Origin of the sequence: Bacillus sp. FSL K6-2944, assembly GCF_038005385.1 — a bacterium.
Taxonomy (GTDB): Bacteria; Bacillota; Bacilli; order Bacillales; family Bacillaceae_G; genus Bacillus_A; species Bacillus_A cereus.
Window position 1 is genome coordinate 173015 of the sequence record NZ_JBBOTE010000001.1, and the last position, 113510, is coordinate 286524.

The following is a 113510-nucleotide window of genomic DNA, read 5'->3' on the forward strand; positions in this document are numbered from 1 at the left end:
CAAAGTAAAGGGAGAGGTTCAGTTGAGTAAGTTAGTAATGATTTTTGCAAGTATGAGTGGAAATACAGAGGAAATGGCTGACCATATTGCCGGCGTAATTCGTGAAACAGAAAATGAAATTGAAGTTATTGATATTATGGATTCACCAGAAGCTTCTATATTAGAACAGTATGATGGAATTATTTTAGGTGCATACACTTGGGGAGATGGCGATCTTCCTGATGATTTCTTAGATTTTTATGATGCAATGGATTCTATTGATTTAACTGGGAAAAAAGCGGCAGTATTCGGATCATGTGATTCGGCTTATCCGAAATACGGAGTGGCAGTTGACATTTTAATAGAAAAGCTACAAGAGTGCGGGGCAGCAGTTGTGTTAGAAGGACTAAAAGTAGAATTAACGCCAGAAGATGAAGATGTAGAAAAATGTTTACAGTTTGGAGCTGAATTTGTAAAACACCTTTCTTAATGGCAGAAGGGAGATGAAGAGCAAGTGCATGAGAAAATCTCAATCAAAACGATGACAGATTATCATTTGTATGATTTTATGCGTTGTCCGCATAAATTTTATTTTCGTCACATAAAAAGAAGAGAACCTTCTTCATTTGAATGGCAACAAATAGCACAAATGATTGTCAATCAAATTATTAACGAGTATTACACGCTACCTGCGGGTCAACAAACGAAAATTGTACTTTTAATATTAATAGAAAAGTATTGGAAAAAAGTAAGGATTAATATGTTTGCTTCGAAGACGGAGTACTATATTGTATTAGCGAAGCTAACGGATCACTTATTACAGTTCGTTGAAAAGGATGATAGTCAGACACCACCATTGTTTTTATACGAGAAGTTTCAAACATATATGGAAGAGTTAGGTGTCTGTAAAAACAAACATAGCAAGGTTTTTAAGTATCTCGGCAACGATTTGGTAACTTTTGTGACAAATCTTTTTCCATAAATGCAACTACTTCCGCTTGCTTTGACGGGTACAAATGACTGTAAGTGTTCAGAGTCGTTGCTACATCTGAATGACCGAGACGTTGGGCTACCATAAGAGGGCTTATGCCTTTATTAATTAGATAGGATGCATGAGAATGTCGGAATTCGTGGAGCACAATGTTTTTAACTTGGGCTATCTTTATATATTTTTTATAATTTAATTGTAGTGTGCTTGTAGAAATACTGCTACGGAACTCTCCAAAAACGACATAATCATCTTTTACTGGTGCTGTTAATGTAGCATGTTCTTTTAATTTTTTCAATAAGTCTATAACAAGAGAGGGCAACATAATAATTCTGTTAGAAGCCTTGGTTTTTGGCTGAGTAATCTGCCTATTATAATCTGTTTTATTAATGTTAATTGTTTGCTCATCAAAATTAATATCTCCCCAAGTTAAAGCTAATAGTTCACCTTTTCTAGCCCCACTATAATATAGTGTTGAGAAGAATGTTTTGTACAATGGCTTGTCAACAACTTCAATAAACTGTTGAAACTCATCAAATTCCCAAAAATTCATTCGTTTATTTGATTCTTTTTCAAAATTACCAGCAATACGTGCTGGATTAATAGTTATTCCATGGAATTTAATTGCGAAGTTGAATATGGCAGAGAGTACAGTATGAATTTTTTTTAAATGGTCAGCGGAATAGCTATTTATGATTTTATTTTGATAATTCATAATGTGTTTAGCTGTAATCTCTTCAATTTTGATTTTGCTAAATTCCTGTAGTAAATGATTGTATATTACATTTCGTATAACCTTTATTGAGGTTTGCTTTCGTCTTTGGCAATACCAATCAAAATAACTATCCGCAACTTGAGCAAACGTTAAGCTCGAGTTGGTTTCTTTTTCAACTAACATTTTCGCTTCGGCTTCACGTGCCTCTTTTTTCGTTTTAAACCCACGACGTTTTACTTGTTTTTGTGTACCGTCAAACTGACGGACTCTGACAACGAAGAAATACGTTCCTCGTTCTTTATCTTTGTAGATCACCATACGAATCCCTCCTGTATATAAAAAGAGTGATAATTCAATTTGTTGATTAGAGTATAACTTGTTTGTTACCAAAAGAAAAGACTCTCAACATAAATTGAGAGCCCACCTTTGACTTGAATCACCTTAATTTTAACAACATAGTGCTTGCGTGAAACAAATTGACATTTGAAGACAGTATAACATATTTAGAATTTGTTTGAAAAAGAAAAATCCCCACTTGTCGTATTAGTAGGGAAGATTGGCTTGGGACACCAATCAAGGTAATTGTAATAGTAAGGTTAAAATAATTGTATCAAATTAATGGATGGCACATGTTGAGAAAGTTATAAATTTGATATTTTTAATGTTAGGATATTATTTTGAATTGGTTGGGCTAAACTTTTGAGAATTGGCTGGTTTCAATACCGATATTGGTAAAATATAATGAAAATGAACCGTTATTCATTATAGGTGGAAAATATTACAAGTTAATATTATGAAAAAACAATAAATGCCTTTTAAATTATATTGAGAAATAAATTTGAAAGTGTAATAGAATGGGAGTTCGTGCTAAAATTGGGTGTAGATAAAGTATTAGGGTTTTCTGTCGGAATAATAGACGGAATAATCGAAAAAATAAAACAAATCAAAACATAAAAACTCGCAGAGCGTGTGTAAGAGGTGCTCTCCAAAGCCTCCTACACCGTTCATCCTAGCTACTTTAGACCCTTAGGATAAACACTTGCACCATACGAGTTCCTCCTTAGTATAACAGACATTCATCATTCGTAGTGCAGTTTCTAGGTTGAGAAAATAAAAATAGGATGATGAATTTTTATGTTTTAGAGAGGGGGAATATTTTTATGCGCTTTAGTCAAAGAATATGTGGTTTGATTGAAGATAGAGAGGATTTAACATTAACAATTGTGGCTGAAAAAATCGGTGTTCCTTTACAGTATATGTCAAAATTTAAAAATCAAGGAACGATTAGTTTTTGTCATTTAGTAAAATTATCATATGTACTAAATGATTCTGAGAAAAGTCCAGCAGAAACGATGGCAGATTGGTGCTTACAGTTGGATACAGCGGAGGCAATTAAGCAGAGTTTTGAATATGCAGCCTTAACTAGAAATGTAGGGTTGTTAAAACAGTTAATTTTTAAATACAAAGAAGATACTGGGACGGTGCGTGAATATGCAGTTTTTTACAGCATTTTGTATAGATACATTACTAGTGAACTGCATGGTACAAAAATTATCCATGAATTAAACAAATTAGGACAACCAAAGGATAAGATTTTGGGTATTCTGGTTGATATAATGAAATGTTATAACTATTTTCATTTAAAGAAATATCATGTCATGTTGGAATTAGCACAAGAAATTGAAAAGCAGGTAATAGCTATAGAGAGCGAAAGAAAATTTTACATTAAAGCATGTTATGTATATAGGGTTATTGAAGTTTTCGCTCCAGTTTATTTACATTTCAATCGTTTAGATTATGCTGAGAAATTTGCGAACGCTATTATAGAAGCAAATGTCAGTAAAAAAACAATTTCTGATGCGTACTATATTTTGGGTATGTCTCATTTAACAAAAAATCAAACTAAAAGCCTACGATATTTTCAGGCAAGTCATGATTTAATAAAAAACGTAAATGACATAGAACTACAAACAGAATCTAGATATAATTTAGATTTAGCTAAGGTTTATTTTGGAGTTAAATTGGAAGATGATTCTGATTTAAATCTAATTGAATTTCAAAAGAATCCGTGCATTGAGAATATTTCTAAGTTAAAAGAAGTATTATATGATGGGATAGAGGGAGACTTTTTGGTATACTTTACAGGAGTGGCAAGCCAGCATCGTAGAGATTTGCATAAGATTTTCACGAAATTTCTTTCTCAGTCAAATTATTTTTTCGCAAGTTTGACAGCTAAAGAGTTATATGCTCGCGGAGAAGAATATGAATTGATAGAAACAATGATTCATATTAATGGGGATGTAGGAAAGGAAGTGTTGAATGATGAAGAAATTAGTTTATATGGTATTTTCAGCATCAATGGTATTCACAATGGTGAGTGGTGTGTGGGGAATAAATCAGGAGAACCTCAAACAACTGCCGACTACTAATAATAAAGCTCAAGCACAAGAGACAATTAAACCAGGTGGTTGAAATACTGTTATGAAGTGAATGAGGAATGAGTTTATCTCGTTCCTTTTTTAAGTATCTAAAAATAAAAAAATACAAGTTTAGATACTTTAATAATATTCCCTAAAGGAAATGTTATTATTACTATAATAATTATTTTTGAGGTGAGAATGTTAATGACTAAATATGAGATTTTGAGAGAATTTATCAAATTTTTAGACGAGATTACAAATCACGAACAACAAATAGATGAGCACATCGATTGTATGTTTGAATCGATTATATTATTAGAAGATGAGGAGTCTATATGAGCAATCTATTTTTTTTTATAATTAGATATTTTTTCGAAACTCTCCATCATTGTTAACATATTTTGTAATACAATCTCTTGATGTTCCTGAGGTAGTTGATCAAGTCGCGTTTTTAAAATATTGTATTTTTTATTGAGTATCTGGTTCAATTGGCGGTTATCTGATCTTCCTAGTAAATAATCAGCTGAAACATTAAAAAAATCTGCCATACGTTGAAGGGTTTCGCGAGAAGGGGATTTTAAACCTGTTTCGAATTTTGACACACTAGCAGCATTTACACCTATAGCTTTTCCTAGTTCGTCTTGTTTTAAATTGCGTTCTGTTCTTAGAAATCGAATTCGCTCTTTTAATTCCATATAATCACCTCATACATTAATTTCATTTGAATTCATTATAATATTTCCTTTAGGGAAAAACAACTGTAAAAAATTATTTGTAAAACGTCTTGATATTTCCCTTAGGGAATGTTAATCTTGTTTATACAAGTACAGAAAGGAGTTCTAACATGAATTCTTCTAATAGTGAAAAGACGCAGTTAAAACAAGCATTTAAAGAATCAGGGTATACGTATCAAGAATTAGCTGGAATTTTAGGGATTTCGAATAGTTATTGCTACAAAATTATTAATAATGACAAGTACCAAAAAAATATTTATTATAATCTTGCTTCCCGCATAGCTTGTGTTTTTAAAAAAGATATTGCTAATTTATTCGATAAGTAATTTTTTTTGGAATTTTAATTCCCTTGGGGAATTTGTGCGGTTTGTAAAATATTAAAAAAGGAGGCGATACCCATGCACAAAAATCTATACATAGCCAGAAAAGAGCAACGCATGACACAAGTAGCAGCAGCGAAATTGATAAACATAGCTCAAAGAACATATTACTCGAAGGAACAAGGCAAACATGACTTCACCCTAAAAGAAGCTCAAAAACTAGCAAAATACTTCAAAACAACAGTGGACGAGCTGTTTGAGAAATAGAGGGAGGGAAACAAGTGAAAAATGGCAAGAAGCCAACGAAGCGAGAGAAGATACATATTAACTCGTACGATTTGAATCCGGAGGATTGGTTGATCTATAAAAAGGCAGATGGACAGCTCTATCTCATTCATCGTCATACGAACTCAATACGAGTCATTCCAAGTGCATAGGGTGTGTGAAAAAGAAAAAGGACTCTAGCAGAATGCTAGAGCCGTCAACATAATTAATATAGCATAATCTTTTTAAAGAAAACACTGGAAAATGTGTCCAATCGGTGAGCGATTATCGCAGGTGAAAGAAGAGGAGAAACCAACATGACCAAATCAGTTCTAATAAAAGACTTACAAAAGAAACAAATACTCGAGGAATTCTTGCAACATTGCGAACAAAAGCAAGTAGAAGCACTCAAAAAGAATGATCCCTATCAGTTTTGCATCTGGATCAAAGAGGCCCGATTAGCCCGAAGGGAATTGGCGGCACTCTGTCGTGCGAAAGAGAAGTATGATGAGGAACGTGCACGTATTCAAGGGATTGTAAGGCGTTTGAGAAGTGTAGGTGTGAATGCGGATGTTGTGGAGAGGGTGCATGGTATTACATTTTTTGAGGAATGCGTTTAAATATGAAAAAGCCCTATAAAATAGGACTTTTTCTGTACCTAGCCATCATATTTGATGTAAATGAACATTCATCTTAATTAGTATATCATATGTAAACGGATTCGTCAGTATGTAAATTTATAACCAGACAAAAAGACCTGAAATCAGGTCTTTCTATCCGCGATACTAGTATAGAGCAAGATACCAAACTGAAAACACAAGCTACTCGAAAGCTCTTATAGTATAACAAATCATGTACATAAAAGACAAGTAGATAAGTTACGAGAGTGTATGTTGTGGAAGGGGTGAGAACAGGAGATGAGTGGACAGATATTTGAGGTGGAAGCTTTTGCGAGGAATGGTTTTACAGTACGTCACGCGTATGTAGATCTCACAGGGGATTTAATAGCGGGGATTTTGTTGGGACAAATTGTGTATTGGTATCTGCCGAATGAGCAGGGGAAGAGTAAATTGAAAGTGAAAAAGAATGGTGCATTTTGGCTGGCGAAAAGCCGTGAAGATTGGGGGAGTGAGATTCGCATTACACCGAAACAATATGATCGAGCGATTAAAATTTTAATAGAAAAAGGGTTTGTAAATGTGCAAACATTTAAGTTTAATGGGGCACCTACACATCATATTCAACTCAACATTCCTGAAATAAACCAAAGGGTAAAATCCATTTTGACCTTTGGGAAAATTTCAAATGCCTCTTTGGATGAAATGGAACTTACCGAAAGGGGAAATTCTTTAACAAAGATTACTACAAAGACTACTACAGAGATTACTACAGGAAAAGACACTATCCCCTACGAAGAGATTATTTTGTATTTGAATGAAAAAGCCAATAAATCATTTAAACATCAAACGCCTAAAAACAGAACGTTAATTAAAGCGAGATGGCAAGAAGGATTTATCCTATCGGATTTTCAGAAAGTTATTGATCAAAAAACAGTGCAGTGGTTAACAGATGCACGTATGAAACAGTATATACGACCAGAAACGTTATTTGGAACGAAATTTGAAAGTTATCTAAACGAAGAACCAGTGAATCATTCAGATGGACCAAATGGAGGAGGAACGAATCATGCAATCACTCGGAAAGACAACCGCTTCATCGAAGCATACGACTTTTAAAGAAAGGGTCCAACAGTATACGGTGTCAGCGAATCGATGTCAAAATATATTTGTAGTTGGACAACATCAGATCAAAGATGTTTGTAACAAGCGAATGTTGAAGGATATTGCAACGAAAGAAGAATTTTGCCCACATTGTAGAGTTGTGGAGCAGGAAGACCAACGGTTAGCGCAAGAAACGGTACACATCAAACAGAAACAGGAAATTGTAAGTTTGTATGATTCGTTTGCGGATCATAGTTTAATTAATGAAAAATTGAAAAAAGCAACGTTCGAAAATTACATACCACCGAACAAATCGTTATCAGGTGCCAAACAAGACTTGAAATATTTTGTAGACTCGTTTGCGCAAACAGAACCAACAAGTCGTATTCTGACAGGTGGGTATGGAATTGGCAAAAGTCACCTTTGTGTAGCGGCTGCAAAAGAACTCATGAAGAGAGGGCACAGCGCACTGTTTATTCAGATGAACATGCTGTTTACAAAGATTAAAGAAACATGGAATAAAAATAGCGACATGACAGAAGGAAAGCTGATGTCACTCCTTGCAAAGGTTGATGTATTGATTTTGGATGACTTTGGAGCGGAATTTACAGAGAAAGACAGAGAGGGCGTAACGTGGAAACAAACGAAGACAAATGAAATCGTGGACAGCCGTGTCGGAAAAAGTACATTATTTACTACGAATTTTACGGTAAAAGAACTAGGGGCAATGTATGGAGAACGAGATTTTAGCAGGATGATGGAAAATGCAGAGGTGCTACACATGCAGGGTGAAAATTATAGATTGCGAAATTTCAAAAAAACGATATAGGAGGAGATAATCAATGGGAAAGCGTATGACAGAGTTACAGTTAGAAAATTATACGATGGCCGCGCAGAATCGAAAATATAGGAAGAGTGAACGCCGCAAACTCTATATTGCATTAGAAGAACTGGACATGTTTTGGGATGAAGATGATGTATGGCGAGTACAAGAGGCATGGAACAACAATGAGAGTGTATTTGCAATTGGTCAGAGGATAGAACGAGATCCAGATGAAGTGGCTTTACTTCTTATGGATTTAGCAAGAAAAGGAAGGATTGAAAAAAGAGTCATAGGGTTAGGCGCATGAGACAACTCACATTTGAAGATGTGGTAGGTAGTTTGGATTACAAAGCGGAGTGTACAGCAGAACGGTTTGTATCGCAGTGTATAGCGAAACGAACATATGCAGTAGAGTTTTTTGATCAAGATGAAAAACAAAGGTTGTTCTGGTTTGAAGCAAAATCTGGGGCGGGAGCGGAAGAACAAGCAAGGGATATGTTCGGAAAGATTCAAGTCATCAAAGCGTATGTATCCAAGCTGACGTTACAAGAAATTATGGAGCTAGATTAAGAGTTCCTTTCAGAAAATGTAGGGGAGAGGTGCTGAATATGAAGAGAGAAATCAATGTAATGATAAATGGCGTATATATTGTGAAGGATGGAGCGGCCACATGGGTGAAACCGCCAGAAAGTGGGTATGGGCAACAAGTTGTATATTGGGTAAATGGAAAGGTGACACATACACAAACAACAGCAACTGTTAAATTTCAGTCATAAAGTTTGAATTTTGTAGAGGAGAATTGAGAAATGCCGCAAATGCAAACATTTTCACATAACATGTTCGGGAATGTAGAGATTTTTATCAAGGATGGAAAAGAGTACTTTCCAGCAATCGATGTTGCGAAAGTTTTAGGGTACTCCAATCCTCATGATGCTTTAAGTAAACATTGTAAAAAAGATGGGGTCGCGTTTTGCGAGGTCATCGATTCACTCGGAAGAACACAAGAGAAGAAATTCATAACAGGGGAATTTATATAGATTACTCGTAAAATCCAAACTCCCACAAGCAGAACAATTTGAAAAATGGGTATTTGATGAAGTGCTGCCAAGTATTCGAAAACACGGGGCTTACATGACACCACCTACTATTAACGCGTTATTACAAGATCCAGACTTGTTGATTAGCCTTGCTTCACAATTGAAAGACGAACAACTTGCTAGGCAAATGGCAGAACAAAAGAATCTCATGTTAACACAGCAGGTTGCAGAAAATGCATCCAAGATTACCTACCTCGATCAAATTCTTCAATCAAAAGATACGGTAACCGTTTCGCAAATTGCAGCTGATTATGGATTGTCTGCCGTTCGATTAAATAAAATCTTAAAGGATGAAAAAGTACAGTATAAAGTAAACCAGCAATGGCTACTATATGTGAAACATCAAAATAAAGGCTATACAAAATCACAAACGGTTGACGTAACGCATTCTGACGGTAGTCGGTCTATAAAAATGAATACGCGCTGGACACAAAAGGGTAGATTGTTTATTCATGATATGCTAACGAAACGAGGAATTATTCCGGAAATGGATAAGAAAGCGGTTTACATGATATAGGGTGTGCGCAGATTGGGAAGGGGAACGAAAGAAAAGAGCAGCTAGCAACAAGCTAACTACTCTAATCATGGAATGTGGTTCAAAAATGGGTTATCTATAGTATGAACAGAATATTGATTTGTATTCAGAGTGAGGCAATAAAGTTGTTCCAACCTGGTCTTGGTTTACGGCAAACACCATTAAAGGTATTGACAATGAAGGCTGCATGAGATGCACCAGAATCATGATAGCCTTTTCTATTTTCTTTGGGAGAAACGCTATAAAAATTACCCGAATGAAATGAACCATTGCTTGTTTGAAAGACTACATTTCCAAAGATAGAGGGCATGTTGTTCACCTGTTTTTGAAGAATAAGTTAGTTTTGTATATGAGGAATGAGTCTAGAGGTTCTGATTAAATAATTTTTATAAAATAATTCGTTTGTAAGTAGGAACGGATGGGTGCCATGCGCAATTCGATTATTTTTAAATGTAATGGGTATTAAATGAATGAAAACGTCCGAAAATGGAGAATAAGGGTGTTGAAAGAGAAGGAGTGAAGGGTTTGGCTAAGATGAAGAAAAAGAAATTAAAAAAGGCAATCGCTCGTCGTACAAAGGCTATGCAAAAAGAAGAAAAAGACAGACTAGAGAAAGCTTGGAGAAATCTTTTTATATAGCTGAGCATGATGAAATACATATAGTCCGGCTAGAAAACTGGAGGACACCGATTTTTAGAACAGCAATCAAACTGTTTTAGGAAAGGGTGCCCTTTTTCTTATTTTGTAAGGGGGATGGAAAGAATGAAAGCGCGAAGGGATCTATTACGTGAATGGGAAAAACAAATAAAAAAGAAAAAATCAAAAGAGAATTTTAGCACTCGTGAAATTGAGGGTTTAATGGGGGTGCATGGACCACGTTATGAGCGTAGACGTGGAGCGTTAAGACAAAAGTAATACAGAAGAAAAAGGAGTGGTCTGGAATGACGGAGCAAGTATCTTTTTTACCAAAAATAGATCGAGCAGCAACACAAGAGAATGTAGAGGGAATTTTGGAAAGTGTACGTATATATAAGCAATTTGGAATGATACGTAAGGAAATGAAAGTCACGCCTTCTTATAAAGTGAGAGAGCATGGTCCTACACATACGGTTGGCAAACCGTTAGAGGATGTAGCAATCGCTAATATCCAACAAAGCAAACGTGAAGAATGGTTAGAGAAAATGGCATTTCGAGTGGAACAAGCATTGAGTCGATTCGGAAACAGTACAGCTGGAAAAAATCAGCGGGACATTATAGTGAAACGATATTTAGAAGACGAAGATGTATGCGATTATATGGTGTATAACGAAATTGGCATGAGTGAACGTACGTATCGACGTGTGAAAGCGAGAGCGTTTTATAAACTGTCTTTTGCTCTTAGATTAGAAGTTTATGAAACTGAAAAAACTGGAGGGAATGAATCATGAATTTTGTCCAGCCCATACGTGATCCAGAGCAAATCCAACAAATCAAAGAATATTTAAAAGAAAAGAATGAACGAAACTATATGTTGTTTGTTCTAGGGATTAATACAGGGCTACGCATAAGCGATATTCTAAAATTGACAGTGGGAGATGTACAAGGGAGTCATATTTCCATGCGTGAAATGAAGACGGGGAAGCAAAAACGGATTCAAATCACATCATCTTTAAAAAGAGAATTGAAATGGTTTAACGAAGGAAGAGGAGAGGAGGAATATGTACTAAAGAGTAGAAAAGGAAAGAATCGACCAATTGGTCGTAGTATGGCATATAAGATATTAAAGCGTACGGCTGGAGAGTTTGGATTGGATGAAATTGGTACCCATACATTACGCAAAACTTACGGTTATCATATGTACTTGCAAACGAAAAATATAGCGTTGTTAATGGAAATTTTTAACCATTCAAGTGAAAAAGTAACGTTACGGTATATAGGTGTAAACCAAGATGCAATGGATAAAGCAATGAGCAGATTCAAAATCTAATCATTGTTTTTTCTTTTTGTATGCGTAGCAATGAACCATAAAATTCGAACTGTCGCATTGAAAAAGGAAGGTTTGATAAAACCATAGATACCAAGGGTTCTAAGGTTGCAATGAATGACACACAATATAAGATATGGGTAATTAATAAATAATCGCAAAATTAAAAAAGTAAAAGACAATTTTTTAATGATTGTCTTTTACTTTTTTAAATAGGAGTTATGTTTGTTTGATTGTAATACAAGATGTGCAATATACTTTGCCATCAAGTTCTATAACCTTTTGCATGTTTGCAATCCCGTTTGTTGGGTAAGGCATTAAAATCCAAGACTTTTCATGCACACTGATTTTTTTATTACAATGTACACAATTAGTATCTTTATTTCGAAACATAAAAATAGTCCCATCCTCTCTATAGAAAATATGAATATAATTGTATTATTGCATAGTTTGATAAATTATGTAGATGTTTTTAAGTTTGTATTTGAACTAAATATGGTCGATTAAATTATTGCATTAGCGTACAGATTCATTACAAATAAAATATTTATGGGGATTTGTCAATTTGTAAAGATGCAGTATACAAAGGACAATTTTTATATTTATAAAATTTATGAATATATGGTATTTTATATTACGTCGTACATAATAAGGAGGGATGATACATGACGTATGTAATGAAGCAGGATATGAGAAAGTTAGTATTTGCTATTTTAGGGATTGTACTTATAGGGTATTTCTTTTCTATTTTGGGACAAGCAAATATTATCATGGTATTAGAGGAAAATGGTATAAGCTGTCCAAAATGGTTAGCGCAATCATTAACTACAGTTGGAAGTGTTTATGGTGTGCAATCAGCAATTCTTTCGGCTTTAGGGGTAGCAATTGCACCATGGTTGGCTTTAGCAATTGCAGGTTTAGGTGCTTCAGGACTATAAGAAACAGGAAAAGGACTAATTCATTAGTCCTTTTTTATTAGAAAGGGTACATGTGATATGTATATATATGAGGAGAATAAAAAAAGGTATACTTTCCTAGTTTTATTAGGGATTTGTATACTCAGTGGATTAATTTCGGTATTAATGCAGTGTTATGTACTGCCTCAAGGGAATCACATTCCAAACTTAAATTTAAAGGTTTTGAAAATGTTATCATTTGTAGTTGGATGTCTTACACCTTGCATTATGATTTTTGGTTATTTTCTTTTTTTTATTATTGTTGCTATGTTTCAAATTATACAATCAAAGACATATAAGTTCGAAATTTTCAGTATGTGTATAGTAGCATACATACCAATCTTAATAGGTTCGCTAATCAATTTAATTCTCAGTTTAATATTTGGATATTATTCGGAAGGATATATATCTGTGTATCAATTCTTTCCTTCGGGTATTCTGCAAGATATGATGAAACAATTAGCACCATTCCAAATATTAAGTGTATTATTCATGTCATACTTGTATATAAATTATTACAATAAAGGAAAAATCAATATGGTAATTATTTTTTCAACGTGGCTACTTTTATCTATGACAAGTGTTTTAATACTATGAGAGTTGTGAATAGAGGATTTTGGTTTTTTTTTCTGGTATCATTTATCATGTTTTGGATTGCGATGTTAATAGGTTTAATATTTGGTTATTATATCGATTTTCAAATGGAATATTCTAAACAAAATAGTAGTCTTAATACGATAGATGGATTTTATGATATCTTGTTTAATAACTTAAAAGTATTTTTTATCATTTTGTTAGGTACATTCATTTGGAAAATTCCATCGGTTTTAAATTTGGTATATAATGGTGGTATTTTAGGGTTGGTATTTTATGGATTATATAGGGATGGATTACTATATTTGAGTTTAGCACCGATTCTAGCGCATGGAGTTTTAGAAATAACAGCATTTCTTTTTGGCGCCTCTATAGCATTTGGGGGCTGTGAATTTATTAAGAATCATAAAAGAGTAACTGCATTGTTACTGTTATTTAGTGTGGTTTTACTAGTTGCAGCGGCATATATTGAAACTTTTATCAGTATTTTATTATTTTAATATACAGGGGTTGATAACTTGTTGATGTTAAGAATGGTTTCTACCTTACTAGTAGGATTAATTTTTCTTGTGAAATTAGGGGTTATTCAGAGTGATATCAATGAAAGTATTATACATTATTTGTTTAATGGGTTTATTTTACTTTTTGTAGTCTTGAATGTTACCCCATTTATCTCATTATTACAAGTAAGAGCTTATAAAGGTGAATATCAAGATGAATTTACAGTTTTGTTAAGTAAAACAGATATTCCTAAAAGTATTGAAGTATATTTAGCACAATCTTTTTTTTCGAAAAATGCAGCTACGTTTTATGGCTGGAATAATCCAATAATTTTAATTGGACAGGATATATATAAAGCTTGTACAGATCAAGAAATAATGTTTTTACTATATCATGAATATTATCATATTAAACAAAAGCATGTTGTAATCAATTATCTGTCATTTATAACTTGTGTAGTGATTATTCCTATAGTTATTTTAATTGTTTCTCCCTATTTATTAAAAGTATCAATTATTGGTACCTTATTTTTGATTTTTTGGATCTATATTAGTGGATTACTTATACATTTTTATTTTTCCAGACAAAGAGAATTAAGGGCAGATATATTTGCTGCCAAAGAAATTGGAAAAGATATAGGTATTAGTTTAATGGGGGCTTTATCGAAAAAACAAACTGTGAATCGTATGTTAGGTATATTCTCTACACATCCAACTATGAAAACGAGAATTCAGAATATAAAATCTATGAATTGAAAATGTATATGCAGATGTGGCAGAGTCGTGACCGTTTTTTGGCAGGAAAATTGTCGGTTGTTTTGGAAGAAACGTGTTATATTTGTATGGTGAGAAGTGGCGGAAAACACAACTCATAAAATTTCTTTATAATATATGTTGTTTAAACGGTTTCATAATAGCGGCACATAAAATCCGAAACCAGCAGATGGTAACGATTGAATGACAACGTTATTAGGGAGAGCTTTTGCTCTTCTTCCAGTTACTTAATATTATTGAAGCAAATAAATGTAGATAACATTAGGTAGTTGGAAGAAGAATGAAATTTTATTTACCCTATTTATAATCATAAAATTTGACGAAAGGGCAACTGGTGTGAAGTGCACGGTTGCTTTTTTATTATGCAAAAATTATGTAGGTGGTGTAGATACAAAATGGAAGATGTTATTGGTGATATTGTGTTAATAATGTCTGTAGTATTTTTATTTGTTTCTATAGTGCTAATGGCTATCAATAAATAATTATAAGGAGAGTGAAACAAAATGATTACTGAAATTAGAAAAACAATATCAGGTACAGAGTATTGGGATAATGAAAAGAAGAAGAGTCTATTTGTGTCAACTGGTGAAGAACCAGGATTTGAAGTAACGGTTAATCCTGAGAGCATGATTGCAGATAAAGGATTTGCAACAGGAGGGTATTTGACTAAAGATAAGTTAGTAATTGGTGAATCAGGAACCGAGTTTATCTTAAGTAACAAGACAGTAAAAGAATTACGTGAGTATGCTGATGAGCTAGGCATTGAGATTCCTTCTGATATGAAAAAGAAAGAAGACATCATTGAATTACTATCATGAAGTACTGCGACTTCAATGGCTGTCATTACAAGATAAGCAAAGGACGTTACTGTGAAGAACATAAGCGTAACAAACCAAGGAAGAAGAAAGATAAGAAGAATATCTATCACCATGAGAACAAACCATTCTATCGTACTGATGCATGGAAGTATGTCAGGTCAAAGGTATACGAAAGAGACAATGGATGCTGTCAGCGATGTGGAAGGTTCGTCTTTGGTCGAAGTGCTCATGTTCACCACGTAATACCAATCAAAGAAGATCAAACTCTTAAATTAGAAGAGAATAACCTCAGATTACTTTGTCCAGTTTGTCATACAATCGAAGAAAATGAAGATAAACCGAAAAAAGTTTTTCCAAGTTATTTTGGTACCCCCCCTATCAAAAATTAAAATTTGTCCTCTGGGGAGGATAGGTAGCGTAGGGGGCATATCAATAGTTGCGCCATTTTTTAAAAATGAAGGGGGGTGTGAAAATGGCTCGAATGTCAAAGAAGAAAAAGTTGGAAATGCTAGATGTTGCAAGGGATGAAGAACGAAATAGAATCATAAAATTATTGACTGAAGATGACAATTTCACACCTTCCTTAGAACCATTAATTGATAATTATTTAGATGCTTTTATCATTTATAAAACGATGTTTGAAGAATGGAAAGCCGATGGTTTTGCTCCTACAAAAACGCATAAAAACAAGGCTGGTGCAGTAAATGAAATGAAACATCCGCTCGCTCAACAAGTTGAAACTTGGAATGATAAGAAGAATAAAATGTTAGAAGCTCTAGGAATGACGAATAAGGGAAAAAGTGTACAAAAAACACAAAAAAACAATGAAAATATGCAATCTAATGAACCAAAAGATGAATTAGCAGTTCATCGAGCCAAATGGCGGAAATCTACATGATGATTAAACTAGGCGTGAACTATGCGGATCAGTATGCAAGTCACGTCATGGAGCATAAAAAGAAATACCCGAAATCGATCATTCTTGCGGTAGAGCGATATAAGAAGTGGAAAAAAAGAAAAGATATTTGGTTTGAAGTAGATCGAGCAAATGAAATGTTAGATTTCGTTCAATCTTTCATCCGCCATGTGAAAGGACCACTGGCCGGTCAATTGATGGAATTAGAATTGTGGGAAATGTTTGTCTTTGCTAATATGTATGGTTGGTATCGTAAAAATGAAAAAGGGAAAGATGTCCGTGTTGTTCGAGAGGCCTATGTGCAAGTGCCAAAAAAGAATGGGAAAACAATTATTGCCGCAGGTGCACTGCTCTATGCGATGTATGGAGAACTGGAACTGGGAGCGGATTGTTATTGTGCAGCATCTGATTATGAACAAGCACAAAATGCAGCGGAACCTATTGCGCAAGCAATAGAAAACTCGGAACCGTTGGCACGACATACACAGGTGTATAAAGGAATCAATGGTACAGTGAGTGGTGCCATGTACCGATATCATAAAAATGGTATTGCTTATCAGAATAAATTTAAGGTATTAACGAAAAACACGAAGGGTCTTGAGGGAAAGAACCCTTATTTTGTATTGAACGATGAATTACATGCACAAGAAAACATGGACATGTACGATAATTTAAAATCTGCCCAGGTATCTCGTGAACAGCCCATGATGCTGAATATTTCAACGGCAGGTAAAGGCTCATCGAGCGTCGGAATGCGTGTATATAAACTTGCAAAAGAAGCGTTGGAAAAAGATAATGACGATCCTTTATTTGTTGCAATTTGGGAGCCGAACAAAGGGTATGACTGGACAGATAGAACAGTGTGGGAGATGGTGAATCCGAATATTGGTGTTTCTGTGACGATGGAACAACTTGAGAATGAGTATAAGAAAGCGCAACAATCCGCCCATTCGAAAGCTGAGTTCCTTTCCAAACATTTAAATGTGTTCGTGAACGGTGCAGATAATTATTTTGAACAAGATCAGGTGGAACATATATTAGTAGAGGACTTGGGAGACCTTACAGGCGAGACTTGTTTTATCGGGTTAGACTTATCTAAAACAACAGATTTAACGTGCGTGAGTTTAAATTTTCCCACTCATGATGAGGAAGGAACATCCATTTTGAAAGTCAAGCAGATGTATTTTCTGCCGAATGAAAACCTTGATTTTAGGGAAAAGGAAGACAATGTTCCTTATACAAGTATGGTGGAACGTGGTTTTGCAACATTTTGTGACGGAAAGATGATTGACCAGGATCAAGTGATGGAATATATCCTTACATGTATGGAGTTGTACGATATACAACAAATTAATTATGATCCCGCGATGTCCCAAAAGTTAATAGAAAAGCTTGAAAATCTCGGTTTAGAGTGTATTGCAGTCAATCAGTATCCAAACGTGATGAATGCAATGCTGGATGATGCAGAAAGACTCATGTATGAAAAACGTGTCTTTACAGACAATCCTTTATTTGTGTATTGTGCTCTGAATGTGGTTGTTGTGACAAACATTAACGGAATGAAAGCACCAAGTAAAAGGCAATCTAAAAAGAAGATTGATGGATTTGTTGCCTTTTTAGTCGCTCATAAAGAAACTATGATGGTAATGGATGATGTGAGTGAAGAGGGAATGGATGCATTGATTGATGAGATTTATAGATAGAGAGGCGGTGAAAAATTGGGTTTAAGGGATAGGTTTTCAAATTATTTATTTAAAAAAGCTGAAAAGCGTGGTTATCTGGATGACGTTTTAGGTAAAAGCATTCGTTACGGCGGTGTATATGTTACAGATTCAAACATCTTACAGTCTAGTGATGTATACGAATTACTACAAGACATCAGTAATCAAATGGTATTGGCTGATATTGTTGTGGAAGATGAATTTGGAAATGAAATTAAAGATGACATGGCACTTCAAATCTTAAGGAATCCGAACAACTATCTTACACAATCGGAATTCATTAAATTAATGACAAATACCTATTTGCTCGAGGGGGAATGCTTCCCGATATTAAATGGTGCTCAAATCCATTTAGCTTCCCATGTTTTTACAGAGTTAGATGATCATTTAGTAGAACATTTCAACATCGGTGGGGAAGAAATCCCTCCGTTTATGATTCGGCATGTGAAAAATATTGGTGCAGATCATCTAAGAGGGAAAGGGATTCTTGATTTAGGAAGAGATACACTTGAGGGTGTTATGTCAGCTGAGAAAACGTTAACGGACAAATATAAAAAGGGTGGACTATTAGCATTCTTATTAAATCTGGAAGCCCATATTAATCCGCAAAATGGCGCGCAGTCCAAGTTAATCAAGGCCATTTTAGATCAATTAGAGTCTATTGACGAATCACGGTCTGTAAAAATGATTCCTCTTGGAAAAGGGTACTCGATAGACACGCTGAAAAGCCCGCTAGACGACGAAAAGACCTTGGCATATCTAAATGTATACAAAAAGGATTTGGGCAAGTTTTTAGGCATAAATGTGGATACCTATACAGAGCTAATCAAAGAAGATATTGAGAAAGCAATGATGTATATCCACAATAAAGCAGTTAGACCCATCATGAAAAATTTCGAAGACCATTTGAGTCTTCTTTTTTATGGCCAAAATTCAGGGAAACGTATCAAATTTAAGATGAATATCCTTGATTTTGTTACGTATAGCAACAAGACAAATATCGGTTATAACCTGGTGCGTACCGCTATTACCTCACCTGATAATGTCGCTGATATGCTTGGATTTCCTAAACAAAATACAAAAGAATCACAAGCTATTTATATTTCAAATGATGTAACTGAAATCGGCAAGAAAGAAGCAGCGGATGGTTCATTGGGAGGTGAAGAGAATGAAAATTGAGGTCCGAGGGAATCAAGTCATACTTGATGGTTATGTGAATGTTGTAGATAGAGAAAGTCGAATGTTGCCTTCGCCCAGGGGATATTTCAAAGAAAGAATTGTTCCAAAAGCATTTGAGAAAGCATTGAGTAAAGCAAAGAATGTGGACTTGCTTTTTAATCACAACAAAAATAGAAAGCTTGGTTCTATTGAAAACGGAAATCTGGAATTGTATGAAGACAATATTGGTTTAAGAGCGATTGCTACGGTTACGGATGAGCAAGTGATTGAAAAGGCAAGGAATAAAGAATTGCGTGGTTGGTCATTTGGTTTTGTTTCTGAAAAAGATTCATGGGAAGAAGGCGAATCTGGTGTTCAAAAACGATCTATTGAAGAACTAGAGCTTTTAGAAGTATCTATCTTAGATATGACACCTGCCTATGTTGCGACTTCCATTGAAACCAGGGGTGAAAATACAGCCATGATTGAAATGAGAAGGGAAGAAGCAGCTGTAAAAACAGTTGTGGAAGAAGATCCAGAAGAAAGAAACAACATTATTAAACAAATAAAAAAAGTCCTGGAGGAAAAGTAACATGAACTTAAAAGAAATCTTAAATGCATCTCAAGCACGAAATAAAGCTCGATTAGCAGAATTACAAGGTAAAGTAGAAAAAAATGAAGTTCGTTCAGAAGAACTAGCAGCAGTTAAGGCTGAAGTAGAAGCATTAACAGAAGAAGCGAAAACTCTTGCTGATGAATTAGCGAAATTAGAAGCAGACGAAAAAGAAGAAGATCCTGACAAAAAGAAAGATGACAATCCAGATAAAAAAGAAGATCCAGCAGCAAAAGAAAATCCGAATGAAAAAACGGAACTGTCAGAAGAGCAACGTTCTGCTATTTCAGTATCTATCGCCGCAGCTCTTTCTACAAAAGGTCATACATCTACTCAAAACAAAGAAATGGAAACTCGTTCTGCCTTTGCAAACTATATCGTCGGTAACATTGATGAAACGGAAGCTCGTGCGTTAGGTTTAGTCATGGGGAATGGTTCTGTTACGATTCCAGATTTCTTGAGTAAAGAAATTATCACGTATGCTCAAGAAGAAAACTTCTTACGTCGATTAGGAACAGGAGTAAAAACAAAAGAAAATATTAAGTATCCTGTTTTAGTGAAAAAGGCAGAAGCACAAGGTCATAAAAATGAGCGAAGTAATAATGAAATGCCAGAAACGGATATCGAGTTCGATGAAATCGAATTATCACCAAGGGAATTTGATGCACTGGCTACAGTGACGAAAAAATTATTAGCACGTACAGGTTTACCGATTGAACAAATTGTTATGGATGAGCTGAAAAAAGCTTATGTTCGTAAAGAAACGCAATATATGGTGAATGGCGATGAAGCTAATAATATAAATGATGGTGCATTGGCAAAGAAAGCCGTTGCATTTAAAACGGATGAAAAAAATCTCTATGATGCATTAGTAAAAATGAAAAATACACCGGTTAAAGAAATTCGTAAAAAAGCACGATGGGTATTAAATACAGCGGCACTAACAAAAATTGAAACAATGAAAACGGATGATGGTTTCCCATTACTTCGTCCATTTAATCAAGCAGAGGGCGGCATTGGTTATACATTATTAGGCTTCCCTGTGGAGGAAGAAGATGCAATTGATATCCCTGATTCACCAGATACACCAGTATTCTATTTCGGTGATTTCTCTAAGTTCTATATTCAAGATGTTATTGGATCACTAGAAGTACAAAAGTTAGTTGAGTTATTCTCACGTACAAACCGTGTAGGCTTCCGTATCTGGAACTTACTAGATGCTCAATTAATTCATTCTCCATTTGAAGTGCCAGTTTATAAATATATTTTGCAGGATGGGACGCCGACGAAACCCTGATAAACCGCTTCCAATTGGAGAAGCGGTGATTGGGAAGAGTTTGATACTTTCATAGGGGGATGACAAGGTGGGAAAAACAAAAGAAGAATTAAAAATGTTATTTGTGACGGGGTATAAGCCGACGCAACAAGATTTTACAGATTTAATTGAGGTAGCAGGAGTCCAAGGGCCTAAAGGAGATAAAGGTGAAACGGGAAGCCAAGGTCTGAAAGGAGATGCTGGTGTAAAAGGTGACACAGGAGCCAAAGGTGAAGTTGGTGTGAAAGGCGCTGATGGGAAAAATGGAACAAACGGTACCAATGGTGTGGGTGTGAAATCTATTTCTGTAACGGTTGATACTGCTGGGAAAATTACAGGTGGAACATGGATTGGAACAGATGATAAATCAAATCCCATTACGATAAATAGTTAATATGGGTATTTCATATGAATGATCTAATTGATAAATTAAAAGCACATATGCACTGGGAAGAGGGCATAGATGATTCTTTGCTCTCTTTTTATATCAATCAAGCACAGACGTATGTGAAACATGCGACAGGAAAACAGACTGAATATCTAGTTATTATGGTCGCCGGTATTTTTTATGAATATCGCGTTGCCGAAAAAGAATTAGAACAAGCACTGGATGCGCTGACACCATTCTTTGTCCAGGAGGTGTATGATGCCGAAGAGGAAGACGAATAAGCTTAAATGGATGGGTGAGCTACTGAAATTAGGAGAAACCATTGATTCAGAAACAGACCGTGTTGTGATGGGATATCCATTCGAACGGAAAATTCGATATAACAACATTGGAGTTACGGCCACTGATAAATTCACAACAAAAGATACGAATGAAATTGTAAAGAAAATTGAAGTCCGTATGGATCGTGACATTGAAAATAACCAAAAGGACTATCGTGTAAAAGTTGGTGGCCGTATCTATGATATTGAACGTATTTATGTACGGGAAGAAGACCGAATGATGGAGGTGTCATTGTCCCATGCAAATTAGTTTTGAACAGTTACGAGGCATCATGAAAGAATCAGGCATGCCAGTGTACCGTGATGAAGCTCCTACAACAGCAAACTATCCGTACATTGTGTATGAATTTGTGAATGAGCAACAGAAAAGAGCTTCTAATAAGATAATATGAAGCGACCTCCTAGATTATCAAGTCAGGGATTTTAACCCATAATAATGAATGAAAACATTATGAATGGGGTTATACCCTATGATAATAGGAGGCCACTATGGAAAATATAATCTATATTGGGATGGATGTCCACAAGGAAAGTTTTAGCTTATGTGCACTACACGGAACAACTGGGGAAATTGTAAGAGAAGCACGATGTGCTTCAAATGTATCTCTCGTAAAAAAATTCGTTGAGAAACTGAAAACAAAATATGGTGAAGATATAAAAATTAAAGCTGGATATGAGGCTGGTTGTTTAGGGTATTCACTTCATAATCTTCTTGAACAAAATGGAATTGATTGTGATATTTTAGCTCCCACAACAATGTACAGTTCATCAAAAAATAAAATGGTTAAAAATGATAAATTCGATGCCAAAATGATTGCTCTTAATTTAGCAAATGGCACCTATAAAGAAGTATATGTTCCAGAAGAAGAGGATGTTGCCGTGAAAGAGTATATCCGCATGTTAGGTGATTTTAAAACATCTTTGAAAAAAATAAAACAACAGATAAAAGCATTCCTTTTAAGGCATGGCTATGTGTATGAAGGGAAATCAAGCTGGACAATCGCTTATATGAAATGGTTAAAGAATCTTGATCTACAAGGATTATTCAAAGAAACGTTAGGCGAATACCTATTACAGTATGATGTTCTAGTCGATAAAATTGAGCGGTTCAGTCTGAGATTAGAAGAATTATCTCATCGTGAAAGGTACGAAGAACCAATCGCAAATTTAAGATGCTTAAAAGGTATAGATACAACATCGGCAATGACTGTTCATGTGGAAATTGCAGACTTCACTCGTTTTCCCACGGCTAAAGCATTTATGGCTTATGTAGGATTGACACCAAGCGAAAGCTCAAGTGGAGAAAAAATCAGTCGACGTTCGATTACAAAACAAGGAAATTCGACCGTTAGGTCTACTCTTGTAGAATGTGCAAATGCGTTGGTAAAAGGAACAATCGGATTAAAATCGAAGCGAGTGAAAGCAAGACAAAAAGGGCAACGAAGCGAAGTGATTGCTTATGCGGATCAGGCTGTAGAAAGGTTACAAAGAAAATATTATCGCATGATATATCAAGGGAAACCTAGAAATGTTGCCGTTACAGCTATCGCAAGAGAACTGGGGTGTTTTATATGGGGATTAGAAACAGGTAAAATTCACCGAAAATAAAGAGGGAAGGATATGAAGTTGATTGATTCATTCATAGTTAGAAACCAAAGGTATCAATTGATGGCATAGATGAGCTTCAGAGATAGTGAATTACAGGTCTGGCTATCTATGACTCACCTCTTCTGGCATGGCTGAAATTCTGATAAACAAGCTATTTATTAGAATTTGAAAAGGTGTGATCCACGCAGTGAGATTATAAGAGCCTAACGACGAACCATTAACCTGAGGTAACCAATCCACGAATAACAGAGTGGTTAACTGTCGATAGATCTTATTTCTGAAGCTTTTGTATGCCATCAAGAAAAATATTATGGGTGAAAAACTATTGACAAAGGTCACTTCATAACAGGTGATAAAGGATATGCCACTTTATCAAATTGCAGTTATTACAAATGGAACTGAAAAAGATTACGCTCCGTTAAAGGCTGTTTTTAACGAAGCAGGCGTGTCTTATTCTCAATTTGATGGAATGGGTTATGGCGAGAACGACGACACTATCACGCAGTTTATCACGTATGTGAGGTGTATCCAGTAATGGCTTCCAATAACAATGGTTTTGCTGAAGCTTTAGAAGATATCCATACGCTATTACGTGTGAATAAAAAGGTCGAACTAGATGTATTAGACGAAGCAGCGAAGTATTTTGCGAGTAAATTAAAACCAAAAATTAAAGCATCCAGTAAAAACAAGCGGACACATTTAAGAGATAGTTTAAAGGTTGTTGTGAAAGATGATCGTGTATCTGTGGAGTTTAAAGAGGAGGCTTGGTATTGGTACTTAGTTGAACATGGCCATAAAAAAGCAAATGGTAGGGGACGTGTGAAAGGAAAACACTTTGTTCAGAATACCTTTGATGCAGAAGGTGACAAAATTGCTGATATGATGGCACAAAAAATAATTGATAGAATGTGAGGGTGATGGACATGCCAATTGAAAATAAAGAGATTCAATATACAGTAGGAATCGAAGATTTATATCTATGTATGATGAAAGGGACGGAAACGTCTCAGACGATGCCAACGTACGAGGATACCATTTATCAGCAAACCAACATTACAGATTTAACAATTTCGACGACATCTACTAATTTTACAAAGTGGGCATCTAACAAAAAAATTATTAACATTGTCAAAAATACTGCCTTTGGACTCGCGTTTAATCTTGCTGGTTTAAACCGTGAAGTAAAGGATAAACTCTTCGCTAAAGTGCGTAAAAAAGGTGTCTCTTTTGAAACCGCAAAGCCGAAAGCATATCCGAAATTTGCAGTAGGTGTTGTATTTCCTCTGAATGATGGAACCAAGCTTGTTCGGTGGTATCCAAAATGTACAGTCGCACCAGTAGAAGAATCTTGGAAAACACAAAATGAAGAAATGACAGTGGATGATATTGCCTATACGATTACAGCTGACCCGCTATTGTACAATGATGTTACGCAGGCGGAACTAGATACGGGTCATGTGGATGCAAAAGGAATCAAAGTGGAGGATTTCTTGAAACAAGTGATTTGTGATGAATCGCAACTTGCAACACTTGGACCAAAAACAACGTAAGAACAGGATGTGAGAAAATGGTACGATTAAGTGATTTAGTAAATGTAAATATAACTAGAAATAGCATTAAGATACAGGGTGTCTCAATCCCTGTTATTTTTACTTTTGAATCTTTTCCTTATGTGGAAGAAGCATTTGGAACACCTTATCATGAATTTGAAAAAGAAATGAATGATATGTTAAGAAAAGGACAATTTAGCCTAGGAGAAAATGAAGCGAAATTGATGCGTGCATTAATTTATGCGATGGTACGTAGTGGTGGTACGGAATGTACAGTAGATGAATTAAAAGGTGCTATTCCTATGAATGAATTACCTGATATTTTCATCGTTGTATACGAAATTTTCAGTGGCCAAACTTTCCAGAATTCTGATATGGAGAAGCTGAAGCAAGAAAAAAAGTAAAAAACATACTGACTAAAAACGAGGAATCTCAGTCGGAACTCGACTGGGATTTTTATTTTTATGTCGGTAATACATTGCTTGGTTTAAGTATGGATGACTTCTGGAAAATCACACCGGCACATTTTTTAAAGCAATTCATTATGCATCTCAGATACAACAATCCGGATGCATTACATGAGCAGAAACCAAAACAAATCTACACGCTAGATCAAACACCATTCCTATAAGAAATGAGATGAGAAAGTGCCTGGGAATAGTAAAGAAAGAAACGTCGTCCTTCATTTTAAAATGGATGGCCAGGTTCAGTATGCCAATACATTGAAACAAATCAATATGGTTATGAATAATGCAGCGAAAGAATATAAAAATCATATTGCAGCAATGGGCCAAGATGCGACGATGACCGATAAACTTCTTGCTGGAAAGAAGAAGCTTGAAATTCAAATGGAAGCAGCCAAGAAACGTACAGCTATGTTGCGTTCCGAATATCAAGCGATGTCCAAGGACACAAGTACAACCGCTGAACAGCTCAATAAAATGTACGGTAAATTGCTAGACGCAGAACGTGCTGAAACTTCTCTTGATAACGCCATGAAAAGAGTGAATGAAGGCCTTTCTGAGCAAGCAATTGAAGCTAGGGAAGCACGTGGGACTTTACTTGATTTGCAAGAGAATTCTAAGAAGCTTGAAGCAGAACAAAAGAAATTAACAAGCTCTTTCAAACTTCAAAATGCTGAACTAGGAGCAAACGCTAGTGAAGCGGATAAGTTGGAATTAGCACAGAAACAACTACGCCAGCAAATGGAAATGACGGATAGGGTCGTCCACAATTTAGAACAACAATTAAGTGCAGCAAAGCGTGTGTATGGTGAGAATTCTACCGAAGTGCAGCAACTTGAAACGAAATTAAATCAAGCGAAAACCACAATGAAGCAATTTGAAAACTCCTTACAGAGTGTAGGAAGAAGTGGCTCTCAAGCAGCGGATGGTATGGCAGAGATCAATAAAAAATTAGATATGAACAATTTGATGGAAGCCGCTGAAGTTCTACAAGGAATATCTGAACAGTTAATGGAAATGGGAAAGTCGATTGTAAATACAGCAATAGAGTTTGATGGATCACAGAGGAAAATACAAGCTTCATTAGGATTAACTGGGAAAGGTGCTGAAAACCTCCAAAAGATTGCGGTTGATACTTGGAAAAAAGGTTTTGGTGCAAATCTGGAAGAGGTAGACAATGCGCTTATAAAAGTCTATCAAAATATGCGTGACGTTCCACATGAGGAATTGCAAGGGGCATCAGAAAATGTATTAACATTAGCTAAAGTTTATGATGTAGATTTAAATGAAGCGACTCGAGGTGCAGGGCAGTTAATGAGTCAGTTTGGTTTATCGACACAGGAAACCTTTGACTTACTGGCTGCCGGTGCTCAAGAAGGTCTTAATTATTCAGACGAGTTATTTGATAACCTCTCTGAATACGCGCCGTTATTCAAACAAGGTGGTTTTAGTGCGAATGAAATGTTTACCATTCTTGCGAATGGGACTAAGGATGGCGCTTATAACCTTGATTATATCAATGACACAGTTGCCGAATTTGGAAAGAAAGTACAAGATGGATCAAAAGGTACGGCAGATGCGTTTGCCGGTCTCTCAAAAGAGACACAAGGCGTTTGGAAAGCATTTAACGGTGGGAAAGCAACAGCCGCCGATGTGTTTAAAGCAGTAATAGGTGATTTGGGAAACATGGATGACAAGGTAAAACAGAACCAAATTGGAGTTGGTTTGTTTGCCACCCGTTGGGAAGATATGGGCGCTGCAGCTGTATTAGGGCTTACTGATGTACATGGTGGTCTTGGTGATGTAACTGGACGTATGGATGAAATGAAGAAACTGCAAGAAGAATCTTTGGGACAGCAATTTCAAAAAGCATTAAGAGAAACACAAGCGGCGTTAGAGCCACTTGGAAAGAAACTAGCTGAGTTAACTAAAGCTGTCTTACCACCATTGGTCAATGGAATTAAATCTGTAGTTGATTGGTTCACTAAATTACCGGGACCAGTTCAAAATTTTGTTTATGTTTTTGCTGGATTGATAGCTATAGTAGGTGTTTTGGCACCCATCATTGCTGCGGTTGTGGTATCAGTTGGGGTATTAGGTACAACAATAGGGGTTGTTATTGCAGTTATTGCTGGTCTTGCAGCGGTAATAGCAGGTGTTATTTGGGCTATACAGAATTGGGGACAGATAACCGATTGGCTCTCCGAAAAATGGTCCCAATTTAAAGATTGGTTTGGTGAATTGTGGTCTGGTTTCGTTCAGGTATGTAGTGATGGATGGTCTTCTACCGTTACGTATTTTTCAGAAGCTTGGTCTTCCTTTGTTGAAATGATGCATAGCTTTTTTGACCCAATCGGTCAGTTTTTTAGTGATTTATGGACTGGAATTGTCGAAACAGCGTCTTCTTGGTGGTCGTCACTTGTCGAAACAGCATCTGAATTGTGGGGAACATTGGTACAAGCTTGGCAGGATACGTGGAATACGATACTTACCGTCTTAGATCCGATTATTTCGGCGATATCTGTCGTTTTAGAAGCAGGTTGGTTATTAATACAGGCAGGCACACAAATTGCCTGGGCTGCAATAAGTCAATATATCATTGATCCAATAACTAAAGCCTATAACTGGTGTAAAGAACAACTTGGTGAGCTGGTTTCTTGGTTAGGTCAACAGTGGGAAACAGCCAAATCTTATACACTTGCAGCATGGAATTTGGTAAAACAGTATGTGATGCAACCGGTTCAAGAATTGTGGAATGGGACAAAGCAAAAACTGGGGGATTTAGCTAACTGGATATTATCAAACTGGGAAACGATAAAATCCTATACGCTTACGGCTTGGAATGTAGTGAAGAAATATGTAATTGACCCAGTAACGGAAGCTTATCATGCAGCGAAGCAAAAGTTTAGTGATTTATATCATAGTGCGAGAGAAAAGTTTGATTCTGTGAAGAATGCCGCACAAGAAAAGTTTGATGCAGCAAAGAGATTTATCGTTGATCCGATAAAAGATGCGGTAGAAAAAGTAAAGGGGTTCATTGATAAAATCAAAGGGTTTTTCAGTGATTTGAAATTAAAGATTCCGAAACCGGAAATGCCTAAAATGCCACACTTTAGTCTGCAGACTAGTACGAAAAATATTTTAGGAAAAGACATCACTTTCCCGTCAGGTCTTCATATAGATTGGCGTGCGAAAGGTGGTATCTTTACTAGACCGACAATTTTCGGAATGAACGGTGGACGTTTCCAAGGAGCAGGTGAAGCAGGACCAGAGGGCGTATTACCGTTGAACAAAAAAACATTAGGTGCGATTGGGGAAGGGATTGCAGCAACGATGTCTACGGAACCAACTATCGTCAATATTTATAATCCTTCCGTAAGAGAAGATCGTGATATTGATCGCATCGTAGAAAAAGTGGACGGTGCACTTGCTGAACGGGAACGTATGGCCAAAATGGGAGTAGGGAGGACGACTTAATTGTTGGATATAGGAATCGATAATGAATTGGCAAGTAGTTACGGATTAGGTTTAGTAGGTCGTCCAGTGATTCCAACCGCAAAACAAAAGGTAGAACATATAGAAGTACCAGGACGACATGGTTCACTTACAAAGAAAGGGGCATATGAAAATGTCTCTTTTAAGGTGAAATTTAATATGTTGGAAAGGGAAAATATTAAACCTTTCATAAGACGTGCAAAACCTTGGTTATTACAAGGGAAAACACTCTTTTTCACAGATGACGATGTGTATCGGAAGATTAAGCATGTTGAAATGGGAGACATCATAACTGAGATTGAGGAACATGGTGAATTTGAAGTAGATTTCACTTTAGATCCTTTTGAATATACAGAGGATGTAAATCTAAAGCTCACCCAACCTGGTGTCATTTATAATCCAGGTACAATGGAATCTGATCCTAAGTTTTGGATTGTGGGAAACGGTACTTTCCGTATAACAATCAATGACGTCTCTTTTCAAATAAAAGATGTGAAAGGTTCTGTTGTCATAGACTCAGAAGTACTGGAAGCATATACCGATACCATATCAATGAATCATAAAATGGTTGGGCAGTTCCCTATATTGGGCGTGGGAGAAAATACAATAGAGTGGTCAGGAGCCATTCAATTTATGGAAATCAGGCCAAGGTGGAGATATAAATGATTACGTTATATAAACCAAATGAGACTGATTTTACACACAATGGTATAGGGGCTTTAGATAAAAATATGTATAACGCAACTGTTGAGGAAGAACTCAATGGTTTATTTTTATTTTCATTTCGTTATCCATTGTTTGCACCACATGGTCTGGAAATAGAGGGAATGAGCATCATTAAAGTTCCAACTCCTGATGGTGAACAACTGTTTCGAGTGGCAGCACCTAAGGTCAGTATGGGTGAGATTACAGCGCAATGTTATCACATCTTTTATGATTTAACGGAAAATCTTATTGAAGATATTTTTGCTGAAACAACAAATGGCAATGGAGCTATGAATCGTATGTCAGCAGGATGCCAATACAAGCATCCTTTTACTTTTTATTCTGATGTCCCTACGATTGCAAGTGCACGTATTGTCCGTAAAAATCCTGTAGAAGCATTATTGGATTCTAGTCAAGACAATTCATTTGTGAATCGTTGGGGCGGTGAATTAAAACGCGATAATTTTGACGTGAAGATGCTACAAAATCGTGGTATGGATCGTGGGGTAGTGATTCGTCATAAAAAAGATTTGTTAGGGTATGAGGGTAATATGGATTGGAAAAGTCCCATAACTAGAATCATGCCACAAGGTTTTGATGGGTTATTTCTTCCTGAAAAGTACGTGGATAGCCCACTTATAAATAAGTATCCTCATCCTAAAATTAAAGTGGTTGAATGTAAACATATTAAAGCAGCTATTGGTGAAAATGCTGACGATGAAGATGCAGTTCCGTTAGAAGAAGCATATCGGTTATTACGCCAGGCAGCGAAGGATATGTTTGCTATTCAAAAGGTTGATCAGCCTAAAGCAACTTATACCGTTACGTTTCAGGAGTTATCACAAATGGAAGAGTATAAGGATTATAAGCATTTACAGAGTGTTTATATGGCAGATACGGTTACGGTTGAGCATCAAGAAGATGGGATTGATATAAAGGCGAAGGTAATTGCTTATAAATATGATCCAATAAAAAAAGAGTATCTGGATATAACCATTGGTAACTTCAAAGAATCGTTTACAGACGTTTCCGGTAGGGTTGACCTGGTACAAGAAGAATTGTCAAATATGCCAAGTTCTATTTTAGATGCAGCAAAAGCGAATGCAACAAGCCTTATTCATTCAGGGTTCGGAGGACATGTTCGCATTTATCCAGATCGTATTTTCATTATGGATACGAAGGATGAAAAGACTGCTAAAAAGGTTTGGCAATGGAACTTGAATGGGCTCGGGTATTCTTCTACAGGAGTGAATGGACCGTATGGAACCGCTATTACAAGTGACGGCAGAATTGTTGCTGATTTTATTACAGCGGGTACGTTGAATGGAAATCTTGTGCAAGGTGGAGAAATCACAGGTGCAACATTACGAACTTCAGATAGTGTGAACTATGTAAATATTTCAAAGCAATTCATACGCTTGTATGAGTCATCTAGAACAAGGGTGTTTGTAGGGTATTACAAAAATAGTAGAAATGAAATACAACCTACTCTTATTTTAGGTGGAGATTCAGATTCCACAGGGGCAAATGGGGCTATTATGATGTACCAATTCTCAGATACGAGCGTTAAGTCGGGTGGAATTGGAATGACAAAGGGGCTCGATGGCAATGGATACTTGAATGCAGCTTCTTTATACTTTTCGCAAACAGGGAATGCAATGCTTGACGCTGATAAAATGATTGTCTTAGATGCTCAAAGTGAAATGAGGTTTAAAGTCAAAGATCAGTTCCGATTTTATCGGAATGACAATTGGATTGCGAGTATCGGAGTTGCATCTGGAGGGGATACGGATATTATGCTCCCAAATGCGATCATACGAAATTCGAGTTGGGACAATGGGTATATCCAAGTGAAAACCGCTCTTGGATCCTATTATCAAGGAGTAATTGCTTCGGACTTCAAAGTTTCTTCAAAAGAAACCTATAAAACCAATATTAGACCCATTACACGTAGTGTATTGGAAACTGTAATGGCTTGGGATATTAAACAATATAATCTGAAAACGGACATTCCAAAACTCTATGAAATGCGTATGCATCGCAAAGAAGGAGAACCGACAATTACGACAGAGGCCATTCCTACACATTATGGTTTAGTTATTCCAAAAGAATCAGAGGAAAATGGTGTAGGCTTATACGGAATGCTTTCACAATTAACAAGTGCATTTCAAGAGCATGTAACTAAAACTACGGCTAAATTCGAAGAAGGAGAACCGATAAAGCCTAAAGGGAATATAAAACACAGGAACAAAGTAAAGCGCCAAAGAAGACCGCCTAGACGCGTGAAAAGGAATAGTTAGAGAGAGAGAGGTGTAGTCATGCGAAATGAGGAAATGATGATAGATGTAGCAGATCCTGTTTGTACCAAAACCATTCGTTCCAGACAAAATGATAAAAATGGGTTGAAGATGACGGTGTATGTAAGAGAAAAGGGACAACCGATTGATTTAACGGGTTATGCGGTGAAATATGAAGCGACCAATCATATAGGACTATTCATTCGTGAGGATGCGCAAATCGTGGATGCGAAGAATGGCGTATTCGCCTATACACTATCTATTCAAGCTGTTTCTACATCGAATGATTGGACGGCTTATTTTGTGATGGAAAAAGGCACAGAGCGGATGAGCACACCAGACATTCGGATCCAATTGCGAAGAGATGTAAAAGAAGGAAATATCAAAATAGAAAACTATATTTCTGAGTTTGATAAGCTCAAGAAACAGATAGATGCTTTGCAACAAGCGGTTGATAAAATAGATGTTGTAAAGCGATCAGGTGGGATAATGACAGGTTATCTAACAATGAGACCAACGTCCGGTTCCAATATCGGAGTTGGATTCAATAGTGAGGATAAGGTATTAGATATCGGTCTTGTAGGAGCCTCGGATGGTCAATTCTATTTAAAAGACTGGAAAAACAATAAAGTGTTGCTTGATAAATCACCTACTGGAGTATTCAATGTTTTTGCTGATAATCTTCTAAAAAAAGCTGGCGACATCATAAATGGATTACTTGAATTTAAGAGCGATAACGCAATTGTATTAGGTAGTCGTTCTTATAAGACAGTCATTCACAAAGGGGCGCAGGGAGAGCTGATTTTTGCTCCTTCTACAAAGGAACAGGGGGATACTTGGGATTGGTCCAAACGAGTAGAATTTCGGACAGATGGAACAATTAAACAAGCAACTGATACAGATTGGATTCAGATATCAATCAACACAGTAAATGCGTCCAATGTTGAAGGAAGACAAGTTACTAGAGCAAAACGAAATGGTGACCAAGTTTCTGTTATAGGCTCTTTAAAGAATGTAAAAGAAGGACAAGTTGTATTCAATGTTCCAGTTGCAATGCGACCAGCCCAACAAATAACAGATGTTGTGATTATCGCCGGCCCACCGTATTCTATCTGTGAATTCAACATAGAAACTGGCGGGAATGTAAGAATATACAACATCACTACTGATAAAATTATTCATTTTTCAATTAACTATTTAGTGTAAAGAAGGAGCCGAGAATCACTTTTTTGACAAAATAGGGATTTTGTATAAAAGTAAACCTATGTATTCACTCAGAAAAGGGTTGTCTCATAGTATATAGAGATTGTTTTATTAAGATTTCAAAAGGGATGTGAATGCATGGAAGACGTATATGTAAAAATCGACAGCCTAAAAGCAGAGCAAAAAGAAATCATGCGAGATATTCGTAATTTAGAAACTCGTACAACGATAAACGAAAAGGATATTTCCACAATCAATAAGCAATTAGAAAAAATTAGCATGAATACCACATGGATTTTACGAATTGTTATTAGTTCTGTAATCATGGCAGTTTTAGGATTGGTGCTAAAAGGCGGATTTTAAGATAATTGTATGTATGCAAGGGGGGACAAAAGTCCCTCTTTTTTTTGGAAAGGAGTTGAAACATATGAGCATGGAAATTGGTGCACTGATTGCCGTCTTGTCACTCGCCATCAGTTATTTTGGCTATGCACTGAATAAATCAAAATCGATTAAATCAGATGGACAACAGAGTGCAGAAGTAAAAGCAGAACTGGGATATATCCGGAAAGGAGTGGATGACATTCGCATTGACTTGAAAGCAAGTGAAAGGCAAATGGTCGCACTAGGAGAACGAGTCACGAGGGTGGAGGAAAGCACCAAACAAGCGCATAAACGCTTGGATACTATCGAAAAGGAGAATGATTAAACATGAATGTATCAAAAGAAAATATCAAAAAACGATTCCGCAACTGGAAAACATGGGTTGCGGTTTTTTCATTGCTTGGTTTTGTATGTACGAAGTTTGGTTTACCAGAGGCGAAGATTTTTTTAGATGAATTGGCACCTTACTTGTTAACTGTAGGAATTGCCTTAGGAATTTGGTCAGATCATGAAGGAAATGAGAAAGGGGATGTGGAGTAATGGCTACATATAGTTTACATGGTGGTCACAATCGTATTGTACAAGGTGCTAATTGGGGGGATAGAAAAGAGCATGTAATGGATCGTCTGGTTAAAGACGCGGTTGCAGCTAAGTTACGTGCGCTAGGTCATACAGTGTACGATGATACGGATGAAACAGGTTCTACTCAAGCGCAAAACTTAAATAACATCGTTCGTAACTGTAATTCTCATAGTGTGGACCTTGTAATTTCATTTCACTTAAACGCTTATAACGGATCTGCTAATGGCGTCGAGGTCTTGTACTACGATCAACAAGCGCTAGCTGATAAGGTTTCAGCTCAATTATCGAAAGATATCGGTTGGTCTAATCGGGGTGCGAAAGAGCGTAAAGACCTTGCTGTACTTCGAGGGACAAAAGCCCCAGCTATCTTAATTGAATTAGGATTTATCGATAACGATGCGGATATGGAGAAATGGAATGTGGATAAGATTGCGAATTCAATCGTATACGCTTTGACTGGACAAACTGTTACGGGCGGTTCTAATCATAATGGTGCGGGTACATCTACACAACCATCTAATAATGGTGTAGGGGTAGTTACGATTACAGCAGATGTATTACGGGTTCGCAGAGGACCAGGAACGAATTATGGGATTGTAAAGAATGTGTACCGAGGGGAATGCTATCAATCTTGGGGTGTTCAAAATGGTTGGTATAACGTTGGCGGTGACCAATGGGTGTCTGGGGAGTATGTGAGGTTTGAGGGGTAAAGAAGATTAGGGAAGCCTAACGAACCTTGACGAGGAAAAATGGAATGGCACATGTAAAATTCTCGAATGATGGCGAGACGTAGGGAATCACATAAGAAAGAGCACCTTCGGAGTGAGGTGAAGGTGCTCTTCGGGTGAAGAAAATCGTTGATGTTTTCCTCATGTAGTAGAAGTGTATGTAATTAGGATGAAAAATATGCAACCAATGAAAAAGAGAGCAATCTCAGGTTGGGAGAGAATGCTCAATCGCTTATTGAAACGTTTTACGGAGTCGGCAATATATGTATATGGTCAATGAATCTGAAATAGAACAAAAAAGCCCCTTCCCGGTAAAGGCGCTTTATATAGTAACTTTCCAGTCGCATAAACAGTATATGTAATAGTTGCGAAGGATAGAACTCAATATTGACTGTTAGATGAAAATAAAGTATATTCAGATTACTCCATTTCATATATGTAATTTTTTTACTGGGAAGAATCCGCCTCAAAAGAGACGGATTTTTTTGTTTTATGAGTGATTATGGTTGCTTATTAATTTTTTCGTATAAATCATCTACTTTACAGTCTAATATTTCGGCCAGTTGAAAGGCTTTGTCAACTGTGGGGAATGAACGGCCTTGTATATAATTACTCACTTGACTAGGGGTAACCTTTAATTGTTGCGCAATCCACCTTCCTTTTAAACCTCTTTTTTGTACTAATTCTCCTATATTACTTTTTAATTCGATCATTAGCATCACCTACAAATATATTCACTAAAAAATAGGAATTACCTGTTAAATATAATTTAAATAAAAATTAAACTAAATTCACATTGACAAGCAATAATCCTTCTTCCATATCATATACCTATATTACTTCCATTTGGAAGCCCACGAAGAATTCTACTTGGAATTCCAAATGGCATCAAAGATAGCAAGAGGGGAGGGGGGATATATGCGTACTCAGTATGGTTACCTCAATGTAACTCCATATTTATATTCATCAAATGAATTGCGTCGCATGTATAATCACGCTAGATCGAGAGCGGAAACAGAATCTATTCTCAACCACATGAAAAATCACGAAGTATTTGATAACAAAGAGTACAAAGGATATTTCAGTTTATCGCAAATGGTTGCAGAGGATTTGTATGGAGAGGAAGAAGATATCCTTGACTGGCAAGATTTAATGGAGCGATATGAAATTGTGGCTACGAAATCAGGCGTGAATTTTCGAGAAAAGGATGAGGAGGAATAATCATGACTCTTGCAGGGGAAGCGGTTATTATTTGGACGGCAACAGGCTTGTCTGTAGTTACCATGAAGGCAGCGGAAAAAATGGGGATAAATGTTCCACATTGGCTTCCAGGTATGACCTTGTATACCACGCTTACAGGGTCGTTCTTATATCTTCTACGTTCTGTTCTAGGTATGTTTCTATGATGGAAGGCGATGTGGCAGAGCGGGACGATAGGCGTCATAAAGGAAAAGGTTTGTTCGGCTCTCTTCCAACAAAGTGCAATGATATCCTTATAGGATATCTGAAGGGGAAATGTTTATGCTGGAATTATTAATGATCCCGACGACAGCGTTAACTTTGGCTTTTGTAAGTGATCGGTTTAAAAAGAAAATAGATGATAAAAAGAAAATACAAGTGTTTTTTGAGGTATCAGGAATTGCGATAAAAAAAGATAATCAACTTCATTACCCAAAGTTTCAAAAACAAATGTACGACGATCGAAGTACAACATATGTCTATGAATTACCTGTTGGTATGCCAAGTAAAATCATTCGAAAAGTTGAAGATGTGGTGAGTGAAGGGTTGAATAAGCCTGTTCGAATTCATTATGACAACTACAGACTAAGCATTCGAGTATTTCATAAAGACATACCTGAGAAATGGAAATGGTCAAAAACATTAGTTGAAAAAGGAAAATGGCTTGTGCCTATAGGGCAAAGTTTAGAAGAATTAATGTATCACGATTTTGATAAAACACCCCATATGACGTTAGGTGGATTAACTCGTATGGGGAAGACTGTATTCTTGAAAAACGTGATGACATCTCTTATTACGGCACAAGCTGATCATACGCACTTATATATCATTGATTTAAAAGGCGGATTAGAGTTTGGGCCTTATCAGAACATAAAACAAGTAGAGTCTATTGCAGAAAAGCCCGTGGAAGCCTTTCAAGTCTTGCATACAATTCTAAAAAAGATGGAAGAAAAAATGTTGTTTATGAAAGAACACCATTATACGAATGTAGTAGAAACCAATATAAGAGACCGTTATTTTATTATTGTGGATGAAGGGGCAGAACTTTGTCCGGATAAAAACATGAGTAAAGAGCAACAAAAATTACTAGGCGCTTGTCAGCAAATGCTTTCTCACATAGCACGAATTGGCGGAGCTCTCGGTTTTAGGCTGATATTTTGTACCCAATACCCGACTGGTGATACTTTACCGCGTCAAGTGAAGCAAAATAGCGATGCGAAATTAGGATTTCGCTTACCGACTCAAACGGCTTCTCAAGTGGTAATTGATGAAGCAGGTTTAGAATCTATACAAAGTATACCTGGACGTGCGCTTTTTAAAACAGATAGATTAACAGAAATTCAAGTCCCATATATCTCAAATGAACAAATGTGGGAGGTATTAAAACAATACGAGGTGGAAAGGGATGCATATACAGACACACATCAAGATGAACCGTCAGATGACGATTTTGACCTCGATTAGAAAACTGAAATTCGCAACCAGAAGACACTTAATGGCAATTCATGATATGGGAGGAACTCGAAACGCAAATCGAATTCTAAAGGATTTAAGCCCATATGTAAACAGTACCGTTTATAAAAAAGAGCATGTATATTATTTAAATAAACAAGGGCGTGCACTATTCGATGATACAGAAAAAGTTGTCCCAACTATTCGTTTAGCACATAGTCTCATGAGAAACGAAGTTTGGCTGAATCTGTTTTGTCCTGATGATTGGCAGATAGAAGCACCTATACGCTATAAAGAAGGTGGCAAAAAGAAAACGATTATTCCTGATGTGAAATTCCGAGATGCCGATGGCATATTAAACGCAGTTGAAATAGATCGTACACAGATGATGAATAGCAACAGTGAAAAAATAAATAGATATGGCGAATTTACCACGTATTACAAAAATAAATACAATGGCAAAGTGCCAATTATTCATTTCTTTACACTTACTGCATACAGGCAAAAGACACTCGAACAATTCGCTGTGAAGCAAGGTGTATATGTAAAAGTTCATGTTATACCTGAATTATAAAGCAAAATCAGGATATCTGCTCTTTAATACAGCCCCATTTCATCAGCTTCTTCTTTTGATATCTTGTAATACACACCTGGCACAAGAGAGCTGTCTATTGTATTTGTGGATGGTTCTCTTGAGCTAGTGTCTTCTAGCCAGTTGTAAAAAATGAACGGTGATTGTTGGTTATGTACATCAGAAGAACCTGTATGCGCTTTTTTAGGTGCATTAGATAGTTTGGTATTATCCGAATACACACGAGAAAATAGAGCTTGTACACTGTCCGTAAGAGTACCGTTGTTTTTTAGGAATCTATCAATTTTTCCTAGTACATTGAACGCAAGACGAAATAGGCTTTGATCACAATTGCTACCCACACGTAGCCCAATAATCGATGCGTTAGCTTTTAAAGCAGGATGATATGTTCCAGCTTTGATTGTGTGGTACATCCTTTCTTGGTATTCATTTACAAAATACGTATGGACTCTTTCGAATTCTTTTTGTCGATCGTTTTGTGCTTCTTGTAACTCGTTTTCGATGGATTCTATTAGAGATACTCTATTATTATTTTTTTCTTGTTTTAAAGAATTAAAAGAGTTAATAGAGTTATTATAGTTAGAAGTCGTTTTTTCGTCCTCTAACATTACAGCCTCAACGGTTTCAGGATTTTTCTGTTCGGCAACCTGTTCGGCATTCAGTTCAGCAATTTGGTCGGCATCTATGTAAAATACTTCTTTCAAGATTGTTGTGAAATTAGGGTGTGTCTTTAATACAAATACATATTTATTCTTACCGTCAGCTAATCCAGCGACTAGGATGTCACCTAGTTGTTTTAATGCACGAACAGCGTCAGTCACAGTTCTCACAGAACAGTCCGCTTTATTTGTTAATGTTTCAGCTGAAATTTTGCATATGCCATTTCCTGATAGCATATAAATAATATGGTCCGCCACATCTTTTCGTTTAGATCGTGAAGGAAATAAACTTTCAAAACTTTGATTCGTATCGTCGATACGTTTTCTCATAGCATCTATGATTTCATTTTTTTTGTGAGTACTTAAGTGGTTTTGTTGCATATGCTTTTGAACATCTGCATTATAGGCAGTTAGTTTTTTCATAGGTCTCTTCTCCTCCGATAATAAAAAAGCAACAGAATGCCACAAAATGTAAGCAAACTGTTGCGGAGGAACCCATACGTACGGTAAAATGAACATGTACGCATGAGTGCAGCAAGTGTTTGCCTAGTTACGTTAGGCGGACGGTTAATAAGGTGTCTCACCACCTTATTAACACGCTGTGCTCTTTATTTTTTTATTGGTTTAATCTTGAGTTTTTCGGTAACGGATTTGGTCACAAATAACTAGAAAAGTGTTGCCATTTATAATTTTAGGTGAAGCGAAAAACTGTGTAATGTAGCGGTTTGTAGCGCCTTTAGGCAGTTTAAGTTTTATAGATAGTAGATGAGTTAGGTGTCCACATGTCATTGACATTTGAAGTTGGTGAGTGGAGTGCTGAGTCGTTTGTAATTAAAAAGTATGTTGTCGATGCAGATGAGGAAATGCTTGCTCTTTGTCAGAAGCTAATGACAGTATTCAGTTATAAAGCTTTCGGAGTTCTTCCAGGAAAAATTGAAGTTATTAATTTAATAGAAGGAACTAAGTATGAGTACATTCCGAAACAGGAAGATATTATAACTGGAATGGCTGATTTATCTAGAATGAAAGAAATGTTAGAGCAACCTGAGCATTATACAGAGCGTCATTTTCGTTCTGAGTGTATAAGTTGTGCGTTTCGTAGTGAATGCCAAGGGGAAGAAGTAAAGACAGAAGCGAAACAGAAGAAAAATATAGTTCATTAAAGGATGCAACTTTGTATCCTTTTTTGTTATTGACATGAAAAGCTTTTCATCATTTACGGTATATTTGTAGCAGATTTTAATAAAGTGAAACTTTAATCAGTGGGGGTTTTGTCAATCACCCACTGATTATCAGCCCTCATTAATCGGGCTACCCACAAATAGCAGAATAAAGGGAGGAATAATCAATGAAAGATGAAACAAAAGTATTTCAATGGTTAAAAGAACAAAATGCTCCTTTTGAAATTCAACTGCAAATTTTACGGGCGTTTCAATTGTATAAAGTTATTGTTGAAATGGATAAAAAGTTAATGATGTATGAGGAGAGAGTATATAGGGAGAGAATGTAATCTCATCCCTGTAATATCGTTTTTAGCTGTTCTGTGCCTGTAATGAATTCGAGTTCATTCTCTGACTCAAAGTTATAAATAATATTATGTAGTAAAGGACTGTATTGATAAAAGGTAGTAATACGATGAATGAGTAATGGATCATGATGAGAAATAAGTGTACTGTACTGTTCATATACAGATGTAGTAAACTCATCTCCGAAATCATAATATAGTCCTGCAAAATCAAAAGCAGGATCGCCAATTTGCGCATCACCAAAATCGATAACACCTGAAATGCTTTTGTTATGCTTGTTAAATAAAATGTGATGATGAGTAAAATCAGCGTGAATGATTGTGTTTTGAAAAGTGGATGTAGCTAAACATGCAAAGAAATTTTCAAATAAGCGATTTAAGGCTAGTTTCTGTAATGAAGTAAGGCTAGTAGTGAGATATTGGTTTAATTTTGTTTGTAGCTCTTTCCAGTAGGTACATGTTTTTTCAATAGGGAAACATAGCGTTGTAACTTGGTGTAAAGGAATACTATGTAGTACCGCAAGGAAAGTAGCTAATTGTGTAATAATTGCTTTCAGCTCTGTATCCTCCAGCGTGGCAACTGTTTCTGTTTTTAATGGTTCACCATGAATGAGAGTATAGTAACTACAAAGAGGAACCTCATCAGATTCATTTTTATAAATTAGGTGATATTGTGGAACTTCGATTTCTTGTAGTGATTGAGTGAGAATTGCGCATAGTTCTTTTTCTAACGGAATTCGCATCGCATATTCCTGTTTTCGCGGGAAACGAAACAGTAGCTCATCATTTACTATAACTGCTACATTATCCCATCCTTCTTCATTTTGTTTATATGAATGTATAGAAAGATTAGGCAAAGCTTCTTTTATATAATGTTTGTAAGAGTCCATAATTGTTCCTCGTTTCTGAGTTAAGTTATTCTATTTTATGATATCAGAATTTTCTTTCTATATGTTAAAATATATCTATTATTATGAAGAAGGGCGGGAGTATTACGAAAAAAAGACTGTTAATCATTTCTCTATGTATCGCTTTTGTATTGTTTTGGTCATATAAAGAGGAGGTTTTTGCTACCTTTAAACCGATTGATCAGTACGAGTTAAATAAGGAATTAAAGAACAAAAGTATAGAAAATTTAACTCATAATGAAATGAAAAAGGTAGGAGAGCATTTTGTGACTGAACAACTATCAGTGTTTGAGTTTAATAATAAAGAAGATGTGAAACGAAAAGGTGAAGAACTATTTTTAAATAGAGGGTATGAACAATTAATGGGAAATTATTATCCAAATCGTTTTCGAGATTTAGAGTATAAATTTACAAGCGAGGAGATACGTGAAGAGACCAATGAGAGTTTTCTTTATCAAGCTGTAGCGTACGTTGCGGGTACTGAAAATGATAAGAGTAAGAGAGGCGAAATGAAATTGAATTATGAAGTGAAAATTGTAAAGGTTAATAATAGATTTATGGTGCTAGAACAAAAGCAGCGCGTACAATAAAGGAAATTCATTGCTCAATAGATCATTTGGGGGTGTACTACTTAATGCGGAATAAAAAGGCCCTCAAGGAATAAAGGGCCTTTAAAGATTTTCATTTTGTTGACCAAGTTCTTTTTGAGCAATATATAAATTCCCTTGCTCGACTTGTTTAAGAGTATGAACAGAATCTCCTGCATATCCTTTTTGTGTTTTAACAGTTCTTTTTGAACGATTGGAATCTTGTTTCTTCATATAATAGGCCACCTTTCATCAAAAATAAACGAAAATGATAAGTATGAGTAATACAGCAGCGAAAATGGTAATGCCCATTAAAAACGAAGTGTTTTTATATTTAGGTGGCTTATGTACATCTTGCCGATATCCAGGTGAAATTTCAGGGGCAAATTCTTCATCGAATGATTGCTTTTTTTCTTTGTCGTCCATATGTACCCACCTTTCTTTTTCATTATATTATACGTTACAAGAAAAAATATGCATAAAGAAAACAGCCGCTTTATTATTAGCGGCTGTTTTGTGTTGTATATTTTCGTTGTACTTGAAAGAGACGGATAAGTAGGAAGGCAGCGCCAAATGCTAGACCGATAATAAGACCGATCCAATAGCCTTTCGCGGCCCATTCTGTATACGTCGCTAATATGTAACCTAGTGGTAGACCTATTATCCAATAAGCAATTAAAGTCATAATTAGAGCAACATTTACATCTTTATAACCACGCAAAGCTCCTTGTACAGGGGTTGCAATTGCATCTGAAATTTGAAATAAAATTGCAAAGATAAGAAATTCTTTTGCTAAATGATGAACTTTTGCATCTGTCGTATAAATAGAAGCAATTTGATCATCAAAGAAGTAGAGAAGAATCGAATATAATAAAGCAAAGGCAAGGGCTAATCCAATTCCAATCAATCCGTATTGTTTTGCATTATCGTAACGTTTTGCTCCAACTTCGAATCCGACCGCAATAGTCATTGCCATTGCTAAACTTAGCGGAGTCATATATAACAAGGAAGCAAAGTTCATAGCTGCTTGGTGAGCTGCAATAGTTGTCGTACTAAAATTACTCATCATGAGCGTTACCGCAGCGAAAATACTCGTTTCAAAAAAGATAGCAAATCCGATAGGGACGCCAAGTTTTAAGAATGCTTTCCAACTCGAAAGAGAAGGTCGGTATAATTGTTTGAAAATGTTGAAAGAGGCAAAAGGCTCTTTCGTCTGAATAATAATGACTGTAATAATTAAAATGCACCAATATGTTGCAGTGGAAGCAATTGCTGCTCCGACACCACCAAGCTTTGGGAAACCGAAGTTACCAAAAATTAATAGGTAATTTAATATTACGTTAATTGGTAATGATAATAATGTAATAATCATCGTTGTTCGAGTTTTTCCTAATGCATCAATAAATCCACGTAAAACAGTGTAAGTGAATAAAGGTATAATTCCTATTGCGATAATACTTAAAAATTGCGCTGCAATACGTTCCACAGGTTCTTCTAAGCGCATGCCATTTAAAATAGGTGAAACGACGAAAAAACCGATGAGGATAACAACGAAGCTAGCACAAATTGCTAAATAAACTGCTTGTATGACAACGTGGGGAACGTCCTCTTTTTTCTTGGATCCAACGAGCTGTGCAACAATGGGAGTAGTAGCCATTAAAATTCCTGTTAACCCCGTACTAACTGGAATCCATATACTTGTTCCAATTGCAACACCTGCTAAATCAGTTGGACTTGCATGTCCTGACATCGTTGTATCAAAAAAACTCATCGCAAATAATGACATTTGTGTTACGAAAATCGGAAAAAATAGTAATACAAATTGCTTTAACTTTTGTGAGAATGAAGTAGTTTCTTTCATAAAATCCCCTTTCCGTATAAAAAAACAAACTCTTACTATCATACAATTTAATCAAAGATTAGAAAAGAAATACGCGCCTATAACATATGAAGCCAATAAAAAAAGGATGCACTTTGAAAAGGGATAAGGTATTATGATAAGGTGTGAAAAAATTACATATTATTTGTTATTAAGGAGGCACTACTTGTGGCTGATTGGTTAATTGGTTTAATCATGGGTGCTGTTGAAGGGTTAACAGAGTTTCTACCAGTATCATCAACAGGACATATGATTTTAACAGGACATTTAATTGGATTTGACGATGAGAGAGCGAAAGTTTTTGAAGTTGTTATCCAATTGGGATCGATTTTAGCAGTTGTTGTTATATTTTGGAAGCGTCTATGGTCGTTAGTTGGAATAGGTAAAGTAACAGACGGACCATCGTTAAATTTATTACATATTATTATCGGGATGATTCCTGCTGGGATACTTGGCGTGTTATTCCATAGCACTATTAAAGAGGTTTTATTTGGTCCAGGACCAGTTGTTATTAGCTTAGTAGCCGGTGGTATTTTAATGATTGTTGCTGAGAAGTTTTCGAAACCAAGTACAGCAAGAACGTTAGATGAAATCACATATAAACAGGCATTTACAATTGGAATGTTTCAATGTTTAGCTCTTTGGCCAGGATTTTCTCGTTCTGGTTCTACAATCAGTGGTGGTTTATTAGCTCGCGTGTCGCATACAGCGGCAGCTGAATATACGTTCATTTTAGCGGTACCGATGATGGTAGCTGCAAGTGGATTAGATTTAATTAAAAGCTGGGATGTATTAAGCTCAGCAGATATAACGCTATTTGTAACAGGATTTGTAACTGCATTCGTTGTTGCGATGCTTGCAATTGTTTCATTCTTGAAATTATTATCTCGTGTGAAACTAACACCGTTCGCTTATTATCGTTTCATTTTAGCTGCGGTATTCTATTTCTTCATTATGTAATAAAAAAACCTGCCGAGCTCGGCAGGTTTTTTATTTTACTATTTTTTCCACCATATTTTCCATTACATGCTCCCAAAGAGAAGTATCATCAGCTAATGTAGCACGGAAATTAGCATACATTTCTTTTTGTTTTTCTTCGAATGTTGGATCTTCTTTTTCGGGTAATGTAGCGCGCATTGAAGTTACTAATTCTTGTACTTTTGGAGCGCGTGGTCCAAAGACGGCTTGTTCATTTCCATCTTTATCAATGAAAATAAAGATTGGAATCGCACGTGCTGTTCCATTTGTTAAATATTGATCCATTAATTCTAAGTTTTCGTCGCGAATTAATAAACTCATTTCAATATTTGCAACTTCAGAAATTCGTTTCATAACAGGTACGCATAAAAGAGCATCGCCACACCAATCAGCAGTTAATACGATAACACGCCAGCCGTCATTTTGACGTTCTTCTAATACAGGAAGTAATTCATTTGGAATTAAAAAGTTATTGTAAATGTGTAGTAGCTCGTATTGGTTTACTTGCATTTCATTCACATATGTATCAAAGGACATACCTTTATCAGCCCATTGTTGTAAGTTCATAATTAACACCTCTTTAGTAAGATTTGCTTTCATTGTACCAATTTTTATATAGAAAAGCTTGTATTCTTACTCTTTCTCGTCACTTAATAACTTATTTAAGAGGAAAAAGAATAGTACGACACATAATTCAGCTATGTTGGACATTTGTACGCTTTCTATCCAATCATCAGCAGTATGAATGACGAACCAATCTAGTGTAATTTCAATGAATGAGAAAAGAGTAATAGAAATCCAATTTGGCATGTTTTGTGTCAGTGGATATAGCAGCGCTTTGAAGAAACTGAAGATGAAAAATGTAATATTGTCTAAGAAAGTGATTAATAAAAAAAAGAGAAGTAACGCAATACGTGAACTATACTCTATACCTGTAATTTGAAAGATTCCTACATATACAAAAAATATAAATGCAAAAATTATAATGAGAAAAAGAGCAATAATACTAATGATAATCGTTTTATCTTTTAGGCTGAGATTTGAGAATTTCTCCTCCTCATGCATTAAGATACCCCCTTTTTCTGGAAGTTAACTTCATTTTATCATGAAATACATATTAAAAAACTACGAATTATGGGAAAATAAGGTGACAAAAAGTAAGATTTCATGTAAAATTATTAATAAGGTTTTTATTTAACTAAATGAAATAAAAGGAGCTGTCAAAGTTGTCTCAAAATCGAGAGCAATTAATGGAAGAACTATCGACAAATGTGTTTGCTATGTTTCGCACATTGCGTAATGATATCGGAAAAATATTTGGTGGTTACATACCGTGGAATGAATTCATCGTCCTGAGAATATTAAATCGTACGAATAAAGAAATGGTATCGCGTGTAGCAAATGAATTAAATGTGTCGAATAGTCATATTACAGCTGTTACAGAAAAATTAATTAATAAAGGTTTTGTAACTCGTTCACGTTCTACATCAGATCGCCGAGTTGTGTATTTAGAGATTACAGAACAAGGGAAAGATTTAGTTGCGAAAATGGAAGATGCGAAAAAACAATATTTACAAGAAAGATTCTCTGCACTTTCAGAAGATGAAATGAATGTAATGATTTCAATTTCCAAAAAACTTATTTAAGTGATTATAAACAAGAAAAAGCTTACGTGATGAAATAGAAGATCTTCCTTATATATGGGAGGTCTTCTTTCATGTGTAATAGATGTTAAAAAATAAAATGTGTATGAAAAAAGATAGAGCGCCATACTACTAATACAAGGAAGGGAGGGAGAAATATGACGAATCGTAACGGTAGTAAAGGGAGCGGTAATCAAGGATCACCAAAGTCCGGCCAGTTTAATCAGGAATTTAGCACTGAATTTGAAACTGGTAATGATAATAAAGGGAAAGAATATCGTTCTAAAAAAGGGAGTAAATCAAAAAAGGAGTGAAATTCATCACTCCTTTTTTGATTTAAGATGCTGCCGATTGATCCGTATTATATTTTTCTTCTGATTTTGCGACAATCATTGCGCAAATTGCATCACCAGAAATGTTTACAGCTGTTCTAGACATATCTAAAATACGGTCAATACCGATAATTAAAGCGATACCTTCTACTGGTAGATTTACTTGATTTAAAACCATTGTAAGCATTACAAGTCCAACACCAGGTACACCAGCAGTACCGATACTAGCTAGTACAGCAGTTAATACGACCATAGCTAATTGCGGTAATGTAAGTTCAACCCCGTATACTTGAGCGATAAATACAGTGGCTACCCCTTGCATAATGGCAGTACCATCCATATTAATAGTTGCCCCTAGTGGTTGTACAAATGAGCTTATCGCTTTTGGAACGCCAAGCTTATCTTGTGCTGTTTTCATTGCAAATGGAAGCGATGCATTAGAGCTAGATGTACTAAATCCAATTGCCATTACTGGTCCGAAATGTTTAAAGAAACGAACAATACTTTCTTTTGCTAATACCTTTAATAAGCCGCCATATACAAAGACCCCGTGAATAATGAGTACTAACATAACGACAATCATATACTTGAACATCGCAGCGACGCCTGCAAGCCCCATTTTACCAACGGATGAAGCGAGCAAACCGAATGTTCCAATTGGGGCTAATTTCATAACGAGATTAACAAGATACATCATTAATTCGTTGCCCTGTTCAAGTAATGAATGGATACCTTGAACTCGTTTTCCTAAAATAGCTATACCGAGTCCAATCAATACGGCAAAGGCAATGATTTGTAACATGTTTCCGTCAGCCATCGCTTTTGCTGGGTTATCTGGTACGATATTTAGCAATGTGTCGACGAAAGATGTTTCAGTTTTTGCACCTTCATACTTAAGACCTTCTGTTTTAAAATTACCGCCAGCTCCTGGTTTTATAATAAGTGCAAATGTAACCGCTATAGAGATGGCAACCGCAGTTGTTACGAGAAAGAATGAAATTGATTTTAAACCGATTCTTCCAAGTTGTTTCGGATCTCCAAGGCCGGCAGCACCAAGTACGATAGAAATGAACACAACAGGAACAACGAGCATTTTAATAAGTCGAATAAACAATTGACCAATTGGGTTGAACACAAATTGATTTAGTGGCTCAAAGATAGATGGAGCAGCTAAATTTAGAGTGAGTCCAACAACTAGACCTAGAAATAATGCGATTAAGATTGCTTTTGTTTGTTTCAATAAAATCCCCCCTTTTGTTTTTGCGAAATTTCTTTCTAAAGTAATTATACCGAAAAAATACCTAATTTGACAATATTTTCTGAATTTTTCGTTTTTGTTTAAGTGTAGATAGACTGATTTTGTGTTTGGAAAATAAAATAGACCATCACATAGGATGGTCAAGGGAAGGGGACAATTTATGTCAATTTAATTAGGGATGGAAGTTGCTTTAAGACACTGGGGAATGTCTTATAAATTAGGGAGGAACAACTTCGATACATATACTATAAAAGGTAGATGTGACCTCTGTGTGAACATAGAGTGAAAGAGAGAGGGAGTTTTAAATAAAAGATAGAAAGACAAAAAAATAAGACCATCATATATAAGATGGTCAAGGAAGGGGACAATTTATGTCAATTTAATTAGGGATGGAAGCTGCTTTAAGACACTGGGGAATGTCTTATAAATTAGGGAGGAACAACTTCGATACATATACTATAAAAGGTGGATGTGACCTCTGTGTGAATATAGAGTGAAAGAGAGGGGGAGTTTTAAATAAAATGAAAATTTAATGAGTGTTTTTTGTTCATCCCCTGTTGATTATTAGCTTTAACCAATCGGGCGTTTATTGCCCACAAATAACGGAATAAAAGATAGAGAAAACAAAAAAATAAGACCATCATATATAAGATGGTCAAGGAAGGGGACAATTTATGTCAATTTAATTAGGGATGGAAGCTATTCAAAGACACTGGGGAATGTCTTATAAATTAGGGAGGAACAGCTTCGATACATATACTATAAAAGGTGGATGTGACCTCTATGTGAACATAGAGTGAAAGATATGGGGATTTGAAAAATAGTACATATGAAATTGTTATTGCTAGCAATATTGAGTTAGGATATAGAGTTTTCCAGCATAAAACGAAAAGGAATCTGAATATAAATAAAAGTTGTAATCTATGAAAAAAAGGATTATGCTCAACTATATTATGAGAATATAAGGTTTGTCCCAATTATTTAAGGGCTTTTAAAAAGCTTTTTATTGTATGAGGGGAAAGCTTCACTTTAATAAGGGAGTTAGTGATATGGACGTAACAAAAAAACAAGGGCTGTATAATCGTCTTATACGATTAAACCCACCACAAATATTAGCATTAGGCTTTTTCTGCTTAATTGTGGTTGGCGGTTTGTTATTAAAATTACCATTCGCAACGAAAGTACATATTAGTTGGGTAGATGCTTTCTTTACAGCAACGTCAGCAGCGACCGTAACTGGTTTGGGAGTAGTGGATACAGCAAGTACATTTACGATGTTGTTATTATGTTTTTAATTCAAACAGGTGGTCTAGGCCTTATGACAATTGCCATTTTAATTGTTTGGGTACTAGGTAAAAAAATCGGATTACGCCATCGTTTATTAATTGGAGAAGCATTTAATCAAACAAATATAGGTGGTCTTGTAAAATTAGTAAAGCGTGTCTTTATATTTTCGATTTGTATTGAACTTATTGGGGTCATCTTTTTATCGTTTCGCTTTATTCCAGAGTTTGGTTTTGGAAAAGGTTTATACTATAGTATTTTTCATGTAATTGCATCTTATAATAATGCAGGATTTGCTTTATGGCCAGATAATTTAACAAGATATGTAGGGGATCCTATTATTAATATTGGGATTTGCTCTTTAATTGTAATTGGGGGACTCGGTTTTACCGTATTAATTGATATATGGTATAGCCGCAGTTTTCGAAAATTATCACTTCACTCAAAAATAATGATTATTGGAACAGTAGTGCTAAATGTTATAGCAATGATTGTAATTTTTGTATTGGAATATAATAATGTGAAGACGTTAGGGAATTTATCTTTAAATGAAAAACTATGGGCTTCCTTCTTTCAAGGTATTACTCCGCGGACAGCTGGATTTAATACGGTTGACTATGGAGGTATGGAAGAATCATCTATATTATTTACGATGATTTTAATGTTTATTGGTGCAGGAAGTGTATCGACAGGTGGAGGAATTAAATTAACGACGTTTGTTATCTTAATTACATCTGTCCTTTCTTTCTTTAGAAAAAAGGAGGAAATTGTTTTATTTCAGCGTACAATTAAAATGTCGACAGTAACGAGGGCCTTAGCGATTGCTGTTGCCAGTCAAATACTTATTTTAGCAGCGGTATTCATATTAATGCTTACAGAAAACTTCAGCTTTATTCAATTATTATTTGAGACAATATCAGCGTTTGGCACAGTCGGATTAACGATGGGAATTACTGCAAAGCTATCGGCATTCGGAAAATGTATTATTATGTTTGTTATGTTCTGCGGATTAATTGGACCATTAACACTTGTGTTCTCTTTAGCGCGACCAGCAAAACAAAAAATAAAATATCCATCGGAAGATGTGTTTACAGGATAAGGTATCCCGCGTTAAGCGAGATACCTTTTTCTTTTTTAGAACAGGGAGAACAATAGACCAATAAGTGCTACTCGGAATAAAATTGCGATAAGTGCAGCAATTCCACCGACAACTGCAGCGATACCGCCAGTTACAGTAGCTCCGCGATTATAAGCGTAAATACCGAGTAAAACAGAAACAAGACCAAATAGTGTTGGAAATGTAAATAGCGATAAGATAGATAGCGCAAGAGCAATAAAACCAGCAGTTGATCCAGCAGCGGACGATTTTACAACATCTTTATCGTCTTTATCGTCTTTATCATCGTAATCATAATCAATGCGTTGTGGTGCAACCTCAGCGGCGTACTCTTCTTTATAGTCACTATAATCACTATCTATTCTATCTTTTCTTTTATAATCATCAAATTTCTCAGTCAAAGTCATGACTCCTTTCATAACAAGGTTCAATAGTAGTATGTATCTCTTTTTCTTTTTTATCCCGCTATTTGTGAGAGTCGAGCTACGTACACATCCCACTGATTAAAGTTTCACTATACCGGAGCATGTACAGGGAGTAGTATCTTTTAAAAGGAGGAAAATGTTTTCTTGAAATAGGAAAAGTTAGTATGACTTCCTCTATTTTGGAAAATATAAAAAGGAATAATGAGGAAAGGGTGCAATACATAATGGAACATCCAATTGAAAATTTAATGAAAACGGCAATGACAAATTTAAAAGAGATGGTAGATGTAAATACAATTGTTGGGAGCCCGGTTTCAACAGCTGACGGAAATGTAGTATTAACAGTATCTCAAGTGGCTTTTGGTTTTGGAGCTGGTGGAAGTGATTTTAAAGGGGATTTCATTACTGAAAAACATAACGGTGGGCAAAATCAGCATAAAGAGAACAAACAAGGGCATCCATTTGGAGGAGGAAGCGGGGCTGGGGTTTCCATTAGTCCAGTAGCTTTTTTAGTAGTTGGTTCTAATGGAGTGCAAGTATTACATCTCAACAGCAGTACACATTTAATTGAAAAGGCTTTAAATACTGTACCAAGCACTGTAGATAAATTTGTGAATGGTCGTCAAAAGTGAACTTGCATTTTTTAGGAATTATGATATATTAGAAAAAGTGCGCTTTAGGATGATCGGAATAATTGAAATGTAAATATATATGATGTGTGGAATAAGGGAGAGGAATTTATGATTAATATCAAAAACTTAGTAGTTGGCTTATTTATGTTAGTAAGCGGCTTTGTTGTATATGTAATAAAAGAAAAAGCTCCATTCTAAAACAGACAAACCGTTAATGTCTGTTTTTAATTTGCGGAAAAATATTGACAAGTTATTGTATTGGTGTTAGAATTTTAATTCGTGTCTCGGTTACAGCTAGTGTAAAGTAAATATCTCTTATGAATGCAATACGAAAAGTTTGCGAAAGATCGGGTAATTTTATCAACAACTTTTGTGAACAAACCCTATAAATTGTATTTGTAAGCTATATATGTATACTAGTGAATCAAGGAGCGGTCAGTGGAACCGTAATGATGAGAGAGAGGTAGGGCTTTCATCCAGTATATGTTACTTTCCCGTTAGGTGAATATAAAAAAGAGGACTCCTTTTAAAAGGAGTCCTCTTTCATTTTTCAAGTGCGACTTTCAACTTGTTGACAAATTTCATCCGTTGTTAAACCGTGAGCTGTAATGACTGATCCTTTAATTGATGTATCTGCAATGCCCATCACATTAGAATCTTGCCCAGTTACAACGCAACAATCACACCCTTGTGCATCCTGTTCTGAGTTAAGTGTAACAACTTCATGACCTTGTTGCTGAAGAGCTTGTTGAACGTCTGTTAATGAGTTTTCAACGCCAATTCTAGCCATAATTCTCACCTCCTACCATCTAATTGCTAGTATGCTCAAGTTCACTGCATTTATGAAAAGATGGTAGGAAGTAAATCTCTGTTTAGTCGTTATATACGCCAGTAAGCATTTGACTAACGAATTGATCGTTTAATGTATCTTGGGCAGAAGAAGTATTTGAATGGATGTCGATTGAAGCAATAAAATGATTATGTTCTTGCGTATTTGGTTCTACCTCTACGTAATTATCGAATTTACAAAAACCTTTCGTATCCATTAGATCAAATAATTGCAGCATTTCTACTACCTCTTGTCTCGTTCCTTTAATTTGTACACACGCCATATTTATTTCCTCCTTCATTTTGACAAATTGTTTTTTAAAAATAGGATTATGATTACGAAATGAAAAATATGAATGTTATTTTTAGACGGCGCTATTTTTGTTATTTTCCCCCTTTTTCAGCAAAAGTCGTTATATATTCCCGGATTTATAAAATCGGACGTCCGTTTATTGAATACAATAGATTCGCATCAATTGATGAAAATCCTTCTTTTAAACAAATATTTTTTTAGTGGAAATTGGCGAAAAAAATTTTTTGACTTTTTGTAAACGTTAACAATGTTGTTAAATCAATATAAGTAAAGAAGTACGTCCGATTAAAAATTATAAATTTTCTAAAAATTCACTTGATTTATTTAGAAAGGAGAGTAAACTAGGAAACAATAAAAAATTCATAGAACATAGGAGGCGCTTCTAGTGAATGAGCAATGGATTTTCTTAAATGGAGAATTTGTTCCAAAAGATGAGGCAAAAGTTTCAGTATATGATCATGGCTATTTATATGGCGATGGAGTGTTTGAAGGAATTAGAGTTTATAGCGGTAATGTTTTCCGTTTGAGAGAGCACCTTGTCCGGTTGTATGAATCAGCAAAATCAATCCTTTTAGAAATTCCATATTCATTAGATGAAGTAACAAATATTGTTGTTGAGACGATTCGACAAAATAAATTATCTAATGGATACATTCGCGTTGTTGTATCAAGAGGAGCAGGAAATCTTGGATTGGATCCCGATTCATGTAAGAAGCCGAATGTAGTAGTAATTGCAGAACAATTATCTTTATTCCCACAAGAATATTATGAGAAAGGGATTCCAGTTGTAACAGTTGCAACGCGCCGAAATCGTCCCGATGTTTTATCCCCTCAAGTAAAATCTTTAAATTACTTAAACAATATTTTAGTTCGTATTGAAGCGAAATTAGCTGGAGTACAAGAAGCACTTATGTTAAATGATCAAGGATATGTAGCTGAAGGCTCAGGAGATAACGTGTTTATTGTTAAAGGAAATAAATTAATTACACCACCAAGTTCTGCTGGAGCGTTAGAAGGTATTACACGAAACGCCATTTTAGAAATCGGCGAAAAACTTGGATATGATGTAAGAGAAGAGTTATTTACAAGACATGATGTATATGTAGCTGATGAAGTGTTTTTAACAGGAACAGCTGCTGAAGTTATTGCTGTTACGACAGTAGATGGTAGAACGATTGGCTTAGGGCAAACAGGTCCACATACGAACCGTTTATTAGAAGAGTTTCGTAAGTTAGTTGTAGAAGATGGAGAGAAAATTTACGAAGAAAATAAAGTTGGATAACAACTTTTTTAACATAAGAAAGCGTTGATAGGGAGGAGTAGTTGATTGTGAAGCCTCACAGAGAGTCGGTGGTTGCTGAAAACCGATGGTTCACGTCGACGAACATCGCCCTTGAGTGCTGAGCTAAAGCATTTGTCTAGGCTTAGACGGTAGCTCCGTTATTAGCTAGATCCATTTATGGATCACTGAGGCAAGAGTATTCTTGCAAAGAAGGGTGGTACCGCGAAATCTTTCGTCCCTTCAGCACATAGCTGGAGTGTGGACGTAGGATTTTTTTATTGTATAAAAGTTTGAAAAAGGGGGCTTATAAGAACAATGTCTTCAAAAACGGAAGAGAAACTGGCAACTGGTGCACAGCTATTGTTAGAAGCGCTAGAAAAGGAAGGCGTAAAAGTGATTTTCGGTTATCCGGGTGGTGCCGTTTTACCTCTCTATGATGCACTGTATGATTGTGAAATTCCGCATATTTTAACAAGGCATGAGCAAGGGGCAATTCACGCTGCTGAAGGGTATGCCAGAATTACAGGGAACCCAGGGGTTGTAATTGCAACGAGTGGACCAGGTGCTACAAATGTAATTACGGGTCTAGCGGATGCGATGATTGATTCATTGCCACTTGTAGTATTTACAGGCCAAGTAGCAACAACGTTAATTGGGAGCGATGCTTTTCAAGAGGCGGATATTATGGGACTTACGATGCCAGTGACAAAACATAACTATCAAGTGCGAAAGGCCTCAGATTTACCTCGAATTATTAAAGAAGCATTTCATATTGCTAAAACAGGAAGACCAGGACCAGTCGTTATTGACCTTCCGAAAGATATGGTAGTCGAGAAAGGTGAGCGATGTAGCAATGTACAAATGGATTTACCAGGATATAACCCTAATTATGAACCGAATCTACTTCAAATAAACAAATTACTACAAGCAATTGAAACCGCAAAAAAACCGTTAATTTTAGCTGGAGCAGGTATACTGCATGCGAAAGCTTCGAAAGAATTGACAAGTTTTGCCCGTAAATATGAAATCCCTGTTGTGCATACGTTACTTGGACTTGGTGGTTTTCCGCCAGATGATGGGCTATTTCTAGGGATGGGGGGAATGCACGGTTCTTACACAGCCAATATGGCGTTATATGAATGCGACTTACTCATTAATATAGGTGCGAGATTTGACGATCGTCTTACTGGGAATTTAGCTTTTTTTGCTAAAGGGGCGACTGTTGCACATATCGATATTGATCCAGCAGAAATCGGGAAAAATGTGCCAACAGAGATTCCTATTGTTGCAAGTGCTAAGCGGGCGTTAGAAGTATTGCTTCAATCAGAAGGAAAGAAAGAAAATCATCATGAATGGCTCTCTTTATTAAAGAGTAGAAAAGAAAAGTATCCATTCTCTTATAAACGAAATTCTGAAAGTATTAAACCTCAATACGCGATTGATATGCTATATGAAATCACGAAAGGAGAAGCGATTGTAACAACAGACGTTGGGCAACATCAAATGTGGGCAGCACAATACTATCCGTTGAAAAATCCAGATAAATGGGTAACTTCTGGCGGATTAGGAACGATGGGGTTCGGATTTCCAGCAGCAATCGGTGCGCAAATTGCAAAGAGAGATGAACTAGTTATTGCAATTGTTGGTGATGCTGGGTTTCAAATGACTCTGCAAGAATTAAGTGTATTAAAAGAACACGCTTTACCCGTTAAAGTATTTATTTTAAATAATGAAGCTTTAGGAATGGTAAGACAATGGCAAGATGAATTTTACAATCAAAGATATTCACATTCTTTATTGCCATGCCAACCAGATTTCGTCGCTCTTGCGAATGCGTATGGTATAAAAGGTGTTCGTATTGACGATCCACTTCTTGCAAAGAAGCAAATCCAGCATGCGATCGAATTACAAGAGCCAGTCGTAATCGATTGTCGTGTACTTCAATCAGAGAAGGTTATGCCGATGGTTGCACCAGGAAAAGGTGTTCACCAAATGGAGGGAGTGGAAAAAGGGTGAAGAGAATTGTTACAGCGACAGTTCGAAATCAAAGTGGTGTGTTAAACCGAATTACAGGGGTTATGACACGAAGACATTTTAATATTGAAAGTATTTCAGTAGGTCATACAGAATCATCAGATATATCGCGAATGACGATTGTTGTACACGTTGAAAGTGAACAGCAAGTTGAGCAGTTAATTAAACAACTTCATAAGCAAATCGATGTTCTGAAAGTATCAGATATTACAGAAGAAGCAATGATTGCTAGAGAGCTTGCTCTTATTAAAGTAGCAACTTCTGTAGCGAGGGCAGAATTATATAGTTTAATTGAACCATTTCGAGCCGCTGTAATAGATGTTGGGAAGGATTCCATAGTTGTGCAAGTAACAGGTACGCAAGATAAAGTAGAAGCGTTAATTGAATTACTTCGTCCATACGGTTTAAAAGAAATTGCTAGAACAGGTGTAACAGCATTTACACGTAGTATGAAAAAACAAGATAAGCAAGTTATGTTAATTCAATAATCATTTAAATATAGGGGGAAATGAAAATGGCAAAAGTTTATTATGAGAAAGATGTAACAGTAAATGTATTAAAGGAAAAGAAAGTAGCAATCATCGGATATGGCTCGCAAGGTCATGCGCATGCGCAAAATTTACGTGATAACGGATTTGATGTAGTAGTAGGTTTAAGAAAAGGTAAGTCTTGGGATAAAGCGAATGAAGATGGGTTTTCTGTATATACAGTAGCAGAAGCAGCGGAAAAAGCTGATGTAGTAATGATTCTATTACCTGATGAATTACAACCAGAAGTATATGAAGCTGAAATTGCACCAAATTTACAGGCTGGAAACTCTCTCGTGTTCGCACATGGATTTAATGTTCACTTTGATCAAGTAAAACCACCAGCTAATGTAGATGTATTTCTAGTAGCGCCAAAAGGACCGGGGCATCTCGTACGCCGTACGTTCGCCGAGGGAGGGGCTGTTCCTGCATTATTTGCAGTATATCAAGATGCAACAGGAGTTGCGACTGAAAAAGCACTTTCTTATGCTGACGGAATTGGAGCAACGAGAGCTGGTGTATTAGAAACGACGTTTAAAGAAGAAACAGAAACAGATTTATTTGGAGAGCAAGCTGTACTCTGCGGCGGAGTAACTGCACTTGTAAAAGCAGGATTTGAAACGTTAGTTGATGCGGGATACCAGCCTGAACTTGCATATTTTGAATGTTTACATGAACTGAAGCTAATCGTTGACCTTATGTATGAAGGTGGACTTGAAAATATGAGATATTCAGTTTCAGATACAGCGCAGTGGGGAGACTTCGTATCAGGACCACGCGTTGTTACTGAAGATACGAAGAAAGCGATGGGGGCAGTATTAGCAGAAATTCAAGATGGTACATTTGCAAGAGGCTGGATTGCAGAGCATAAAGCAGGAAGACCAAATTTCCACGCGACAAATGAGAAAGAGAATGAACATGAAATCGAAGTAGTAGGACGTAAATTACGTGAAATGATGCCTTTCGTACAGCCGCGAGTAAAGGTAGGGATTAAATAATATGAAGCAGATTTTGTTCATGGATACAACGCTTCGTGATGGCGAACAATCACCAGGAGTAAATTTAAATGAACAAGAGAAGTTACAAATTGCTAGGCAATTAGAGAGGCTTGGTATTCATGTAATGGAAGCTGGATTCGCGGCAGCTTCCGAAGGTGACTTCCAATCGGTAAAACGCATCGCGAATACAATTCAAAACGCTACGGTTATGAGTTTAGCTAGAGCGAAAGAAAGTGACATTCGAAGAGCATATGAAGCTGTGAGAGGCGCTGTATCTCCTCGTCTACACGTATTTCTAGCTACGAGTGATATTCATATGAAATATAAACTTTGTATGTCAAAAGAAGATGTGTTAAATAGTATTCATCGCTCGGTTACGCTCGGAAAATCATTATTTCCGACAGTACAATTTTCTGCAGAAGATGCGACAAGAACATCGAGAGCATTTTTAGCTGAAGCAGTAGAAATTGCGATTCGAGCAGGAGCGAATGTAATTAATATTCCGGATACAGTTGGATATACAAATCCGGAAGAGTATTATTCTCTTTTTAAATACTTACAAGAATCCGTTCCATCATATGAAAAAGCGATTTTTTCTTGTCATTGTCACGATGATCTTGGTATGGCAGTAGCAAATTCGTTAGCTGCGGTTGAAGGGGGAGCAGTGCAAGTAGAAGGAACGATTAATGGCATTGGAGAAAGAGCAGGGAATGCAGCGTTAGAAGAAGTTGCAGTAGCTCTTCATATTAGAAAAGATTTTTATAAAGCAGAACCTTCGATGACTTTAAAAGAAATTAAGGCGACGAGTACATTAGTAAGTAGGTTAACGGGTATGGTTGTACCGAAAAATAAAGCAATTGTTGGAGCGAATGCATTTGCTCATGAATCAGGCATCCACCAAGATGGGGTTTTAAAAGAAGTAACAACTTATGAAATTATCGAACCAGCGCTTATAGGAGAATCTCAAAATCTCTTTGTACTTGGGAAACATTCTGGCCGTCATGCGTTTACGGAAAAAATGAAAGAGCTTGGTTATGAATTTACAAATGAAGAGCGAGATGCGGCATTCGAAGCATTTAAAAAATTGGCGGATCGTAAAAAGGAAATTACTGAGGAAGATTTACGCGCAATTATGCTTGGTGAAGCAGCATTTGCAGCCCAGCAATATAACATTACGCAATTACAAGTGCATTTCGTATCAAATAGTACACAATGCGCAACAGTTGTGCTGAAGGATGAGGAAGGAAATGTATATGAAGATGCAGCCACTGGTTCTGGTAGTATTGAAGCGATATACAATGCGATTCAAAGAATTTTAGGATTAGAATGTGAATTGGCAGATTATCGCATACAATCTATTACACAAGGTCAAGATGCACTTGCTCACGTTCATGTTGAATTAAAAGAAGGTAGTCACCAAATATCAGGTTTCGGAGTTGCGCAAGACGTATTGGAAGCGTCGGCGAGGGCTTATGTCCATGCAGCAGGGAAATTAAAATCTCTTATAGCGCTTGTGAAATAAATAATTGATAGGTGAGAGAAGCTTTCCTCACCTATCAAATTAAAGTTCTGAAAATTCAGTTAAAAGGAGTGTTAAAAATGGAAAAACGTATCGTTTGTTTAGCTGGTGATGGTGTCGGTCCAGAAGTAATGGAGAGTGCGAAGGAAGTATTGCATATGGTAGAAAGGCTATATGGACATCATTTTCATTTGCAAGATGAGTACTTTGGTGGTATTGCTATCGATTTAACTGGGCAACCATTACCACAGCGAACACTTGCCGCCTGTTTAGCGAGTGATGCGGTTTTACTTGGAGCAGTAGGTGGACCAAGGTGGGATAGTGCGAAAGAAAGGCCTGAGAAAGGATTATTAGCATTAAGAAAAGGACTCGGTGTATTTGCGAATGTTCGCCCTGTAACGGTAGAAAGTGCAACTGCACATTTATCACCATTAAAAAACGCTGATGAAATTGATTTCGTTGTCGTTCGTGAATTAACAGGCGGAATTTATTTTTCTTATCCGAAAGAGCGAACGGAAGAAGTGGCGACAGATACACTTACGTATCATCGCCATGAAATTGAACGTATCGTTTCGTATGCTTTTCAATTAGCAAATAAGCGGAAGAAAAAAGTAACATCTATTGATAAAGCGAATGTTTTAGAGTCTAGTAAATTATGGAGAACTGTGACAGAAGAAGTAGCACTTCGCTACCCAAATGTGGAAGTAGAACACATTTTAGTAGATGCAGCAGCTATGGAATTAATTCGGAATCCAGGAAGATTTGACGTTATTGTAACGGAAAATTTATTTGGTGATATTTTAAGTGATGAGGCTTCAGTATTAGCTGGATCATTAGGAATGCTTCCATCAGCAAGTCACGCTGAAAAGGGACCTTCATTATATGAGCCTATTCACGGATCAGCACCGGATATTGCGGGGAAAAATAAGGCGAATCCAATTGCGATGATGCGTTCTGTTGCAATGATGCTTGGGCAATCGTTCGGATTAACGAGAGAAGGATATGCAATTGAAGAAGCAGTTTCTGCAGTCCTTAAATCAGGGAAATGTACAGCAGATATCGGGGGGACTGAAACGACAACTTCATTTACAAAGGCAGTTATTCAAGAAATGGAAGAGCAAGCGTTAGTAGGGAGAGGAAGATAATGGGAAAAAGGTTACTAGATAAGCTTTGGGAAAGACATGTAGTTGCGACTAATGAAAATGGATTGGATTTATTATATATCGATCTACATCTTGTTCATGAAGTAACGTCACCGCAAGCCTTTGAAGGCTTGCGGCTTACAAATCGAACAGTCCGCAGACCAGATTTAACATTTGCAACGATGGATCATAATATTCCAACGAAAGATGTTTGGAATATTACCGACCGCATTGCGAAGCAGCAACTAGATACACTTCGGCAAAACTGTAAACAATTTCAGGTGCGATTAGCGGATATCGGAGATGAAGAGCAAGGGATCGTTCATGTAATAGGACCAGAACTTGGACTCACACAGCCAGGAAAAACGATTGTTTGTGGTGATAGTCATACAGCAACACACGGTGCTTTTGGCGCACTAGCGTTTGGTATTGGTACGAGTGAAGTGGAACATGTATTGGCAACGCAAACGTTATGGCAACGAAAGCCGAAAGCGATGGGCATTGAGTTAAAAGGAAAGTTACCGCAAGGTGTCTATGCGAAAGATATTATTTTACACCTTCTTTCAAAGTACGGAGTAGCAGTTGGAACAGGTTACGTAATGGAATTTTACGGAGAGGCCATTCATGCTATGGATATGGAAGAGAGGATGACGCTTTGCAATATGGCAATTGAAGGGGGAGCAAAGGCTGGCATTATTGCACCAGATGAAAAAACGGTTGCTTACGTAAAAGGGCGTAAATATGCGCCGAAAGACTATGAATCTATTAAGGAAAAATGGTCAGAACTTTATACAGATTTAGATGCAATTTATGATTTACATATTCTAGTAGATGTTACAGATTTAGCGCCGTACGTTACGTGGGGAACAAATCCTAGTATGGGTGTTCGGATTGATGAGAAATTGCCAGAAAAGCATGATGCAAATGACGAAAGAGCGTTTTCTTATATGGGATTGAGTCCCGGACAAAGTACGTATGACATTCCAGTTCAACATGTTTTCATTGGATCTTGTACAAATTCCAGGCTTTCTGACTTAGAAATTGCTGCATCTGTCGTGAAAGGTAAAAAAGTAAAAGAAGGTGTGCGAGCACTTGTTGTACCTGGATCTCAAAGGGTAAGAGAAGCAGCGATGCATAAAGGATTACATCGCATATTTGAAGAAGCTGGATTTGAATGGAGAGAGCCCGGATGCTCAATGTGTCTAGGTATGAATCCAGATCAAGTGCCTGAAGGAGATCATTGTGCCTCTACGTCCAATCGCAATTTTGAAGGAAGACAAGGAAAGGGAGCACGAACGCATTTAGTTAGCCCGGCAATGGCGGCAGCGGCTGCGTTATATGGTCATTTTGTTGATATTAGAAAGGAGAGTTATGATGGAGCCATTTCGTATTCATAAAGGTACTGCCGCAGTACTGATGAATGATAACATTGATACAGATCAAATTATTCCGAAGCAATATTTAAAGAGAATTGAAAGAACTGGGTTTGGGAAGTTTTTATTTGATGAGTGGCGATATGATAATAATCGCCAAGAAAACCCTAATTTCCCGCTTAATGCACAAGAAAGAAAAGGAGCCAGCATATTAATCACAGGTGATAATTTTGGATGTGGCTCGTCAAGAGAACATGCTCCATGGGCACTTGCTGATTATGGTTTCCGTGTTATTATCGCTGGAGGATTTGCCGATATCTTTTATATGAATTGTATGAAGAATGGCATGTTACCGATTGTAATGGATAAAGATATGCGTGAACAACTTGCTAAAACAGATGCGAGGGAACAAATTACAGTTGATTTAGAAAATGAAATAATAACAACGAATACGCATAGATTCCATTTTACGATCGAGAAAATGTGGAAAGAGAAGTTATTAAATGCTTTAGATGAAATTAGTATTACAATGCAATATGAACAAGAAATAAAAGAGTATGAAAGAAAAGTGGCTTTACATTAAAAAAATGACGGAATATTAAAAATGTATTTACATTCAAAATTAACTGTTATATACTATGTGAAAATCAGAGGAGAAAGGGAGTAAGTATTATGAATATCGTGCAATCTATTACAATGCTTACACAACTACATCATCATACATGAAACCCTTGAACCTAGCGTGAAAACGTGTAGGTACAAGGGTTATTCCCGTTGTACCTACACTCTACTGAAGAGCCTTGTAGGTATTTTGTCTACAAGGCTCTTTTTATTTTCGGCTTAGGGGAATGAAATAGGCATACATTAGAAGGGGAAAGGTGTGAAAATTTAGATGACAAAATGGAAACGAGCAAACCCGAATGGAACGAGAGATTATTTATTCGAAGAATGTACGTTAATTGAAGAAGTAGAACAAAAATTAAGGCTTACTTTTTTAGAGAGAGGTTATGAGGAAATAAGAACACCTACAATTGAATTTTATGATGTTTTTGCATTTCAAAATAGACCGATAGATGAAGAGAAGATGTATAAATTTTTTGATGAAAAGGGAAGGATTATCGTTTTACGTCCAGATATGACAATTCCTTTAGCGAGAGTTATTGGAACACAGAGATGGGATACGCCACTTAAAGTGACGTATAGCGGGAATGTATTTCGAGCGAATGAATCCCATTCTGGAAAATATAATGAAATCGTACAAAGTGGTATTGAAGTTATCGGGATTGATAATGTAAGAGCTGAAATTGAATGTGTAATAAGTGTCATTCAAGCACTTCAAAAGTTGAAGGTGCAATCTTTTACAATTGAGATTGGGCAAGTACAGTTATATAAATGTATTGTAAAAAAACTCTCCATCCAGGATGAAGAAGAAAGGGTACTTAGAACGTATATAGAAAGTAAAAATTATGCTGCCCTCTCAAATTTTATCGGAGAAAAGAAATTAGATCGATGCGATGAGACAGTAAGATTACTTGAGAAATTGCCAAGGCTATTTGGAAATTTAGAAGTTATTGAGGAAGCAGAAAAGCTTGCTTCAAGTAATGAAATGAAAATGGCAATTGCAAGAGTAAAAGAAATGTATGAAACAATTGAAACGTTAGGATATGGTTCTTACATATCAATTGATTTGGGCATGATTCAACACTTAGATTACTATACGGGTGTTATTTTCAAAGGATATATATATGAAATTGGAGAAGAAATCGTTAGTGGCGGAAGATACGATGAGCTAATTGGGAATTTTGGAGAAATGCTGCCAGCTGTTGGACTCGCGGTACAAGTAAATCAAATTGTGAAGGCGCTGCAAGAGCAGCAAGAACCATATGAACGAAATCAAATTGATATTGTGATTCATTATGAGTTAAATAGATTAGCGGAAGCAGAAAGGTTACGAAATTTACTTCGAAAGGATGGGAAAAATGCTTGGTTATCTCTATTCTCTAATTTAAGCGATACCTTTCAATTTGCAAGAAAAAATAAAATAGGAACGGTCGTTGAGGCAAAGAATGAATACTTAGTGGAATATGTATGGAATGAGAAATGGGTAGTCCAGAAAGAAGGAGAGGCTTCATGCGTAACATTCAAATTGCGTTAACGAAAGGAAGATTAGAAAAACATGTCATTCCACTTTTTGAGCAGATTGGAATTGATTGTTCCGAGCTCAAAAATAAAGGTCGGAAGCTTGTATTTCAAAGTAAAAATACAAATGTTTCATTTATTTTAGTAAAAGCGGTTGATGTTGCTACTTATGTAGAACATGGGGTAGCTGATATTGGCATCGTTGGAAAAGATATTTTAATGGAAAACGAGAAAGATATTTATGAAATGCTGGATTTAGGAGTGGGGATTTGTAAGTTTTGTGTTGCTTCTATTCCTACGTATAATCCGAAGAGTTACCGGAAGAAAAGAATCGCTACGAAATACCCCCATATTACTTCTACTTATTTTCATGATAAGGGAGAGGATGTAGAAATTATTAAGATAGAAGGTTCTGTAGAAATCGCTCCTCTTCTTGGATTGGCAGATGCGATTGTAGATATTGTTGAAACAGGAAAAACATTACAAGAGAATGGACTCATTGTATTTGAGGAAATGTACTTTATATCGGCTCGGATGATTGTAAATAAGGCAGCCTTAAAAACTAAAAAAGACGAAATATTCAGCATTATAAATATGATGGAGCAAGAAATCTTATCAGGGAAATAGGAGGATTTAAAATGGAAATCATTTATGAAGAATTTAAGGAGGCATTATCTAAAATAAAAGTGCTAAGAGAAAACGCTAATATAATAGAAGAAACTGTTCAAAGAAGTGTAAGAGAAATCATTAGACATGTAAGGGAAGGGAAAGATGAGGCTTTATCTTTCTATACAAAAAAGTTTGATGGTGTAGAGATGAAAAATTTTCGTGTAAGTGAAGAAGAAATACAGCAAGCGAGTATGTTTGTAGAGAATTCATTTTTAGAAGCTTTAAAAGAGGCGAAGAAAAACGTTGTTTCGTATCACGAAAAGCAAAAGAAGCACTCAATATTCGATTGTGAAAGTAAAGGGATAATTAGAGGGCAACTCATTCGGCTGTTAGAAAATGTAGGTGTATATGTACCGGGTGGGACAGCCTCATATCCTTCTTCAGTATTAATGAATGTATTGCCGGCGAAACTCGCAGGTGTGAAAAAGATTGTAATGGTAACACCGCCGAGGAAAGGAGGAATTGATCCACATATATTAGCTGCTGCAGATCTTGCGGGAGTAGATGAAATTTATACGATAGGTGGCGCACAAGCAATTGCTGCTTTAGCATACGGGACGGAATCGATTCCGAAAGTGGATAAAATAGTTGGACCGGGAAATTTGTACGTCGCTCTAGCGAAACGAGAAGTATACGGAATAGTAAATATCGATATGATTGCTGGTCCATCAGAAATTGTAGTTGTCGCGGATGAAACAGGTAATGCAAAATATATCGCAGCGGATTTATTATCGCAAGCAGAGCATGATGAGAGAGCAACGGCGATTTGTATTACAACGAATATGGAACTAGCTAAAGAAGTAGAAAAAGAGGTAGAAAGACAGTTAGAAACGTTACCAAGAAGTGAAATTGCACGTGAATCAATAAATAGAAATGGAGCCATCTTTATCGTTCCTTCTTTAGAGGAGGCGCTAAAGTTATCAAATGAAATTGCTCCAGAACATTTAGAGTTACATATAAAAGAACCAATGAATGCTCTAGATTATGTGAAACATGCAGGCTCTATTTTCCTTGGGCCATATTCACCTGAACCGCTCGGGGATTATTTAGCGGGACCGAATCATGTATTACCAACGAGCGGAACGGCAAGATTTTTTTCTCCGTTATCAGTCGATGATTTCGTGAAAAAATCAAGTTTTATTTCTTATACGGAGGAAGCATTAAAAAATGTACAGCATCATATTGTAGAGCTTGCAAATAAAGAAGGGTTACATGCACATGCGAGAGCAATCCAAATAAGGTTTGAGGAGGAAAAATAATGCGTCAGTCCAGTCAAGCACGTGAGACGACAGAAACAAAAATTAAATTAAATTTGCAGCTTGATGAAAGTACAAATGTATCTATTCAAACAGGGGTTGGTTTTTTCGATCATATGCTTACTTTATTTGCTAGACATGGAAGATTTGGATTGCAGGTTGAAGCAGAAGGTGATGTATTTGTCGATGCACATCACACCGTTGAAGATGTTGGAATTGTACTCGGAAATTGCTTGAAAGAAGCATTGCAAAACAAAGAGGGAATTAATCGTTACGGTTCTGCGTATGTACCGATGGATGAATCTTTAGGATTTGTCGCAATTGATATAAGTGGACGCTCATATTGTGTATTTCAAGGGGAATTAACAAATCCGAAGCTCGGGGATTTTGATACAGAATTGACGGAAGAATTTTTTAGAGCAGTTGCACATGCTGCCAATATTACATTACATGCGCGCGTTCTATACGGAAGTAATACACATCACAAAATTGAAGCATTATTTAAAGCTTTTGGTAGAGCGCTTAGAGAAGCGGTCGAAAAAAATGCCAACATTACTGGTGTAAATTCAACGAAAGGAATGTTGTAATTGATTGCCATTATAGATTATGGAATGGGGAATATTCGCAGTGTAGAGCAAGCATTAAAATATATTGGCGCAGAGTACATTGTAACGAGTGATAAAAAAGAGATATTGAGAAGCGATGGCGTGATTTTACCGGGAGTAGGTGCATTTCCGAAAGCGATGGACGTATTAGAAGAAAGAGATTTAGTGTGTGTACTAAAAGAGGTTTGTGATATAGGAAAACCACTCCTCGGTATATGTTTGGGCATGCAGCTTTTATTTGAACGAAGTGAGGAACTAAAAGATTGTAGCGGGTTAGGTTTACTACCAGGGGAAATTCGTAAGTTAAAAGTTTCGTATAAAATTCCTCATATGGGATGGAATGAATTAAGGAAGGAAAGAGAATTTCCGCTTTGGAATGGATTAGTGGATGGTTCTTTCGTGTATTATGTTCACTCATATTACGCGGATTGTCCAGATGAAATTGTATGCGGAGTAAGTGATTATGGAATGCAAGTACCAGGGTTTGTCGCGAAAGGAAATGTATTTGGTGCACAGTTTCATCCAGAAAAAAGTGGCGAAATTGGCATGCAAATATTGAAAAATTTTCAAGGGGTGGTAGAAGCATGGAAATCTTCCTAGCTATCGATTTAAAAGAAGGACGATGCGTTAGACTTTATCAAGGAGAGTTTAGTAAAGAAACGGTGATGAATGAAGATCCAGTAGCGCAGGCGATCATATTTGAAAAGCTTGGAGCGGAAATACTACACATTGTTGATTTAGACGGTGCAATTGCTGGCGAGTCTTTAAATTTGCCCGTCATTGAAAAAATCTGCAAGGCGGTACGTATTCCTGTGCAAGTGGGAGGAGGAATTCGTTCACTTGTAACGGTGGAGAAGTTATTGTCAGCAGGTGTAGAAAAAGTGATTTTAGGAACAGCAGCTCTTTATGATAAGTCATTTTTAGAGGAAGCAGTTCGTCTATATAAAGAGAAAATCATTGTTGGAATTGATGCGAAAAATGGTTTCGTAGCAACGAGAGGTTGGCTTGATCTATCTGAAATTTCTTACGTTAGTTTAGCGAAACAAATGGAAAGTTTAGGTGTTCAAACGATTGTGTTTACAGACATTTCGAAAGACGGGACGCTTGCAGGTCCAAATTTTGAACAATTAGCGATACTTCAAAAAAGTGTGGGCATTCGTCTCATCGCCTCTGGAGGAGTGGCATCTATTCAAGATGTGAAAAAGTTAAATGATATGAATATATATGGTGTCATAATTGGAAAGGCGCTTTACGAGAAAACGATTGATTTAGAAGAAGTATTACAGGTAACGAAGTTATGTTAGCGAAACGAATTATTCCATGTCTAGATGTGAAAGAAGGGCGAGTCGTAAAGGGTGTAAATTTTATAGGATTACAAGATGTCGGTGATCCGGTTGAAATAGCTGAAGCATATAACGAGGCAGGGGCAGATGAAATCGTATTTTTAGATATTACGGCGACTCATGAAGGAAGAAAAACGATTATAGATGTTGTAGAAAAAACAGCAGCAAAAGTATTTATTCCTCTTACGGTTGGCGGGGGGATATCAAGTGTGAAAGATATGTACAATTTACTAAGAGCTGGGGCAGACAAAGTTTCAATAAACTCAGCGGCAGTGCGAAACCCGAAGTTAATAGAAGAAGGGGCAGAACACTTTGGATCACAATGTATTGTCGTGGCAATTGATGCTAGAAAAGTAGCAGAAGGTAAATGGAACGTATATGTCAACGGCGGAAGAGTTGACACAGGAATGGATGCCATAGAATGGGCGAAGCGTGTTGTTAAACTTGGGGCAGGTGAAATTTTGTTAACGAGTATGGATGCAGATGGAACGAAAAGCGGATATGACCTTCGTTTAACAGAAGAAATTTCAAAAAGTGTTTCTATTCCAGTCATCGCATCAGGAGGCTGTGGTCATACGGATCATATTATAGAAGTTTTTCAAAAGACAACGGTTGATGCAGCGTTAGCGGCATCCATCTTTCATTATGGTGAGGCGACAGTGCAGAGTGTAAAGCGAAAATTAAGAGATGCAAATATTGAGGTGCGGTTATGAAACCTAATTTTTCAAAAGGATTAATACCGGCAATTGTCATCGAAGAAGGTACGAAAGACGTTTTAATGCTAGCTTATATGAATGAAGAAGCATATAAAAAAACGTTAGAGACGAAAAGAACATGGTTTTATTCTCGTTCGAGGCAGTCGTTATGGAATAAGGGGGAAACATCAGGGAATGTTCAATATGTGCAATCTTTATATTTAGATTGTGATCAAGATTCAATTGTTGTGAATGTGAAACAAGTAGGACCTGCTTGTCATACGGGAGAGAAGACATGTTTTCACTATCAAATTATATAGGGGGATACATATGGAAAATGCCTTTAAGTTGCTGTATAAAACAATTGAAGAACGAAAGGGAAGCCCACTTCCTGAATCGTATACAAATTATTTATTTTCAAAAGGAGAAGATAAAATTTTAAAGAAGATTGGTGAAGAGTGTGCTGAAGTAATTATCGCATGTAAAAATAATGATAAAGAAGAAGTAGTGAAAGAAATGGTTGATGTATTTTATCACTGTTTCGTTTTATTAGCTGAAAAAAATATTGCATTGGAAGATGTGATGCGAGAGGTGAAAGAACGAAATGGAAAGCTTTCGAGAGTTGGGGATAGAAGGGAAATAGATACATTATAAGGGGGAATGTATATGAAAGTAGATTATCATCTTCACTTAGAAGAAGGACCGTATTCAATAGGATGGCTTGCTAAAATAAATGAAGCGTTGGAATGTTATGAACCGCTTCAAGAAAGACATTCTATTGATTGGCTTATGAAAACACAAGAGCGTTTGCAAAAGCGTGTGAAGGAAGGGCCATTTACAACAGAATGGATAGATCTATATTTAGAAGAAGCTGTGCGAAAAGGAATAAAAGAAGTGGGAATTGTTGATCATCTATATCGTTTTCATGAAGCAAAAGGATATTATGAAAAATATGTAGATATTAGTGATTCTAAGCTCGGTCGTATACAGAAAGAATGGTTAGATCAAGTAAGGGTAGTTTCACTGTATGATTTTACAAAGGCAATTGAAGAGGCGAAAGAACGATGGGGGAAAAGAGGTGTCACACTTAAACTTGGAATTGAAGCGGATTATTTTATTGGTTGTGAAGGAGAGTTAAAAGAATTATTGGCGCTAGGAGACTTTGATTATGTAATTGGTTCCGTTCATTTTCTAAATGGCTGGGGATTTGATAATCCAGATACGAAAGAATATTTTGAGGTGCATGACCTACGCGCGTTATATGATATGTTTTTTAAAACAGTTGAGAGTGCGATTCGTACCGAGTTATTTGATATTATCGCTCATCTTGATAATATAAAGGTATTTAATTATCGATTGGATGAGAATGAACAGCTTTCTTATTATGAGGAAATTGCCTGTGCATTAGTAGAAACGAATACGGCAACAGAAATAAATGCAGGATTATACTATCGTTATCCTGTTCGTGAAATGTGCCCAAGTCCACTATATTTACAAGTATTAGCTAAGTATGGTGTTCCAATTACGATTTCTTCGGATGCCCATTACCCAAATGATTTAGGGAATTATGTACAAGAAAATATACAAACATTACGAGCTCACGGTGTTACTCAGGTTGCAACATTTACGAAGCGAGCAAGAGTAATGAGGTCGCTTGAAGAAGAAGTAACAAATTCAAAATGAAACGCAATTTTTTGATGAAAACTGTCCTTTTTGTTCAAAATAAGAAAGAATGAAAAGGAGGGTAAGAAATGGCGAAACAACAAAACAAACAAAATGTACAAGGTGCACAGCAACAAGCTTATACTTCTGAAACGAATGCTGCATCTCAATCGGTTATTGAGGAGCAAATTAGCGATACGGTTGCAGAAGGAACTATTGATGTGAAGCTTGGAAAAGAATCGCAGGAAAAAGCGTAAGAAGAGGGGAGAGTTGCATCTCCTCTTTTTTCATGGAAAAGTGTCGATTTTCAAAACTATAATCAAATTCCTTGGTTTTTATATGTGGATTTCTTACAATGAAATATAAGAGATGTCTTATTTTCTATAGAAGAGGTGTTAGTAGTGGCAAAAATATTAGTAGCGGGAAAAATTCCGGAAATTGGATTAGAACTATTAAAAGATCATAATGTAGAAATGTACAATAAAGAGGAGTTAATTTCTATAGATGAATTAACAGAGCGTGTAAAAGATAAAGATGCATTGTTAAGTTTACTTTCGACAAAGGTGCCAAAAGAAGTTATTGATGCAGCGCCTCATTTAAAGATTGTTGCAAACTATGGTGCTGGTTACGACAATATTGATTACACGTATGCGGGCGAAAAAGGAATTGCAGTTACGAATACACCGAAAGTATCAACGGAAGCGACTGCAGAATTAACATTTGCACTTCTTTTAGCAGCGGCGCGTAGAATTCCTGAAGGGGATACGTTATGTCGTACGACTGGATTTAACGGATGGGCACCGTTATTTTTCTTAGGACGAGAAGTCCATGGTAAGACAATCGGAATTATAGGTCTTGGAGAAATCGGGAAGGCTGTTGCAAAACGTGCGAAAGCATTTGGAATGGATGTTTTATATACAGGGCCAAATCGTAAGCTTGAAGCTGAAAGTGAACTGGGAGCAACGTATGTGACGTTGGAAGAATTATTACAAACAGCAGACTTTATTACAATTAACTGTGCTTATAATCCGAAATTACATCATATGATTGATGAAGAGCAGTTTAAAATGATGAAGAAAACAGCGTATATTGTAAATGCTTCACGTGGACCAATTATGAATGAAGCAGCACTTGCTCATGCATTAAAAACGAATGAAATTGAAGGAGCAGCTCTTGACGTGTTTGAATTTGAACCGAAAATTACAGAAGAGCTAAAAGAATTAAAGAATGTAGTACTTGCTCCACACGTAGGGAATGCAACATTTGAAACTCGTGATGCGATGGCTGAAATGGCTGTCAGAAATATTTTAGCTGTATTAAACGGCGAAGAGCCAGTAACACCTGTAAATCAAAAGGTATTAGTTACAAAATAAAAAGAAACCTTCCGGACTCGGAAGGTTTTCTTATTTTTCTTTATTGGCTTTTTTAGACGGTCTTTGTCTAATGAATTGAGATAACATGTACAAAATATATAGTGGAATGGCAATGAATAAGAAAACAGAAAAATTTCCAAATCCTGTTTGATACATTGTAATAATGATTCCAACTAAAAATAGTGTAATAATGATGCTATATCGTGGAATTGGTACATCTTTTAAACTCGGGATACGAATGCGGCTCACCATTAAAAATGCGAACGTTACAAATACGGTAATAAGAACGATTTTTGGAATGGTATGTGAAAATAATGTTAAGAAAGCAACAAGCCCTCCCGCTGCTGTAATCGGTACTCCAGTGAAATATTTCATTGAAGTAGAAGATGGTGTTACATTAAATCGTGCTAAACGATATGCTCCGAAAAGAGGGAATAATCCCGCTATGTATAATCCGATGATTCCGTAGTTTGAGAAAGATGTGTAATACATTAAAACAGCTGGTGCTGCACCAAATGTTACGACATCTGCAAGCGAGTCGAGCTCTTTTCCCATTTGTGAATCAACACGTAATAAACGAGCAACACGACCATCAAGACTATCTAACATCATCCCGATAAGTACTAAAATAGCAGCTGATTTATAATATCCTAAAGATGCATAGCCGATTGATAAAAATCCGCTATATAAATTTCCGAGCGTAAATAAGTTTGGAATAGCTGCTCTATACAAAATCTGATCCCTTGCTTTCTGTAATAAATTCTTAATTAGTGTATGAAAGTTTACTTATTTTATCATACCATAAATTTATTCCTCATACGAAAGAAATTACCAATTTGTGAAAGATTCCATAGAAGGATGGTTCGAAAATTAAGTGAAAATAAAAAGAGGAAGCAACTTGTATAAAGTTGCTTCCTTTACTATTCAAATTTCGTTGTCATCGTTCCGGTTTTATATCGATTATTAGGATCGAAGCGTAATAAATCTCCATAAATTAATTTATCGGAGAGTTTTAATTCTGTTTTTGCTTTTTCAATATACGGCTGACATAACGTCATGTCAGCTTCTTCACCCGTACTTCTTTTGTAGCACATATTTTTTGTATAAACATACTCTTCAGAAACAAAGCTACCATCACGCATTACCATAAGCGGGTCTTTCTCTTTAATAAATAAGTCAGTTCCAAATTCAACGGATTTATTTGTTTTAATACCAAGTAAATGAAGGAGCGTTGGCTTAATATCAATTTGACCGGATACTTTAGAAACAACTTTTCCTTCTTGGCCAGGCACATGAATAATAAGAGGGACTCGTTGTAATTGCATAGAATCGAATGGTGTAATAGTATCTTTTCCTAGGAACTGTGCCATAGCTGCGTTATGGTTTTCGGAAATACCGTAATGATCACCATAAATGACAATAACGGAATTATCATATAATCCTTCTTCTTTTAATTGTTGAATAAATAATTTAAGAGCTTCATCTGTGTAACGAACAGTTGGGAAGTAGCGGTTTACAACACCACTTTCCGAGTTGAATTCATCAACATATTGATCTTCCGGATTTAGAAGAAACGGAAAATGATTTGTTAATGTAATAAATTTTGTATAGAACGGTTGCGGTAAAGATTTTAACTTTGGAATAGATTGTTCAAAGAACTCTTTATCTTTTAATCCCCAACCGACAGACATTTGCTCCGTTCCTGCGTAATCATTTAAATTAAAATAACGATCATATCCAAGCGCAGGATACATTACATCCCGATTCCAAAACGTTTTATCGTTTGAATGGAAGACGGCAGAAGAATATCCGTATTTCTTTAATTGTTCTGGTGTCGCTGTGTATTCATTTGTTGCATGAGTAAAGAATACAGAACCACGATCTAGCGGATAAAGTGAGTTTTCAACGATAAATTCAGCATCAGAAGTTTTGCCTTGTCCAGTTTGATGATAGAAGTTATCGAAATAGAAACTATCCTTAATAAATTCATTTAAAAATGGTGTAATTTCTTTTCCATTTATTTTTTTATTAATAACAAAGTTTTGTGTAGATTCCATTGAAATTAAAATTACATTTTTACCTTTTGCAGCTCCAAATAAGTTTTTATCAACTTGTTTGTCTTTTGAGTCTGTATAGTTTTTAATTTCAGAAAACCCATCTCCACTTGCAAATACACGCTCAGCTGAAGACTTGGATTGAAGCGTAATGTCAAATAGATGGTATGTGTATAAACCTAAATTCTTCACGACAGTTTGACGGTCAAATGAGCGCGAGAACATTTGTGGTTTATAAATAACTGATACAACAATTTGTAGTGCTAATAAAGCTGTTACACCGCTAAAGAAAGTTCGCTTCTCTGAGCGGGAAAGTGGTGTTTTGTCGCCAAATGATGGGAATTTACGTGAAATAAACATTAAAATAATTGCATCTGCAAATAAAAGTAATGTTTTGTACGTAAAGAGTTCTTTTATACTTGTCCCTAAATCAGCCATATTGTTTGTTTGGAATAAAACAGGGAAAGTAACGAAATCGTTATAGAACCCATAAAACATTGCGTTTCCAAATAAAATAAATGACAGTATAAAACTGATTCCAATTATAATTCGGTTTCGGTGCTTAGATGCACGTAAAGCTAAGCCGAAAAATAAAAGTAACGCAGCTAGTGGATTGATAAAAAGCATGAATTCTTCAAAGAAATTATCAATTTTAATATCAAATGCTAGCTTGTACACAATATATGTTTTAATCCATAGTAAAACGACTGCAACGAGTGCAAATCGCAGTTTTGGAAACAGATGTTGTAGCATAATATACTCCTCTCCTAAAAAGCATGACAGTCCTTTGTTATTATGATTATTATACTATGAGTATCATTATACGAAAATAAAAGAAGGTTGTGGGCTTTTTTATAATAATCGAGTAGAAAAAGAGTGGTGGGAGACAATAAAACAGAATTTCTATGTATGATAATTATCGTACGCAGAAAGAATCGCGTGATAATACGGAGGTTATAATGCGAAAATTATTATATTTTATAGCATGCAGTAGTGTTATACTTTTTACTTCACCGAGTGTGTCGGTAGCCCAATATGATGCACCTCTTATGGAAGATGCACTTTATTCTGTTTTATTTCCAAAAATAAATAAAGCAATTGAAAAACAATATGGAAGTTTGAAACCTTATCAATGTCCTAAAATTATTAGTTTAAAAAAAGTGTATAGCGGTACATATTTATTTCAAGCAAGTATTGAAGTGACAAAGTATGAACGTGTTGCTGGGAAAATTGCTCCACCATTTGAGAAGGTAACGATTACATTTAATAACGAAGAAGGCGAATGGGAAGTGACAAAGATTTCAGTAAAGCGCTTACCAAATGATACGAAACTAAACTGTAAAAAAACAATATAAAAAATTGTTTGACAAATAAAATGGTCCTTTGGTATTGTTAATAGCAACAATTAGATGTTTGAAAATTAAATAGACTTACCTCATCTACTCTCAAAGGTAGAGGCCGCGATAGGAAAGAGTAAACTATGGGAGATTTAATGGAATCTGTGATCATAGGTTGAAAGGGACTATTGCCGAAATATAAGAATAACCATCTTATTCATATATTGGGACTGCATTGAATAAATGTAGTACTGTCATAAGATTTATTTTATGGAGAGCTATTTGGAGATGTTGATGCGGTTTCTTATTTTGAGGAGATAACAACTCGTTTATTTTTTCAATATATATTTTTCCTAATAAGAAACGCGTGTGAACATTGTTCCGCGCGTTTTTTGTCTATCTAAAAGCGTGCTGCAATGAATAGAAGATTGGGGTTATGAGTTTTAGAGGAAATAAGGGAGGAATTTAAATGTATTTACACGGCACAAGCCGAATTAATGGGCAAGGACACTTAGAAATTGGAGGGTGCGATACGACGCAGCTAGCAAAGCAATACGGAACACCACTTTATGTATACGATGAAGAGTCTATTCGAGGAAAATGCCGAGCATTTCATCGTGCTTTTAAAGAAAGTGGTTTCTCTTATCAAGTAGCATATGCAAGCAAGGCGTTCTTGTGCATGGAGATGTGCCGAGTAGCTCGTGAAGAGAATATGTCATTAGACGTTGTTTCTGGGGGAGAATTATATACTGCGCTCCAAGCAGGATTTCCGGCATCACGTATTCATTTTCATGGAAATAATAAAACAGAAGAAGAAATAGTGATGGCTCTTCAGGCGAATATCGGTTGTTTTGTCGTAGATAATTTCTTTGAATTAGAAGTTTTACACGATTTAGCGATGCAACATGGGAAATTTGTGAACATATTAATTCGTGTAACGCCTGGAGTAGAGGCGCACACACATGAATATATTACAACAGGTCAAGATGATTCGAAATTTGGATTTGGTGTTTCAAACGGTCAAGCAATGCAGGCAATTGGATTTGCTTTACAAAAATCCAATTATAATGTGCTAGGAATCCATTCACATATTGGGTCGCAAATATTTGAAACAGCTGGTTTTGTTCGAGCAATTGAAGTTCTTCGCCAATTTTTAGAAGAAGTGAGAGAGCAAACAAACTATGTAGTAAAAGTGTTAAATGTAGGCGGGGGATTTGGAATACGTTACACAGAGTCAGATACACCATTAACTCTTGAGACATATGTGCGAGCTGTAACAAGTGCAGTGAGAGAACAATTTACTGTATGTGAATATCCATTGCCAGAAATATGGATTGAGCCAGGCCGTAGCATTGTAGGTGATGCTGGGACAACAATTTATACAGTTGGATCTGTGAAAGATATTCCTGGTATTCGGAAATATGTATCAGTCGATGGTGGAATGACAGATAATTTAAGACCTGCTTTATATAATGCGCGTTATGAAGCGATGTTAGCGAATCGAGCGAATGATGAGAATGAGGAACTCGTTTCGATTGCCGGGAAATGCTGTGAGAGTGGAGACATGTTGATTTGGGATATTCATTTACCGAAAGTCGCTGCTTCTGATTTACTAGCAGTTTCCTGTACAGGAGCATACGGGTACTCGATGGCGAATAATTACAATCGGATTCGAAGACCAGCCGTTGTCTTTGCAAAAGGCGGAACATCGCAAGTAGTTGTGGAACGCGAAACATATGAAAATATTATTGGGAACGATCGCATACGTATTAAAGAGCTTGTCTAAATAGGAAAAGGAGTTGTTCGAATGGGCAATTCCTTTTTTATAAAATAAAATAATTAAAATATATCGGAAAACTAGGATTGAAAAAAATCAGAATTGTGATAAAATACAAATACAAAGCTTATCAAGAGAAGCGGAGGGAACTGGCCCGAAGAAGCTCGGCAACCTGCTTATAGAAAGCAAGGTGCTAAATCCAGCAAAATGGGATCCATTTTGAAAGATAAGGTAAAATATATTACCGAACAGTCTTTTCGAAATGGGAAAGATTTTTTTTATGAATAAAAAGGGGGGCTGTTCGCGTGAGTGTACGGGAACATTTTGATGAAGTATCCGAGAAGATTGAAGCGATGCTTGCTGATATGAAATATGGTTCAATTACAATTGTTGTGCAAGATGGGAAAGTAATTCAGTTAGAGAAAAGTGAAAAAGTACGTTTAAAGTGAAAAGCGCTGACTAGAAAAACTAGAGGCGGTTTTAACCTATTTTCATTAGGTTAAAACCGTCTTTTTGCTTTTACAGGGGGAAAAAACATGTTGACGTATGAAACGTGGGAAGAAAATGTTGTTTCGTTTTCGGAAGAAGATGAAACAAAAGGTGCGTTATCAGTATTAAATTGGGCTTATAAAGAATATAAAGATGAGGTTGTCTACGCATGTAGCTTTGGGGTGGAAGGTATGGTATTGCTACACATTATAAACCAAGTAAATCCATCTGCTAAAGTTGTATTTTTGGATACAAATGTTCATTTTCAAGAAACGTATGAATTAATTCGAAAAGTGCGGGAACGATTTCCTTCATTGAATATTATAGAAAAACAGCCAGAACTTACACTTGATGAACAGGCGAAGTTGCATGGTGAAAAACTGTGGGAGAGCAATCCGAATCTTTGTTGTAAGATTAGAAAAATTTTACCTTTAGAAAAATCATTAGTCGTGGAAAAAGCATGGATATCGGGCTTAAGAAGGGAACAATCAGAAACACGTAAGCATACAAAGTTTATAAATCAAGATCATCGTTTTCAATCTATTAAAGTTTGTCCACTCATTCATTGGACGTGGAAAGAAGTTTGGCGATATGTATACAAACATAGCTTGCCGTATAACCCGTTGCATGATGTTGGCTATCCAAGTATTGGGTGTGAGAAATGTACGTTACCTGTAGGGGATGGTGGCGATTCAAGAGATGGTAGATGGGCTGGAAAAGTGAAAACTGAATGTGGTCTTCATTACCAATAAGATGAATCTTGAAATAAAGCTAAGAGAGGATATAGAAAAATGAGCATAGTAAACGAATTAGTAAACCGTATAGATGAGACATATGACGTATCACAAATTGAAAAAGAAATTAAATTAGACAATATTGCGTTAAGTGATTTAGAACTATTGGCGACAGGTGGATATAGCCCCCTTACTGGTTTTTTAGGGAAGGAAGATTATGATTCTGTTGTAGAAACGCTTCGTTTAGCAAATGGTAGTGTGTGGAGTATACCGATTACATTACCGGTAACAGAAAAAGTCGCAGAAAGCCTGAAGGCTGGAGAGGAAGTAAAGCTTGTCAACAATGGAAATATATACGGTGTCATTCAAATAGAAGATATTTTTGTACCAGATAAAGAAAAAGAAGCGTTACTTGTATATAAAACAACGGATGAGGCTCATCCAGGAGTGAAAAAATTATATGAACGACCAAACGTTTACGTTGGAGGAACTATTATTCTAACAAAACGCTTTGAAAATAATCAATTTCCTTCTTATCATTTAGACCCAATTGAAACGAGGGAAGCATTTAAAAAACGTGGGTGGAAAACAGTGGTCGGATTTCAAACGAGAAACCCGGTACATCGTGCCCATGAGTATATTCAAAAATCTGCTCTTGAAATTGTAGATGGTCTCTTTTTAAATCCGCTCGTTGGAGAAACGAAATCGGATGATATTCCTGCTGATGTAAGAATGGAAAGCTATGAAGTACTTCTTCAAAACTATTATCCGAAAAATCGTGTCTTTTTAAGTGTATTTCCTGCTGCCATGCGTTACGCAGGACCAAGGGAAGCGATATTTCATGCGTTAGTAAGAAAGAATTTTGGATGTACCCACTTTATAGTAGGGCGTGATCATGCTGGAGTAGGAGATTATTACGGAACGTATGAAGCGCAAGAAATCTTCACAAATTTTACGATAGAAGAGTTAGGAATTACACCACTATTCTTTGAGCATAGTTTTTACTGCACGAAATGTGAAGCGATGGCTTCAACGAAAACATGTCCGCACGGAAAAGAAGATCATGTTATTTTATCGGGTACGAAAGTAAGAGAATTATTAAGAAACGGTGAGATTCCGCCAAGTACATTTAGTCGTAAAGAAGTAGTGGAAGTGCTAATTAAAGGCTTGAAAAAAGAAGTAGTAACAGAATAGGGAGAGAACGAGATGGATACGAATATTACTTGGCATACAGCTTCGGTTTCAAAAGATGAGAGAAGAGTGAAGAATGGACATCATAGTTTTGTAATTTGGTTTACTGGTTTATCAGCTTCGGGTAAATCTACAGTAGCGAATGCGGTCGCTCGTAAACTGTTTGAAAAGAATATTGGAAATTATGTGCTGGATGGGGATAACATTCGCCACGGTTTAAATAAAGACTTAGGATTTTCTGAAAGTGATCGCATGGAAAATATAAGACGTATTGGCGAAGTGGCAAAGTTATTTGTAGACCAAGGAGCAGTTGTCCTTACAGCATTTATTTCACCATTTCGAGTAGACCGCAAACAAGTAAGAGATTTATTAGCGGCAGATGAATTTATTGAAATTTTTGTGAAGTGTCCGATTGAAGAGTGTGAGAAACGTGATCCGAAAGGACTTTATAAAAAGGCAAGAAAAGGTGATATTAAGGATTTCACAGGTATTGATTCGCCTTATGAAGAGCCAGAGCAAGCGGAATTAATTGTAGAAACGCACAAATATTCTATTGAAGAATGTGCAGAACAAATCGTGAAGTACTTACAAGAGCGTAGTTTTATATAGGGGGATAAACAATGAGTTATGAAAAAGTATGGGCTAACAATGAAAAATTAAATCAGACCGAGAAAAATAAATTAGAAAAAGATGGCTTAGAAATTTTTAATGATATTCCTTACTATGCGGAAAATGGTTTCGAATCTATTCCGAAAGAAGAGTGGGATGCCTTTAAATGGGCAGGCTTGTATTTACAAAGACCGAAAGAAGCTGGTTATTTTATGATGCGGGTAAATATTCCGTCAGGGATTATTACAAATGCACAGGCAGAAGTACTTGCTTCTATCGCTGAAGATTATGGACGTAATGTAATAGATATTACGACGAGACAGGCGATTCAGTTTCACTGGTTAGAAATTCAGCAAATTCCAGATATTTTTAAAAGATTAGCAAGAGTTGGGTTATCTTCAGCGGGGGCTTGTGGTGATATAACGCGGAATATTACAGGTAATCCGCTTGCTGGCATTGATGCAAATGAACTATTCGATACAACGCATATTGTAAAAGAAGTATATGATTACTTCCAACATAATGAAGAGTTTTCTAACTTGCCACGTAAATTTAAAATGTCTATTAGTTCTAATATTTATAATTCAGCAAACGCAGAAATTAACTGTGTTGCATTTACGCCTGCAACGAAAGAAATAGATGGTGAGAAAAAAGTTGGTTTTCATATAAAAGTAGGTGGAGGATTATCAGCTCGACCGTATTTAGCTGATGAATTAGATGTATTCGTTTTACCAGAAGAAGTGAAGGCGGTGGCGATTGCGATTGCTACTATATTCCGTGATTTTGGATATCGTGAAAAACGTCATTTAGCTCGGTTGAAATTTCTTGTTGCGGACTGGGGAGCAGAGAAATTTAAAGAGAAACTAATAGAGTATACAGGGCCTTTACAAAGTAAAGGGGAAAGTGCACTCAAAGGATGGAATGCAGGCTATTTTTATGGTGTTCAAGACCAAAAACAAAAGGGATTAAAATATGTAGGTTTTAATGTACCGGTAGGTCGTTTACATGCAGAAGAAATGTTTGAGATTGCAAGAATCGCAAAGCAATATGGAAATGGACAAATTCGTACATGTAACTCGCAAAACTTCATTATTCCGAACGTTCCTCCAGAAAATGTAAAAGGATTACTTAGTGAACCGCTGTTTGAAGCGATATCTGCTAGCCCGAAATCATTTATTGGTCATGCGGTTTCATGTACCGGTATTGAATATTGTAATCTTGCACTAGTAGAAACGAAAGAAAGATTACGAAAAATTGCAGAATACTTAGATACACAAATTGCACTCGATGTTCCAGTTCGAATTCATATGGTAGGCTGCCCGAATTCATGTGGTCAACGTCAAATTGCTGACATTGGGCTACAAGGGGTGAAAATGAAAACGAAGGAAAAAGGTATTGTTGAAGCGTTTGAAATATACGTAGGTGGAACATTGTTAGATGGCGGTGCCTACAATCAAAAGTTAAAAGGAAAAATAGATGGCGAGGATCTACCTGATGTACTCGCATCATTTATAAGTTATTTCAAAGAGAATAAATTACCAGCCGAAACATTTTATGATTTTGTAGGTCGTGTTGGTGTAGACATATTACAAATAGCGTTAAATAACGTGTTAGAAGAAGTCATAGCGTCTTAGGGGGGACAATATGGATTTATATCGATTTGAAGCTGTATTAGTGAGTGATATTGTTCCGATTGTTGTTGTTGCTCAAAGTGAAGAACAGGCATTTAAGCTTGCGGAGATTGAGCTTGAAAAACATTTTTTACCGTTGCCAGAGGTAAAAGAGATTTCTTTGTTTGAAAAAAAGAAGATTCGAAAAGGTGCAGCATTTGTTATTCATGAGTAGAGATTAGTAATACGAAAAAATAAAAACTTCCATTCTTATATACGAATGGAAGTTTCATTTTAATAGTAGAAATGAGGAGAGATGATGGGGAAGGTTTATATTGTTGGAGCGGGTCCTGGCGATCCAGATTTAATTACTGTTAAAGGGTTGAAATGTATTGAGAAGGCAGATGTTATTTTATACGATCGCCTTGTGAATAAAGAGCTGCTTTCACACGCAAAGCCTGACGCGGATTTAATTTATTGCGGGAAACTCCCGAATTATCACACGATGAAGCAAGAAACAATTAATACATTTCTTATTAAGTATGCGAAAAAAGGGAAAGTTGTAACGAGGCTTAAGGGCGGCGATCCATTTGTATTTGGTAGAGGGGGAGAAGAAGCGGAAGCATTAGCAAAGCAAGGTGTACCATTTGAAATCGTCCCAGGTATTTCATCTGGAATAGCTGCACCTGCTTATGCTGGTATTCCAGTGACGCACCGTGATGCAAGTGCAAGTTTTGCTATTGTGACTGGGCATAGGAAAGAAGGTGCTGAAGAAGAAGTGAAATGGAAAAGTTTAGCGAAAGGTGTAGAGACTTTAGCGGTATATATGGGGGTTAGTAATTTGCCCTACATATGTGAGCAACTTATGAAGCATGGAAAAGATAAAAGTACGCCAGCTGCTATTATTGAGCAGGGGACGACGTCTATGCAACGCACAGTTGTTGGAACGTTAGGGACAATTGTAGATGTTGCGAAAAAAGAGCAAATTCAAAATCCGAGTATGATTGTAATTGGAGAGGTTGTCCGTTTTAGAGAAAAAATTCATTGGTTTGAGAAGCAGACAGAAAATGCTTATCAAGTAAGTGGAGTGTTGTAAAATGAAAGCCGTCTTATATATATGTCATGGAAGTCGTTTGAAGACAGCGAAAGAAGAGGCGATTCAATTTATTACATCGTGCATGAGCCGTATAGAAGCGACTATTCAAGAAGTTTGTTTTTTAGAGTTAGCGAATCCTTCTATTGAAGATAGTTTTCGTACATGTGTGAAGCGTGGGGCCACTGAGATTATTGCTATCCCTGTTTTTTTATTAGCGGCAGGTCATGTAAAAAAAGATATCCCTTTTGAATTGGAAAAGTTAACCAATCAATTTTCGGATGTTAAAGTGACCTATGGTAATCCGTTTGGTGTATCAGAAACACTTGTTAAATCGGTGTATAGCGGAAGTGGCATCGAACAGGAAGATAAAAATGAAGTGACGTTACTTCTTGTTGCAAGAGGGAGCAGTGATCCTGAAGTATTAAGAGATATAAACTGGATTGCTTCTTTATTTCAAACAAAAGAGAAGGTTAAAAAAGTAGAAGTTTGTTATTTAGCGGCTGCAGAGCCAAAATTTGAGGAGAAGTTAAAGGAAGTTGTAGAACGAAAAGAAAAGAACATCGTTGTACTGCCTTACTTGTTATTTACAGGTTTACTTATGAAACATATTGAGAAAGAAGTGCGCCAATATGAAGTGGAAGAGATAAAAATTAGTCCATATTTAGGGAAGAATGAAGCGTTTCAAGATATGTTAATTCAGAAAACGACGGAGTTATTGAAAGGAGATCAGTATGTATCCACTTACAGTGCGAGTTAATGAGAAACGCGTTGTTGTTATTGGCGGGGGAAAAGTTGCAGGATTTAAAATTATTCCTTTACTCAAACAGGGTGCGGATATAGTTGTGATAAGTCCAGAATTAGATGCGAATTTAGTAAAACTTGTGGAAGAAAAGAAAATTCGTTGGTATCAAAGAGAATATGAAAAAAGTGATATTAAAAGTGCTTTTTTAGTTGTTGCAGCGAGTAGTGATTCAATATTAAATGAACAAGTTGCTGAAGATGCCGCTGAGAATCAATTAGTAAATGTTATTACAAATCCGGAAAGTGGTAATGTTCATTTTCCGGCAGCGATTCATCGTGGTTTACTTAATATAGCAGTTTCTACTGGGGGAGCGAGCCCGAAGCTCGCAAAAAAAATTCGAGATGATATTGCAAATAAATATGATGAGACATATGAATCGTATTTAGATTTTTTATATGAAGTAAGGTTGAAGTTAAAAGATTTACAGTTAGAAAAGAGGGAACGAAATATATTGCTCCAAGAAGTGTTGAAATCAGTATATGTGCAAAATGAGGGGAAAAGAGAAAGTTTTTTACGTGAGTTAGAGGAAAAGGTTTTAAAATAATAAAAGATAAAGTGCGCTTTACAAATATAAAAATATAATTTATAATCACAAGTAACTTCAATAGATGAAATCGATGAGCAAGAAGAGTACGTATATTTGATGCGTTCAGAGAGCTGGGGTTAGGTGGGAGCCCGGTACGATAAAATATACAGAATGGGCTTGCGAGAGGTATGTTGAACATTGTAGTAGGCAACCCGGGTTCCGCCGTTAAAAGGATAGAGTATCGGAATTATTCCTGTACTTGAACAAGTGGGATTTATCAATCCAATTGAGGTGGTACCACGGTATTTACATTACATATATCGTCCTCTACATGCATATTTGCGTGTAGGGGACTTTTTTATTTTCTAAAGGAGGTGTGCGAGTATGAAATGAAAGTGTATAATTAACAAAAGTTTAAATATTCAGAAAAGGAGAAATTATGATGAAAGAAACACAGCAATGGACGTCGAAAATAGGCTTTGTACTCGCAGCAGCCGGAGCCGCAGTAGGTCTTGGTGCGATATGGAAATTTCCATATGTTGCAGGTAATGGCGGGGGAGGCGCATTCTTCCTTGTATTTTTACTATTAACTTTATTTATAGGTATGCCTCTTCTAATAGCGGAGTTTGTTATTGGACGTAGCACGCAAAAAGAGGCGGTTACAGCTTATAAAGTACTAGTGCCAAATAGCAAATTATATCCTTGGATTGGTCGTATGGGAGTTGTTACTTGTTTTAGTGTACTATCTTTTTATAGTGTTGTAGGTGGATGGATTTTACTTTATTTATATTATAGTGTGACAGGAAGTTTCTGGAATGGTGCAGCTGATTATGGACAATTGTTCGGTGAAACGATTTCAAATCCATTAAGTGCGATTGGAGCACAATTTATCTTTATGCTTTGTACGATTTTTGTTGTAAGTAAAGGTGTAGAGAAAGGTATAGAAAAGGCAAGTAAGTACATGATGCCGCTATTATTTATTTTATTTATTGCGATTATTGTTCGTGCGTTAACACTCGATGGTGCTTTTGCTGGAGTAGAGTTCTTCTTAAAACCAGATTTTTCAAAGCTTACAGCAGATACAATTTTATATGCGATGGGACAATCTTTCTTCTCGCTAACTGTAGGTGCCTCGGTAATGGTAACGTATAGTTCGTATTTAAAGAAAGAGGAACATTTAGCGAAATCGGCAACATCTATTGTAAGTTTAACTGTTTTTGTTACAGTACTTGCAGGATTAGCAATTTTCCCAGCGATTTTCGCATTAGGAGTTAAACCGACTGAAGGACCGGGATTACTGTTTATCGTCCTTCCAGCAGTATTTGCAAAAATACCATTTGGTCAATTTTTCTTTATTATGTTTTTAATTTTATTCTTCTTTGCGACTTTAACATCAGCAATTTCAATGCTTGAAATTGTAGTAGCATCTGTTGCGAAAGGTAATGAGAAGAAGCGTCCGTCAGTATCATTATTAATTGGTATTCTTATTTTTGCAGTCGGTATTCCATCAGCGTTATCATTTGGGATTATGAGTGACGTGAAAATATTTGGGAAAACATTCTTTGATTTAGTCGACTTTTCGGTAAGTAACGTATTGCTGCCGTTAGGAGTACTAGCTATTTCATTATTTGTACCAAATAAAATGAGTAAAGAGTTGTTGATGAAAGAATTAGAAGTGACGGAAACGAAAGGGAAAACGTTATTTAACATTTGGTTCTTCTTACTTCGTTATGTTATTCCGGTAACTGTAATAATTGTATTTTTAAATGCGATAGGTGTATTTAAAATGTTTGCATAAAAAAAGGCGGGGATCTCCCGTCTTTTTTTATGTTGATGAATGTAATAGACGATTATACGCTTTATAGGCTGTGGTGACTGCGAGGAATGAACCGATTAAAAATAAAACTGAGCCGCCAAATGTAAATATCCGGCCAATATACGTTTCTCTAGCTTCTTCTATTTTTTGTTGTAATTGCGTATTCATATGGATCACCTCGTAAACTATAGGCATTTAGTTATAGTCTATGTAGAATGCCTATATTGTGTGAAGTGTAAATGAAAAACCTCGGTAGGCACCGAGGTTTTTTATAATCCGATATAAGGAGATGGGTCAACTGCGTTTGTCTTGCCGACATTCCATTCTCCAAGATGAAGTTCGAAGTGTAAATGTTGTCCGTATGATTGGCCCGTATTCCCCATAAATCCAAGCTGATCGCCTTGTTTTACAGTTTGTCCATTCGATACAGAACGACTATTCATATGAGCATATACTGTCGTATATGTTTTTCCGTTTATACGGTGAGATAAATACACTACGTTTCCGTAACTAGATGATAATTCTGAGCGAATAACAACGCCATCTGCAGCAGCGATAATTGGAACCGTTCCCGAAGCAGCGATGTCAATTCCTTTATGGTTATCTAAAGAACGTACACCAAATCCGGAAGTTTTTGATCCAGCTGCTGGTTTGATAAAACCACCGATATTTGTATCATGTGGTGTTGGGGCCGCTTGAGCAGATTTAGTAGCTTGTTGTTTGCGAGCCTCTTCTGCCTGGCGGGCTTCTTCCGCTTTACGAGCTTCTTCCGCCCGTTTTTCTTCTTCAATTGCTTTTTGAACAGCTTGACGTTGATTTTCTAAAATGCCCTTGGATTCTTCTAATCCTTCAATCTCTGAATCTACTTTTGCTACTTTCGTATGTAGATCGTTAATAAGAGTTTGTTGCTGCTGTTGGTTATTTTGTAATTCTTGTTGTTTTTGTTCTAGTTTTTGTTCAGAGTCTTTCAGTTGTTGTTCTTTTTTCTCAACAGCCTCTTTTTCTGTCGTTACAGCATTTTGATCAGATGTTTGTTTTTTTACAATATCTGTATCGTTGTTTAATATTAAACTTACGGAGTACATATTATCAACAAGATCAGCAATGTTTGTAGAGTTTGTTAATACTTCTGTAATGATATTTGTACGCGGTTTTTCTTGCATAGATTGTAATCGTTGTTTAATAACTTCCTGACGTGTATCTATGTTTGTTTGTAATTGTTCTATATGTTTCTTTTTGTCAGTAATTACTTGTTGTGTTTTGCTAATTTCTTTTTTTGTATCGTTTAATTCAGTCTCATTTTTATTAATGGAAGTAGTTAATTCATCAATTTTCTTCTGTAATTCTTGAATTTCTTTTTCTATTTGTTCTTTCTCGACTGATTTATTTTGTAAGTCACTTTGTTTGCCTTCTAATTCAGATTGAATGTTAGATAATTTATCTTGATTCGTTTCAGCGTATACGGGTGAAAGTAACGGGGAAGCAAAAATCGTTCCTGCTGCTAAAACACTAAACGCTGCAAATTTCTTTTTCATTGTTGTCTGACTCCTTTCCCTATGAATGTTATATATCATAAGAAGAAGGGTGTCTATCGTTGTAATCATAATGTAAAGAAAATTTTATAAAATTGCTAAGTTTTGTCGGAATTTATCATTTTTCAACTGTAATTGTCATAGTGCTTACATTTTATTCATATGTGTAACAAAGGTATATTTTGGAATTTTCCTGTAAAATGAAGGAGGAAAGTAATCGTTTTTATGAGGTGAAATATTACTTGGAAAGCTAATAAAACACTAGTGAGGAATCGTTCTCATGTGAGGTTTTCTGACATGGGTCTACTTTTTGTCAAGAAAATTATTTGCGTTCGGGCAAAGTTATTTTGTTGTCAGATTTAAATTTTTGATTTATGATTTTTAACAGGGACAAAATGTAGTGAATTGTCGAATAATATGTAATACTCTTAATTTCTTAGTTTTATAGAGATAGAATGAGAGATAGAGTGACACATCGAAGAGGGGGTTACAACAAATATGAAAAGAATAGGACTAGCATGGCAAATATTAATAGGACTTGCGCTTGGTATTGCGGTTGGGGCGATTTTCTTTGGCAATCCAGCAGTGGTGAGTTATTTACAACCAATTGGTGATATTTTCATCCGATTAATTAAAATGATCGTTGTGCCAATTGTTGTAGCAAGTATTGTTGTTGGGGTTGCTGGTGTTGGCGATGTTAAAAAACTAGGTCGACTAGGCGGAAAAACAATTATTTACTTTGAAATCATTACAACAATTGCAATTATTGTCGGTCTATTAATAGCGAATATTTTCCAACCAGGAAAAGGCGTAAATATGGAGCAGTTAACAAAGACAGATATTTCGAAATATACACATACGACAGAGCAAGTACAAAGTCATTCATTTGCAGATACATTTGTAAATATTGTTCCAACGAACATTATGAAGTCGTTAGCTGACGGAGATATGCTAGCTATTATCTTCTTCTCTGTACTATTTGGTTTAGGTGTAGCAGCAATTGGTGAAAGAGGAAGACCAGTTCTTCAATTTTTCCAAGGTGTAGCTGACGCAATGTTTTACGTAACAAACCAAGTTATGAAATTTGCGCCATTTGGTGTATTTGCACTAATTGGTGTTACAGTTTCTACATTTGGTCTTGCTTCATTAATTCCATTAGGGAAATTACTAATTGTCGTATATGGAGCAATGATCTTCTTCGTCGTAGTTGTCTTAGGACTTACAGCGAAAATATTTGGAATTAACATTTTCCAATTCTTTAAGATTTTAAAAGACGAGCTGATTTTAGCGTATTCTACAGCAAGCTCAGAAACAGTTTTACCAAAAATCATGGAGAAAATGGAGAAATTCGGTTGTCCGAAAGCAATTACATCTTTCGTTATTCCGACAGGTTATTCATTTAACTTAGATGGATCAACTTTATATCAAGCAATTGCGGCTATTTTCTTAGCGCAAATGTACGGTATTGATTTATCTATTACACAACAAATTACATTGTTGCTTGTATTAATGGTTACATCAAAAGGGATCGCAGGTGTACCGGGCGTATCATTCGTTGTATTATTAGCGACACTTGGTACAGTAGGTATTCCACCTGAAGGCTTAGCGTTCATTGCTGGTATTGACCGTATTTTAGATATGGCTCGTACAGCAGTTAACGTTGTAGGAAACTCTTTAGCAGCTGTAGTTATGTCTAAGTGGGAAGGTCAATATGACGCTGAAAAAGGACAAGCTTATTTAAAAGAGATTTCTGAAAAGGGTCAAGCGGCTTAATTATAATATGAACAAGCTCTCACATAATATGTGGGAGCTTTTCTGTATATAGAAGAGGAGCAGACATAATGAAACGAAAATATGGTGACGGTTCTTCGTGGAAGAGACTAATAGAAAAGAGTTATACGGTTAAGCAAGTGGAAGAGGGAATGCTCGGAATACTGGATATAAAAAAGGTGAGAGAGCCTAGTTGTAAAGAATATGATGGTGAAGAACTTTGTATTGCAGCAAATCAGTATACGTGGATTCAATATTTCATAGACGGGAAAAACTTTGCGATTACCGCTATGTTAGATGATCAGAAAAAATTAGTGCAATATTATATCGATGTGGCGAAAGAATATAAAATAGACGATCGTGGTTTACCGTATTTTGATGATTTATATTTAGATGTAGTATTATTATCTAGCGGTAAGGTGTATGTATTAGATGAAGAGGAGCTAGAGGATGCTTATAAAAGTGGTGATGTCACGAAGGAAGAGTATGAGCTAGCTTGGCACACTACGAAATGGATATTAGCAACAATAAAAAATAGTGAATTTTATTGGATTTCAATATTGGAAGAAGAAATCGAAAAGTTAAAATGATTGTTGTATTCGAATTTTTGTATAATTACCAAAAAAATCTATACAAAAAATAATTGACTTTTGTTTTGTAAGCGAGTAAAGTTAGGGAAGAAATTATTATTAAAAAATAAATATGAAACCTTCTTATAAAGAGAGGCGGAGGGACTGGCCCTACGATGCCTCGGCAGCGGACTCGATTTCAGAGTGCTGTGCCAAATCCAGCAAGCGTGTGCTTGAAAGATGAGAAGAGTGTTTCTTATAGATGTATAAGACCTCTTCTCATCGGAAGAGGTCTTTTGTTATTCATTAGAAAAAGGTTGAAACTAGGGAGAGATGGTACTTTGAAAGAAACGAGAGGAAATGGTTTAGCTTTATTACCACTTGGAATATTTTTGGCGCTATTTATTGGTTCTGGAATTATTACAGGTGATTTCTATAAATTGCCGATACTTGTAGCGATTTCAATTGCTGTAGGAGTCGCTTTAGTGATGAATCGTAAAGAAAGTTTTAATGTGAAAGTAGAGCGGTTCGCTAAAGGTGCAGGAAATCCGGATATTATGATTATGGTATTAATTTTTGTGCTTGCAGGTGCGTTTTCTGAAACTGCTAAAGGAATGGGCGGAGTAGACTCAACTGTTAATTTAGCGTTAACTATTTTACCGCCAGGATTTATCGTAGCTGGAATCTTTGTTATTGGTGCATTTATTTCATTAGCGATGGGAACTTCAATGGGAACAATTGCAGCATTAGCGCCGATTGCTGTAGGTATTAGTGGTCAAACTGATATCTCAATTGCGCTTGCAATGGCTACTGTTGTTGGCGGAGCGATGTTTGGTGATAATTTATCATTTATTTCAGATACAACAATCGCAGCTGTTCGTTCACAAGGAACAGAAATGAAAGATAAGTTTAAAACGAACTTTTTAATTGTGTTACCAGCGGCTATTATTACAATTGTACTATTAGTAATAGTTACTTCAGGAAGTGACACGCAGATTAAAGCACATAGCTTTGATTGGATAAAGATTTTACCGTACGCAGGAGTACTTATTACAGCGCTACTTGGCTGGAATGTACTTATTGTATTAACTGGTGGAACTGTACTATCTGGTGTTATCGGCCTTATAGATGGAAGTTACACGTTAGAAAGTTTCTTTAAAAGTGTAACGACTGGAATGGGCGGTATGATGGAGTTAGTATTACTTGCTATATTAATTGGCGGTATGGTTGAATTAATCCAATATAATGGTGGTATTCAATATTTAATGAATGTATTAACACGTAATATTCGTTCGAAAAAAGGAGCGGAATTTGGTATTGCTGGTTTAGTGAGTATGACGAATATGTGTACAGCGAATAATACGATTTCAATTATCTTTACAGGCCCGCTTGCAAAAAATATTGCAGATCAATATGAAATAGATCCTCGTAAATCAGCGAGTGTATTAGATCTTTTCTCATGTTGTGTGCAAGGATTAATTCCGTACGGTGCCCAAATGTTAACGGCAGCAGGATTTGCAGCGTTATCTCCGGTTGAATTGTTGCCATATGCATTTTATCCAATCTTAGTTGGAGTATGTGGGATTGTTTCTATTTTAATTGGGTTTCCAAGGTTTTCGAAAGTAGCTGAGAAAAAAGAGTATCATAAAACAGCTTAATTTAATATGAATGTTAGTAATTAAAAAACGTGCAGAGAATAGACTCTGCACGTTTTTTTGCGTAAAGGGCTGAATATGACTCGGTCTTAAGTCTGAGTTAAAAACGGTTCTTAAGCTCGTTATGGAAAGATGAAAAAATAGTTAAGATAAGAGTATCAAATCGAAGGGAGGCAAGCACAAGATGAAACAATTTCTAGCGTTTATCGCAGCCGGTATTTTGGCTTTAATTGCTCTTGGTAGTCTTGCTGGTATTGTAGGATTCGCAATCGGAGCAGGAGTTGTATATTGGAGCTATAAATCATTTGTGCGAGCTAAATCATTTTTTGGAAAGTTAGCTTGGGGTATTGTTGGTTTAATCGGTTTATCCATTGCACTTTCTCATTCGCCAGCATTAATCGGTATCGCTGCTTTAGTGGTTTTATACTACGGATACCGTGAGTGGAAAAAAGAAAAAGATGTAGTTGTTGAATCTGCTCCAGAAAGTTCTAAACCATATAGTAACTTTGAAGATGAGTGGAACAAATTAATGAAAAACTAAAACAATAAATCAAATTATAAATAAAGTAGAAGAGAGGAAGATTTATAATGAAACAATCTTTATTCGGACGTGTACGCGATGCAATTTTAGCTGATTTTCATAACGTGTTAGATGAGAAGGAAAGAAAAAATCCAATTGCGATGTTAAACCAATATTTACGTGATAGTGAGCGTGAAATAACAAAAATTGAGAAGTTAATTGAGCGTCATAAAACATTAAAATCTAATTTTGCTCGTGAGCTTGAGCAAGCACGTTATTTCGTTAATAAAAGATCAAAGCAAGCTATCATTGCTCAAGAAGCAGACGAATTACAATTGCACGAACGTGCGTTAGAAGAGGTAGCTTATTATGAAGGGCAAGTAACTCGATTAGAAGAAATGTATGCAGGTGTTGTAGAGCAAATTGATGAGTTAGAGCGTCGTCTTTCTGAAATGAAAAATAAATTAAAAGAAATGCACGCAAAGCGCATGGAACTAATGGCACGTGAAAATATGGCACATGCAAATCGTCGTATGAATACTGCGATGCATAAAATGGATGAAAATAATCCGTTCTTACGATTTGAAGAGATTGAAGATCATATTCGTGACTTAGAAACTCGTATGAATGAAGAGCATGAGCGTGACACGTTTGATATGAAAATTGCAAAACTTGAGCGTGAAATGAAAGAAAAGAATGATGTATCGTTAACGAAAGAGTTAACAAAATAATAGTAGTATATTATAAAACAGGCTTATGATATAGTGATAGGAGAAAAGGTGTTGGAAAGCAATGCCTTTTCTTCTATGTATATGTGACAAGAAGGGGGGAGCTGAAATGAAGAAACATTTTTCAAAGACACAATTAATGGGGATGCTCCTCATCATATTTGGATTCGGTCTTTTTCTTGATATGATACTTGGACATTTTGAACCAGGTGGTCTCATTTTTGCATTTATTATGCTTATGTTTGGAAGGCATTATCGTAAAAAGAATCGTTATGTACGGGGAAATGTATTTTTATTTGTTGGTGGTATCGTATTTTTATTTTTCTTATTTTCATCAGCAGCATTTGTTCTTGTCGTATTTGCTTGTTTAGCTTTAATTGGTTATCAATTGATTCAACAAGGGCATCAGCAAAAAGCAATGAAGGTTGAAATTAAAGAAAAAGGGATTATAGACGAAGAGAAGCAAATATATCGTACAGAAACATATTTGAAAAATATGTTTGTAGGCAATGTACGAATGATGGATCATATTTATGAACTTGAGGATATTAATGTTCAATATGGTGCTTGTGATGTGGAAATAGATTTAACAACTGCTATGATTCCAGAAGGGGAAACGGTAATTGTTATTCGGGGTGTCGTTGGTAATATTCGTTTATATGTGCCATATGATATTGAACTTTCTTTAAATCATTCTGTTATTGTCGGACGTGTGCTCTTGCCAGGTCATGAAGAGACAGGGTTTAACCGCAATGTTACATTTAGAACAGAGCAGTATAAAGAGGCTCCTCGTCGTATTAAAATTATTTCTTCGCTTGTCGTAGGCGACACGGAAGTGAGGAAAGTATAATGAAGAAACAAAAAAATATTTCGTGGATGTATATTCGTTATTCTATGTTGTCCTCAGTTAGTATCGCACTCATTTGTACAATTGTATATGTATGGAAAAGCGAGCAACAAGTGTATGATTTATTATGGAAGGAATCCATCGCTTCTGTTCCAATTGGCTTGTTTATTATGACTACAAGTTTACTTATCGGGGGAATTGTAGGATATGCAATCGGTTATTATATAGAGCAGCGTATACAAGGATTAAATACTTTTCTATTTGAAGTAGAGCGAGGGAATTTTCCGAGCGATGTTTCGTTTACTGCAGATGATGAATTTCATGAAGTGGAACGAAAAGTAATCGTTCTGGCTCGTCGATTAGAGGAGCAAGCTGGACTCTTTCAAAAAGTAACGAATGAACGAGCTCATTGGAATGAAGAGATGAGACAAGAAGCGATTTCTCAAGAAAGGCATCGTTTAGCAAGGGAGTTGCATGATTCAGTAAGTCAGCAGCTTTTCGCAATGTCGATGATGATGTCAGCGATTAATGAACAAATAACTGAATTTCCAGAGGTGACAAAAAAACAATTGCAACTTGTTGAAAATATGGTTGTAAATGCTCAATCAGAAATGAGAGCATTGCTCCTTCATTTACGTCCTGTACAATTGGAAGGTAAGAAACTGACAGAAGGTATAGAGGAATTATTAACGGAATTATCGCGAAAACAACATATGAAAATTGAATGGCTTATTGAGCCAATAGAATTAAAAAAAGGTGTAGAAGATCATTTATTCCGTATTGTGCAAGAAGCGCTATCAAACACGTTGCGACACGCGAAGGCAAAGAAAACAGAAGTGCGCCTTCGAAAAATTGATCAATATGCGATTTTAAAAATCATTGATGACGGCGTTGGGTTTGAAGTAGGGGTTAATAAGGCTGGTTCATATGGCCTAAGATCGATGCAAGAGCGTGTTCATGAAATTGGTGGGACACTTAAGGTACTTAGTTTCCCGGCCAAAGGTACACAAATAGAAGTAAAAGTACCGATTATGATTGAGAGAGGGGGAGAAGTATGATAAAAGTATTGCTTGTCGATGATCATGAAATGGTTCGTATGGGTGTATCGGCATATTTATCTACACAGCCAGATATTGAAGTAGTAGGGGAAGCTGAGAATGGAAGAAAAGGATCAGAATTAGCATTGCAATTAAGGCCGGATATTATTTTAATGGACCTTGTTATGGATGAGATGGATGGTGTCGAAGCAACACGTGCTATTATTCAAGAATGGCCAGAAGCAAAAATTGTAGTTGTAACAAGCTTTTTAGATGACGAAAAATTGTATCCTGTTATTGAGGCTGGGGCGACCAGTTACTTATTAAAAACATCAAGAGCAAGTGATATTGCTGATGCTGTACGAGCTACTTATGATGGAGAAACAGTATTAGAGCCGAAAGTTACCGGGAAAATGATGTCCCGTATGCGTCAAAAGAAAGAGCAACCTTTGCATGATGATTTAACGGAAAGAGAGTTTGAGATTTTGTTATTAATTGCAGAGGGAAAAAGTAATCAAGAGATTGCGGACGAGTTATTTATTGCACTGAAAACGGTAAAGACACATGTGAGTAATATATTAAATAAATTGAATGTAAGTGACCGTACTCAGGCGGTTATTTATGCATTTAGGCATCAATTAACGAAGTGATAAAGTGAAACTTTAATCAGTGGGGAGGTTGTTCCTCTCCCACTGATTATCAGCCCTCACCAATCGGGCTTTTACGGGCAGTTAATGCGGGATAAAGTAAAACTTTAATTGGTGGGGAATTCCTCGCTGATTATTGGCTCGATACAATATAGATTTGGCATTAAAACAATTGAATGTTTTTATTGACGATAAATAATGTAAGCGTTATCATTTAGGTGTTAACAGTACATATAAAGGGGAGAATGTATATGTTAGTTCAAACTATATTCGGAATGGATAAGTCTAAAAAATTAGGGGATTATGTGAACGCATTACAAGCGCTTTGTGAACAATATAATATTGAAACAGATAAAATTGCGATTATTGAGGCAACAGAGGAATACTATTTATTTTTAGTAAAGCAAGAAGAGCGCTATGATGTTGTCAAGGTAGAAACAGTTGATACAAATATTGAATATTATACGAAGGCTTATAAAATAAGCAGTTTTAATCATGCTGCGTATCAAATGTAAAAAAACTCCCTTTTGGGAGTTTTTTTAGGAGGCTTTTACTTCGTGAGATTCGGTTACTAATGGAACTTTTTTCGTACCGCTTAACCTAGCCGTTGCAAGACCAATAAGACCTCCTACTAATGCTGGTATTAGCCAGCCGATTCCTTCATTATATAAAGGGATAAATTCAAAATATGGTGTGATAAATGAAACTGAAATACCACCTTGTTTTAATCCATCAAATACGCTCACTACAGCTGCTCCAATTAAAGCACCTACATAAACAGAGCGATATCCACCGAAGTATTTATGAAGTAATGATAGTAGTACGAGTACAATCGCAATTGGATACACAACAAGTAGAATTGGAACAGAGATTGCGATAATTTTCGTTAAACCTAAGTTGGCAACTAGTAATCCTAATGCGCAAATGATACTCGCGAACGTTTTGTATGAAAATGTAGTCAATAATGTTGAAAAATATTGGCTGCACGCAGATACGAGTCCAACGCATGTCGTTAAACAAGCGAGTGTAACGATAAGAGATAATAGGAGCAAACCGTATGGACCGAATAATTGTTGTACGATAACAGTAAGTAGCTGTCCGCCATTTTTTGCATATCCGAGCGAGACGCTAGTTGCCCCAAGCCAGCCGAGTGCACCGTATACAAGTACGAGCCCTGTAGCGGCAATAAGCCCTGCTTTTGCTGTGGCGATGGCAATGGACTTACGATCATTCACACCTTTAGAGCGAATTGCATTTACAACGATAATTCCGAATGCAAGTGCTGAAATAGTGTCCATTGTTAAGTAGCCTTCCATAAAGCCTTTGAAGATTGGAGAAGTTTGATACTCTTGCATCGCTGGTCCTGATTGCCCAAGTGGTGTAAATACACTTTTAACAAATAATAAGAAAATAGAGAGTAATAAAATAGGTGTTAATACATTCCCAATACGATCAACAAGTTTAGATGGATTCAAACTCAGCCAAAATACGATAGTAAAGAAGATGATTGTATATACAAATAGCACTAGGCTGCTAGAGCGGATTGTTTCTGGCAAGAAAGAACTAACCCCCATTTCATAAGCGACATTTGCAACACGTGGGATGCCCATGGATGGACCGATGGCAATGTATACAACTACTGTAAAGAAAATTCCGAATAATGGATGGGCATGACTTGCAAGTTGCTGCATTCCATTTCCTGATAGAGAAATTGCGATAACAGTAAGTAGTGGTAAGCCAACTCCTGTTAGTAAAAATCCAATCATTGCTGGCCAAAAGTTTTCACCTGCGTTTTGCCCAAGCATGGGAGGGAAAATTAAATTACCTGCCCCAAAAAATAAAGAAAATAGCATAAGACCCGTGAAAAAAATATGTTTTTTTGATACAGTGTTCATTGTTTTTCCTCCTTTTTCATTCATTTGTAAGAACACAAAAAACTCGTCCCTAAAGAAAGGGACGAGTTATATTTACCCGCGATACCACCCTAATTTACACATGTAGAAATAAATCTATATGTATACGGCTTTGCAACGTACAACATGATACGTGTTCCTTGTAACGGGGGACGGCCGGTAAGAACTTACTGTAACATTCGGTTCTACTTCTCGGAGATGATTTTCGGTTACGCACTGAACGTTGGCTTTCAGCAAATCGCCAACTCTCTGGGGAACAGTTCTATAACGTACTCGTTCTCGTCAATGAATTTTTATTCAAGTATTCTGACAGTATTGTTGCATGTTTTTTTTAGAAAGTCAATATGTTTTTTGGAAGATATATTTATATATGGAAATATCGAAAGTGATATTCGTTGTTGCAAAAGGAATAATGAATTGTAAAATTTATAGAGAAAGTTGATATTTATAGGAGTAAAGAAGGGATTGTTTGAATTTACAGAGAATAATACAACAATCCACTTGCTGGAAAGAACAAACCAAAAGAGGTGACTGAAATGCTTGCGATGGGAGTATTATTTGGCATTATTGCTATAATTGGTTTTATGTGGTTATATTATTCGCGTTCGTTTAAACAAGCAGAAGTTTTACTCTTTCAAAAAGGTAGTTTATTGACAAATCAGTCTAGATATTTAGTATGTCCGAAGTGTGGAAGTGCACAGGCCAGAAGTGGAGGATATCAAGAGTGTTGCAAAATTAGATTATGAAAGAAAGGAAGCCTCACATTATTTTGTGAGGCTTCCTTCCTTACAACTTCATGGCGCTCCAAATTGTCCATCGATCTCTTTCAATAATAGGAGAGACGTTTTGTAATGCGGTCTGTATATGTTGTAGAAGTTGAGAAAGTTCATCATCTGTTAACTCATATAGAATGGATCGACCTGTTCGAGGAGATAAATCTTGCAATAATGCTTCTACAGAATCATGTATTTTTCGTATTTCCCATTGTGTTTGTGCGGGAAGTACATGAAGAGAATGTTTTTGTAATTCTGTCTGTATAGTGTTGGTTTTTGGACGTCTTTTTGACTCTATTTCAATAAGTTTTGGAAATAGAGAGAAAAAATATCCGCGAATGTGTTCGGGACTTCCTGGAATTGTACAATCTTCAATTGTTCGATCTTGTAAAATAAGTACACCGTTTTTATTTAATATACGAGAAGCTTCACGTAAAAATGTAGCAATGTCTTGTAAATGATGAATAACTGCACGCGAAATAACTATGTCGAATGTTTCATTAGGGTATGGGATATTATGTGCATCACCGTGGATGAATGAAATGTTTGAAAAGTTGTTACAATTTTCTTTTGCAGCTTGTAATATTTCTTTTGAAAAATCAAGTCCCACAACATTTTTGGCTCTCATAAGAGCGAGTTCTTTCGTATAAATCCCACCACCACAGCCGATATCAATTATTTGCTTGTTTTGTATTTCTGTAATGTTTTTTACCATTTCAGCCCAAGAAATATGAGCGTTTCTTGTTGCATATGTGTACTTATTATTTTCATCATGAAAATTAATGGACATGATAAAGACCTCCTTTCAATGATTAGTATAGCGTATTTAATAGGATGTCACGTTTTTGTTTTATGTATGAAGATTATAAGGATTTCTTATCGTAAGAGGAGGATTAATTTGAAAGGGAAATATGTATTGGTGTTGTTGTTTGTTATGTTACTAGCAGCTTGTGGTCAAGTTGAGCCGAAAAAAGAAACAAAAAAAGTAGAAGAGACGGTGAATGAAGTGAAAGAAACAATAGGGGTAACCGTTATACAAAAAAAACATAAAGAGAAAAAGTTGCAGGAATCAGAAGCGAAGTTAGTAATAGACATTTTGAATAAAGCTGAGAAACAAGAAATAACAGGAAGCTTCGGTGAACCTGAATATGAAATACAAATTAGTAGAGATGGGAAAAAAGAAACTTATTATGCATGGTTAAGAGGAGAAGATAGACGAGGATGGGTGCAATATAAGAAAGCTATGTATATGTTGAATGAAAAAGATACGGAAAAGCTTTTGGATATATTTCCAAATGTCTCAGAACAAAAAGAAGATGAGATGCAGGTAAGCCCTTTAACAGAAGTAACAAAAAAAGATTTACAGATTACCGCATTTCATATTAAAACAGGCGATCAAAACGTGAATTATACGGTACGGTATACGATTTCACAATCACTATACAATAAGTTAGTGAAGGAGCAAGAATATTATTTGCAACTCAATTTTCCAGAAAAAGTTCAAAAATTAATTGGAGCAAAAGAGAGTGAAATAATTTTAGGTGAAAAAGTAAAGGAAGGGTATAAGCAATATGAATTGCATGCTACTGTTCTGATAAAAAGCGCTTCACAATCACAATTAAAATCATTAGAAACATATTACGAAAATTATGATTTGAAAATATTAAACAGTGAAAAAGAAAAAATAGGTGTGTTTCAAAATATAATTCAGATTGTTAAAGATTATGGTGAAAAAATGAATTTTCAAAGATAAAGTGAGCCTTTAATTAGCCCTTACGGATTGGAATGAATGTAAACTCGTCAAATCTATATGGCCTTTCCTAGGAAATGATAATAGAGAGGGGAAAGCACCCCTCTCTATTACTTTGCTTTTGCAGATGGCTCATTCATTGATTTTCGTGTAATAAGAAAAGAAATCATAAGAGCGGAAAGGATGACAAGGGCAATAAATACGTGATTGGGCAACAAATCTAATAATAATACGTAACTAACGGTATAAAAAATAAGAGTTGAAGCTAAAAACGATAGAGCACCTATTATAAGAGATTGTAAATTCATTTGTGTACACCTCCTTTTATTTATATTTTTGGCTGAAAATGGATTATATAAACATTATTTCTAACAATAGAAAAAAATATGTCATAATAGAGAAAAGAACAAGCTTTGATGAATGAATATGATTCATTAATGAGAGATAAAGGAGAGGAATATGAAAAATAATAAAAAAGGATTATGGGGAATTATTGTTGCGGTAGGTCTATTTTTACTGTCTAAGTTAAAGTGGGTATTTGCAATTTTTAAATTAGCAAAGTTTTCAACGGTATTTAGTATGTTTCTATCGCTTGGCGCATACGCAGTTCTATATGGTTGGAAATTTGGAGTAGCGCTCATTTATTTGTTGTTTGTTCATGAAATGGGCCATTTATGGGCTGCGAAAAGAAAGGGGATCCCGACATCGCCAGCAATCTTTATTCCATTTATGGGGGCCCTTATTGGAATGAAAGAGATGCCGAAAAATGCGAAAGATGAAGCTTACATTGCCTATATGGGGCCGCTTTTCGGACTTCTGTCATTTTTACCGGCGATACCGCTTTATATAATGACGAAAGAGCCATTTTGGGCGCTTGTTATTTTGCTTGGAAGTATGATTAATTTCTTTAATTTAATTCCCGTTTCGCCGCTAGATGGTGGGAGAATTATTTCAGTTGTCAGTACTAAAATTTGGGGAGCAGGCCTTATTTTATTACTTGGCTATTCAATTTACTTTAAAAGTATTTTGGGAGGATTTATTGTTATTATCGGTTGTATGGAGTTATATAGAGTAATAAAGAGAGATGAGCCGATTAAGGAATTAGGGCATAAAATTGATGGGATGAAAGAATATGTTACTAGGCTTGAAGAGGAATTAAAAGAAACGGGTGCTGTACATCGGACTATATACGTGATGCATCATGAGATGAATGCATTAAGACAAAGAGAACGGGAAAAAGAGTTACAAATAGGTGAACTTCAAAAAATGGAAGTGTTAGAGTATCTTTTACCGAAGTTCGAACCGTTAGATTATGTTCCATATGAAGATGAAAAAGATGAGTATACAATTCACATAAGGGAAGCATTTGAAGCGTCAGAAAGAAAATTAAATGAATGGAAAACAGAAAAGGAACAACAAGAAAACTATTATAAAGTGGATGCGAAAACGAAATGGACAGTATTTGCTTGTTATATCGGATTAATGATTATACTCGGTTACACAGCTTATGAAGGATATATTGTTTTACAAGAACATTTGCCAACGAGAAATGTATAGAAAAATATTGTCGAAATGATAGGAAGAATTAATACAGGAATTATATTTCTACGAGAGAATGTTACAAGTATAGTCATACGTTGTAATATTTTTAGTAGAGAAGGAGTTCTGTGTATGAAGAAATTGTTAAATGTATTAGGTATTATTATCGTGATGATCATTGCGAGTTATAGTCTTATGAAAGTGCTGTTACATTATGCGAATAAGCCTGCTGAGGTAAATACAATAGCTCAAATAGAAGATGTGCAAGAAGAGACAAAAGTGCTAGATTTTATTCGAATGACACATGAAAGCTATAATAATTTCTTAAATTATGGTAAAGCAGAGAATTATACAGACGGGGATTGGAATCAATTTAAGCAATGGTTTCAACAACAAGAACAATCTTTAAAAAATATACATACGGAAATAAAGAATGAAAAAATAAAACGCGATGTAAATAGAAGCTATGAAATTGTAAAAAAAGGTGTGGAACTTCAAAATATTGAGTATGTAGTGTATGCCCACCGTGTATATCATGACTTGGATATTATCGTAAATAAATATAGAGGTGAAACGAATATCTGGGGGTATACGGAGTTTGGCGATGGGAAAGATATAAAAGTAATCGAACAAGCTATACAAACAAAATAATAAGCTAGCTAGAATTCTAGTTAGCTTATTTTCTTTTGTAAATGCAATGTTCATATATTATTCACAAAAACACCGTGTTAATAGTGATTAAAATCACAATCTGCATTATAAGATTCAGTTAAACTAAAAACAGTTAAGGAAATAGAGGAGTGGGATACAATGTTAAGTGCAAAAACAATTGAAATCGTAAAGTCAACAGTACCATTATTACAAGAAAAAGGTGTTGAAATTACAACGAGATTCTATCAAATTTTATTTTCGGAACATCCGGAATTGTTGAATATTTTCAACCATACGAATCAGAAAAAGGGAAGACAACAACAAGCGTTAGCGAATGCTGTTTATGCAGCTGCAACGTACATTGATAATTTAGAAGCAATTATTCCAGTTGTAAAACAAATTGGTCATAAGCATAGAAGTTTAGGGATTAAAGCTGAGCATTATCCGATTGTAGGTACATGTTTACTACGTGCCATTAAAGAGGTCGCAGGTGCACCTGATGAAGTTTTAAATGCATGGGGAGAAGCATATGGTGTAATTGCTGATGCATTCATTAGCATTGAAGCAGAGATGTATGAAGAAGCTGCACATAAAGAAGGTGGATGGAAAGACTTCCGCAACTTTGTGATTGTAAAAAAAGTGAAGGAAAGCGATGTTATTACGTCATTTTATTTGAAACCTGAAGATGGAGGGAAAGTTTCTTCATTCATCCCAGGTCAATATGTAACGATTCAAATCAATATTGAAGGTGAGACATATACACATAATCGTCAATACAGTTTATCCGATGCTCCTGGGAAAGAATATTATCGTATTAGTGTAAAAAAAGAAAAAGGTGTAGATACACCAGACGGTAAAGTGTCTAATTACTTACATGGACATGTAAAAGAAGGAGATGTTTTACCAGTAAGTGCACCAGCGGGAGATTTCGTGTTAAATATGGATTCAACATTACCAGTTGTACTAATTAGTGGTGGAGTAGGGATTACACCGATGATGAGTATGTTAAATACGTTAATTGAACAAGATTCAAAACGTAATGTATATTTTGTTCATGCAGCAATAAATAGTAATACACATGCAATGAAAGAACACGTTAAGGCAGTAGAAAATGAATATGAACAAGTGAAAGCATATACTTGTTATTCTGCACCGACTGAAAAAGATTTAGAAATGAAGAACTTTGATAAAGAAGGTTTCATTGAAAGTGAATGGTTAAAAACTATTATTCCGACAACTGAAGCAGAGTTCTATTTCTGTGGTCCAGTAGCATTTATGAAGTATATAAATGCTGCACTAACTGATTTAAGTGTGAAACAAGAGCATATTCATTATGAATTTTTCGGCCCAGCAACAAGCTTACAATAAGCAAAAAAACGAGGTATTTATTTTACCTCGTTTTTTATTTGTTCTCGTAATAAACGGTTTACTGTTTCACGGCGTATACCTATCAGTTGGCCAATTTCGGTTTGTGTTAATATTTCATATATAGGAATGTCACCTAAATATAGGGTGAACCATTCTTGTAAACGATGAAGACGTTCTTTCGGAGAGACGGTTGTCAATTGATCAATTCGTTGTTGCATCATTCTTAATTTAGATTGCAATTGCATAGCAATGTTAGCATACGATTCGGGATTTGCTTGAAGTCTCTCATACCATTCACTACTAGTGATCGGTTCCACTTCTGTTTTTATTAAAGCGATAGCTGTACCGTGATATTCTTTCGGTGAAATTAAAGAATGATGAGGTATCGTTTCACCTGGAACGATAATGTTGAATAAAAATGGTGTTCCGTTTTCTTCTAGCCGAACTACTTTTAATAAGCCTGTTTTTATAAAGTATAAAGGACCGTCCTCGCCTTGACGGAATAGTACATCTCCTTTGTGTAGAATCAATGTTAGCCCCCCATTAATATGTTTCTATTTCTTCTATTTTAGCGTATATGTATATAGACAATATGTTATTTCAACAGCAATTTCATTGACGAAATGTATGCTATTACAGTAGTATACTATTTAGTGTGTAATAGTACTAGCAATGAATACGCTGTAGGGGGTTTAGTATATTGTTAGATGCGATGAGAATGACGGATATGAGAATTCCGGCGAATGCTATCATTCATGTAGAAGAGATGAAAGGTGGAGTCGTTTTATCCGTTGAAGTAGACGGCCAAATTATTTATACGATGGCTTATGATGAAGAAACAGATAGTTATGCTGAATTATATGATCGAAAGGATAAGAGGGCGTGCCAAGTACATGAAGACTTCATGGGATGGTCACTTCTTCACTAAAAAAGATGTCAATATGACATCTTTTTTTATTAAATCGATAGAATATACAAAGAAATGAAATATAAGGATAAAATTTGTAATAATTGATTTTGCATTGTTAGCACTCTGTAACTGCAAGTGAACTATTTTTTCGCTATCATAAAGATAACAGTCGCAGTTATAGGAGTGGTCAACTTGAAGAAAGTACATATTTCAAATTATATGTTATTATGTGTTTGTTTAATTTTATTTGTTCTCCTCGGAGGATTTTTATATTCATGTGTATAAGAAAAACGCATTCTAAAAAGAATACGTTATAAAAGGGAAATAATGATTAATCTAGTTCCAAGAATAATTAACGTAATACGCAATAAATTAATTACGGCGTTACCACTTAGTTTTGTATTAATGTAAGCCCCGATTTTTCCGCCAATCCATGCACCCGGAATCAGGATTAATGCATAAATCCAGCTGACATTTCCAAGTGAGATGTGAGTTGCAGAACTTACAATTGCTGATAGAAATACGATGAACATTGAAGTTGCTACTGCAATATGTGCTGGGAATGCAAAAAGAAGCATCATTGCTGGAACAAGTAAGGCACCGCCACCAATTCCAAATAATCCAGATATAAACCCAACTATAAAAGCGATAAAGATAGCAAGAAACGGTGGGAATTGGTAGTGTACAGTATTTCCATCATTATCTGTAAAAGAACGCTTAATTACAGACGTATTTGAGAGGGAAAGAGGTTTTAATTTGTCTCGAAGCATAAGTAGAATTGAGACGAATATAAGGAAAATCCCAAAGTATAAAGAAAATGTGTCTTGGTTTAAAAATTTATTTGCCCATGATCCGATAATACCACCAGGGCCGCTTCCGATAAATAAAATAAGTCCACTTTTATAATCTACTCGCTTATGCTTCATGTAAGTAAGGGTGGAAGATAGTCCTGTGAAAACGACTGTTACCATAGAAGTCCCTACTGCAAGTTGTGGTGATAAACTGTGTAATCCAATTAATAACGGAACAATAATAATTCCGCCTCCAAGCCCAACTAGGCTGCCGACTGTTCCGGCGATTAGTCCGATGAAAAGTAACATGATGTATTCCAAAATTGCCAACTCCTCTAAATAACTTATCCATCAATTATTATACACGCTTTTTAATGAGAAATAGGCTTGTTCACAAAAAAGTCGTCTTCCTAGAAAAATAAGGAAGACGACTTTTGATTAGAAAACAAAATGTAATAGGTAGTAAAACAGAGCAGCTAAAGAAGCTGAAATAGGAAGTGTAATAACCCATGTAATTAACATACGTTTTGCAGTTCCCCATTTTACCCCTTTCACACGGTGAGAAGCACCAACCCCTAAAATAGAAGAAGAGATAACGTGCGTCGTACTAACCGGTAAGTGAATGAATGTTGCACCGAAAATAACAAGTGATGATGATAAATCGGCAGCTACACCATTTACAGGACGAATTTTCATAATTTGTCCACCGACAGTTTTAATAATTTTCCATCCACCGACAGAAGTACCAAGCCCCATTGCGATAGCACAAGATAATTGTACCCAGAACGGGATATCGCTAGAAGTATGATAGTTATTAGCCATAAGAGCCATCGTAATGATTCCCATTGCTTTTTGTGCATCATTCGTACCGTGTGTGTAGGCTTGTAATGCTGCAGTGAAAATCTGGAATATACGGAAGTTCTTATTCGTTTTTGTTAAGTTAAAGTTTTTAAATACTACTTTAAAAATACTGTATACGATATAACCAATAACGAAAGCGATAATCGGTGAAATGATTAAAGCTTCAATAATTTTAATAAATCCTTTAAGATTTAGCGAGCTAATCCCAGCGGCCGCAATTGCTGCACCTGCGATTGAGCCGATAATTGCATGCGAAGAACTACTTGGAATACCGTAGTACCAAGTAATTAAGTTCCAAGCTATCGCCGCAAGCAAAGCAGCTAAAATTACAAGAGAACCATTTTGTAAGGCGAATGGATCAACGATATCTTTTGTAATCGTTTTTGCTACACCTGTAAATGTCATTGCGCCTAAAAAGTTCATAATAGCCGCCATAATAATGGCATGTCTAGGCTTTAGAGCTTTCGTTGAAACAGCCGTTGCAATAGCGTTTGCTGTATCGTGAAATCCATTGATAAAGTCAAAAGCTAAAGCGCAAATGACTACTAAAACGGTCAGTATCAAGAGTGTATCCATGATCAAACTCCTTACGCGTTCTTCATAATAATTGTTTCTAATACGTTTGCAACGCTTTGACAGCTATCAGCTACTTCTTCAAGCTCTTCGTAAATCTCTTTAAATTGAATAATCTTAATCGGATCTTTTTCACGAGAGAATAAGTTCTTAATCGCATGACGGCGAATATCATCACACTGTGATTCATAATCCTTAATTTTAATCGCATTTGTACGAATGTCGACTAATTTTTTGTTAGACATTAATTCAACAGAGTTTGCAATCTCAATCGCACATTGATTAATTGCTTCTACGAATTTAATCATGTATTCATCAGCTTCTGTAATAGAATACATTTCGAACAGACCAGCACTGTGATCTAATCCGTCTAATACATCATCCATACTCATTGCAAGTTGTAGGATGTCCTCACGCTCAATCGGAGTGATAAACGCTTTGTTTAACTCCATAATGATTTCGTGAATAAATGAGTCACCTTTTGACTCATACTCTTTCATGCGCATAGAAAACTCTTTTAAATCGCTAGCATTTTTAATTTTATACTCCACGAAAAACTGCGCGCCTTCTTTTAAATTTTCGGAAACATTCATTAACATTTCAGAAAATTTATCTTTTTTTGATTTAAAGACCATTATTGTTACCCCCACAAAAGTAATATATGTAAAATATATTGGCTAATCAATTCTAACAAAAAACTGTCGTTTTTTAAAACATTTTATCGAAAAGTTTACAAAAACTTAACATAACTCTCGTTGTTCTATTAATAATATTAATATCCAATAGTGAATATCTTACTTGTAGAATGTCCTTTTCTTGCAAAAAGTATGAATGCAAAAGAAAAGCTTTACACTATAGGAATGACTACGTTATTATAATAAATTTAAAAGGCGGTATATTCTTCCTTTTAAAAAGAAGAGTGTAAATAAATGAAGACCTGCGGTAGTATGTCAACTGAGAAATAACAAAGTTTAAAGTTGCCAAAGGTCAATTTGTTTAAAAAAGGCATCACGAAACTAAACCAGTAACGAATGTAATTTACTGGAAAATAATGAAAGGTAGCGATGACAAAAATTTATGTCATTCTTTCACACACCTTCCAGGCGTAAAAAGTTGGTGGCTACGTAGTAGCGCATCCACCAATCGCACAAATTTTCTTGCGGTTAGAACGAGTGCACGTTTGTGTTGATGTTTTGGTACTTCATTATATTTTTTCACGTAATACTCTTGATAATCTGATACATGCTTTCTTACTGAATTGGCGGCTTCAACTAAGTAATAACGCAAGTAATGATTACCTGTACGGGATAATGAAGTATCTTCAGCTGTAAAACGACCAGATTGGTGCTTTCGCCAGTATAATCCAGCGTATTTGGCTATTTTTGTTTCATCGTCAAATCTTTCGATTTGGCCAATTTCAGCAATGATACCGGCAGCGAAAACAGGACCTACTCCAGGAATAGATTCAAGTGTTTGGGTCAAACCAGCCATGATTTTTTTAATAGACTTTTCTAATTCCTTGATTTGCTGTTGAAACGTACGAATGACTGCGATGGATGTACCTAAGATGACATCTATTGAATCTTCTACAACCTTATCCAAGCGATAAGAAGCTTTCACAGCTTTTTGAATGGATGCTGCTACGCATTTTGGATCACCAAAACGGTTTCGACTTTTTTCCTGTAGGAACTCAGCGAGTTCTTCTAAAGGCATATTAGCTAGTTCCTCTAAGCTGAATTTTTCAAGAAATAGTTCTGTCATGGCGCTACCAAATACGGAAGTATCCACCTCTTGTGAAAATGTATTACATTTAAAACTTAGGTGTTGAAGAAAGTGTTGTTTTTCTTTCGTTAACATTTTGACAAGTTGGTATCGTGATCGAGTTAATTGCTGCAGTGCCACGTACTGGCTTTCTTTTACGATAGACATTTGATTGCGGCCAAATCGTAAGTAATCAGCAATGACATAGGCATCAATCTCATCGGTTTTATTCATGTCAGAATAGCTTTTCTTAAAATTTGCGACTTGCTTTGGGTTTAGGAGAAATACTTTTGCTCCAAAACGCTGTAAATCTATATCATGGTGAAGAAACATAGAAGGATGAAAGCTGTAAACAGAGGTGGATTCTAGGCCAATCTTAAGGATGTCGACCTCTTTCCCTGCAACACACTGTAATAATTTTTCTTTGAGTGTAGTAGCTCCTGGTAGGTCATTACTGACCGAAAAAGAATCCAGTTTTTCTCCATCACCATTTAAAAAGCAAACTTTCATATCAAACGAACTTACATCTAAACCAACAAATAATCTCATGTAAGAGACCTCCCTTCTATATTAGAATCATTTCTTGGACGTCTCGAGATATCTCTAGTGTGTACGCCGACCAACAACCTCGTGTATGAGAGCTAGTCCTGAATCGAAAGCCGCCCTAGAGCTACTATCATCTAGGTTCGAGGGGCAGGCTGCTCAGCCTGCGAGTAGGGAGTCCCGCACGTTCACTGAGAAACACTCTTCAAATGTGGTAAATCCACAGGAGGTGAAAGAATTGTCCCAAATGATCCTACAATCATTATCTAGAAATATCTTGAGACGTCCAAGTATTTTTATTTATAGGGCTCTTATTAAGAAGAAAATCTAAGCCTGTAATAGGGCTTAAATATTAATATACGAGGAAGTGAACGAATGAAATTGAAGAACACTCATTTTAAAAAAATGCTTGAGTGGTTCAATAAGAGGAAGAAACTTCGTAATTCATTAATTGTATTGGGAAGTGTATTCGTTACTCTATTTATTGCTGTAAATATAATAATTTCCATTCAAGACATATCTGAATTAAAACAAGCTGTTCCACAACCGACTTTAATTTATGATGCAAATAATGAGGTCGCAACTAAATTAGCTTCTTCGAAAACAGAAGGCGTTAAAAGAAAAGATATTCCTGATATTATGGTTCAGGCAATTGTTGCAGTAGAAGATAAGGAATTTTTTAACCATCATGGTATTTATTATAGTGGAATTATAAGTGCGGTTTTTAAAAATATTACAGCAGGAGAAGTTGTAGCAGGGGGAAGTACAATAACACAACAACTTGCGAAAAATGTATTTCTGACACAAGACCGCACATACTCCCGAAAAATAAAGGAATATTTTTTAACGAAAAAAATAGAGCGCACGTATACGAAAGATGAAATCATTGAAATGTATATGAACCAAATTTATTTTGGTGAAGGTGCTTGGGGTATAAAAAGGGCAGCTAAATCTTATTTTGATAAAGATGTAAAAGATTTAACAATTTCAGAAGCTGCAACGATTGCGGGCTTGATTAAAGCACCATCTGCGTATTCACCTTATAAAAACTTTAACAAGTCAATTGAAAGACGTAATGTCGTATTAAGTTTAATGAAAGAGCAAGGGTATATTTCTGACGAACAGTATAATAAAGAAAAAGAGAGCGGACTTGTGTTAAAACGTGGCGTTGATGATAAATACAAGGGAAAATACTCTCAATATGTAGACTATATTGTTAGAGAGGCGATGGAAAAGTACGAATTAACACAAAATGAAATTTTAGCGGGTGGTTATCGTATTTATACAGAGCTTGACCCGAAAAAACAACAGGCTGTAGAAGACGTTGTGAATAATGATAGTTATTTCAAAGATAGTGGCTCAGACCAACTTATGCAAACGGGTGTAGTTCTTATGAACCCAAAAACAGGTGGTGTACCAGCTCTAGTTGGAGGCAGAGGGCCGTATCAGTTTTTACAGTTTAACCATGCAACCCAATTAAAAAGACAACCTGGCTCAACGTTAAAGCCTTTGGCTGTATATGTACCAGCGTTAGAACAAGGATATGAAGTATACGATATATTAAAAGATGAACCATTTAACATTAAAGAATATAAACCACAAAATAGCGATCATACTTTTCACGGTGATGTGACAATGTATGAAGCTGTGGCAAAGTCGTACAATGTTTCAGCTGTGTGGCTATTAGAACAAATTGGATTAGATAAAGGATTGAAATCTTTAGAGCGATTTGGTATCCCATTAGTGCCAGAAGATCGTACGTATCCGATTGCTTTAGGCGGTATGCATGTGGGGACATCTCCATTTGTAATGGCTCAAGCATACAGTACATTTGCAAATGATGGAGTCCAAGTGGAAGCTCATGCAATTAGGGAGGTACAAAATGCTGAAGGTGAAACGCTTGGAAAGTGGTATAAGAAAGAGACACGAGTGACGAGCGAGAAAATTTCTCAAAAGATGACATATTTATTAAAAGGTGTTGTCGAAAAGGGAACGGGTGAAAAGGCGAAAGTTAATAATGTTGATACGGCAGGTAAGACAGGAACTACTCAAATTGTAAATGGCCCGAGCACCGGTGCAAAGGATTCATGGTTTGTTGGATACACGCCAGATTTGGTAGGTGCGATTTGGGTAGGATATGATAAAACAGATAGCGATCATTATGTTCCGGGTGGTAGTCAAATTACGACGACAATGTTCCGGGATATTATGAAAAAAGCAAACGCAAATCCAGCTCAAAAAGCATTCCAGTTATCGCTCATATCTGAGGCTGATTATAAAAAACAATTGACTACAATAGAAGAGGAAAAACGAAGAAAAGAAGAAGAGAAGAGAAGGAAAGAAGAGGAACAACAACGAAAACAAGAGCAACAAGAGTGGCTTGATAAAGTGAAAGAATGGATTCCTTCATTTTGGTAAAAGAAAGAGGCGAATAAAAAAATTCGCCTCTTTTTTTGTATGAAAACAAAATAAAATTTTAATCGGTAGAGATTTTTGTCTATCTTAATTAGCTATTAATCCATATCCGTTGAGATACATGATATTACTCATTAAGTACAATATTCGTACTGCCAAAGGATTCGGAATCGTATGTGACGATTATTTTGCCTTTACTAATAGGTTCGTAAGGCAATTCTTCTTCGTAATTACCATTATTTTCATTGTGGATAGAAAGTGTAATTTCATCGATTTTTTTATTTGTATACTGATCTTTAATCGTTTCAGCAATTTGGAGTAACGCCTCGGAACTAGAAGCTTTCGTAATAAGCATTCCTTTTATAACTTTTTTTTCATTATTTGTTGCATTGGAATAAGGGATGTTGCTTTGTTTTGTATACAAAAGTTTGTATGGAACAGTTTTTCTCTCTGCTTTTGATATAGTGGAATATTTTAGAGTTAAAAAAAATCCTACACATAAAATAATGCATACCATAAGAGCAAACCAAATGCGTATTAGTGACATAACTCTCATTTTCATCCCTCTTTCATATCTTTGACTTCATTATTTATCATACAAAATGAGGATTAAGATAGAGTAAATTTGAGGTAAAGAAACGTAAAGAAGGAGCACTTATCCTCCCAAACAAGTGCTCCTTTTTATTAAAAGAGAGATTTAATAGTCAATCAAAATCACATCTATTACTTATAAATGTGCTTAGTCCTCCCAAAATATTTTCGGAAATTGTGGTTAGTAAATTCGGAAGACAGATAGTGTCGCAGTTGTATCGCCCGCAGGTCCTTGTTGAGGCCCTTGAGCACCAGTAGTCCCCGTAGTTCCTCCGCCTAGGCAACCAGATCCATATTGAACTAGAATAGCTTGACCAAGAGTTTGAAGAAGTCTAACAAATTCTGTAAGTTCTGACTTAGGGATGTTAATATGGCTACATGCTCTTACTTCGCAACAATCATTACCATAAAATACTTTTCCTTTATTTTTATTGTTCATCTTTTCATTCTTTTCTTTCATAGAATCATTAGTCATTACTATATATTAAAATGAAATTTATACTAAATTCGTGATGGACAAACTACCATTTCTAAAAAAATAAGAAATTGGCCCACCTAGAAAGAAATAAGTAAGTAAGATATAGAGAAAGGTTTATATAATGTAAAGAAGAAAAGTTCAACATAAAAACTGCATGTCAATTGTTGAAGGATGTAACAATTGACATGCAGTTCGTGGATTGGATTTTATTTGTATTGATTTAATCTTTCAAGGGCTGTTTTAGGTAAGATTGGAATTGAAATAGTAAAAGTAGTACCATCTTCATTACTAGTCATTTTTAATGTACCGTTATGATTTTGAATAATTTTTTTCGTTACTGACAAGCCCAAACCTGTGCCGGAATCTTTTGTTGAGAAGAATGGATCAAAGATATAGTCTTGAATCGCTGGTGGAATACCAGTCCCATTATCAGTGAAAGTAATACGAACAAAATTATCTAGGCGGTAACTAGTGATTTGGATAGAAAGTTTTTTTTCTCCTTGAGCATCGACAGCGTTCTGGAATAAGTTTAAAAAAACTTGCACAAGTTCATGACGATCAATATGAACTAATATATCATCTAATTCGGTAGAAAAATTATAATCAATTGAAATGTTATGTAAAAAGACTTCGCTAGCTAGTAACTGTTGAATATACTCACGTAAAAATGTATTAATGGGAAAGGGTTCTCTTTTAAATTCACGTGTTTTTGAAAGAGATAAAAATTTTGTAATGATACTATTTGCTCGATCTAATTCAGGAATAAGTAAATTTTTAAATAGTTCTTTATTAGATGGAGAAACACTTTCTTGTAAAAATTGTAAATATCCTCGTACTGTTGTAAGAGGATTTCGTACTTCGTGTGCAATTCCAGCTGCGATTCGCCCTGCTAACGAAAACTTCTCTGCATCACGTTCTGTATTTAAATAATGAAAGACACTAATAACTCTAAAAATCTCCCCGTTATAATCACGAATAATTCGGTTATTTATAATGCCATAGTTTTTGTCTAAAACTTCTTCATTATATATTTCTGTTCCCGTTTTTAATGTTTCAATCGCTTTAATTTTTTCTTCCGGCAAGTTTAGTAATTGTTGAATCGGTTTTCCGATAATATCATTTCGTATTACACCGAAATCATCTGCAGCAACTTGATTACATAAAGTAATATTCCCTTTATTATCGACAAAAGTTACATGATGTGAAAAGGCATCAAAAATATGTACAAAGTGTTTTTCGAGTTGTTCAAATAAAAATAATGAATCACAAGTAAGTTGAAAATGAGCCTCTTTATTCTCTTTTGGTATTTCTTGAATGGAATGGGTTGTTCTAGTTTTCTTTATTCGTAAACCAATATGTGGATTTTTGTATGTGAAATGATGTGGTAATTGATTCACAAGTTCTTCATAAAAACGTACTTTATTTTCTAGTTCTTCAATTCGTTTTTCATGAGATACAGTAGCATCGTTTGGAAGCATAAATAAATAACCCCTCATTTTAAAAATTCTTCCATATAGTATATCATATTTTTATAAGGATACTCTTAAAGAAAAGGCTACATGATGCAAAGTGTTTGGAAAGTGAATAGAAGATGAAGTTAAAAAGGGAGGGGTATATGTGCTGTTTATTGGAGTGACAGGATGGGGAGATCATGATTCTTTATACATAAATCCCTATGAAAATAGAAATAAATTACGAACATACAGCGAGTATTTTCCTATAGTAGAAGTGGATAGCTCATTTTATGCGATGCAACCTGCACGAAACTATACAAAATGGGCAATGGAAACACCGAAAGATTTTTCTTTTATCGTAAAAGCATATCAAGGAATGACAGGACATATGAAAGGTGAAATTCCTTTTTCTACGTTCGATGAGATGTTTGATGTATATAAACAATCTATTCTTCCTTTAATTGAAGCTGGTAAATTAAAAACGATTTTATTTCAATATCCACCATGGTTTGATTGTAAAAAGAAAAATGTAGATTTTCTTCGATATACGAAAGAAAAAATGGAAGGTTTACCATGTGCAATAGAATTTCGAAATCAAACATGGTTTTATCCAGAAATGAGAGATAGGACGTTACAGTTTCTAGAACAAGAGAAATGGATTCATACAATTTGTGATGAACCACAGGCTGGGATAGGTTCTGTGCCACTCGTGTTAGAGGTTACGAATTCAGACATGGCATTAATACGTTTTCACGGTCGAAATGTTCATGGTTGGCTTGATAAAGGGGAAAACTGGAGAGCGGTTCGCTGTTTATATCGCTACAACAATAAAGAACTGGAAGAATGGGTTGAACGA

131 protein-coding genes, 6 pseudogenes, 3 riboswitches and 3 other annotated features (2 of these 143 running past the window's edge) are annotated in these 113510 nt (G+C 35.9%); of the genes and pseudogenes, 107 read left to right on the forward strand and 30 right to left on the reverse strand.

The genetic code is table 11. The features are described 5' to 3' along the window. The 3 genes and pseudogenes from MHH55_RS00900 to MHH55_RS00910 all read left to right on the forward strand — a co-directional run. Positions 1 to 30 carry the final stretch of a hypothetical protein gene (locus MHH55_RS00900; protein WP_000929023.1) on the forward strand. 147 nt of this gene lie to the left of the window's left edge, so the window shows 30 of its 177 coding nt (coding positions 148–177); its start codon lies off the left edge, out of view; its stop codon occupies positions 28 to 30. After that, the gene (locus MHH55_RS00905; RefSeq protein ID WP_078186386.1) at positions 23 to 469 is read left to right on the forward strand and encodes a flavodoxin; all 447 of its coding nucleotides are present in this window, start codon (positions 23 to 25) and stop codon (positions 467 to 469) included. The genes MHH55_RS00900 and MHH55_RS00905 overlap by 8 nt, the downstream gene beginning before the upstream one ends. A gap of 24 nt (positions 470 to 493) precedes the next feature. Next, a pseudogene (locus tag MHH55_RS00910) lies at positions 494 to 883 on the forward strand (hypothetical protein); the annotation flags it as partial. A gap of 25 nt (positions 884 to 908) precedes the next feature. On the opposite strand, the gene MHH55_RS00915 reads toward MHH55_RS00910, so the two are convergent. Next, positions 909 to 2000: a tyrosine-type recombinase/integrase gene (locus MHH55_RS00915; RefSeq protein WP_078186387.1), complete on the reverse strand. Its 1092-nt coding sequence runs from the start codon at positions 1998 to 2000 to the stop codon at positions 909 to 911. Between the two features lie 842 nt (positions 2001 to 2842). Between MHH55_RS00915 and MHH55_RS00920 the strand changes: the two genes are divergently transcribed. Continuing rightward, on the forward strand, positions 2843 to 4111 hold the full coding sequence (locus MHH55_RS00920) for an AimR family lysis-lysogeny pheromone receptor (RefSeq protein ID WP_078186388.1): 1269 nt from the start codon (positions 2843 to 2845) through the stop codon (positions 4109 to 4111). A gap of 335 nt (positions 4112 to 4446) precedes the next feature. On the opposite strand, the gene MHH55_RS00925 is transcribed toward MHH55_RS00920, so the two are convergent. Continuing rightward, a complete protein-coding gene (locus tag MHH55_RS00925) occupies positions 4447 to 4797 on the reverse strand; it encodes a helix-turn-helix domain-containing protein (protein WP_078186389.1) in 351 nt (116 codons plus the stop codon). Positions 4798 to 4946: 149 nt separating this feature from the next. Between MHH55_RS00925 and MHH55_RS00930 the strand changes: the two genes are divergently transcribed. The 10 genes and pseudogenes from MHH55_RS00930 to MHH55_RS00975 all read left to right on the forward strand — a co-directional run bounded on the left by MHH55_RS00930 (position 4947) and on the right by MHH55_RS00975 (position 9578). Further along, the gene (locus MHH55_RS00930) at positions 4947 to 5162 is read left to right on the forward strand and encodes a helix-turn-helix domain-containing protein (protein ID WP_078186390.1); all 216 of its coding nucleotides are present in this window, start codon (positions 4947 to 4949) and stop codon (positions 5160 to 5162) included. 72 nt (positions 5163 to 5234) lie between these two features. Next, a complete protein-coding gene (locus MHH55_RS00935) occupies positions 5235 to 5423 on the forward strand; it encodes a helix-turn-helix transcriptional regulator (RefSeq protein ID WP_078186391.1) in 189 nt (62 codons plus the stop codon). Between the two features lie 14 nt (positions 5424 to 5437). Continuing rightward, the gene (locus MHH55_RS00940) at positions 5438 to 5593 is read left to right on the forward strand and encodes a DUF6906 family protein (protein ID WP_176116538.1); all 156 of its coding nucleotides are present in this window, start codon (positions 5438 to 5440) and stop codon (positions 5591 to 5593) included. A 144-nt stretch (positions 5594 to 5737) separates the two neighbouring features. Continuing rightward, the gene (locus MHH55_RS00945) at positions 5738 to 6040 is read left to right on the forward strand and encodes a hypothetical protein (RefSeq protein WP_078186392.1); all 303 of its coding nucleotides are present in this window, start codon (positions 5738 to 5740) and stop codon (positions 6038 to 6040) included. 297 nt (positions 6041 to 6337) lie between these two features. Continuing rightward, the gene (locus MHH55_RS00950; protein WP_340827889.1) at positions 6338 to 7156 is read left to right on the forward strand and encodes a conserved phage C-terminal domain-containing protein; all 819 of its coding nucleotides are present in this window, start codon (positions 6338 to 6340) and stop codon (positions 7154 to 7156) included. After that, a complete protein-coding gene (locus tag MHH55_RS00955; RefSeq protein ID WP_340880277.1) occupies positions 7107 to 7970 on the forward strand; it encodes an ATP-binding protein in 864 nt (287 codons plus the stop codon). The genes MHH55_RS00950 and MHH55_RS00955 overlap by 50 nt, the downstream gene beginning before the upstream one ends. Before the next feature lie 13 nt (positions 7971 to 7983). Continuing rightward, on the forward strand, positions 7984 to 8271 hold the full coding sequence (locus MHH55_RS00960; RefSeq protein ID WP_098856248.1) for a helix-turn-helix domain containing protein: 288 nt from the start codon (positions 7984 to 7986) through the stop codon (positions 8269 to 8271). Continuing rightward, the gene (locus MHH55_RS00965; RefSeq protein WP_078188232.1) at positions 8268 to 8534 is read left to right on the forward strand and encodes a hypothetical protein; all 267 of its coding nucleotides are present in this window, start codon (positions 8268 to 8270) and stop codon (positions 8532 to 8534) included. The genes MHH55_RS00960 and MHH55_RS00965 overlap by 4 nt, the downstream gene beginning before the upstream one ends. A gap of 38 nt (positions 8535 to 8572) precedes the next feature. Further along, entirely contained in the window at positions 8573 to 8740 is a 168-nt protein-coding gene (locus tag MHH55_RS00970) for a DUF3954 domain-containing protein (RefSeq protein WP_078188233.1), read from the forward strand. Between the two features lie 30 nt (positions 8741 to 8770). Further along, positions 8771 to 9578: pseudogene (locus MHH55_RS00975) on the forward strand (phage antirepressor KilAC domain-containing protein). Positions 9579 to 9702: 124 nt separating this feature from the next. Here MHH55_RS00975 and MHH55_RS00980 read toward each other — a convergent pair. Beyond that, positions 9703 to 9906, reverse strand: coding sequence for a spore germination protein (locus MHH55_RS00980; protein WP_078188241.1), 204 nt, complete (start codon positions 9904 to 9906; stop codon positions 9703 to 9705). A gap of 215 nt (positions 9907 to 10121) precedes the next feature. Between MHH55_RS00980 and MHH55_RS00985 the strand changes: the two genes are divergently transcribed. From MHH55_RS00985 to MHH55_RS01135, 31 genes and pseudogenes are all read left to right on the forward strand, one after another. After that, positions 10122 to 10235 (forward strand): DUF3983 domain-containing protein, encoded by a 114-nt coding sequence (locus tag MHH55_RS00985; protein ID WP_127064183.1) that lies wholly within the window; start codon positions 10122 to 10124, stop codon positions 10233 to 10235. Between the two features lie 123 nt (positions 10236 to 10358). Beyond that, complete coding sequence (locus MHH55_RS00990) at positions 10359 to 10511, forward strand: hypothetical protein (RefSeq protein WP_098147291.1); 153 nt, start codon at positions 10359 to 10361, stop codon at positions 10509 to 10511. Between the two features lie 26 nt (positions 10512 to 10537). Continuing rightward, entirely contained in the window at positions 10538 to 11023 is a 486-nt protein-coding gene (locus MHH55_RS00995) for an ArpU family phage packaging/lysis transcriptional regulator (RefSeq protein ID WP_327880321.1), read from the forward strand. Continuing rightward, positions 11020 to 11562 carry a site-specific integrase gene (locus tag MHH55_RS01000; protein ID WP_065485748.1) on the forward strand — a complete coding sequence of 181 codons (543 nt, stop codon included), beginning with the start codon at positions 11020 to 11022 and terminating at the stop codon, positions 11560 to 11562. Before MHH55_RS00995 ends, MHH55_RS01000 begins: the two co-directional genes overlap by 4 nt. Positions 11563 to 12224: 662 nt before the next feature. Next, complete coding sequence (locus MHH55_RS01005; RefSeq protein ID WP_072193174.1) at positions 12225 to 12497, forward strand: hypothetical protein; 273 nt, start codon at positions 12225 to 12227, stop codon at positions 12495 to 12497. A 611-nt stretch (positions 12498 to 13108) separates the two neighbouring features. Further along, the gene (locus MHH55_RS01010) at positions 13109 to 13609 is read left to right on the forward strand and encodes a stage II sporulation protein M (RefSeq protein ID WP_078188105.1); all 501 of its coding nucleotides are present in this window, start codon (positions 13109 to 13111) and stop codon (positions 13607 to 13609) included. Between the two features lie 24 nt (positions 13610 to 13633). Then, positions 13634 to 14365, forward strand: coding sequence for a M48 family metallopeptidase (locus MHH55_RS01015; protein WP_340881174.1), 732 nt, complete (start codon positions 13634 to 13636; stop codon positions 14363 to 14365). 521 nt (positions 14366 to 14886) lie between these two features. Then, the gene (locus MHH55_RS01020; protein ID WP_078188173.1) at positions 14887 to 15201 is read left to right on the forward strand and encodes a Rho termination factor N-terminal domain-containing protein; all 315 of its coding nucleotides are present in this window, start codon (positions 14887 to 14889) and stop codon (positions 15199 to 15201) included. Next, positions 15198 to 15590, forward strand: coding sequence for an HNH endonuclease (locus tag MHH55_RS01025; RefSeq protein ID WP_078188174.1), 393 nt, complete (start codon positions 15198 to 15200; stop codon positions 15588 to 15590). The genes MHH55_RS01020 and MHH55_RS01025 overlap by 4 nt, the downstream gene beginning before the upstream one ends. A gap of 83 nt (positions 15591 to 15673) precedes the next feature. Continuing rightward, the gene (locus tag MHH55_RS01030; protein ID WP_197235773.1) at positions 15674 to 16099 is read left to right on the forward strand and encodes a P27 family phage terminase small subunit; all 426 of its coding nucleotides are present in this window, start codon (positions 15674 to 15676) and stop codon (positions 16097 to 16099) included. Further along, positions 16096 to 17820 carry a terminase large subunit gene (locus MHH55_RS01035; RefSeq protein ID WP_340827867.1) on the forward strand — a complete coding sequence of 575 codons (1725 nt, stop codon included), beginning with the start codon at positions 16096 to 16098 and terminating at the stop codon, positions 17818 to 17820. Before MHH55_RS01030 ends, MHH55_RS01035 begins: the two co-directional genes overlap by 4 nt. Positions 17821 to 17835: 15 nt before the next feature. Then, the gene (locus MHH55_RS01040) at positions 17836 to 19017 is read left to right on the forward strand and encodes a phage portal protein (RefSeq protein WP_078187992.1); all 1182 of its coding nucleotides are present in this window, start codon (positions 17836 to 17838) and stop codon (positions 19015 to 19017) included. Further along, positions 19007 to 19588 (forward strand): HK97 family phage prohead protease, encoded by a 582-nt coding sequence (locus tag MHH55_RS01045; protein ID WP_139362555.1) that lies wholly within the window; start codon positions 19007 to 19009, stop codon positions 19586 to 19588. The genes MHH55_RS01040 and MHH55_RS01045 overlap by 11 nt, the downstream gene beginning before the upstream one ends. A 1-nt stretch (position 19589) precedes the next feature. After that, complete coding sequence (locus MHH55_RS01050) at positions 19590 to 20906, forward strand: phage major capsid protein (protein ID WP_078187990.1); 1317 nt, start codon at positions 19590 to 19592, stop codon at positions 20904 to 20906. 67 nt (positions 20907 to 20973) lie between these two features. After that, complete coding sequence (locus MHH55_RS01055) at positions 20974 to 21318, forward strand: collagen-like protein (RefSeq protein WP_078187989.1); 345 nt, start codon at positions 20974 to 20976, stop codon at positions 21316 to 21318. Between the two features lie 14 nt (positions 21319 to 21332). Next, positions 21333 to 21593, forward strand: a complete 261-nt coding sequence (locus MHH55_RS01060; RefSeq protein WP_078187988.1) for a head-tail connector protein — start codon at positions 21333 to 21335, stop codon at positions 21591 to 21593. After that, complete coding sequence (locus MHH55_RS01065; RefSeq protein WP_139362554.1) at positions 21571 to 21903, forward strand: phage head completion protein; 333 nt, start codon at positions 21571 to 21573, stop codon at positions 21901 to 21903. The genes MHH55_RS01060 and MHH55_RS01065 overlap by 23 nt, the downstream gene beginning before the upstream one ends. Further along, positions 21893 to 22045: a hypothetical protein gene (locus tag MHH55_RS01070; RefSeq protein WP_176116701.1), complete on the forward strand. Its 153-nt coding sequence runs from the start codon at positions 21893 to 21895 to the stop codon at positions 22043 to 22045. The genes MHH55_RS01065 and MHH55_RS01070 overlap by 11 nt, the downstream gene beginning before the upstream one ends. A 97-nt stretch (positions 22046 to 22142) precedes the next feature. Continuing rightward, positions 22143 to 23261 (forward strand): IS110 family transposase, encoded by a 1119-nt coding sequence (locus MHH55_RS01075; RefSeq protein ID WP_340880263.1) that lies wholly within the window; start codon positions 22143 to 22145, stop codon positions 23259 to 23261. A gap of 346 nt (positions 23262 to 23607) precedes the next feature. Next, positions 23608 to 23796, forward strand: a pseudogene (locus tag MHH55_RS01080) (hypothetical protein); the annotation flags it as partial. Next, a complete protein-coding gene (locus tag MHH55_RS01085) occupies positions 23796 to 24173 on the forward strand; it encodes an HK97-gp10 family putative phage morphogenesis protein (RefSeq protein WP_078186297.1) in 378 nt (125 codons plus the stop codon). The pseudogene MHH55_RS01080 and the gene MHH55_RS01085, both read left to right, overlap by 1 nt. An 11-nt stretch (positions 24174 to 24184) precedes the next feature. Beyond that, positions 24185 to 24811 (forward strand): phage tail protein, encoded by a 627-nt coding sequence (locus tag MHH55_RS01090; RefSeq protein WP_078186296.1) that lies wholly within the window; start codon positions 24185 to 24187, stop codon positions 24809 to 24811. A gap of 17 nt (positions 24812 to 24828) precedes the next feature. Continuing rightward, complete coding sequence (locus MHH55_RS01095; protein ID WP_078186295.1) at positions 24829 to 25215, forward strand: hypothetical protein; 387 nt, start codon at positions 24829 to 24831, stop codon at positions 25213 to 25215. A 243-nt stretch (positions 25216 to 25458) separates the two neighbouring features. Further along, complete coding sequence (locus tag MHH55_RS01100) at positions 25459 to 28752, forward strand: phage tail tape measure protein (RefSeq protein ID WP_078186294.1); 3294 nt, start codon at positions 25459 to 25461, stop codon at positions 28750 to 28752. Then, the gene (locus MHH55_RS01105; RefSeq protein ID WP_078186293.1) at positions 28753 to 29436 is read left to right on the forward strand and encodes a phage tail domain-containing protein; all 684 of its coding nucleotides are present in this window, start codon (positions 28753 to 28755) and stop codon (positions 29434 to 29436) included. Then, on the forward strand, positions 29433 to 31775 hold the full coding sequence (locus MHH55_RS01110; RefSeq protein WP_139362409.1) for a phage tail spike protein: 2343 nt from the start codon (positions 29433 to 29435) through the stop codon (positions 31773 to 31775). Before MHH55_RS01105 ends, MHH55_RS01110 begins: the two co-directional genes overlap by 4 nt. A gap of 18 nt (positions 31776 to 31793) precedes the next feature. Further along, positions 31794 to 32978: a BppU family phage baseplate upper protein gene (locus tag MHH55_RS01115; RefSeq protein WP_078186292.1), complete on the forward strand. Its 1185-nt coding sequence runs from the start codon at positions 31794 to 31796 to the stop codon at positions 32976 to 32978. A 135-nt stretch (positions 32979 to 33113) separates the two neighbouring features. Beyond that, a complete protein-coding gene (locus MHH55_RS01120) occupies positions 33114 to 33338 on the forward strand; it encodes a hemolysin XhlA family protein (protein WP_078186291.1) in 225 nt (74 codons plus the stop codon). A 64-nt stretch (positions 33339 to 33402) separates the two neighbouring features. Next, entirely contained in the window at positions 33403 to 33684 is a 282-nt protein-coding gene (locus tag MHH55_RS01125) for a hypothetical protein (RefSeq protein ID WP_078186299.1), read from the forward strand. Positions 33685 to 33686: 2 nt separating this feature from the next. Beyond that, positions 33687 to 33899, forward strand: a complete 213-nt coding sequence (locus tag MHH55_RS01130) for a hypothetical protein (protein WP_139362408.1) — start codon at positions 33687 to 33689, stop codon at positions 33897 to 33899. Further along, positions 33899 to 34423, forward strand: a pseudogene (locus MHH55_RS01135) (N-acetylmuramoyl-L-alanine amidase); the annotation flags it as partial. The gene MHH55_RS01130 and the pseudogene MHH55_RS01135, both read left to right, overlap by 1 nt. A 746-nt stretch (positions 34424 to 35169) precedes the next feature. On the opposite strand, the gene MHH55_RS01145 reads toward MHH55_RS01135, so the two are convergent. After that, positions 35170 to 35382 carry a helix-turn-helix domain-containing protein gene (locus tag MHH55_RS01145; protein ID WP_078186289.1) on the reverse strand — a complete coding sequence of 71 codons (213 nt, stop codon included), beginning with the start codon at positions 35380 to 35382 and terminating at the stop codon, positions 35170 to 35172. A gap of 205 nt (positions 35383 to 35587) precedes the next feature. Between MHH55_RS01145 and MHH55_RS01150 the strand changes: the two genes are divergently transcribed. From MHH55_RS01150 to MHH55_RS01165, 4 genes are all read left to right on the forward strand, one after another. Then, positions 35588 to 35890: a hypothetical protein gene (locus tag MHH55_RS01150; protein WP_078186288.1), complete on the forward strand. Its 303-nt coding sequence runs from the start codon at positions 35588 to 35590 to the stop codon at positions 35888 to 35890. A 2-nt stretch (positions 35891 to 35892) separates the two neighbouring features. Beyond that, on the forward strand, positions 35893 to 36075 hold the full coding sequence (locus tag MHH55_RS01155) for a hypothetical protein (protein ID WP_078186287.1): 183 nt from the start codon (positions 35893 to 35895) through the stop codon (positions 36073 to 36075). 115 nt (positions 36076 to 36190) lie between these two features. After that, complete coding sequence (locus MHH55_RS01160) at positions 36191 to 37372, forward strand: FtsK/SpoIIIE domain-containing protein (RefSeq protein WP_078186286.1); 1182 nt, start codon at positions 36191 to 36193, stop codon at positions 37370 to 37372. Beyond that, entirely contained in the window at positions 37314 to 37934 is a 621-nt protein-coding gene (locus tag MHH55_RS01165) for a replication-relaxation family protein (RefSeq protein WP_078186285.1), read from the forward strand. The genes MHH55_RS01160 and MHH55_RS01165 overlap by 59 nt, the downstream gene beginning before the upstream one ends. A 23-nt stretch (positions 37935 to 37957) precedes the next feature. On the opposite strand, the gene MHH55_RS01170 is transcribed toward MHH55_RS01165, so the two are convergent. Beyond that, on the reverse strand, positions 37958 to 39034 hold the full coding sequence (locus MHH55_RS01170) for a cytosolic protein (RefSeq protein WP_078186284.1): 1077 nt from the start codon (positions 39032 to 39034) through the stop codon (positions 37958 to 37960). A gap of 338 nt (positions 39035 to 39372) precedes the next feature. Between MHH55_RS01170 and MHH55_RS01175 the strand changes: the two are divergent. Further along, positions 39373 to 39774, forward strand: a pseudogene (locus MHH55_RS01175) (hypothetical protein); the annotation flags it as partial. Between the two features lie 185 nt (positions 39775 to 39959). After that, positions 39960 to 40121 carry a hypothetical protein gene (locus MHH55_RS01180; RefSeq protein WP_078186282.1) on the forward strand — a complete coding sequence of 54 codons (162 nt, stop codon included), beginning with the start codon at positions 39960 to 39962 and terminating at the stop codon, positions 40119 to 40121. 2 nt (positions 40122 to 40123) lie between these two features. Here the strand turns inward: MHH55_RS01180 and MHH55_RS01185 are convergent, their stop codons facing one another. Then, the gene (locus MHH55_RS01185; RefSeq protein ID WP_000378985.1) at positions 40124 to 41026 is read right to left on the reverse strand and encodes an aminoglycoside phosphotransferase family protein; all 903 of its coding nucleotides are present in this window, start codon (positions 41024 to 41026) and stop codon (positions 40124 to 40126) included. Positions 41027 to 41109: 83 nt separating this feature from the next. Here MHH55_RS01185 and MHH55_RS01190 point away from each other — a divergent pair, with 83 nt between their 5' ends. Next, positions 41110 to 41634, forward strand: a complete 525-nt coding sequence (locus MHH55_RS01190) for a hypothetical protein (RefSeq protein WP_048538170.1) — start codon at positions 41110 to 41112, stop codon at positions 41632 to 41634. 81 nt (positions 41635 to 41715) lie between these two features. Here MHH55_RS01190 and MHH55_RS01195 read toward each other — a convergent pair whose 3' ends face one another. The 3 genes from MHH55_RS01195 to MHH55_RS01205 all read right to left on the reverse strand — a co-directional run bounded on the left by MHH55_RS01195 (position 41716) and on the right by MHH55_RS01205 (position 43492). Beyond that, positions 41716 to 41865: a hypothetical protein gene (locus MHH55_RS01195; RefSeq protein WP_000743742.1), complete on the reverse strand. Its 150-nt coding sequence runs from the start codon at positions 41863 to 41865 to the stop codon at positions 41716 to 41718. A gap of 18 nt (positions 41866 to 41883) precedes the next feature. Continuing rightward, positions 41884 to 42057: a hypothetical protein gene (locus MHH55_RS01200; RefSeq protein WP_000341062.1), complete on the reverse strand. Its 174-nt coding sequence runs from the start codon at positions 42055 to 42057 to the stop codon at positions 41884 to 41886. A gap of 76 nt (positions 42058 to 42133) precedes the next feature. Continuing rightward, positions 42134 to 43492, reverse strand: a complete 1359-nt coding sequence (locus MHH55_RS01205) for an MATE family efflux transporter (protein WP_000665548.1) — start codon at positions 43490 to 43492, stop codon at positions 42134 to 42136. Between the two features lie 186 nt (positions 43493 to 43678). Here MHH55_RS01205 and uppP point away from each other — a divergent pair, with 186 nt between their 5' ends. Next, complete coding sequence (uppP, locus tag MHH55_RS01210; RefSeq protein ID WP_000796253.1) at positions 43679 to 44470, forward strand: bacitracin resistance undecaprenyl-diphosphatase; 792 nt, start codon at positions 43679 to 43681, stop codon at positions 44468 to 44470. Between the two features lie 30 nt (positions 44471 to 44500). Here the strand turns inward: uppP and MHH55_RS01215 are convergent, their stop codons facing one another. Next, a complete protein-coding gene (locus MHH55_RS01215; RefSeq protein ID WP_002040836.1) occupies positions 44501 to 45088 on the reverse strand; it encodes a thioredoxin family protein in 588 nt (195 codons plus the stop codon). Positions 45089 to 45121: 33 nt separating this feature from the next. Next, the gene (locus tag MHH55_RS01220) at positions 45122 to 45553 is read right to left on the reverse strand and encodes a YrvL family regulatory protein (protein WP_078186281.1); all 432 of its coding nucleotides are present in this window, start codon (positions 45551 to 45553) and stop codon (positions 45122 to 45124) included. A gap of 161 nt (positions 45554 to 45714) precedes the next feature. On the opposite strand from MHH55_RS01220, the gene MHH55_RS01225 reads away from it, so the two are divergent. Next, positions 45715 to 46134 carry a MarR family winged helix-turn-helix transcriptional regulator gene (locus MHH55_RS01225; RefSeq protein WP_000081432.1) on the forward strand — a complete coding sequence of 140 codons (420 nt, stop codon included), beginning with the start codon at positions 45715 to 45717 and terminating at the stop codon, positions 46132 to 46134. A 155-nt stretch (positions 46135 to 46289) separates the two neighbouring features. Further along, positions 46290 to 46445 carry a hypothetical protein gene (locus MHH55_RS01230; protein ID WP_000184928.1) on the forward strand — a complete coding sequence of 52 codons (156 nt, stop codon included), beginning with the start codon at positions 46290 to 46292 and terminating at the stop codon, positions 46443 to 46445. A gap of 22 nt (positions 46446 to 46467) precedes the next feature. Here MHH55_RS01230 and MHH55_RS01235 read toward each other — a convergent pair whose 3' ends face one another. After that, positions 46468 to 47703, reverse strand: coding sequence for a dicarboxylate/amino acid:cation symporter (locus MHH55_RS01235; protein WP_000814802.1), 1236 nt, complete (start codon positions 47701 to 47703; stop codon positions 46468 to 46470). A gap of 1067 nt (positions 47704 to 48770) precedes the next feature. Between MHH55_RS01235 and MHH55_RS01240 the strand changes: the two are divergent. Beyond that, a pseudogene (locus MHH55_RS01240) lies at positions 48771 to 50104 on the forward strand (TrkH family potassium uptake protein). 35 nt (positions 50105 to 50139) lie between these two features. Here the strand turns inward: MHH55_RS01240 and MHH55_RS01245 are convergent. Next, complete coding sequence (locus tag MHH55_RS01245; RefSeq protein WP_017657111.1) at positions 50140 to 50523, reverse strand: hypothetical protein; 384 nt, start codon at positions 50521 to 50523, stop codon at positions 50140 to 50142. A 188-nt stretch (positions 50524 to 50711) separates the two neighbouring features. Between MHH55_RS01245 and ytfJ the strand changes: the two genes are divergently transcribed. After that, positions 50712 to 51179, forward strand: a complete 468-nt coding sequence (gene ytfJ, locus MHH55_RS01250) for a GerW family sporulation protein (protein WP_000204234.1) — start codon at positions 50712 to 50714, stop codon at positions 51177 to 51179. Between the two features lie 108 nt (positions 51180 to 51287). Further along, a complete protein-coding gene (locus MHH55_RS01255) occupies positions 51288 to 51377 on the forward strand; it encodes a hypothetical protein (protein ID WP_000608227.1) in 90 nt (29 codons plus the stop codon). A gap of 352 nt (positions 51378 to 51729) precedes the next feature. On the opposite strand, the gene MHH55_RS01260 is transcribed toward MHH55_RS01255, so the two are convergent. After that, positions 51730 to 51969, reverse strand: a complete 240-nt coding sequence (locus MHH55_RS01260; protein WP_000101022.1) for a YkuS family protein — start codon at positions 51967 to 51969, stop codon at positions 51730 to 51732. A gap of 82 nt (positions 51970 to 52051) precedes the next feature. Next, positions 52052 to 52291 carry a DUF3911 family protein gene (locus MHH55_RS01265; RefSeq protein ID WP_000752514.1) on the reverse strand — a complete coding sequence of 80 codons (240 nt, stop codon included), beginning with the start codon at positions 52289 to 52291 and terminating at the stop codon, positions 52052 to 52054. 414 nt (positions 52292 to 52705) lie between these two features. On the opposite strand from MHH55_RS01265, the gene ilvE reads away from it, so the two are divergent. The 20 genes from ilvE (at position 52706) to MHH55_RS01365 (ending at position 70937) form a co-directional block, all read left to right on the forward strand. After that, on the forward strand, positions 52706 to 53602 hold the full coding sequence (gene ilvE / locus MHH55_RS01270) for a branched-chain-amino-acid transaminase (protein WP_078186279.1): 897 nt from the start codon (positions 52706 to 52708) through the stop codon (positions 53600 to 53602). 15 nt (positions 53603 to 53617) lie between these two features. Next, positions 53618 to 53845 (forward strand) — a binding site (T-box leader). 72 nt (positions 53846 to 53917) lie between these two features. Further along, the gene (ilvB, locus tag MHH55_RS01275) at positions 53918 to 55618 is read left to right on the forward strand and encodes an acetolactate synthase large subunit (RefSeq protein ID WP_000095868.1); all 1701 of its coding nucleotides are present in this window, start codon (positions 53918 to 53920) and stop codon (positions 55616 to 55618) included. Next, a complete protein-coding gene (ilvN, locus tag MHH55_RS01280) occupies positions 55615 to 56124 on the forward strand; it encodes an acetolactate synthase small subunit (RefSeq protein ID WP_000822952.1) in 510 nt (169 codons plus the stop codon). Before ilvB ends, ilvN begins: the two co-directional genes overlap by 4 nt. A 26-nt stretch (positions 56125 to 56150) precedes the next feature. After that, a complete protein-coding gene (gene ilvC, locus MHH55_RS01285) occupies positions 56151 to 57161 on the forward strand; it encodes a ketol-acid reductoisomerase (RefSeq protein ID WP_001151740.1) in 1011 nt (336 codons plus the stop codon). Position 57162: 1 nt separating this feature from the next. Beyond that, positions 57163 to 58683, forward strand: a complete 1521-nt coding sequence (leuA, locus tag MHH55_RS01290; RefSeq protein WP_000809600.1) for a 2-isopropylmalate synthase — start codon at positions 57163 to 57165, stop codon at positions 58681 to 58683. A gap of 77 nt (positions 58684 to 58760) precedes the next feature. After that, the gene (gene leuB, locus MHH55_RS01295; protein ID WP_000415365.1) at positions 58761 to 59825 is read left to right on the forward strand and encodes a 3-isopropylmalate dehydrogenase; all 1065 of its coding nucleotides are present in this window, start codon (positions 58761 to 58763) and stop codon (positions 59823 to 59825) included. Further along, on the forward strand, positions 59825 to 61219 hold the full coding sequence (leuC, locus tag MHH55_RS01300) for a 3-isopropylmalate dehydratase large subunit (protein WP_078186278.1): 1395 nt from the start codon (positions 59825 to 59827) through the stop codon (positions 61217 to 61219). The genes leuB and leuC overlap by 1 nt, the downstream gene beginning before the upstream one ends. Continuing rightward, positions 61197 to 61778 (forward strand): 3-isopropylmalate dehydratase small subunit, encoded by a 582-nt coding sequence (gene leuD, locus MHH55_RS01305; protein ID WP_078186277.1) that lies wholly within the window; start codon positions 61197 to 61199, stop codon positions 61776 to 61778. Before leuC ends, leuD begins: the two co-directional genes overlap by 23 nt. Before the next feature lie 309 nt (positions 61779 to 62087). Beyond that, on the forward strand, positions 62088 to 63350 hold the full coding sequence (locus MHH55_RS01310) for an ATP phosphoribosyltransferase regulatory subunit (RefSeq protein ID WP_000170298.1): 1263 nt from the start codon (positions 62088 to 62090) through the stop codon (positions 63348 to 63350). Next, on the forward strand, positions 63326 to 63961 hold the full coding sequence (hisG, locus tag MHH55_RS01315) for an ATP phosphoribosyltransferase (protein WP_001244493.1): 636 nt from the start codon (positions 63326 to 63328) through the stop codon (positions 63959 to 63961). The genes MHH55_RS01310 and hisG overlap by 25 nt, the downstream gene beginning before the upstream one ends. 11 nt (positions 63962 to 63972) lie before the next feature. Continuing rightward, a complete protein-coding gene (gene hisD, locus MHH55_RS01320; RefSeq protein ID WP_078186276.1) occupies positions 63973 to 65262 on the forward strand; it encodes a histidinol dehydrogenase in 1290 nt (429 codons plus the stop codon). Further along, positions 65262 to 65846 (forward strand): imidazoleglycerol-phosphate dehydratase HisB, encoded by a 585-nt coding sequence (gene hisB, locus MHH55_RS01325; protein ID WP_001249949.1) that lies wholly within the window; start codon positions 65262 to 65264, stop codon positions 65844 to 65846. The genes hisD and hisB overlap by 1 nt, the downstream gene beginning before the upstream one ends. Further along, positions 65847 to 66464 carry an imidazole glycerol phosphate synthase subunit HisH gene (gene hisH / locus MHH55_RS01330; protein WP_078186275.1) on the forward strand — a complete coding sequence of 206 codons (618 nt, stop codon included), beginning with the start codon at positions 65847 to 65849 and terminating at the stop codon, positions 66462 to 66464. It abuts the gene before it with no gap. Beyond that, a complete protein-coding gene (gene hisA / locus MHH55_RS01335; RefSeq protein ID WP_078186274.1) occupies positions 66449 to 67168 on the forward strand; it encodes a 1-(5-phosphoribosyl)-5-[(5-phosphoribosylamino)methylideneamino]imidazole-4-carboxamide isomerase in 720 nt (239 codons plus the stop codon). The genes hisH and hisA overlap by 16 nt, the downstream gene beginning before the upstream one ends. Then, the gene (gene hisF / locus MHH55_RS01340; protein ID WP_000880108.1) at positions 67162 to 67920 is read left to right on the forward strand and encodes an imidazoleglycerol phosphate synthase cyclase subunit; all 759 of its coding nucleotides are present in this window, start codon (positions 67162 to 67164) and stop codon (positions 67918 to 67920) included. The genes hisA and hisF overlap by 7 nt, the downstream gene beginning before the upstream one ends. Beyond that, positions 67917 to 68222, forward strand: coding sequence for a phosphoribosyl-AMP cyclohydrolase (gene hisI / locus MHH55_RS01345; protein ID WP_000803956.1), 306 nt, complete (start codon positions 67917 to 67919; stop codon positions 68220 to 68222). The genes hisF and hisI overlap by 4 nt, the downstream gene beginning before the upstream one ends. A 10-nt stretch (positions 68223 to 68232) precedes the next feature. After that, entirely contained in the window at positions 68233 to 68556 is a 324-nt protein-coding gene (hisE, locus tag MHH55_RS01350) for a phosphoribosyl-ATP diphosphatase (protein ID WP_000426358.1), read from the forward strand. A gap of 12 nt (positions 68557 to 68568) precedes the next feature. Beyond that, positions 68569 to 69585, forward strand: a complete 1017-nt coding sequence (locus tag MHH55_RS01355; RefSeq protein ID WP_000861836.1) for a histidinol phosphate phosphatase domain-containing protein — start codon at positions 68569 to 68571, stop codon at positions 69583 to 69585. A 68-nt stretch (positions 69586 to 69653) separates the two neighbouring features. After that, entirely contained in the window at positions 69654 to 69821 is a 168-nt protein-coding gene (locus tag MHH55_RS01360) for a YozQ family protein (protein ID WP_001118878.1), read from the forward strand. Positions 69822 to 69965: 144 nt separating this feature from the next. Continuing rightward, on the forward strand, positions 69966 to 70937 hold the full coding sequence (locus tag MHH55_RS01365) for an NAD(P)-dependent oxidoreductase (protein ID WP_001062858.1): 972 nt from the start codon (positions 69966 to 69968) through the stop codon (positions 70935 to 70937). 30 nt (positions 70938 to 70967) lie between these two features. On the opposite strand, the gene pssA is transcribed toward MHH55_RS01365, so the two are convergent. Both pssA and MHH55_RS01375 read right to left on the reverse strand, forming a co-directional pair. Then, the gene (gene pssA / locus MHH55_RS01370) at positions 70968 to 71669 is read right to left on the reverse strand and encodes a CDP-diacylglycerol--serine O-phosphatidyltransferase (protein WP_000285417.1); all 702 of its coding nucleotides are present in this window, start codon (positions 71667 to 71669) and stop codon (positions 70968 to 70970) included. A 188-nt stretch (positions 71670 to 71857) separates the two neighbouring features. Beyond that, the gene (locus tag MHH55_RS01375; RefSeq protein WP_078186273.1) at positions 71858 to 73744 is read right to left on the reverse strand and encodes an LTA synthase family protein; all 1887 of its coding nucleotides are present in this window, start codon (positions 73742 to 73744) and stop codon (positions 71858 to 71860) included. Between the two features lie 206 nt (positions 73745 to 73950). Between MHH55_RS01375 and MHH55_RS01380 the strand changes: the two genes are divergently transcribed. From MHH55_RS01380 to MHH55_RS01435, 12 genes are all read left to right on the forward strand, one after another. Continuing rightward, positions 73951 to 74346, forward strand: a complete 396-nt coding sequence (locus tag MHH55_RS01380) for a DUF3888 domain-containing protein (protein WP_001228823.1) — start codon at positions 73951 to 73953, stop codon at positions 74344 to 74346. Between the two features lie 89 nt (positions 74347 to 74435). Beyond that, positions 74436 to 74617: riboswitch (Lysine riboswitch) on the forward strand. A gap of 180 nt (positions 74618 to 74797) precedes the next feature. Continuing rightward, on the forward strand, positions 74798 to 76114 hold the full coding sequence (gene lysA, locus MHH55_RS01385) for a diaminopimelate decarboxylase (protein WP_000280642.1): 1317 nt from the start codon (positions 74798 to 74800) through the stop codon (positions 76112 to 76114). Positions 76115 to 76229: 115 nt separating this feature from the next. Beyond that, positions 76230 to 76338, forward strand: a riboswitch (SAM riboswitch). A gap of 72 nt (positions 76339 to 76410) precedes the next feature. Next, complete coding sequence (locus MHH55_RS01390) at positions 76411 to 76554, forward strand: YezD family protein (protein WP_000116158.1); 144 nt, start codon at positions 76411 to 76413, stop codon at positions 76552 to 76554. 87 nt (positions 76555 to 76641) lie between these two features. Continuing rightward, entirely contained in the window at positions 76642 to 77346 is a 705-nt protein-coding gene (locus MHH55_RS01395) for a phosphoadenylyl-sulfate reductase (protein WP_000959022.1), read from the forward strand. Between the two features lie 39 nt (positions 77347 to 77385). Beyond that, the gene (gene sat, locus MHH55_RS01400; protein WP_000029491.1) at positions 77386 to 78522 is read left to right on the forward strand and encodes a sulfate adenylyltransferase; all 1137 of its coding nucleotides are present in this window, start codon (positions 77386 to 77388) and stop codon (positions 78520 to 78522) included. A gap of 12 nt (positions 78523 to 78534) precedes the next feature. Beyond that, a complete protein-coding gene (cysC, locus tag MHH55_RS01405) occupies positions 78535 to 79128 on the forward strand; it encodes an adenylyl-sulfate kinase (RefSeq protein WP_000380499.1) in 594 nt (197 codons plus the stop codon). Positions 79129 to 79139: 11 nt separating this feature from the next. After that, entirely contained in the window at positions 79140 to 80762 is a 1623-nt protein-coding gene (locus MHH55_RS01410) for a nitrite/sulfite reductase (protein WP_000119620.1), read from the forward strand. Positions 80763 to 80772: 10 nt separating this feature from the next. Next, on the forward strand, positions 80773 to 80973 hold the full coding sequence (locus tag MHH55_RS01415; RefSeq protein WP_000366918.1) for a DUF3906 family protein: 201 nt from the start codon (positions 80773 to 80775) through the stop codon (positions 80971 to 80973). Positions 80974 to 81057: 84 nt separating this feature from the next. Further along, positions 81058 to 81834: a uroporphyrinogen-III C-methyltransferase gene (gene cobA / locus MHH55_RS01420; RefSeq protein WP_000521257.1), complete on the forward strand. Its 777-nt coding sequence runs from the start codon at positions 81058 to 81060 to the stop codon at positions 81832 to 81834. A 1-nt stretch (position 81835) separates the two neighbouring features. Further along, positions 81836 to 82591 carry a sirohydrochlorin chelatase gene (locus tag MHH55_RS01425; protein ID WP_000648892.1) on the forward strand — a complete coding sequence of 252 codons (756 nt, stop codon included), beginning with the start codon at positions 81836 to 81838 and terminating at the stop codon, positions 82589 to 82591. Then, the gene (locus MHH55_RS01430; protein WP_000283356.1) at positions 82566 to 83180 is read left to right on the forward strand and encodes an NAD(P)-binding protein; all 615 of its coding nucleotides are present in this window, start codon (positions 82566 to 82568) and stop codon (positions 83178 to 83180) included. Before MHH55_RS01425 ends, MHH55_RS01430 begins: the two co-directional genes overlap by 26 nt. Positions 83181 to 83244: 64 nt before the next feature. Beyond that, positions 83245 to 83493, forward strand: a binding site (T-box leader). 111 nt (positions 83494 to 83604) lie between these two features. Further along, a complete protein-coding gene (locus MHH55_RS01435; RefSeq protein WP_139362410.1) occupies positions 83605 to 84960 on the forward strand; it encodes a sodium-dependent transporter in 1356 nt (451 codons plus the stop codon). Positions 84961 to 84987: 27 nt separating this feature from the next. Here MHH55_RS01435 and MHH55_RS01440 read toward each other — a convergent pair whose 3' ends face one another. Both MHH55_RS01440 and MHH55_RS01445 read right to left on the reverse strand, forming a co-directional pair. Beyond that, positions 84988 to 85146 (reverse strand): hypothetical protein, encoded by a 159-nt coding sequence (locus MHH55_RS01440; RefSeq protein ID WP_001096001.1) that lies wholly within the window; start codon positions 85144 to 85146, stop codon positions 84988 to 84990. 101 nt (positions 85147 to 85247) lie between these two features. Next, complete coding sequence (locus MHH55_RS01445) at positions 85248 to 86513, reverse strand: murein hydrolase activator EnvC family protein (RefSeq protein ID WP_000726086.1); 1266 nt, start codon at positions 86511 to 86513, stop codon at positions 85248 to 85250. A gap of 495 nt (positions 86514 to 87008) precedes the next feature. Between MHH55_RS01445 and gltP the strand changes: the two genes are divergently transcribed. The 9 genes from gltP (at position 87009) to MHH55_RS01490 (ending at position 94798) form a co-directional block, all read left to right on the forward strand. Then, positions 87009 to 88283, forward strand: a complete 1275-nt coding sequence (gltP, locus tag MHH55_RS01450) for a glutamate/aspartate:proton symporter GltP (RefSeq protein ID WP_000821134.1) — start codon at positions 87009 to 87011, stop codon at positions 88281 to 88283. Between the two features lie 68 nt (positions 88284 to 88351). Then, positions 88352 to 88870 carry a DUF402 domain-containing protein gene (locus MHH55_RS01455; protein WP_000824667.1) on the forward strand — a complete coding sequence of 173 codons (519 nt, stop codon included), beginning with the start codon at positions 88352 to 88354 and terminating at the stop codon, positions 88868 to 88870. Positions 88871 to 88990: 120 nt separating this feature from the next. Beyond that, positions 88991 to 89096, forward strand: a riboswitch (SAM riboswitch). A 94-nt stretch (positions 89097 to 89190) separates the two neighbouring features. Next, positions 89191 to 90507, forward strand: coding sequence for a Na+/H+ antiporter NhaC family protein (locus tag MHH55_RS01460; protein WP_000665496.1), 1317 nt, complete (start codon positions 89191 to 89193; stop codon positions 90505 to 90507). A gap of 181 nt (positions 90508 to 90688) precedes the next feature. Next, complete coding sequence (locus tag MHH55_RS01465) at positions 90689 to 91045, forward strand: lmo0954 family membrane protein (RefSeq protein WP_000808640.1); 357 nt, start codon at positions 90689 to 90691, stop codon at positions 91043 to 91045. Between the two features lie 47 nt (positions 91046 to 91092). After that, the gene (locus tag MHH55_RS01470) at positions 91093 to 91755 is read left to right on the forward strand and encodes a PspA/IM30 family protein (protein ID WP_000814124.1); all 663 of its coding nucleotides are present in this window, start codon (positions 91093 to 91095) and stop codon (positions 91753 to 91755) included. Between the two features lie 106 nt (positions 91756 to 91861). Beyond that, a complete protein-coding gene (liaF, locus tag MHH55_RS01475; RefSeq protein ID WP_000716095.1) occupies positions 91862 to 92602 on the forward strand; it encodes a cell wall-active antibiotics response protein LiaF in 741 nt (246 codons plus the stop codon). Beyond that, positions 92602 to 93657 (forward strand): sensor histidine kinase, encoded by a 1056-nt coding sequence (locus tag MHH55_RS01480; protein WP_000744329.1) that lies wholly within the window; start codon positions 92602 to 92604, stop codon positions 93655 to 93657. Before liaF ends, MHH55_RS01480 begins: the two co-directional genes overlap by 1 nt. Then, on the forward strand, positions 93654 to 94286 hold the full coding sequence (locus MHH55_RS01485; RefSeq protein ID WP_000598707.1) for a response regulator: 633 nt from the start codon (positions 93654 to 93656) through the stop codon (positions 94284 to 94286). The genes MHH55_RS01480 and MHH55_RS01485 overlap by 4 nt, the downstream gene beginning before the upstream one ends. 242 nt (positions 94287 to 94528) lie before the next feature. Then, positions 94529 to 94798 (forward strand): DUF3992 domain-containing protein, encoded by a 270-nt coding sequence (locus tag MHH55_RS01490; protein WP_306292376.1) that lies wholly within the window; start codon positions 94529 to 94531, stop codon positions 94796 to 94798. Positions 94799 to 94822: 24 nt separating this feature from the next. On the opposite strand, the gene brnQ3 is transcribed toward MHH55_RS01490, so the two are convergent. Then, entirely contained in the window at positions 94823 to 96178 is a 1356-nt protein-coding gene (gene brnQ3 / locus MHH55_RS01495; RefSeq protein ID WP_001099135.1) for a branched-chain amino acid transport system II carrier protein BrnQ3, read from the reverse strand. A 54-nt stretch (positions 96179 to 96232) separates the two neighbouring features. After that, positions 96233 to 96491: a binding site (T-box leader), on the reverse strand. Positions 96492 to 96732: 241 nt separating this feature from the next. On the opposite strand from brnQ3, the gene MHH55_RS01500 reads away from it, so the two are divergent. Continuing rightward, on the forward strand, positions 96733 to 96942 hold the full coding sequence (locus tag MHH55_RS01500; protein ID WP_000880630.1) for a hypothetical protein: 210 nt from the start codon (positions 96733 to 96735) through the stop codon (positions 96940 to 96942). A gap of 40 nt (positions 96943 to 96982) precedes the next feature. Here MHH55_RS01500 and MHH55_RS01505 read toward each other — a convergent pair whose 3' ends face one another. Further along, positions 96983 to 97759: a class I SAM-dependent methyltransferase gene (locus MHH55_RS01505; RefSeq protein ID WP_000026287.1), complete on the reverse strand. Its 777-nt coding sequence runs from the start codon at positions 97757 to 97759 to the stop codon at positions 96983 to 96985. Positions 97760 to 97867: 108 nt separating this feature from the next. Between MHH55_RS01505 and MHH55_RS01510 the strand changes: the two genes are divergently transcribed. Continuing rightward, positions 97868 to 98722 carry a hypothetical protein gene (locus tag MHH55_RS01510; protein ID WP_000677061.1) on the forward strand — a complete coding sequence of 285 codons (855 nt, stop codon included), beginning with the start codon at positions 97868 to 97870 and terminating at the stop codon, positions 98720 to 98722. Positions 98723 to 98829: 107 nt separating this feature from the next. Here MHH55_RS01510 and MHH55_RS01515 read toward each other — a convergent pair whose 3' ends face one another. Continuing rightward, positions 98830 to 99027, reverse strand: coding sequence for a hypothetical protein (locus MHH55_RS01515; RefSeq protein ID WP_001053356.1), 198 nt, complete (start codon positions 99025 to 99027; stop codon positions 98830 to 98832). A 151-nt stretch (positions 99028 to 99178) separates the two neighbouring features. On the opposite strand from MHH55_RS01515, the gene MHH55_RS01520 reads away from it, so the two are divergent. The 3 genes from MHH55_RS01520 to hmpA all read left to right on the forward strand — a co-directional run bounded on the left by MHH55_RS01520 (position 99179) and on the right by hmpA (position 102277). After that, on the forward strand, positions 99179 to 100276 hold the full coding sequence (locus MHH55_RS01520; protein ID WP_000794502.1) for a site-2 protease family protein: 1098 nt from the start codon (positions 99179 to 99181) through the stop codon (positions 100274 to 100276). Positions 100277 to 100390: 114 nt separating this feature from the next. Further along, complete coding sequence (locus tag MHH55_RS01525; protein ID WP_000735227.1) at positions 100391 to 100909, forward strand: hypothetical protein; 519 nt, start codon at positions 100391 to 100393, stop codon at positions 100907 to 100909. Positions 100910 to 101068: 159 nt separating this feature from the next. Beyond that, on the forward strand, positions 101069 to 102277 hold the full coding sequence (gene hmpA / locus MHH55_RS01530) for an NO-inducible flavohemoprotein (RefSeq protein WP_000947337.1): 1209 nt from the start codon (positions 101069 to 101071) through the stop codon (positions 102275 to 102277). 17 nt (positions 102278 to 102294) lie between these two features. On the opposite strand, the gene MHH55_RS01535 is transcribed toward hmpA, so the two are convergent. Beyond that, complete coding sequence (locus MHH55_RS01535) at positions 102295 to 102807, reverse strand: Crp/Fnr family transcriptional regulator (protein ID WP_000600589.1); 513 nt, start codon at positions 102805 to 102807, stop codon at positions 102295 to 102297. A 170-nt stretch (positions 102808 to 102977) separates the two neighbouring features. On the opposite strand from MHH55_RS01535, the gene MHH55_RS01540 reads away from it, so the two are divergent. After that, positions 102978 to 103205, forward strand: coding sequence for a hypothetical protein (locus MHH55_RS01540; RefSeq protein ID WP_000883008.1), 228 nt, complete (start codon positions 102978 to 102980; stop codon positions 103203 to 103205). Positions 103206 to 103498: 293 nt separating this feature from the next. On the opposite strand, the gene MHH55_RS01545 is transcribed toward MHH55_RS01540, so the two are convergent. The 4 genes from MHH55_RS01545 to MHH55_RS01560 form a co-directional block, all read right to left on the reverse strand. Further along, positions 103499 to 104299, reverse strand: a complete 801-nt coding sequence (locus MHH55_RS01545; RefSeq protein WP_000455762.1) for a sulfite exporter TauE/SafE family protein — start codon at positions 104297 to 104299, stop codon at positions 103499 to 103501. 117 nt (positions 104300 to 104416) lie between these two features. Continuing rightward, complete coding sequence (locus MHH55_RS01550; protein WP_000380272.1) at positions 104417 to 105415, reverse strand: inorganic phosphate transporter; 999 nt, start codon at positions 105413 to 105415, stop codon at positions 104417 to 104419. Positions 105416 to 105426: 11 nt separating this feature from the next. Then, positions 105427 to 106047 (reverse strand): DUF47 domain-containing protein, encoded by a 621-nt coding sequence (locus tag MHH55_RS01555; protein ID WP_000231449.1) that lies wholly within the window; start codon positions 106045 to 106047, stop codon positions 105427 to 105429. A 445-nt stretch (positions 106048 to 106492) separates the two neighbouring features. After that, positions 106493 to 107722: an IS110 family transposase gene (locus MHH55_RS01560; protein WP_340880302.1), complete on the reverse strand. Its 1230-nt coding sequence runs from the start codon at positions 107720 to 107722 to the stop codon at positions 106493 to 106495. A gap of 369 nt (positions 107723 to 108091) precedes the next feature. Between MHH55_RS01560 and MHH55_RS01565 the strand changes: the two genes are divergently transcribed. Further along, positions 108092 to 110134: a transglycosylase domain-containing protein gene (locus MHH55_RS01565; protein ID WP_000769242.1), complete on the forward strand. Its 2043-nt coding sequence runs from the start codon at positions 108092 to 108094 to the stop codon at positions 110132 to 110134. Between the two features lie 124 nt (positions 110135 to 110258). On the opposite strand, the gene MHH55_RS01570 is transcribed toward MHH55_RS01565, so the two are convergent. The 3 genes from MHH55_RS01570 to MHH55_RS01580 form a co-directional block, all read right to left on the reverse strand. Then, entirely contained in the window at positions 110259 to 110687 is a 429-nt protein-coding gene (locus tag MHH55_RS01570) for a hypothetical protein (protein WP_001265569.1), read from the reverse strand. 216 nt (positions 110688 to 110903) lie between these two features. Continuing rightward, positions 110904 to 111182 (reverse strand): hypothetical protein, encoded by a 279-nt coding sequence (locus tag MHH55_RS01575; RefSeq protein ID WP_002182597.1) that lies wholly within the window; start codon positions 111180 to 111182, stop codon positions 110904 to 110906. A 224-nt stretch (positions 111183 to 111406) separates the two neighbouring features. Further along, positions 111407 to 112678 carry an ATP-binding protein gene (locus MHH55_RS01580; protein ID WP_000937244.1) on the reverse strand — a complete coding sequence of 424 codons (1272 nt, stop codon included), beginning with the start codon at positions 112676 to 112678 and terminating at the stop codon, positions 111407 to 111409. Positions 112679 to 112817: 139 nt separating this feature from the next. On the opposite strand from MHH55_RS01580, the gene MHH55_RS01585 reads away from it, so the two are divergent. Further along, positions 112818 to 113510: the 5' portion of a DUF72 domain-containing protein gene (locus MHH55_RS01585; RefSeq protein WP_000897361.1), read on the forward strand. It continues 153 nt past the right edge of the window; 693 of the gene's 846 nt are visible here — the first part of the coding sequence; the start codon lies at positions 112818 to 112820; the stop codon falls past the right edge of the window.

Coding starts and splice junctions, on each gene's coding strand:
- MHH55_RS00930 (WP_078186390.1), top strand. CDS start 4,947: ATGAATTCTTCTAATAGTGAAAAGACGCAGTTAAAACAAGCATTTAAA.
- leuB (WP_000415365.1), top strand. CDS start 58,761: ATGGAAAAACGTATCGTTTGTTTAGCTGGTGATGGTGTCGGTCCAGAA.
- hisG (WP_001244493.1), top strand. CDS start 63,326: ATGCGTAACATTCAAATTGCGTTAACGAAAGGAAGATTAGAAAAACAT.
- MHH55_RS01215 (WP_002040836.1), bottom strand. CDS start 45,088: ATGAAAGCAAATCTTACTAAAGAGGTGTTAATTATGAACTTACAACAA.
- MHH55_RS01110 (WP_139362409.1), top strand. CDS start 29,433: ATGATTACGTTATATAAACCAAATGAGACTGATTTTACACACAATGGT.
- MHH55_RS01005 (WP_072193174.1), top strand. CDS start 12,225: ATGACGTATGTAATGAAGCAGGATATGAGAAAGTTAGTATTTGCTATT.
- MHH55_RS01145 (WP_078186289.1), bottom strand. CDS start 35,382: ATGATCGAATTAAAAAGTAATATAGGAGAATTAGTACAAAAAAGAGGT.
- MHH55_RS01090 (WP_078186296.1), top strand. CDS start 24,185: ATGCCAATTGAAAATAAAGAGATTCAATATACAGTAGGAATCGAAGAT.
- hisD (WP_078186276.1), top strand. CDS start 63,973: ATGGAAATCATTTATGAAGAATTTAAGGAGGCATTATCTAAAATAAAA.
- hisI (WP_000803956.1), top strand. CDS start 67,917: ATGAAACCTAATTTTTCAAAAGGATTAATACCGGCAATTGTCATCGAA.
- MHH55_RS01085 (WP_078186297.1), top strand. CDS start 23,796: ATGGCTTCCAATAACAATGGTTTTGCTGAAGCTTTAGAAGATATCCAT.
- MHH55_RS01165 (WP_078186285.1), top strand. CDS start 37,314: ATGCATATACAGACACACATCAAGATGAACCGTCAGATGACGATTTTG.
- MHH55_RS01120 (WP_078186291.1), top strand. CDS start 33,114: ATGGAAGACGTATATGTAAAAATCGACAGCCTAAAAGCAGAGCAAAAA.
- MHH55_RS01470 (WP_000814124.1), top strand. CDS start 91,093: ATGAAACAATCTTTATTCGGACGTGTACGCGATGCAATTTTAGCTGAT.
- liaF (WP_000716095.1), top strand. CDS start 91,862: ATGAAGAAACATTTTTCAAAGACACAATTAATGGGGATGCTCCTCATC.
- gltP (WP_000821134.1), top strand. CDS start 87,009: ATGAAAAGAATAGGACTAGCATGGCAAATATTAATAGGACTTGCGCTT.
- hisA (WP_078186274.1), top strand. CDS start 66,449: ATGGAAATCTTCCTAGCTATCGATTTAAAAGAAGGACGATGCGTTAGA.
- MHH55_RS00970 (WP_078188233.1), top strand. CDS start 8,573: ATGAAGAGAGAAATCAATGTAATGATAAATGGCGTATATATTGTGAAG.
- hisF (WP_000880108.1), top strand. CDS start 67,162: ATGTTAGCGAAACGAATTATTCCATGTCTAGATGTGAAAGAAGGGCGA.
- MHH55_RS01465 (WP_000808640.1), top strand. CDS start 90,689: ATGAAACAATTTCTAGCGTTTATCGCAGCCGGTATTTTGGCTTTAATT.
- MHH55_RS01160 (WP_078186286.1), top strand. CDS start 36,191: ATGCTGGAATTATTAATGATCCCGACGACAGCGTTAACTTTGGCTTTT.
- ilvC (WP_001151740.1), top strand. CDS start 56,151: ATGGCAAAAGTTTATTATGAGAAAGATGTAACAGTAAATGTATTAAAG.
- MHH55_RS01555 (WP_000231449.1), bottom strand. CDS start 106,047: ATGGTCTTTAAATCAAAAAAAGATAAATTTTCTGAAATGTTAATGAAT.
- MHH55_RS01115 (WP_078186292.1), top strand. CDS start 31,794: ATGCGAAATGAGGAAATGATGATAGATGTAGCAGATCCTGTTTGTACC.
- MHH55_RS00955 (WP_340880277.1), top strand. CDS start 7,107: ATGCAATCACTCGGAAAGACAACCGCTTCATCGAAGCATACGACTTTT.
- MHH55_RS01000 (WP_065485748.1), top strand. CDS start 11,020: ATGAATTTTGTCCAGCCCATACGTGATCCAGAGCAAATCCAACAAATC.
- MHH55_RS01560 (WP_340880302.1), bottom strand. CDS start 107,722: ATGAGATTATTTGTTGGTTTAGATGTAAGTTCGTTTGATATGAAAGTT.
- MHH55_RS01515 (WP_001053356.1), bottom strand. CDS start 99,027: ATGAATTTACAATCTCTTATAATAGGTGCTCTATCGTTTTTAGCTTCA.
- MHH55_RS01575 (WP_002182597.1), bottom strand. CDS start 111,182: ATGAAAGAAAAGAATGAAAAGATGAACAATAAAAATAAAGGAAAAGTA.
- leuD (WP_078186277.1), top strand. CDS start 61,197: ATGGAGCCATTTCGTATTCATAAAGGTACTGCCGCAGTACTGATGAAT.
- MHH55_RS01170 (WP_078186284.1), bottom strand. CDS start 39,034: ATGAAAAAACTAACTGCCTATAATGCAGATGTTCAAAAGCATATGCAA.
- MHH55_RS01230 (WP_000184928.1), top strand. CDS start 46,290: ATGACGAATCGTAACGGTAGTAAAGGGAGCGGTAATCAAGGATCACCA.
- MHH55_RS01525 (WP_000735227.1), top strand. CDS start 100,391: ATGAAGAAATTGTTAAATGTATTAGGTATTATTATCGTGATGATCATT.
- MHH55_RS01490 (WP_306292376.1), top strand. CDS start 94,529: ATGTATATGTTAGTTCAAACTATATTCGGAATGGATAAGTCTAAAAAA.
- MHH55_RS01180 (WP_078186282.1), top strand. CDS start 39,960: ATGAAAGATGAAACAAAAGTATTTCAATGGTTAAAAGAACAAAATGCT.
- MHH55_RS00935 (WP_078186391.1), top strand. CDS start 5,235: ATGCACAAAAATCTATACATAGCCAGAAAAGAGCAACGCATGACACAA.
- MHH55_RS01200 (WP_000341062.1), bottom strand. CDS start 42,057: ATGGACGACAAAGAAAAAAAGCAATCATTCGATGAAGAATTTGCCCCT.
- ytfJ (WP_000204234.1), top strand. CDS start 50,712: ATGACTTCCTCTATTTTGGAAAATATAAAAAGGAATAATGAGGAAAGG.
- MHH55_RS01025 (WP_078188174.1), top strand. CDS start 15,198: ATGAAGTACTGCGACTTCAATGGCTGTCATTACAAGATAAGCAAAGGA.
- MHH55_RS01480 (WP_000744329.1), top strand. CDS start 92,602: ATGAAGAAACAAAAAAATATTTCGTGGATGTATATTCGTTATTCTATG.
- MHH55_RS01445 (WP_000726086.1), bottom strand. CDS start 86,513: ATGAAAAAGAAATTTGCAGCGTTTAGTGTTTTAGCAGCAGGAACGATT.
- MHH55_RS01455 (WP_000824667.1), top strand. CDS start 88,352: ATGAAACGAAAATATGGTGACGGTTCTTCGTGGAAGAGACTAATAGAA.
- MHH55_RS01355 (WP_000861836.1), top strand. CDS start 68,569: ATGAAAGTAGATTATCATCTTCACTTAGAAGAAGGACCGTATTCAATA.
- MHH55_RS01155 (WP_078186287.1), top strand. CDS start 35,893: ATGACTCTTGCAGGGGAAGCGGTTATTATTTGGACGGCAACAGGCTTG.
- MHH55_RS01205 (WP_000665548.1), bottom strand. CDS start 43,492: ATGAAAGAAACTACTTCATTCTCACAAAAGTTAAAGCAATTTGTATTA.
- cysC (WP_000380499.1), top strand. CDS start 78,535: ATGGATACGAATATTACTTGGCATACAGCTTCGGTTTCAAAAGATGAG.
- MHH55_RS01060 (WP_078187988.1), top strand. CDS start 21,333: ATGAATGATCTAATTGATAAATTAAAAGCACATATGCACTGGGAAGAG.
- MHH55_RS01255 (WP_000608227.1), top strand. CDS start 51,288: ATGATTAATATCAAAAACTTAGTAGTTGGCTTATTTATGTTAGTAAGC.
- MHH55_RS01520 (WP_000794502.1), top strand. CDS start 99,179: ATGAAAAATAATAAAAAAGGATTATGGGGAATTATTGTTGCGGTAGGT.
- MHH55_RS00925 (WP_078186389.1), bottom strand. CDS start 4,797: ATGGAATTAAAAGAGCGAATTCGATTTCTAAGAACAGAACGCAATTTA.
- MHH55_RS01375 (WP_078186273.1), bottom strand. CDS start 73,744: ATGCTACAACATCTGTTTCCAAAACTGCGATTTGCACTCGTTGCAGTC.
- MHH55_RS00915 (WP_078186387.1), bottom strand. CDS start 2,000: ATGGTGATCTACAAAGATAAAGAACGAGGAACGTATTTCTTCGTTGTC.
- leuA (WP_000809600.1), top strand. CDS start 57,163: ATGAAGCAGATTTTGTTCATGGATACAACGCTTCGTGATGGCGAACAA.
- MHH55_RS01035 (WP_340827867.1), top strand. CDS start 16,096: ATGATGATTAAACTAGGCGTGAACTATGCGGATCAGTATGCAAGTCAC.
- MHH55_RS01435 (WP_139362410.1), top strand. CDS start 83,605: ATGAAAGAAACACAGCAATGGACGTCGAAAATAGGCTTTGTACTCGCA.
- MHH55_RS00950 (WP_340827889.1), top strand. CDS start 6,338: ATGAGTGGACAGATATTTGAGGTGGAAGCTTTTGCGAGGAATGGTTTT.
- MHH55_RS00945 (WP_078186392.1), top strand. CDS start 5,738: ATGACCAAATCAGTTCTAATAAAAGACTTACAAAAGAAACAAATACTC.
- MHH55_RS01415 (WP_000366918.1), top strand. CDS start 80,773: ATGGATTTATATCGATTTGAAGCTGTATTAGTGAGTGATATTGTTCCG.
- MHH55_RS01220 (WP_078186281.1), bottom strand. CDS start 45,553: ATGCATGAGGAGGAGAAATTCTCAAATCTCAGCCTAAAAGATAAAACG.
- MHH55_RS01030 (WP_197235773.1), top strand. CDS start 15,674: ATGGCTCGAATGTCAAAGAAGAAAAAGTTGGAAATGCTAGATGTTGCA.
- cobA (WP_000521257.1), top strand. CDS start 81,058: ATGGGGAAGGTTTATATTGTTGGAGCGGGTCCTGGCGATCCAGATTTA.
- MHH55_RS00980 (WP_078188241.1), bottom strand. CDS start 9,906: ATGCCCTCTATCTTTGGAAATGTAGTCTTTCAAACAAGCAATGGTTCA.
- MHH55_RS01195 (WP_000743742.1), bottom strand. CDS start 41,865: ATGAAGAAACAAGATTCCAATCGTTCAAAAAGAACTGTTAAAACACAA.
- MHH55_RS01550 (WP_000380272.1), bottom strand. CDS start 105,415: ATGGATACACTCTTGATACTGACCGTTTTAGTAGTCATTTGCGCTTTA.
- MHH55_RS01125 (WP_078186299.1), top strand. CDS start 33,403: ATGAGCATGGAAATTGGTGCACTGATTGCCGTCTTGTCACTCGCCATC.
- MHH55_RS00965 (WP_078188232.1), top strand. CDS start 8,268: ATGAGACAACTCACATTTGAAGATGTGGTAGGTAGTTTGGATTACAAA.
- sat (WP_000029491.1), top strand. CDS start 77,386: ATGAGCATAGTAAACGAATTAGTAAACCGTATAGATGAGACATATGAC.
- MHH55_RS01485 (WP_000598707.1), top strand. CDS start 93,654: ATGATAAAAGTATTGCTTGTCGATGATCATGAAATGGTTCGTATGGGT.
- MHH55_RS01395 (WP_000959022.1), top strand. CDS start 76,642: ATGTTGACGTATGAAACGTGGGAAGAAAATGTTGTTTCGTTTTCGGAA.
- MHH55_RS01190 (WP_048538170.1), top strand. CDS start 41,110: ATGAAGAAGGGCGGGAGTATTACGAAAAAAAGACTGTTAATCATTTCT.
- lysA (WP_000280642.1), top strand. CDS start 74,798: ATGTATTTACACGGCACAAGCCGAATTAATGGGCAAGGACACTTAGAA.
- hisE (WP_000426358.1), top strand. CDS start 68,233: ATGGAAAATGCCTTTAAGTTGCTGTATAAAACAATTGAAGAACGAAAG.
- MHH55_RS01020 (WP_078188173.1), top strand. CDS start 14,887: ATGATTACTGAAATTAGAAAAACAATATCAGGTACAGAGTATTGGGAT.
- MHH55_RS01440 (WP_001096001.1), bottom strand. CDS start 85,146: ATGAATACGCAATTACAACAAAAAATAGAAGAAGCTAGAGAAACGTAT.
- MHH55_RS01410 (WP_000119620.1), top strand. CDS start 79,140: ATGAGTTATGAAAAAGTATGGGCTAACAATGAAAAATTAAATCAGACC.
- MHH55_RS00920 (WP_078186388.1), top strand. CDS start 2,843: ATGCGCTTTAGTCAAAGAATATGTGGTTTGATTGAAGATAGAGAGGAT.
- hmpA (WP_000947337.1), top strand. CDS start 101,069: ATGTTAAGTGCAAAAACAATTGAAATCGTAAAGTCAACAGTACCATTA.
- MHH55_RS01130 (WP_139362408.1), top strand. CDS start 33,687: ATGAATGTATCAAAAGAAAATATCAAAAAACGATTCCGCAACTGGAAA.
- MHH55_RS01015 (WP_340881174.1), top strand. CDS start 13,634: ATGTTAAGAATGGTTTCTACCTTACTAGTAGGATTAATTTTTCTTGTG.
- hisB (WP_001249949.1), top strand. CDS start 65,262: ATGCGTCAGTCCAGTCAAGCACGTGAGACGACAGAAACAAAAATTAAA.
- MHH55_RS01185 (WP_000378985.1), bottom strand. CDS start 41,026: ATGGACTCTTACAAACATTATATAAAAGAAGCTTTGCCTAATCTTTCT.
- MHH55_RS01070 (WP_176116701.1), top strand. CDS start 21,893: ATGCAAATTAGTTTTGAACAGTTACGAGGCATCATGAAAGAATCAGGC.
- MHH55_RS01360 (WP_001118878.1), top strand. CDS start 69,654: ATGGCGAAACAACAAAACAAACAAAATGTACAAGGTGCACAGCAACAA.
- MHH55_RS01310 (WP_000170298.1), top strand. CDS start 62,088: ATGACAAAATGGAAACGAGCAAACCCGAATGGAACGAGAGATTATTTA.
- MHH55_RS01265 (WP_000752514.1), bottom strand. CDS start 52,291: ATGGCGTGTGTACAAATTAAAGGAACGAGACAAGAGGTAGTAGAAATG.
- MHH55_RS01075 (WP_340880263.1), top strand. CDS start 22,143: ATGGAAAATATAATCTATATTGGGATGGATGTCCACAAGGAAAGTTTT.
- leuC (WP_078186278.1), top strand. CDS start 59,825: ATGGGAAAAAGGTTACTAGATAAGCTTTGGGAAAGACATGTAGTTGCG.
- MHH55_RS01505 (WP_000026287.1), bottom strand. CDS start 97,759: ATGTCCATTAATTTTCATGATGAAAATAATAAGTACACATATGCAACA.
- MHH55_RS01500 (WP_000880630.1), top strand. CDS start 96,733: ATGCTTGCGATGGGAGTATTATTTGGCATTATTGCTATAATTGGTTTT.
- MHH55_RS00960 (WP_098856248.1), top strand. CDS start 7,984: ATGGGAAAGCGTATGACAGAGTTACAGTTAGAAAATTATACGATGGCC.
- MHH55_RS01380 (WP_001228823.1), top strand. CDS start 73,951: ATGCGAAAATTATTATATTTTATAGCATGCAGTAGTGTTATACTTTTT.
- MHH55_RS01010 (WP_078188105.1), top strand. CDS start 13,109: ATGAGAGTTGTGAATAGAGGATTTTGGTTTTTTTTTCTGGTATCATTT.
- MHH55_RS01095 (WP_078186295.1), top strand. CDS start 24,829: ATGGTACGATTAAGTGATTTAGTAAATGTAAATATAACTAGAAATAGC.
- MHH55_RS01580 (WP_000937244.1), bottom strand. CDS start 112,678: ATGCTTCCAAACGATGCTACTGTATCTCATGAAAAACGAATTGAAGAA.
- MHH55_RS01045 (WP_139362555.1), top strand. CDS start 19,007: ATGAAAATTGAGGTCCGAGGGAATCAAGTCATACTTGATGGTTATGTG.
- ilvB (WP_000095868.1), top strand. CDS start 53,918: ATGTCTTCAAAAACGGAAGAGAAACTGGCAACTGGTGCACAGCTATTG.
- MHH55_RS01260 (WP_000101022.1), bottom strand. CDS start 51,969: ATGGCTAGAATTGGCGTTGAAAACTCATTAACAGACGTTCAACAAGCT.
- MHH55_RS01050 (WP_078187990.1), top strand. CDS start 19,590: ATGAACTTAAAAGAAATCTTAAATGCATCTCAAGCACGAAATAAAGCT.
- MHH55_RS01430 (WP_000283356.1), top strand. CDS start 82,566: ATGTATCCACTTACAGTGCGAGTTAATGAGAAACGCGTTGTTGTTATT.
- MHH55_RS01150 (WP_078186288.1), top strand. CDS start 35,588: ATGCGTACTCAGTATGGTTACCTCAATGTAACTCCATATTTATATTCA.
- MHH55_RS01570 (WP_001265569.1), bottom strand. CDS start 110,687: ATGAGAGTTATGTCACTAATACGCATTTGGTTTGCTCTTATGGTATGC.
- MHH55_RS00990 (WP_098147291.1), top strand. CDS start 10,359: ATGAAAGCGCGAAGGGATCTATTACGTGAATGGGAAAAACAAATAAAA.
- MHH55_RS00995 (WP_327880321.1), top strand. CDS start 10,538: ATGACGGAGCAAGTATCTTTTTTACCAAAAATAGATCGAGCAGCAACA.
- brnQ3 (WP_001099135.1), bottom strand. CDS start 96,178: ATGAACACTGTATCAAAAAAACATATTTTTTTCACGGGTCTTATGCTA.
- MHH55_RS01565 (WP_000769242.1), top strand. CDS start 108,092: ATGAAATTGAAGAACACTCATTTTAAAAAAATGCTTGAGTGGTTCAAT.
- MHH55_RS01425 (WP_000648892.1), top strand. CDS start 81,836: ATGAAAGCCGTCTTATATATATGTCATGGAAGTCGTTTGAAGACAGCG.
- MHH55_RS01065 (WP_139362554.1), top strand. CDS start 21,571: ATGCCGAAGAGGAAGACGAATAAGCTTAAATGGATGGGTGAGCTACTG.